The 94481-nt window shown below is 35.1% G+C and carries 94 protein-coding genes and 1 tRNA gene; 46 read left to right on the top strand and 49 right to left on the bottom strand.

Annotated features, from left to right (window positions below; genetic code table 11):
- Nucleotides 1-237: 237 nt before the first annotated feature.
- The 6 genes from OQK60_RS02375 to OQK60_RS02350 all read right to left on the bottom strand — a co-directional run bounded on the left by OQK60_RS02375 (nucleotide 238) and on the right by OQK60_RS02350 (nucleotide 4253).
- The gene (locus OQK60_RS02375) at nucleotides 238-564 is read right to left on the bottom strand and encodes a c-type cytochrome (protein WP_297683694.1); all 327 of its coding nucleotides are present in this window, start codon (nucleotides 562-564) and stop codon (nucleotides 238-240) included.
- 71 nt (nucleotides 565-635) lie between these two features.
- On the bottom strand, nucleotides 636-968 hold the full coding sequence (locus tag OQK60_RS02370) for a hypothetical protein (protein ID WP_297683692.1): 333 nt from the start codon (nucleotides 966-968) through the stop codon (nucleotides 636-638).
- Nucleotides 962-2146, bottom strand: coding sequence for a HAMP domain-containing sensor histidine kinase (locus OQK60_RS02365; RefSeq protein ID WP_297683690.1), 1185 nt, complete (start codon nucleotides 2144-2146; stop codon nucleotides 962-964). The genes OQK60_RS02370 and OQK60_RS02365 overlap by 7 nt, the downstream gene beginning before the upstream one ends.
- The gene (locus OQK60_RS02360; protein ID WP_297683688.1) at nucleotides 2103-2774 is read right to left on the bottom strand and encodes a response regulator transcription factor; all 672 of its coding nucleotides are present in this window, start codon (nucleotides 2772-2774) and stop codon (nucleotides 2103-2105) included. The genes OQK60_RS02365 and OQK60_RS02360 overlap by 44 nt, the downstream gene beginning before the upstream one ends.
- Nucleotides 2771-3004: a DUF1104 domain-containing protein gene (locus OQK60_RS02355; protein ID WP_297683686.1), complete on the bottom strand. Its 234-nt coding sequence runs from the start codon at nucleotides 3002-3004 to the stop codon at nucleotides 2771-2773. Before OQK60_RS02355 ends, OQK60_RS02360 begins: the two co-directional genes overlap by 4 nt.
- Nucleotides 3005-3131: 127 nt before the next feature.
- On the bottom strand, nucleotides 3132-4253 hold the full coding sequence (locus tag OQK60_RS02350; protein ID WP_297683684.1) for a Fic family protein: 1122 nt from the start codon (nucleotides 4251-4253) through the stop codon (nucleotides 3132-3134).
- 168 nt (nucleotides 4254-4421) lie between these two features.
- On the opposite strand from OQK60_RS02350, the gene OQK60_RS02345 reads away from it, so the two are divergent.
- Genes OQK60_RS02345 through OQK60_RS02335 form a run of 3 tightly spaced genes read left to right on the top strand, consistent with a single transcriptional unit; the run spans nucleotide 4422 to nucleotide 9310 of the window.
- Nucleotides 4422-5354, top strand: coding sequence for a DUF234 domain-containing protein (locus OQK60_RS02345; RefSeq protein WP_297683682.1), 933 nt, complete (start codon nucleotides 4422-4424; stop codon nucleotides 5352-5354).
- A complete protein-coding gene (locus tag OQK60_RS02340) occupies nucleotides 5350-7446 on the top strand; it encodes a Tex family protein (protein WP_297683696.1) in 2097 nt (698 codons plus the stop codon). Before OQK60_RS02345 ends, OQK60_RS02340 begins: the two co-directional genes overlap by 5 nt.
- A 28-nt stretch (nucleotides 7447-7474) precedes the next feature.
- Nucleotides 7475-9310, top strand: coding sequence for an ABC-F family ATP-binding cassette domain-containing protein (locus OQK60_RS02335; RefSeq protein WP_297683680.1), 1836 nt, complete (start codon nucleotides 7475-7477; stop codon nucleotides 9308-9310).
- Here OQK60_RS02335 and OQK60_RS02330 read toward each other — a convergent pair.
- The 10 genes from OQK60_RS02330 to OQK60_RS02285 all read right to left on the bottom strand — a co-directional run bounded on the left by OQK60_RS02330 (nucleotide 9307) and on the right by OQK60_RS02285 (nucleotide 20284).
- Nucleotides 9307-10110, bottom strand: coding sequence for a hypothetical protein (locus OQK60_RS02330; RefSeq protein WP_297683678.1), 804 nt, complete (start codon nucleotides 10108-10110; stop codon nucleotides 9307-9309). The two genes, OQK60_RS02335 and OQK60_RS02330, sit on opposite strands and share 4 nt — an antisense overlap.
- A gap of 103 nt (nucleotides 10111-10213) precedes the next feature.
- On the bottom strand, nucleotides 10214-10882 hold the full coding sequence (locus OQK60_RS02325) for an SIMPL domain-containing protein (RefSeq protein WP_297683676.1): 669 nt from the start codon (nucleotides 10880-10882) through the stop codon (nucleotides 10214-10216).
- A gap of 23 nt (nucleotides 10883-10905) precedes the next feature.
- The gene (gene dbpA, locus OQK60_RS02320) at nucleotides 10906-12267 is read right to left on the bottom strand and encodes an ATP-dependent RNA helicase DbpA (protein ID WP_297683674.1); all 1362 of its coding nucleotides are present in this window, start codon (nucleotides 12265-12267) and stop codon (nucleotides 10906-10908) included.
- Nucleotides 12267-12461, bottom strand: coding sequence for a YwbE family protein (locus OQK60_RS02315; protein ID WP_297683672.1), 195 nt, complete (start codon nucleotides 12459-12461; stop codon nucleotides 12267-12269). Before OQK60_RS02315 ends, dbpA begins: the two co-directional genes overlap by 1 nt.
- Nucleotides 12462-13724, bottom strand: coding sequence for an EAL domain-containing protein (locus OQK60_RS02310; protein WP_297683670.1), 1263 nt, complete (start codon nucleotides 13722-13724; stop codon nucleotides 12462-12464).
- A 49-nt stretch (nucleotides 13725-13773) separates the two neighbouring features.
- Nucleotides 13774-14553, bottom strand: a complete 780-nt coding sequence (locus tag OQK60_RS02305; RefSeq protein WP_297683668.1) for an RNA methyltransferase — start codon at nucleotides 14551-14553, stop codon at nucleotides 13774-13776.
- 2 nt (nucleotides 14554-14555) lie between these two features.
- On the bottom strand, nucleotides 14556-17666 hold the full coding sequence (locus OQK60_RS02300) for a CusA/CzcA family heavy metal efflux RND transporter (RefSeq protein WP_297683667.1): 3111 nt from the start codon (nucleotides 17664-17666) through the stop codon (nucleotides 14556-14558).
- 12 nt (nucleotides 17667-17678) lie between these two features.
- Nucleotides 17679-18674 (bottom strand): efflux RND transporter periplasmic adaptor subunit, encoded by a 996-nt coding sequence (locus OQK60_RS02295; protein WP_297683665.1) that lies wholly within the window; start codon nucleotides 18672-18674, stop codon nucleotides 17679-17681.
- Nucleotides 18671-19870, bottom strand: coding sequence for a TolC family protein (locus OQK60_RS02290; RefSeq protein ID WP_297683663.1), 1200 nt, complete (start codon nucleotides 19868-19870; stop codon nucleotides 18671-18673). Before OQK60_RS02290 ends, OQK60_RS02295 begins: the two co-directional genes overlap by 4 nt.
- Before the next feature lie 30 nt (nucleotides 19871-19900).
- Complete coding sequence (locus OQK60_RS02285; protein WP_297683661.1) at nucleotides 19901-20284, bottom strand: FixH family protein; 384 nt, start codon at nucleotides 20282-20284, stop codon at nucleotides 19901-19903.
- 182 nt (nucleotides 20285-20466) lie between these two features.
- Between OQK60_RS02285 and OQK60_RS02280 the strand changes: the two genes are divergently transcribed.
- Nucleotides 20467-20820, top strand: a complete 354-nt coding sequence (locus OQK60_RS02280; protein WP_297683659.1) for a nitrous oxide-stimulated promoter family protein — start codon at nucleotides 20467-20469, stop codon at nucleotides 20818-20820.
- A gap of 31 nt (nucleotides 20821-20851) precedes the next feature.
- On the top strand, nucleotides 20852-22075 hold the full coding sequence (locus OQK60_RS02275) for a DNA recombination protein RmuC (RefSeq protein WP_297683657.1): 1224 nt from the start codon (nucleotides 20852-20854) through the stop codon (nucleotides 22073-22075).
- Here the strand turns inward: OQK60_RS02275 and OQK60_RS02270 are convergent, their stop codons facing one another.
- Genes OQK60_RS02270 through OQK60_RS02260 form a run of 3 tightly spaced genes read right to left on the bottom strand, consistent with a single transcriptional unit; the run spans nucleotide 22076 to nucleotide 24625 of the window.
- Complete coding sequence (locus tag OQK60_RS02270; protein ID WP_297683655.1) at nucleotides 22076-23734, bottom strand: GMC family oxidoreductase; 1659 nt, start codon at nucleotides 23732-23734, stop codon at nucleotides 22076-22078.
- On the bottom strand, nucleotides 23731-24234 hold the full coding sequence (locus OQK60_RS02265; protein ID WP_297683653.1) for a gluconate 2-dehydrogenase subunit 3 family protein: 504 nt from the start codon (nucleotides 24232-24234) through the stop codon (nucleotides 23731-23733). Before OQK60_RS02265 ends, OQK60_RS02270 begins: the two co-directional genes overlap by 4 nt.
- Before the next feature lie 58 nt (nucleotides 24235-24292).
- Nucleotides 24293-24625 (bottom strand): hypothetical protein, encoded by a 333-nt coding sequence (locus OQK60_RS02260; RefSeq protein ID WP_297683651.1) that lies wholly within the window; start codon nucleotides 24623-24625, stop codon nucleotides 24293-24295.
- Between the two features lie 96 nt (nucleotides 24626-24721).
- Here OQK60_RS02260 and OQK60_RS02255 point away from each other — a divergent pair, with 96 nt between their 5' ends.
- From OQK60_RS02255 to OQK60_RS02240, 4 genes are read left to right on the top strand one after another with little or no spacing between them, the layout of a single operon-like run.
- Entirely contained in the window at nucleotides 24722-24922 is a 201-nt protein-coding gene (locus OQK60_RS02255) for a hypothetical protein (protein ID WP_297683649.1), read from the top strand.
- Nucleotides 24923-24924: 2 nt separating this feature from the next.
- Nucleotides 24925-25476, top strand: a complete 552-nt coding sequence (locus tag OQK60_RS02250) for a GNAT family N-acetyltransferase (protein WP_297683647.1) — start codon at nucleotides 24925-24927, stop codon at nucleotides 25474-25476.
- Between the two features lie 2 nt (nucleotides 25477-25478).
- On the top strand, nucleotides 25479-26132 hold the full coding sequence (locus OQK60_RS02245; protein ID WP_297683644.1) for a response regulator transcription factor: 654 nt from the start codon (nucleotides 25479-25481) through the stop codon (nucleotides 26130-26132).
- Nucleotides 26125-27264 carry a HAMP domain-containing sensor histidine kinase gene (locus tag OQK60_RS02240; RefSeq protein WP_297683642.1) on the top strand — a complete coding sequence of 380 codons (1140 nt, stop codon included), beginning with the start codon at nucleotides 26125-26127 and terminating at the stop codon, nucleotides 27262-27264. The genes OQK60_RS02245 and OQK60_RS02240 overlap by 8 nt, the downstream gene beginning before the upstream one ends.
- Before the next feature lie 15 nt (nucleotides 27265-27279).
- Here the strand turns inward: OQK60_RS02240 and OQK60_RS02235 are convergent, their stop codons facing one another.
- The 10 genes from OQK60_RS02235 to OQK60_RS02190 form a co-directional block, all read right to left on the bottom strand.
- On the bottom strand, nucleotides 27280-28038 hold the full coding sequence (locus tag OQK60_RS02235) for a TIGR04219 family outer membrane beta-barrel protein (RefSeq protein ID WP_297683640.1): 759 nt from the start codon (nucleotides 28036-28038) through the stop codon (nucleotides 27280-27282).
- Between the two features lie 334 nt (nucleotides 28039-28372).
- Nucleotides 28373-28876: a thiol peroxidase gene (gene tpx / locus OQK60_RS02230; protein ID WP_297683638.1), complete on the bottom strand. Its 504-nt coding sequence runs from the start codon at nucleotides 28874-28876 to the stop codon at nucleotides 28373-28375.
- Between the two features lie 107 nt (nucleotides 28877-28983).
- Entirely contained in the window at nucleotides 28984-29964 is a 981-nt protein-coding gene (tsaD, locus tag OQK60_RS02225) for a tRNA (adenosine(37)-N6)-threonylcarbamoyltransferase complex transferase subunit TsaD (protein WP_297683636.1), read from the bottom strand.
- Between the two features lie 7 nt (nucleotides 29965-29971).
- Nucleotides 29972-30100: a hypothetical protein gene (locus OQK60_RS02220; protein WP_297683635.1), complete on the bottom strand. Its 129-nt coding sequence runs from the start codon at nucleotides 30098-30100 to the stop codon at nucleotides 29972-29974.
- Entirely contained in the window at nucleotides 30101-31090 is a 990-nt protein-coding gene (locus tag OQK60_RS02215; protein ID WP_297683633.1) for a DNA adenine methylase, read from the bottom strand.
- Nucleotides 31087-32109 (bottom strand): HAMP domain-containing sensor histidine kinase, encoded by a 1023-nt coding sequence (locus OQK60_RS02210; protein WP_297683631.1) that lies wholly within the window; start codon nucleotides 32107-32109, stop codon nucleotides 31087-31089. Before OQK60_RS02210 ends, OQK60_RS02215 begins: the two co-directional genes overlap by 4 nt.
- 1 nt (nucleotide 32110) lies before the next feature.
- Nucleotides 32111-33184: a 1-deoxy-D-xylulose-5-phosphate reductoisomerase gene (dxr, locus tag OQK60_RS02205; protein WP_297683629.1), complete on the bottom strand. Its 1074-nt coding sequence runs from the start codon at nucleotides 33182-33184 to the stop codon at nucleotides 32111-32113.
- Nucleotides 33185-33940, bottom strand: a complete 756-nt coding sequence (locus OQK60_RS02200) for a phosphatidate cytidylyltransferase (RefSeq protein ID WP_297683627.1) — start codon at nucleotides 33938-33940, stop codon at nucleotides 33185-33187.
- Between the two features lie 116 nt (nucleotides 33941-34056).
- Nucleotides 34057-34368, bottom strand: coding sequence for a hypothetical protein (locus OQK60_RS02195; RefSeq protein WP_297683625.1), 312 nt, complete (start codon nucleotides 34366-34368; stop codon nucleotides 34057-34059).
- Between the two features lie 122 nt (nucleotides 34369-34490).
- A complete protein-coding gene (locus OQK60_RS02190) occupies nucleotides 34491-35816 on the bottom strand; it encodes an NFACT family protein (RefSeq protein WP_297683623.1) in 1326 nt (441 codons plus the stop codon).
- Nucleotides 35817-35876: 60 nt separating this feature from the next.
- Between OQK60_RS02190 and OQK60_RS02185 the strand changes: the two genes are divergently transcribed.
- The 19 genes from OQK60_RS02185 (at nucleotide 35877) to OQK60_RS02095 (ending at nucleotide 55661) form a co-directional block, all read left to right on the top strand.
- The gene (locus tag OQK60_RS02185; protein ID WP_297683622.1) at nucleotides 35877-36029 is read left to right on the top strand and encodes a hypothetical protein; all 153 of its coding nucleotides are present in this window, start codon (nucleotides 35877-35879) and stop codon (nucleotides 36027-36029) included.
- A gap of 46 nt (nucleotides 36030-36075) precedes the next feature.
- Nucleotides 36076-37986: a TonB-dependent receptor gene (locus tag OQK60_RS02180; RefSeq protein ID WP_297683620.1), complete on the top strand. Its 1911-nt coding sequence runs from the start codon at nucleotides 36076-36078 to the stop codon at nucleotides 37984-37986.
- 15 nt (nucleotides 37987-38001) lie between these two features.
- Nucleotides 38002-38814, top strand: a complete 813-nt coding sequence (locus tag OQK60_RS02175; RefSeq protein WP_297683618.1) for an ABC transporter substrate-binding protein — start codon at nucleotides 38002-38004, stop codon at nucleotides 38812-38814.
- 55 nt (nucleotides 38815-38869) lie between these two features.
- Nucleotides 38870-40321 (top strand): N-6 DNA methylase, encoded by a 1452-nt coding sequence (locus tag OQK60_RS02170; RefSeq protein WP_297683616.1) that lies wholly within the window; start codon nucleotides 38870-38872, stop codon nucleotides 40319-40321.
- Nucleotides 40318-41316, top strand: coding sequence for a virulence RhuM family protein (locus OQK60_RS02165; RefSeq protein WP_297683614.1), 999 nt, complete (start codon nucleotides 40318-40320; stop codon nucleotides 41314-41316). The genes OQK60_RS02170 and OQK60_RS02165 overlap by 4 nt, the downstream gene beginning before the upstream one ends.
- Entirely contained in the window at nucleotides 41309-42472 is a 1164-nt protein-coding gene (locus OQK60_RS02160) for a restriction endonuclease subunit S (RefSeq protein WP_297683612.1), read from the top strand. Before OQK60_RS02165 ends, OQK60_RS02160 begins: the two co-directional genes overlap by 8 nt.
- The gene (gene hsdR / locus OQK60_RS02155) at nucleotides 42469-44838 is read left to right on the top strand and encodes an EcoAI/FtnUII family type I restriction enzme subunit R (RefSeq protein ID WP_297683610.1); all 2370 of its coding nucleotides are present in this window, start codon (nucleotides 42469-42471) and stop codon (nucleotides 44836-44838) included. Before OQK60_RS02160 ends, hsdR begins: the two co-directional genes overlap by 4 nt.
- A gap of 8 nt (nucleotides 44839-44846) precedes the next feature.
- Complete coding sequence (locus tag OQK60_RS02150) at nucleotides 44847-45572, top strand: ABC transporter ATP-binding protein (protein WP_297683608.1); 726 nt, start codon at nucleotides 44847-44849, stop codon at nucleotides 45570-45572.
- Nucleotides 45565-46530 (top strand): iron ABC transporter permease, encoded by a 966-nt coding sequence (locus OQK60_RS02145; RefSeq protein ID WP_297683606.1) that lies wholly within the window; start codon nucleotides 45565-45567, stop codon nucleotides 46528-46530. Before OQK60_RS02150 ends, OQK60_RS02145 begins: the two co-directional genes overlap by 8 nt.
- Nucleotides 46527-46949 carry a hypothetical protein gene (locus tag OQK60_RS02140; protein ID WP_297683605.1) on the top strand — a complete coding sequence of 141 codons (423 nt, stop codon included), beginning with the start codon at nucleotides 46527-46529 and terminating at the stop codon, nucleotides 46947-46949. Before OQK60_RS02145 ends, OQK60_RS02140 begins: the two co-directional genes overlap by 4 nt.
- A 24-nt stretch (nucleotides 46950-46973) precedes the next feature.
- Nucleotides 46974-47189: a hypothetical protein gene (locus tag OQK60_RS02135; RefSeq protein WP_297683603.1), complete on the top strand. Its 216-nt coding sequence runs from the start codon at nucleotides 46974-46976 to the stop codon at nucleotides 47187-47189.
- 98 nt (nucleotides 47190-47287) lie between these two features.
- The gene (rhuM, locus tag OQK60_RS02130; protein ID WP_297683601.1) at nucleotides 47288-48286 is read left to right on the top strand and encodes a RhuM family protein; all 999 of its coding nucleotides are present in this window, start codon (nucleotides 47288-47290) and stop codon (nucleotides 48284-48286) included.
- Entirely contained in the window at nucleotides 48283-49350 is a 1068-nt protein-coding gene (locus OQK60_RS02125) for a Fic family protein (protein WP_297683599.1), read from the top strand. The genes rhuM and OQK60_RS02125 overlap by 4 nt, the downstream gene beginning before the upstream one ends.
- Before the next feature lie 112 nt (nucleotides 49351-49462).
- Nucleotides 49463-50848: a cobyric acid synthase gene (locus tag OQK60_RS02120; RefSeq protein WP_297683597.1), complete on the top strand. Its 1386-nt coding sequence runs from the start codon at nucleotides 49463-49465 to the stop codon at nucleotides 50846-50848.
- A 62-nt stretch (nucleotides 50849-50910) separates the two neighbouring features.
- Complete coding sequence (locus OQK60_RS02115) at nucleotides 50911-52839, top strand: GGDEF domain-containing protein (protein WP_297683595.1); 1929 nt, start codon at nucleotides 50911-50913, stop codon at nucleotides 52837-52839.
- Between the two features lie 3 nt (nucleotides 52840-52842).
- The gene (locus tag OQK60_RS02110; protein ID WP_297683593.1) at nucleotides 52843-53346 is read left to right on the top strand and encodes a bifunctional adenosylcobinamide kinase/adenosylcobinamide-phosphate guanylyltransferase; all 504 of its coding nucleotides are present in this window, start codon (nucleotides 52843-52845) and stop codon (nucleotides 53344-53346) included.
- Nucleotides 53343-54086 (top strand): adenosylcobinamide-GDP ribazoletransferase, encoded by a 744-nt coding sequence (locus OQK60_RS02105; protein WP_297683591.1) that lies wholly within the window; start codon nucleotides 53343-53345, stop codon nucleotides 54084-54086. Before OQK60_RS02110 ends, OQK60_RS02105 begins: the two co-directional genes overlap by 4 nt.
- Complete coding sequence (gene cobC / locus OQK60_RS02100) at nucleotides 54083-54619, top strand: alpha-ribazole phosphatase family protein (protein ID WP_297683589.1); 537 nt, start codon at nucleotides 54083-54085, stop codon at nucleotides 54617-54619. Before OQK60_RS02105 ends, cobC begins: the two co-directional genes overlap by 4 nt.
- Entirely contained in the window at nucleotides 54606-55661 is a 1056-nt protein-coding gene (locus OQK60_RS02095; RefSeq protein WP_297683587.1) for a nicotinate-nucleotide--dimethylbenzimidazole phosphoribosyltransferase, read from the top strand. Before cobC ends, OQK60_RS02095 begins: the two co-directional genes overlap by 14 nt.
- Nucleotides 55662-55664: 3 nt before the next feature.
- Here OQK60_RS02095 and OQK60_RS02090 read toward each other — a convergent pair whose 3' ends face one another.
- Nucleotides 55665-58502: a helicase-related protein gene (locus OQK60_RS02090; protein ID WP_297683585.1), complete on the bottom strand. Its 2838-nt coding sequence runs from the start codon at nucleotides 58500-58502 to the stop codon at nucleotides 55665-55667.
- 48 nt (nucleotides 58503-58550) lie between these two features.
- On the opposite strand from OQK60_RS02090, the gene OQK60_RS02085 reads away from it, so the two are divergent.
- The 9 genes from OQK60_RS02085 to OQK60_RS02045 all read left to right on the top strand — a co-directional run bounded on the left by OQK60_RS02085 (nucleotide 58551) and on the right by OQK60_RS02045 (nucleotide 65222).
- The gene (locus tag OQK60_RS02085) at nucleotides 58551-58820 is read left to right on the top strand and encodes a hypothetical protein (RefSeq protein WP_297683583.1); all 270 of its coding nucleotides are present in this window, start codon (nucleotides 58551-58553) and stop codon (nucleotides 58818-58820) included.
- Nucleotides 58821-58948: 128 nt separating this feature from the next.
- Nucleotides 58949-60391, top strand: coding sequence for a hypothetical protein (locus OQK60_RS02080; RefSeq protein WP_297683581.1), 1443 nt, complete (start codon nucleotides 58949-58951; stop codon nucleotides 60389-60391).
- A 9-nt stretch (nucleotides 60392-60400) separates the two neighbouring features.
- The gene (locus tag OQK60_RS02075; protein ID WP_297683579.1) at nucleotides 60401-61270 is read left to right on the top strand and encodes a zinc ABC transporter substrate-binding protein; all 870 of its coding nucleotides are present in this window, start codon (nucleotides 60401-60403) and stop codon (nucleotides 61268-61270) included.
- Entirely contained in the window at nucleotides 61267-62007 is a 741-nt protein-coding gene (locus tag OQK60_RS02070; protein ID WP_297683577.1) for a metal ABC transporter permease, read from the top strand. Before OQK60_RS02075 ends, OQK60_RS02070 begins: the two co-directional genes overlap by 4 nt.
- Nucleotides 62008-62042: 35 nt before the next feature.
- Nucleotides 62043-62357, top strand: a complete 315-nt coding sequence (locus tag OQK60_RS02065; RefSeq protein WP_297683575.1) for a hypothetical protein — start codon at nucleotides 62043-62045, stop codon at nucleotides 62355-62357.
- Nucleotides 62347-62691 carry a DUF309 domain-containing protein gene (locus OQK60_RS02060; RefSeq protein ID WP_297683574.1) on the top strand — a complete coding sequence of 115 codons (345 nt, stop codon included), beginning with the start codon at nucleotides 62347-62349 and terminating at the stop codon, nucleotides 62689-62691. Before OQK60_RS02065 ends, OQK60_RS02060 begins: the two co-directional genes overlap by 11 nt.
- A 27-nt stretch (nucleotides 62692-62718) precedes the next feature.
- Nucleotides 62719-63537 carry a mechanosensitive ion channel domain-containing protein gene (locus OQK60_RS02055; protein WP_297683573.1) on the top strand — a complete coding sequence of 273 codons (819 nt, stop codon included), beginning with the start codon at nucleotides 62719-62721 and terminating at the stop codon, nucleotides 63535-63537.
- 9 nt (nucleotides 63538-63546) lie between these two features.
- Nucleotides 63547-64425 (top strand): DUF481 domain-containing protein, encoded by an 879-nt coding sequence (locus OQK60_RS02050; protein WP_297683571.1) that lies wholly within the window; start codon nucleotides 63547-63549, stop codon nucleotides 64423-64425.
- 41 nt (nucleotides 64426-64466) lie between these two features.
- Entirely contained in the window at nucleotides 64467-65222 is a 756-nt protein-coding gene (locus OQK60_RS02045; protein ID WP_297683569.1) for a DUF481 domain-containing protein, read from the top strand.
- Here OQK60_RS02045 and OQK60_RS02040 read toward each other — a convergent pair.
- The gene (locus OQK60_RS02040; protein WP_366854608.1) at nucleotides 65192-66238 is read right to left on the bottom strand and encodes an MFS transporter; all 1047 of its coding nucleotides are present in this window, start codon (nucleotides 66236-66238) and stop codon (nucleotides 65192-65194) included. The genes OQK60_RS02045 and OQK60_RS02040 overlap by 31 nt on opposite strands.
- Before the next feature lie 211 nt (nucleotides 66239-66449).
- Between OQK60_RS02040 and OQK60_RS02035 the strand changes: the two genes are divergently transcribed.
- The 5 genes from OQK60_RS02035 (at nucleotide 66450) to OQK60_RS02015 (ending at nucleotide 72561) form a co-directional block, all read left to right on the top strand.
- Nucleotides 66450-66935, top strand: coding sequence for a PAS domain-containing protein (locus OQK60_RS02035; RefSeq protein WP_297683565.1), 486 nt, complete (start codon nucleotides 66450-66452; stop codon nucleotides 66933-66935).
- Nucleotides 66904-68331 carry a methyl-accepting chemotaxis protein gene (locus OQK60_RS02030; RefSeq protein ID WP_297683563.1) on the top strand — a complete coding sequence of 476 codons (1428 nt, stop codon included), beginning with the start codon at nucleotides 66904-66906 and terminating at the stop codon, nucleotides 68329-68331. The genes OQK60_RS02035 and OQK60_RS02030 overlap by 32 nt, the downstream gene beginning before the upstream one ends.
- Before the next feature lie 155 nt (nucleotides 68332-68486).
- Nucleotides 68487-69989: a radical SAM protein gene (locus tag OQK60_RS02025; protein ID WP_297683561.1), complete on the top strand. Its 1503-nt coding sequence runs from the start codon at nucleotides 68487-68489 to the stop codon at nucleotides 69987-69989.
- 29 nt (nucleotides 69990-70018) lie between these two features.
- Nucleotides 70019-70636, top strand: coding sequence for a transglutaminase-like cysteine peptidase (locus OQK60_RS02020; RefSeq protein ID WP_297683559.1), 618 nt, complete (start codon nucleotides 70019-70021; stop codon nucleotides 70634-70636).
- Nucleotides 70633-72561 (top strand): LapD/MoxY N-terminal periplasmic domain-containing protein, encoded by a 1929-nt coding sequence (locus OQK60_RS02015; RefSeq protein ID WP_297683557.1) that lies wholly within the window; start codon nucleotides 70633-70635, stop codon nucleotides 72559-72561. Before OQK60_RS02020 ends, OQK60_RS02015 begins: the two co-directional genes overlap by 4 nt.
- 9 nt (nucleotides 72562-72570) lie before the next feature.
- Here OQK60_RS02015 and OQK60_RS02010 read toward each other — a convergent pair whose 3' ends face one another.
- The 14 genes from OQK60_RS02010 to OQK60_RS01945 all read right to left on the bottom strand — a co-directional run bounded on the left by OQK60_RS02010 (nucleotide 72571) and on the right by OQK60_RS01945 (nucleotide 86550).
- On the bottom strand, nucleotides 72571-73038 hold the full coding sequence (locus OQK60_RS02010) for a hypothetical protein (RefSeq protein ID WP_297683555.1): 468 nt from the start codon (nucleotides 73036-73038) through the stop codon (nucleotides 72571-72573).
- A 122-nt stretch (nucleotides 73039-73160) separates the two neighbouring features.
- Nucleotides 73161-73248: transfer RNA gene (locus tag OQK60_RS02005), tRNA-Ser, on the bottom strand.
- A gap of 66 nt (nucleotides 73249-73314) precedes the next feature.
- The gene (locus OQK60_RS02000; protein ID WP_297683553.1) at nucleotides 73315-73962 is read right to left on the bottom strand and encodes a DNA-binding protein; all 648 of its coding nucleotides are present in this window, start codon (nucleotides 73960-73962) and stop codon (nucleotides 73315-73317) included.
- Between the two features lie 14 nt (nucleotides 73963-73976).
- Entirely contained in the window at nucleotides 73977-74474 is a 498-nt protein-coding gene (locus tag OQK60_RS01995) for a YajQ family cyclic di-GMP-binding protein (RefSeq protein WP_297683551.1), read from the bottom strand.
- Nucleotides 74475-74534: 60 nt separating this feature from the next.
- Nucleotides 74535-75230 (bottom strand): 2Fe-2S iron-sulfur cluster-binding protein, encoded by a 696-nt coding sequence (locus OQK60_RS01990; protein ID WP_297683549.1) that lies wholly within the window; start codon nucleotides 75228-75230, stop codon nucleotides 74535-74537.
- Nucleotides 75220-76827 carry an FAD-dependent oxidoreductase gene (locus OQK60_RS01985; RefSeq protein WP_297683547.1) on the bottom strand — a complete coding sequence of 536 codons (1608 nt, stop codon included), beginning with the start codon at nucleotides 76825-76827 and terminating at the stop codon, nucleotides 75220-75222. The genes OQK60_RS01990 and OQK60_RS01985 overlap by 11 nt, the downstream gene beginning before the upstream one ends.
- The gene (locus OQK60_RS01980) at nucleotides 76824-77807 is read right to left on the bottom strand and encodes a HAMP domain-containing sensor histidine kinase (RefSeq protein WP_297683545.1); all 984 of its coding nucleotides are present in this window, start codon (nucleotides 77805-77807) and stop codon (nucleotides 76824-76826) included. The genes OQK60_RS01985 and OQK60_RS01980 overlap by 4 nt, the downstream gene beginning before the upstream one ends.
- Before the next feature lie 29 nt (nucleotides 77808-77836).
- Nucleotides 77837-78145 carry a DedA family protein gene (locus tag OQK60_RS01975; RefSeq protein ID WP_297683543.1) on the bottom strand — a complete coding sequence of 103 codons (309 nt, stop codon included), beginning with the start codon at nucleotides 78143-78145 and terminating at the stop codon, nucleotides 77837-77839.
- An 83-nt stretch (nucleotides 78146-78228) separates the two neighbouring features.
- Nucleotides 78229-79152: a D-2-hydroxyacid dehydrogenase gene (locus tag OQK60_RS01970; protein WP_297683541.1), complete on the bottom strand. Its 924-nt coding sequence runs from the start codon at nucleotides 79150-79152 to the stop codon at nucleotides 78229-78231.
- Nucleotide 79153: 1 nt separating this feature from the next.
- Nucleotides 79154-80317: a formate-dependent phosphoribosylglycinamide formyltransferase gene (gene purT, locus OQK60_RS01965; RefSeq protein ID WP_297683539.1), complete on the bottom strand. Its 1164-nt coding sequence runs from the start codon at nucleotides 80315-80317 to the stop codon at nucleotides 79154-79156.
- A gap of 73 nt (nucleotides 80318-80390) precedes the next feature.
- The gene (gene flgE / locus OQK60_RS01960; protein ID WP_297683537.1) at nucleotides 80391-82553 is read right to left on the bottom strand and encodes a flagellar hook protein FlgE; all 2163 of its coding nucleotides are present in this window, start codon (nucleotides 82551-82553) and stop codon (nucleotides 80391-80393) included.
- A gap of 261 nt (nucleotides 82554-82814) precedes the next feature.
- Nucleotides 82815-84182, bottom strand: a complete 1368-nt coding sequence (locus tag OQK60_RS01955) for a flagellar hook protein FlgE (RefSeq protein WP_297683535.1) — start codon at nucleotides 84180-84182, stop codon at nucleotides 82815-82817.
- Between the two features lie 12 nt (nucleotides 84183-84194).
- Complete coding sequence (locus OQK60_RS01950; RefSeq protein WP_297683534.1) at nucleotides 84195-84860, bottom strand: FlgD immunoglobulin-like domain containing protein; 666 nt, start codon at nucleotides 84858-84860, stop codon at nucleotides 84195-84197.
- A 10-nt stretch (nucleotides 84861-84870) separates the two neighbouring features.
- Complete coding sequence (locus OQK60_RS01945; RefSeq protein ID WP_297683533.1) at nucleotides 84871-86550, bottom strand: flagellar hook-length control protein FliK; 1680 nt, start codon at nucleotides 86548-86550, stop codon at nucleotides 84871-84873.
- A gap of 103 nt (nucleotides 86551-86653) precedes the next feature.
- On the opposite strand from OQK60_RS01945, the gene OQK60_RS01940 reads away from it, so the two are divergent.
- Nucleotides 86654-86887 carry a hypothetical protein gene (locus OQK60_RS01940; RefSeq protein WP_297683531.1) on the top strand — a complete coding sequence of 78 codons (234 nt, stop codon included), beginning with the start codon at nucleotides 86654-86656 and terminating at the stop codon, nucleotides 86885-86887.
- 2 nt (nucleotides 86888-86889) lie between these two features.
- Here the strand turns inward: OQK60_RS01940 and OQK60_RS01935 are convergent, their stop codons facing one another.
- Genes OQK60_RS01935 through OQK60_RS01925 form a run of 3 tightly spaced genes read right to left on the bottom strand, consistent with a single transcriptional unit; the run spans nucleotide 86890 to nucleotide 89674 of the window.
- Nucleotides 86890-87309, bottom strand: coding sequence for a hypothetical protein (locus tag OQK60_RS01935; protein WP_297683530.1), 420 nt, complete (start codon nucleotides 87307-87309; stop codon nucleotides 86890-86892).
- Between the two features lie 60 nt (nucleotides 87310-87369).
- Entirely contained in the window at nucleotides 87370-88347 is a 978-nt protein-coding gene (locus OQK60_RS01930; RefSeq protein ID WP_297683529.1) for an argininosuccinate synthase domain-containing protein, read from the bottom strand.
- Between the two features lie 55 nt (nucleotides 88348-88402).
- Nucleotides 88403-89674: a DEAD/DEAH box helicase gene (locus tag OQK60_RS01925; RefSeq protein WP_297683528.1), complete on the bottom strand. Its 1272-nt coding sequence runs from the start codon at nucleotides 89672-89674 to the stop codon at nucleotides 88403-88405.
- A 210-nt stretch (nucleotides 89675-89884) separates the two neighbouring features.
- Here OQK60_RS01925 and OQK60_RS01920 point away from each other — a divergent pair, with 210 nt between their 5' ends.
- Genes OQK60_RS01920 through OQK60_RS01910 form a run of 3 tightly spaced genes read left to right on the top strand, consistent with a single transcriptional unit; the run spans nucleotide 89885 to nucleotide 92660 of the window.
- The gene (locus tag OQK60_RS01920; protein WP_297683527.1) at nucleotides 89885-90670 is read left to right on the top strand and encodes a restriction endonuclease; all 786 of its coding nucleotides are present in this window, start codon (nucleotides 89885-89887) and stop codon (nucleotides 90668-90670) included.
- A gap of 2 nt (nucleotides 90671-90672) precedes the next feature.
- Nucleotides 90673-91893, top strand: coding sequence for a DNA cytosine methyltransferase (locus tag OQK60_RS01915; RefSeq protein ID WP_297683526.1), 1221 nt, complete (start codon nucleotides 90673-90675; stop codon nucleotides 91891-91893).
- Between the two features lie 35 nt (nucleotides 91894-91928).
- Entirely contained in the window at nucleotides 91929-92660 is a 732-nt protein-coding gene (locus OQK60_RS01910; RefSeq protein ID WP_297683525.1) for a hypothetical protein, read from the top strand.
- Between the two features lie 13 nt (nucleotides 92661-92673).
- Here OQK60_RS01910 and dnaG read toward each other — a convergent pair whose 3' ends face one another.
- Nucleotides 92674-94326, bottom strand: coding sequence for a DNA primase (gene dnaG, locus OQK60_RS01905; RefSeq protein ID WP_297683524.1), 1653 nt, complete (start codon nucleotides 94324-94326; stop codon nucleotides 92674-92676).
- Nucleotides 94327-94481: the final 155 nt, after the last annotated feature.

The raw sequence follows: 94481 nt of genomic DNA, 5'->3' as shown, positions 1-94481 counted from the left end.
TAGAGCTTTTATAGCTTCAGCTGAACCTGCAGCTTCCCATGCCTCAGGAGCAGTTGCTCTAAAGTCTGTAGCGCTAACGCTTGACGGTAATACAGTTACCCCAATAGCTACTGCACCTAAACTTAAAAATTTTCTTCTTTGCATTTTATATCCTTCATTAATTAGTCCGAAAAAGAAACAAAGTCCTTTTTCTTTACTTGGACCGTTGTACTCACTAAAAATTCAACTTTCGTTAAACTATTTTTTTAATGAAACTATATGAGCAGATAGTGTTTTGATATCATCTTCTGAAAGATTTGTAACTTGACCTTTCATCAGACCTTTCATAGCTCCACCATAACTACCATCTTTATAACCATTAAGAGAAGCAACTAAATCAGCTTCACTCATATCTGCAATAACTTTTGACTTGCCAAGAGCAACTTTTTCACCTGCACTACCATGACAACCGGCACACTTGTTGTAAAGTGCAGCACCATCAGCAGCTAGTAATGTTGATGAAGAGATAATAGCACCTGCTACAACTATAGATTTTAATGTTTTTGTTATTCTTGTAGTTTTCATTTGAAACTCCTTTTGTTTGATGGAGTAAGTTTAACAATTAATTGTGAGGGAATTGTGTAGTGGAAATTTTACTATTTTAACTTTCCGAAGATTTTATATTTTTCCCAGTAAACATCAACAGCTTCTTTTAACTCTTCTTGGCTGAGTTTGCTTTTTTCTTTTAGACCAAACCTGCTTATAAATGCGTCCGACATAACGCTGGTCTCTTTGGCTGGATAGTTCAGGTAACTTATAATCGCATTTTTCATATCCGTCTCACTGCTATATATAAGCAGATACTTATAAAAGTATTTATCTATACTCACAGGCAACTTTTCATGACACTTGACACAGTTACTCTCATATACATCTGCCTCTGCAAAACAAAACATAAGGCTAAGCGTTAAAACTATTTTTTTTACCATGATATACTCACCTTTGTTCCAACTCTCTCTTGAGAACTTATATCGATATTTAGGTTATACTCTTTAGCAATTGCCGAGACTATGCTCAGTCCTATTCCAAAACCACCGCTGCTTTTATTGAACCTTTTATATCTCTCTTTTATCTTAGAGATATCTTTCTCAGCTATGCCTATGCCGGAGTCTTGTACACTAAAGCTTCTGCCCTCTACAGTGACGATTATTTCTCCGCCGACTTCGTTGTACTTTATGGCATTTGAGAGCAAGTTATCTAAAAGTTTAGAAATTTTAAATCTGTCTGCATACAAGGTCGTTTTTTCTATAATATTTGCGCTGATTTTTATTTTTTTAGCTTTTGCAAGAGAGGTGAAATACTCTACTCTCTCTAAAACCAACAGCTCTATATCTATATCTTCGTTATTGGAAACTATTTCATTACCAAGCGTCAGGTAAGTCAAATCTTGGTAGATATTTGATACTGTTTTTGCGCCTATGTCTATCCTCTGTATCTTTTTTAACAGCCCTTCATCAAGTTGTGATTTGTCTATCATCTCTATATTTGCAACTATAGTACTTACAGGTGTATTTAACTCATGAGTCGTATCTTTTATAAATTCATCAAGCAGAGTGATGGCATCACGCATGGGTTTTAAAAACAATCGAAGCAGGATATAACCTATAACTAGCATAAACAAAAATGTAAAGCCGGCAAAAATCATAATCTCTTTTTTGGTTTGTATTAACCACTTTTTGTCATCTTTTACTTTTACTATTATATATCTCGCACCAAGATAATAAGACTCAGGTATGTTAACCAAGTGAATTACCTCATCTTCAAGATATAAAATCTTATCTAGTCTAAGTTTAGTGTCACTCGTTGCAAAAATCAGCTTTTCTTCGTTATCAAAAATCGCAGAATCAAACTTATCGTTTCTTGGATAGATTTGTGTTTTATCAAAGTTTACATGTAGTTGCTTCAAATCTTCTATAAGCTCTTTGGAGTACTTTTGCAGGGTTGATTTTTTTTGTTGTAACATCAAATCTTTTTGAAGTTCAAAATAGATAAAAGAAAATACAGATATGATAATAACTGTCAGTAAAACATACAGAGCCAAAAATCTAAATAGAGTCTGTTTTTCACTTTGACGAAAATCTGTACCCAAGCTTTTTGATGCTAACAATTTTATCCTTTCCTATGATTTTTCTAAGATCTTTTATGTAAGTTCTAAGAGCATTTTCACTAGGAGTCTCTTCATAACTCCAAAGAGTGTCGTAAATCCTCTCATGTGAGAGCACTTCTTCTTGGTTTTGTAAAAAAAGTTTTAAAAGTTGAGATGTTTTTGTATTTAACTGCACCTGTTTACCATCAACAAACAGTAGATTTGACTCTGTATCATACTCTACATGTTCATCTATTTTAACTCTTGCACTTGTCTCATGAAAAAAGCCTCTTTTTAAAATACTCTCCACTCTAAAGAGAAGCTCTTTTAAAACAAACGGTTTTCTTATGTAGTCATCACAACCGCTTTTATATCCATCTTCAAGAGAGTCTATGGAGTTTAGCGAAGTTATGTAGATAGCAGGGGTTTTAACACCATCATCTCGTTTTTGTTTTAAAAGCTCAAATCCATTAAGACGAGGAACATTTACATCAAGCAAAAACAAATCAAACTGTTGCTCATAAATAAGCTCCGAGGCTTGATCTCCATCATAAGCAGTTACAAGCTCAAAACCGTGTCCTTCTAAAAAATCAACTACAGTTTCACTAAGAGTCAAATCATCTTCAAGTAAAAGTATTTTTGCTTTCATTGAGATGAATTTTCTTTTTGCAAGTTTTTTTCATAAGCTTTTTTCTCTGCCTCGTTCATTTTAGGAACTCTTGCTTCAAGCTCTTTTTTAAATTTTTCAAGATTTTCTTTTTTTACATAACCCATTATAGATATTAGCTCTTGTGTGCTCATTTCACTAAAATTTTCCCCAGCGTACAAGAAAGAGATTAACAATAAAGATGAGAATAATATGGTGATTGTTTTTAGCATTTCATAACTTTTTTATTAATTTTATTAGATGATTATACACTAAATATTTTTAGTGATTACATATGATATGAAAAAAAAGTGTAATGATTGTGTAGCAAGAGCGCCTATTTCACATTACTGTAAAAGTTTAAAAAACTAAAGTATAGTAAACACCTCTACCGCTTCCATGACTCTGCATAACACCTTTTTCTACTAAGTAGGCTAAATCTCTACTAGCTGTAATTCTAGTTATTTTTGTGATTGACATGTATTTACTAGCTTTCATACCACCTTCAAATTCAGATGGTAAATATGAAAGCATTTTCAGGATAATCTTTTTATGTCTATCATTTAGTTTTGTATTTACATGTTTATCCCAAAATTTACTCTTTGTCTGGACCACTTCAACCTTTTTAAGTGTTTGCTCAATTGACTCGATTAATATCTCTACAAACCAATCTACCCATAAAGCAATATCAAGATTCTTTTTTATACATGTCAAATCCAGAGTTTTATAGTACTCTTTTCTCTTTACATGTATAGCAGAAGCTACAGAGTAAAAGTTTGCATTTACTAACTCGGATTTGCTCAAAACATAATCCGTAATAGCTCTTGCAATCCTTCCGTTTCCATCATCAAACGGGTGTATAAGCAAAAACCACAAATGAGCAACCGCAGCTTTGTAAACTATCTCAGATGAATCAACTTCTTCATTTAACCACTCTAAGTATTCGCTCATCATCTTTGGCATCATACTTGATGGTGGTGCGATAAAGTGAATTTTCTCTTTTTCCCATGTACCTGAGACTATTTTCATAGCTTTTTCATCTACTCTAAATTCACCTACTAAAATCTTTTTAAAGCCTGACTGACCTGTAGGAAAAAGTGCTTTATGCCAAGAGAGAAGTCTCTCTTTACTCAGAGGCTCTTTAGAGTTTTGTTTCGCATCTATAATAATCTCTACCAAAGAGTCTGTTTGATTTGTGTAGTTGTAGTCCTCTTGCAATCCAAGCCTAAGAATCTTGTTTATAGATGAGCGCACAGAACTTCTCTGTAAAACTTCACCCTCTATAGCTGATGTTGCAACTGCTTCATTTTCAAGTACATCTAGAAGTAGCTCTTTTGAGTTAGTGTCATTCATAAATTTCTCTACTGTTTGCAGCTGACCAAGTTTATAAAACAACTCTTGAGTATTGGTTTTAGTATAAGTAAAATTAGGAAAGTTTTCACTCTCCCAAATCCACTTTTTATCTGTTTGATACGATTTCATAATCTAATTGTATCATTTTTTGATACAATAACTGGAATTAATTGTATCATTTGTAAGTTTTAGCTGTTTTAACATGTATAAAAATTTGTAGATTCATACAAACCAATCAAACCCTACTTTCATTCTATTACTGTATAATTTCATAAACAAACTCCAAGGCTTATTCACATGTCAAAATACAACAAGTACAAAAAGAACCCAACACTACTAGAGCAGTTTCGTTCTTTTTGCTTTCAAAACAATCCTAAAGACCTTGAACAGGCTATAAAGTACTTTGGAGTATTTGGCGGTATGGGTTGGGATGTTGATATGGATAAGCCCTTGTCAGAGATAATTGAGAGCAAGGTTTTTAACAACTATCGCTACATTCATGCAGACATCACTCAGATTACTGAGAGTGATAAAAACTCTCATGCACTTCTAAGCGGTATTGCCATGGGAGACCGCAGAACTCACTCTGCACTAAAGAGAGCTCGCATCTCAAGAAATGACGGAGAGTATGCGATGGAGACTCTTTTTGAGCGAGGTTTTTTAGAAGCCGAGTACTCGTTAGAGACTCCGCCAAATGAAGAGGAAAGAGTAGATGAAAAGCTGAACTTCACTAAACCTTTTATGCGTTTTTGGTTCTCATTTGTATCTCCGTTTTTCAAAAGCATCAGAGACGGCGACTATAAAGAAGCGCAAGAAAGATTTGCCAATCGTGAACAGGAGTTTTCTGAACTTGTCTTTATGAAACTCGCACGAGATGTTATAAAAAACAGTTTTAAAGATGACCCAATTGTAGAGATAGGAAGCTATTGGGATAGAAATACAGAGATAGACATCTTGGCAAAAACAAAATCCGGTAAAGTCGTTGCAGGAACTACAAAATACTCTAACTCTAAAGCGAAAAAAACTGAACTTACAAAACTAAAAGAGCAGACGGCATTGGCTGAGTTAAAACCCGACATCTTTGTCGTCGTCTCAAAAAGCGGTTTTACAAATGAGCTTAAATCCCTAAAAGGTGCAGAGCTAAAGTTACTTGCTCTTAAAAACTTTAAAAGCCTTGTAGAAGATTTGAGTGAGAGAGACTTTATGGAGTGCGAGGGAAAAAGATATTAATAATCTAGTAAATCTTTTAGCACAAAGAACGAGCCTAAAAAAAGAGTATATAACTAATATTTTAAAGCTCCTTGATGAAGGCTCGACCATCCCATTTATTGCCCGTTACCGCAAAGAGATGACTGGCGGAGCGAGTGATGAAGTCTTGCGTGAGTTTGAAACTATCTATCTTAGTTCTAAAAAACTATTAGAGCGTAAAGAAGAGATATCAAGACTTATAACCCAGAGAGCTACTCTGAGTGATGCAATCAAAAAAAGCATTGAGCAGGCTGAGACTTTGAGAGTTTTAGAAGATATTTACCGCCCTTTTAAAGAGAAGAAAAGTTCTCGTGCGACTACTGCAATGGCAAACGGTCTGACTCCGCTTGCAAACACTCTGCAAAGTGCAAGACTTACTCTGAGTGAATTTAAACAAGAAGCCAAAAAGTTTATCAAAGGCGAAATCACTTCAGTAGATGAAGCGATAAAAGGCGCTCAAGATATTTTAGCTGAGCGTTATGCAGACTTGCCTCGTGAGCGTGAAGCCATCAGAAACTCAATGCTACGCTACGGCTCTTTGGAGACTAAAAAAACAAAAAACTTTGATGAAAATGGCACCTTTAAAAATCTTGAAGGAAAAAGTGAAAAAGTGGCCTACATTCCATCTCACCGCTACCTTGCTATTATGCGCGGGGTTAATGAAAAAGAACTCTCTGTAAAAATCACTACCGATGTGGAGCGAATCCTAGAGAACATCAAACAATATAAAATTCCTCGTCATACTTCGACTTCCAGTGAGCTTCTATTTGATGCCTATAAAGATGGCCTAAAGCGTCTTTTACTTCCATCATTGGAGCGTGAAGTCCAAGCAGAACTAAAAGAAAAAGCTGACATGTCGGCAATAAGTGTTTTTGGTAAAAATCTAAACCAGCTTCTGATGACTCCTCCTGTTACAAAAAGGGTTATTTTAGGAGTTGATCCTGCATTTGTAAGCGGATGTAAACTCGCAGTCATAGATGAAAACGGAAACTATTTAGAGTCGGCTGTAATCTATCCTACCGAGCCAAAAAATGACTATAACAACTCAAAAAACAAAGTGCTAACTTTGGCTAACAAGTATAACATCACCGGAGTTGCCATAGGTAACGGTACGGCTTCAAGGGAGACACAAGAGTTTTTTGCCCGTCTAAACAAAGATGAAAATGCAAACCTAAACTACACTGTTGTCTCAGAAGCAGGCGCTTCAGTTTACTCTGCTTCAAAAACAGCACAAGCAGAATATCCAAACCTTGATGTAACCATAAGAGGCGCTATATCCATCGCGCAAAGACTTCGTGACCCGATGGCTACACTGGTAAAGATAGACCCAAAATCTTTGGGCATAGGGCAGTATCAACACGATGTCGATCAAAAACTCTTAGAGAAAAAACTTGATGATGTGACATGTGATTTGGTAAACCGCGTTGGCGTAGATATAAATTCGGCTTCGGCTTCTTTACTTTCACATGTAGCGGGAATTGGTGCAAAAATAGCGCAAAATATTATAGATTATCGTGATGAAAACGGAAACTTTTCAACTAAGAGCCAACTTTTAAAAGTAAAAGGTCTGGGCAAAAAAGCTTACGAACAAGCCGCTGGTTTTATCCGGATAAAAAATCCTAAAAATATTCTTGACAATACGGGTGTGCATCCTGAGAGTTATGAGGTTGCCAAAAAATTAGAGGGCTTAGACTTAGACAAAATAGATGTAAATTCTAAATCTGAAGAATTACATGTAGGAAAAGAGACTCTAAAAGACATCATCAAAGAACTTAAAAAACCTGGATTTGACCCCAGAGAAGATTTACCCCCGATTCCTTTTAAAGAGGGTGTAACGGACATCAAGATGCTTAAAGAGGGCAGTTTTGTCTCCGGTGTTGTCAGAAACATTGCAGATTTTGGTGCATTTGTGGATATTGGGCTTAAAAATGACGGCATGATTCACATCTCAAAGATGAGCCAAAAGCGAATTTCACACCCTTTGGAAGTTCTATCACTCAACCAATTTCTGCCGCAAATCGAAGTTATTTCTATTGATACACAAAAGGGCAAAGTTTCTCTTAGCTTGGTATAATTAAAATATTAAAAAATAAAAGAGCATTATGATTCAACTAGTAAATATCTGCAAAAATTTTGGCAAGCAAGAACTGTTTGATAATCTAAACTTCAAGTTAAATTCCGGCAATAGAGTCGGTTTAGTCGGCAGAAACGGAAGCGGTAAATCTACACTTTTTAAAATAATCATGGGCGAAGAGACTCCAGACAGCGGTGATATCATCATCCCTAAAAACTACAAAATAGGCACTCTTAAACAGCATCTGGAGTTCAGCGAAAGCACTCTAAGAGAAGAGGCAGCCCTAGCCCTAACCGATGAGATGAAATATGATGTTTATAGAGTCGAGAAGATTCTTTTTGGTTTAGGATTTACTCAAGAGGATTTAGACAAAGACCCACTCTCTTTTTCGGGCGGTTACCAAATCCGTATCAACCTTGCAAAACTGCTTGTTACCGAACCAAATCTGCTGCTTTTAGATGAGCCTACTAACTACCTTGATATTGTCTCACTTAGATGGTTGAAAAACTTTTTAAGAGCCTTTGAGGGTGAAGGGATACTAATTACCCACAATAGAGACTTTATGGATGGGGTTTGTACTCACACTATAGGTATTGTGCGCAAACAGCTAAACATTATTCCTGGTGATACTCATAAATTTTATGAGCGCTTAAGCGCGGATGATGAACTTTATAAAAAACAAAAAATTGCACAAGACAAAAAAGTAAAAGAGCTTGAAGAGTTTATAGCCAAAAACAAGGCTCGTGCCTCTACTGCCGCACTTGCTCAGTCAAAAGTAAAACAGCTTGAGAAGATGGATTTGATGGATGATTTATTTTTTGATTCAACCCTTGAGTTTAACTTTAACTTCAAAGAAACACCGGCAAAGATAATGCTGGATGTGAATAACCTTAGTTTTGGCTACACACCTCAAAATATTCTCTTTAAAGATATATCTTTTAATATAAAAAAAGGAGAGTGTCTGGGGATTATCGGTAAAAACGGTAAGGGTAAATCAACTCTGCTTAATGTTCTTGCAAGAGAACTAAAACCTCTTAACGGTGAAATAAATTCTCATCCATCAGTAGAGTTTGCCCACTTTGGTCAAACAAACATAGCTCGTCTTCATCCAACTGCGACTGTAACAGATGAGATACACTCAGCAAATACAAAACTCTCTACACAAGTCATCAGAAGTATTTGTGGTGCTATGATGTTTAGCGGAGACTCTGCTGATAAGAAAGTTTCTCTTCTCTCAGGTGGAGAAAAAAGCCGTGTGATGCTTGGACAGATTCTAGCAAGAGAAGTAAATCTGCTTTTTCTAGATGAACCTACCAATCACCTTGATATGGACTCTATAGAAGCTTTAACAAAAGCAATACAAAACTTTGACGGTGCAGTTGTCATCGTAACTCACTCAGAAGAACTGCTTCGCCGTGTATGTGACAGACTTATTGTCTTTGCAAAAGATGGCGCTGAGTATTTTGACGGCGGATATGACCTCTTTTTAGAAAAAATCGGCTGGGAAGAACAAGAGGAGCAAGAAGAACAAATAAAATCTGCTCCAAAAACTAACAATAAAGAAAATAAAAAGCTAAAAGCGGGGCTGATTCGTGAAAGAAACAAAGCAATATCACCTCTAAAAAAGAGAGTTGAAAAACTGGAGAGCTGTATTATGGAAACTGAAGAGAGTCTGGAACTGAATCATCGAGAGCTAATAGAAGTTTCAAACAGCGCAGAGAGCACTAGACTGATGGAGTTGTCAAAAATCGTATCAGCGCAAGAGCGTGAAGTCGAAGAAAGTTTTGAGATTCTAGAGTCTGTACAAACTGAGCTTGATGATATCACACAAGAGTATGAAAGAAAGTTAGCAGAACTAGATTAAATATCAACTCTTTTTATCAACTCTTTTATGCTCTCTTTCTCTTTTTGGGTTGTTAATGTGAAAGTATAATTAACCCCGCCGATAGCATCTTTAGATGTAATATCATCCAGTTTTTCTAGCATATGTTTTGAATTATCTACACTGTCAACCAAGTAGACTAATAAAAAAGTATTATCACTCCAACGAATTAACATGTCATCTTGGCGCGTAATCTTTTTAAAGTGGTTTGCAAAATTACTCAAAGCCATATTATCACTACTAAAATTATCGCTATCAACTTTGATTAGTATTGCACCAATAATCTTTTCATTGAAAGTAGCCGCATCTTCATAGCTTTGGGCTATATGAAGAAAATAATTTTTAGAATAAGCGCCGCTGTTTATATCCATATTTGCATGGTTGTCAATCATAATGCGTTTAATCAAAGTTTGTGTGATGTCTGTTAAAGTAACAATTTTATACTCATCGACATCACTGTTTATATCTACGGAAAAAGCATGCGGCTCATAATCCGGAGTAAGTAAACTTACAACACGGTCTATCTCTTGCATCTTCATAACTGCATCAAACCAGCTCTCTCCCGATTTAATTTTTTCAGCATTAAAGTATGATGGATGAGGAACAAAATGATCAAGAAATTTAGGAAAAACTTCTTTATATTCTTTCAATGAAGAGACCGCAACAAATTTTTTAAAAGATTTATTGATTAAAATAACTTCATCATTATGAAAAATAACAATCAAATTTTGTTGAGAATCGACAATGCTTTGCATTAAATCAAAACTGATATTGTCTGGCATTAATCATTCCTATAAACTGTAATGGTTGAAATCTATGGAGTTTCAACTCTTTATATTACCTAAAATATCTACATATGTTAAATAAAGCATCATAAATAATATTTCACTCGCCACACTCAAACTTGTATGAAGCACTGTATTTTATAGTATGCTCACTCTTTATAGGCTGTGTTGTTTGACTTCCTGATTCTCTCATCATACTGCGCAAGGCTATCGGATACTGAGGGCTATTTAAGGGGTTTAATAACACTTCTTTTATTTTACAAGTCACTTCGTACACATCACTTAAAAAACTTTTATAGCTCTTTGCATAATTCAATGCTTCGAGTTCCAACTCTTTATTTACCTGTTTGAGTGCTTGCTTCTCTACTATCCAACTAATAGGATTGATAGTGAGTTTTAACTTGTCTTTTTCAACAGTTGCTCTCTCAAGATTGTCTATAACATTGTCTAGCTTTTTACTATCAGTAAAATCACATGTAAATATGATACTCCCTTGGTAACCAGAGAAAATTCTTTTACTTTTTTTATATTCATACATAGGAGATATTCTATAGCTGCCGTTTGTGCAGATACCTTCGCTAGCTGTATTTTTTATTGCTTTTTTGAAAATCTTTTGTATTTTTAATTTATTCGTATCTTCTACTATCGCTGTTATTGAGGTGCTCATCTTCGTTGGTTCAACTTCTTTTACAAATTCGCTGCTCTTTTGAACTTCAAATGCATTGGACAAAGAGAAAATCATACTTAGTAATAAAATAATTTTTTTCATTTTTTTCCTTTAAAACTCTATATTTACAAAATCCAAACAGAGAATTTTTTACCCTTTATTTTTCCATTTTTTAGTTTTTCATATGCTTCATCTATCCTAGAGTTCTCAATAGCAACATAACTTTGTCTTTCGTAAATATCTATCTTTCCGATGCTGCTTCCTTGTAGTCCTGCGTCCCCTGTCAATGCGCCAAGCAAATCTCCGGCACGGACTTTGTCTTTTTTACCGCCCTCGATTACAAGAGTAACATTGGCAGGTTTCATATCAAAACCGTTTACAACCTTTAGTGAAGTTGCATCTTCAAAAATACGAGTATCATTTTTATACTCATTTACATTTTGTATCTCGCTTGCTTCATAAAGAGTAAAAGCCAGACCCTCCGCTCCTGCTCGTCCTGTTCGTCCGATTCTGTGAGTGTAAGTCTCTTCGCCGTGAGGTATGTCATAGTTTACAACCATTGAAAGCTCTTTTATATCTAAGCCTCTGGCTGCCACATCAGTTGCCACTAACACTGTAGCAGATTTGTTAGCAAACTGTACTAACACATCATTTCTTTCATACTGCTCTAAGTCCCCATGTATAGCAAGAGCGTCAATATTTTTCTTCTGCAGAGTGTTAGCAATTTCATCAGCTTCTATTTTTGTGTTACAAAAGACTATGACATTTTCAGGCTTAAAATTACTAAAAATATTTACAAGTGTATTTAGTTTTTGCCCGTACTCTACTTCATAAAAATACTCAGTGATTTTATTTGTTGTCTCAGTAGAAGTTGTTTTAATATTTACAGCATCTTTTTGAAGAGTTGCGCTTATGTCCAAAATCTCATCAGTATATGTTGCTGAGAAAAGAAGAGTCTGTCTCTCTTTTGGGGCAAATTCCAACACTTCATTTATCTCTTCACTAAAACCCATATCTAGCATTCTGTCAGCTTCATCAAGAACTAATGTATCCATATGTTCAAGTGACAGTGTCTCTTTTTTGAGGTGTTTTAGTACTCGCCCTGGAGTTCCGACTATTATGTGAGCACCATGACGAAGTGAACCTAGCTGTGGACCAAATGCAGTTCCGCCACATAGAGTTAAAATCTTAACATTATGTGTAGCCCGTGCGAGCATTCGAAGCTCTTTTGCTACTTGGTCAGCCAGCTCTCGTGTCGGACAAAGTATGAGTGTTTGAATTCTAAACTTTTTTACTTGTAGTTTACTCAGTATACCTATACCAAATGCGGCTGTTTTACCGCTTCCGGTTTTTGCCTGTGCTATTACATCACGGCCCTCTAAAATATGAGGAAGACTCTGAGCTTGAATAGGTGTCATCTCTTTATAACCTATTTCGTTTAGGTTATGAAGCATCTCTTTTGAAAGAGGAAGATTTGAAAATTTCATCAATAAATTTCCTTGACTCGTCCAACTTCACGACTCATAAGACGGACTTTAATACCATGAGGATGAGTAGCTGATTTTGTCAAAATATCGCGAACTATACCGTCTGTCAAGCGTCCACTCTCTTGGTCCTCTTTTAAGACTATGGCTACACTCATCCCGCTTTTAATATTAGCTCGTTTTGTACCATCCAACATCTAAATAGCCATATTCGGTGAGCAAACAGCATTTTCAAAAGCTGTAACCTCTTGCATACTGCTTAGTGATAACTCATCTATCGCATTCTTGTCTAAGTTATATTTTTTTGCAAATTCAGATATAGCTTGTGTATTGAATTTTTCAATATCTCGTACGAGAGCATAAATCTCGCCCAATACACCCTCATCATCCAGCAGTGCCGACTTTACTGTGTCATCCACATGCATATCATCAAGTATTGTCTCTAAATCTTTACCAAAAACTGTATCTATAAGAGAAAGTACTCCTACAAAATAGGCTTGACCAAGAGTGTTACTTCTAACATCAGGTTGTATTTTTTTAAGTATATTTTCCATCAATTCTGTACGATGTTTTATCATCAACATTAAGGGAGACAAGGTTTTGCTTTTTGATACAGATTTTGAGTATATCATCAGCATCAGCCATTGAGCAAGAGGAGTACGTCCTACAAGCATCAAGATATGATGAATAGAAGAGATTTTATTTCTAAAATGAAAAGCAGCTGAGTTTATATACCGCAATAACTGAACAGTAAGCGCATGATTCTGCTCAAATTCTGCTGTTATTTCATCAATGTTGGTATCTTCCATAAGCAGAGTATATAGTTTAAGAATATTCGCTTGCGAAGCATCATATGTTGGATTTTCAAGAATTTTTGGTTTTGCAAAGAAATAACCCTGAAAAAATTCACATCCTAAATCTTTCGCTAACTGGTATTCATCTACAGTTTCAATTCTTGTAGCTACAACTTTTATATCATTGTTTCTTAGAGCGCTAATTATACTTTTGATAGAAGAGTCTTCTTTAAAACCCTTGTCAAAATTTATCTTCACAAAAGAAAGTGTTTCTAACACATTTGCATACTTCACAAGACTCTCTTCATTAATCACAATATCATTTATAGCTAATTCATACCCTCTTTCCTTTAGTTGTTCAAATCGCTCTATGACTTTTTCATTTATATCAAGGTAGACTATAGAAAATATAAAAAAGCCTTTGGGTATTGTGAAAATAAGATCGCTCATCAAAAATTTCTCATCAATTTTAACAAATGCTTTACGAGAACCAAGCACTTCATGTGTTCCAAATTTATTCAAGACACTGTTAATAACAGCTGCACTTACAAAACGATCAGTTACATTCTCTTTTTGCTGATGCCCCTCTTGGTATAATACTTCATACGAATTTAGATTCCCATTAGTATCAATTATTGGTTGACGGCCTAAATGTACATTTTTCATATTAATTTCACTTTCTCATTAGTAATAATTTATTATATTGCTTTTTAACTTATACTATGTTTTTAAACCTATGCATCATAATTGAAGCAGCAACCCCGACATTTAAACTTCTAACATCATCCATCATCTCTATCTCTACAACCTCATCACACATGTCAATAACTTCTTGTGATAATCCTTTACCTTCATGTCCCATGAGAAGTACCCATTTTTGAGGCACTCCCACGCTCATAAGCGACTTTGAATTTTCTGTGACTTCCGCTGCAAAAATTCTATAACCATTTGCTTTTAAAGCTTCTAGTGTAGAAAAAATATCATCATAGATATGTACATGTAGTTTGACTATGTGCCCCATAGAAACCCTGAGTGCTCTTCGTGCATAAGGATGAGGAGCATAACGAGGCAGGAGATAAGAGTTCACTCCTAAAGCGGCCGCACTTCTGGCGATTGAGCCGACATTTTCAGTCGAGGTAATATCATCAAGCATGATTATATTATCACCAAGATTTTCTAATGGAGTCTCTTGTGGTCGAATACCATGCATCATACAGTTGTGATGAATCTTGTGACCGACTATACTCTCCATCTCTTTTTTATCAATAACAAAAAGTTTTGGAATATCTTTTTTAGATATTAGCTCCGAGAACTCTTCATAGTACTCACTAGTAGCCAAAATACTTTTTACATGTATATCAGTTTGCAGAAGGATATTTACAACTTTTGGAGAGTCTGCTATAAAGCTGTTATCCTCCGTAAAAGCATTCTCTCTTAGCTTATGGTATATCTCTAATTCATGCCTATTTGTTTCATCTATCTTAATTAAATTCATAACTAAGATTTTATCATTTTTCTCTTAATATACATCTCATACAAAACAGGAACAACCAACAAACTCAGCACTGCAGAACTAACAACTCCACCCATCATCGGTGCAGCAATTCGTTGCATAACTTCACTTCCGACACCATCTGAATACATTATCGGTAAAAGTCCGGCTAATATTGCAAACAGTGTCATAAGTTTTGGTCTAACTCTTTGAACTGCTCCCTCGTAAATGGCATCTCTTAAGTGTTTGCTATCAAACCCATCTCCATGCTTTTGTTTTGATTCTTCTACACTATCTTGAAGGTAGATAATCATAATGATTGCTGTTTGTGCCGCAATACCAAGTAGTGCTAAAAAACCCACAACTACGGCAACACTCATACTAAAGTTTAGGTAATTAATATATAACAGACCTCCTAAAAATGCAAAAGGAAGTGTAAAGAAAATCATCAAGGTTGTCACAACATCTTTTAATGCCATATAAATCAATATTAGAATGACAAGAAGTACAACAGGGACTATCCAGACTATCTTATCCATTGCACTATCTAAGTACTCAGACTGACCTGCCCACTCAAAATAACTTCCAGTGGAAAGTGTTAAATCCTCTAAAAGTTTTGAAGCCTCTTCTTTATAGGCACTTGGACTCACTCCATCTTTTGGCGTTATATATACATATGTCACAGGTGAAGCCATCTCACTTTTTATAACTGAACTGCTTTGTCTGTATGATACTTTTGCAAATGTAGAGAGAGGAACAAAGCCTAAAGATGTTTTTATTTGAATATTTTTTATACTCTGGATATCTTGCCGTTCATCATCTTCAAATCTCAAAGTGATAGGATAGCGCTCTATTCCTTTATAGAGTGTAGCTATCTGTATACCGCCGATTGCAACAGATGTGTAGGTCAACAGTTTGTCTTTTGTTATGTTATACCTTGCAAGAGAAGACTCATCTATATCGATATCTAAATAATAACCGGCACTAGCCTGATCTGCAAAAACACTCTGAGTCAGCTCAAGCCCTCTAAGCTTAGTCTCTATCTCTTTTGCATGTTTTTCTAAGCTATGAGCATCTTTTGAGTAGAGTTTTATACCAAGGGGTGTTCGTATTCCGCTTAAAAGCATATCTATTCTTCCCCTAATCGGGTAAGTCCAAGAGTTTACAAGCCCCGGAACTTTTAGTGCATCTTCCATCTCACTCATCAATTTTTTATAAGTCATACCCTTACGCCATTGGCTTTTATCTTTAAAAGTGATGATTGTCTCTATCATGCTCAGAGGTGCAGGATCTGTCGCACTTGTAGCCCGTCCTCCTTTTCCAAAAACAGTTTTCACCTCAGGAAATGAGGCTAAAATCTTGTCTGTTTTTTGAGTTATCTCTTTACTCAAATCTATCCCTATTCCATAAGGAGTTACAGGCATATACATAAAAGTCTGTTCATTTAGCATTGGCATAAATTCCCAGTTGAGACTTTTGTACAGCGGATAAATATATCCCAGAGAAGCAATTGTTAGAGCCAAAATAATGTATCTTAGTTTTAGAGCTATTTTTAAAAATGGGTTATACAGCCAGATGAAAAAACGGTTAATTGGATTTTTAGTCTCTAATGGTATTGTGCCTCTTAGAAAGTATATCATCAAGACAGGCACCATGGTAACTGAAAGTATCGCTCCAACAGCCATAGCAAATGTTTTTGTAAAGGCTAAGGGAGTAAAAAGCATACCCTCCTGCCCTGAAAGTGCAAAGATTGGTAAGAATGAAATTACCACAAGAGTTAGTGCAAAAAATATCGGTCTTCCAACTTTTTGTGAGGAGTTTATGATTACATCAACTCTTTGTTTGTTTGAGATTTTTGCATTTTTTTGTTGCAGTTTATACAACTCTTTGTGAGCATTCTCAATCATAACTATTGAAGCATCAACCATAGCCCCGATTGCAATCGCTATACCGCCTAAACTCATTATGTTTGAGCCGACTCCAAATATTTTCATAAGCAAAAATGTAAAACCGATTGTCAATGGTAAAATAATTAAAATAATAAGCGAAGACCTAAAGTGAAATAAAAAGACAGCTATTACAAAGATAACAATCAGACTCTCTTCAAGGAGTGTGAATTTTAGATTGTCTAACGCTTTTTCGATAAGGCTTGAACGGTCATAAGTAACTGTTACATCAACATTGTCAACTTTTAGCTCACTCATTTTTTGTTTGATTTTGTCTATAGATTTGTACACATCAGAACCATAACGAAGCATAACAATTCCACCAACGACTTCACCCTTACCGTCTAAGTCTGCCATACCCCTTCTCATACTTGTAGTTACTTCAACTCCCGCTATATCGCCGATAGTTACAGGCACACCACCATCTGTTTTTACAACTAAAGCACGAATATCATCCAAATCTTTTACATAACCCTTAGCAGATATCATCCACTCGTAACCATTTTGTAAAACTATTCGTCCACCTGTATCGTTGTTGTTTGACTTTATGACTTTAGCAATATCCGAAATATCGAGACCATACTGAGTCAGAGTATCGTTATTCACAACAACTTGATAATCAGGAACAAATCCACCGACACTTGCCACCTCACTAACACCATCCACACCCAGTAGTGCAAACTTGTAGTAGTAGTCTTGAATGGCCCTGAGCTCAGCCAGATTTTTTGTTTTTGAACTTAGTGCATACTCATAAACCCAAGCAACACCAGAAGCATCAGGACCAAGTGAGACATTCATAGAAGAAGGGAGTTCTGAGGTAATGGTAGAGAGCTGTTCAAGAACTCTGGTCCTTCCCCAGTAAAGGTCAGTGCCTTCTTTAAAGATTATGTATATCAGAGCATTACCGTAAGTTGAAAAACCGCGAACTGTCTCAATATTTGCAATAGACATAAATTTAGACACAAGTGGGTAAGTTCCCTGTTCTTCAACAATCTCTGGACTTTGACCATTCCACTTTATTTGAACAATCACCTGAGGAGGTGAGAGGTCTGGAAGTGCATCAACTGGAGTATTTTTAAGAGCCCATACAGAGGCAAAAATTAAAAACAGTGTAGTCATCAGGACTATAAATCTGTTTCTGATACTTAGTACAATAAGAGTTGATATCATCTCACACCTCCTCTAGTAGAGCCCGTTGATTTGAGCATCAGAGTCCATTAAAAACAGAGCGTTATTTACAACTTCATCGCCCTCACTCAAACCACCTAGCACTATATATGTTTTAGAGTCTAAGAGTTCAACATCAACTTTTTTAGGCTCATATTCTCCTGCATACTCTCCTGTCACAAAAACATAAAAGGAACTGTTTTTACGAATTACAGATGTAACAGGAAGGGTTAAAAGCTCTGTTTTTTCACTGCTTGATTCCACAGTTACATACATTCCCGTTTTCAAAAAGTTTTCTTGGTTGTTGACATGTAGTCTTAGGGTTAATGTACTCTCTTTAGTATCTAGTGCAGGATATAAAATCCCTTTTTTTGCTTCAAAGATATCATCGCTTCCAACAACTCTAAGAGTAAAAAACTTCATTTTTTCAAGACGAGATAGCTCTTTTTGGTGAACTTTTACCTCAACCCAGACACTCTCAAGATTTACTATCTCGAAAAGTTTTTGTTTTGCAGAAAATGCATCAAAGTTAGAGATGTTTTTAACAAACAGGTACCCGCTTACAGGTGATTTGACACTTGTAAAACGAGAAGCTTTTTTATTTGTCTCAATACTCTCTATCTCATTTTTATCTACATGTAGAAGTTCCAGTTTCTCTTTTGCGCTTTTTAAAATATCTCCGTTTGAATGTTTTTTAGAGTATTTTAGATGAGCCAAATACTCCTCTTTTGCACGCAAAACTTCAGGCGAATAAACAGTAGCTAAAACATCACCTTTTTTTACATATTTGTAAATCGTATCCGCATACAACTCTTCTATATATCCGCCAAACCGTGGTGTTACACTGTATCTTTTGGAATCATCAACTTTAATATAACCATAGTTTTTTATAACTTTTGCCGTTTTTACTTTTTTTACATGTGTAGTTTGAACTGAAAAGAGTTGTTCAACTGTGACCGGCTTTGCTTCAAGCGTTAACAGCAAAGATAATAAGATTATTAGATGCTTCATTTTGTTTCTCCAACCAAGGCTTGTATTTGTGCTTCATATCGTTTGTACGAGGCCATAGCCATATATTTTTTCTCTTCTAAAGAAAGCTTATTTTCTTGCATGTTTAAAAAGAGAATAAGATTTTTTCCATTTTTTAACATAGTGCTAGAGAGCTCTAACATATGATCTATTTCAGGGATACTCTGTGTTGCTATTATCTGATAAATCTCATAACTACTTTGCAGGTTTGAATAACTCACAGCCAAGTCAGAACTTAATTTCTCGTACAAATCACTACTTTGAAGTTGTGCTTGCAAGACCTCTTTTCTGGCTTGTTCACTCTCTATAGATTCACTCCCATAAATTGGCAGTGATGCACCGACAGTAATATTGACATAATCAGCAAAAGCTTCTCTATAGAAGTATCCAACACTTACAAACGGATCTATCTTTGAGGCCAGATCTCTAACTTTCACCAGTGAATTTTTTTCTTTTATTTTTACCAGTTCTTTTTTATAGGATTGGTTATTTTGTAACTCTGAAAAATATTCATCAAAAGTTTTTGGCTCTTTTGGATCTACATGTGATTCAACAGATGTTATGTCTTGATTGCTTAAATAAGATAATCTTTTTAAAAGTGAGTCAAAAGTGCTTTTGATTTTACTCTTAGCTATTTTGAACTCTAAAAAGCGTAATTTTGATGTAGTTATATCCATCATCGCACTATCTCCACTACTGCTATAAATCGTATGAAGCTCTATACTTTGTTTTATCAAATCAATTTTTTTATCTACTACTTGCAGCTTCTGCTTTACTTCCCAAATCGTGTAAGCCGTTAGTTTTATCTCTTTTACTAAGGCAACCTTTGCTTCTTCTAAAGAACCATAAACAACATCCTTCTGAGCTTTTGCCAGAGAAGCATTTGCAGCTCTTTTTCCAAAATACGGAATTTTTTGTTGAAAGGTTAAAGATGTGAATTGCATAGGTTCGATAGAGCGGTTTGTTAAATCATCAAGCTGAATATCACCTACACTGAGAGAGAGAGTAGGATTTGTAAAGTGTTGAGTCAATTCTATAGAGTCATCAACAACTTTAAGTCGTTGTTCTATCGCTTTTAAAGAATTGTGAGTAGAGAGCGCATGAGAGATGATCGTCTCTAAGTTTTGTGATTGTGCATAACTCATAAGCGCAAAAAGTATAATAATAATGCGTAACATAACAGACTCCCCTCTTTAAATCAAGCTAGCTCAAATATTTACTGAACTTTTAACACGATACTTCTTGCCAACTTTAGGAGCTACAAAGATATGTATCTGCCAAGTCCCGCCCATTGAGAAGTTTACTTCTACTTCATAATTTCCATTACCCAAATATTTAGCACTGCTTTTACTCTCCATTGCCGGCATTCCAGGCATAGCAGGCATAAAAACTTTTACGCTGACCTTATCAGCATCGCTTAAAACTCCGCTCTTTTTAATGTGTAGAACAAAAGTGTTATTTCCGACGACTAAAGGCTTTTCAGCACTTAGTTTAACAACTGCATCGCGACTTTTAACCTCTTTGTCAAAAGCTGCCCCGTTAAGTGATGTAAAGAGTAGTGTTACACCGATTATTAATGATATAAGTTTCATGAGATACTCCTAGTATATAGTTTAAGTAATTATATTAATATATTGTGCAGAGTGTGTGTAGTAGAAGTTTATGTATTTGATTAGCTAATGTTTAATTATGATAAACACATTTATACATCAAGAAAAAAAATATTTATTTTGGATAAAATTATTCCCGATAATAAAAAAGAAATGATAAAAAAATGACAGAAGAAAAATTTATACACGATAGTCAAACTGTTTTAAAATTCATAAAATGTTACTGCGATAACAAACATGATAAAAATTTACAAAACAAAGAGACTCTAAAGCTATGCTATAACAATAAATACCTAAACAAAGAGATAGATTTTGAACTCTGCTTTGATTGCAGGTGTACGCTTTTTTACTCATACTCCAAATTACAAGACTGTCCTCACACTGACAAACCAAGCTGCAGAACATGTCCGGATCCTTGTTACGGAAAAAATGAATGGAAAAAACTGGCTAAAATCATGAGTTACAGCGGTATGAAACTAGGACTTTCAAAAATCAAAAAATTTTTCAGAATTAAATAATGTATAATAAGGTTTTACTAGAGGATATTTGATGTTTAGTGCGATTTATACAGTTATTGGAATAATTTTCGGAGCATTGGCTGTATGGATTATAAGCGTAAGAACTTTAAAAGATTCTCTAAAAACAGAACTTGAAAAATCAACTGTTTTAGCAAGCCAAAATGCCGTTTTACAAGAGCGCATAAATGGACTCAATGAAAAAAATCAAGAAAAAATAGAACTGCTTCAAAAAAACAAAGAACAGATGACACTAGAGTTTAAAGAACTCGCAAATAAAATACTCGAATCTAATTCAGAGAAATTCTCCACCCAAAACCAAGAAAACCTCTCCAAGATGATAACTCCTATTAAAGAGCAATTTAGCGAATTTAAAAAACAGATAGATGATGTTTACATAAAAGAGGCTAAAGACCGCTCAATGCTTCAAGCTGAAATAAAAAGTATCAAAGAGATAAATCATCAGATGAGCAAAGATGCTAAAAACCTCACAAGTGCGCTAAAAGGCGAAAGTAAAAAGCAGGGCGTTTGGGGAGAGATGGTCTTACAAAGAGTTCTTGAAAACTCCGGTCTTCGCGAAGGCGAGGAATACAAAAGAGAAGTCTCTATGGAGCACGAGAGTGACGGCAGCCGCTACCGCCCTGATGTAGTTGTTCATCTTCCAGATACTAGAGATATTATCATTGATGCCAAAACTTCTCTCACCGCCTATGAGCAGTATACATCGAGTGCAGACGAAGAACAAAAAGAAATTTTTGCCTCTGAGCACTTAGCATCTATGAAAAAACATATAAAAGAACTAAGCCAAAAAGATTACACAAATTTAAAAGGTGTTGAATCTCTGGACTTTATCTTTATGTTTGTTCCTATTGAAAGCGCTCTTCTTATGGCTTTAGAATATGACTCTACACTTTTTGATCATGCTTTTAAAAAAAATGTAATCTTGGTCGGTCCAACTACTCTTATGGTCTCTCTTCGCGCTGTTGAGAATACATGGAAGTATGAGCACCAACAAAGAAATGCCCAAGAGATAGCCCAAAGAGCCGGTCTTTTATATGATAAGTTTATAGGTTTTATAGATAGTGTCGAAAGACTTGGAAAACAGATAGGTACTGTGCAAAAAACCTATGATGAGGCCTTTTCAAAAATGCACTCTGGAGCCGGAAGCATAACAAGCCAGTTTCAAAAACTACAAAAGCTTGGAGCTGCAACAAGCAAGAAACTGCCTGAGCATATAAACAAACAACTAGAAGAGTAACTACGCTTCTAAAGAGTCTATAATTGCATCAGCAACTCTAAACGCGTTTGCATAAATCGTCCAAGTATATGGAACACTTCCACCTGTAGGCATAAAACTGGCATCTGTTACATATAGATTGTTTAACTCATGCGCTTTACAGTTCAAATCAAGTACTGATGTTTTAGGGTTTATACCAAATCTGCATCCACCGGCTACAAGATTTGGGGGCGGCGCGGATGAGATACTTACTGATACTTCCTCAGCTCCCATATCATGTAAAACGCGTTTTGCTTTTTGCGCCAAATGCTGGGCAATTTTGATATCATGTGGATGTGAATATAGATTTATTGCTCCAACACTCACTCCGTACTTGTCTTTAACTTTATCATCTATGGTTACATTACAGTAGTCTGTCGGTAACCAATCGTTAAAGACTTCAAATTTTAAAACTCTTGATGTGGTAAGATTTTTGTGCATCTTTTTTTGAAGCTCCGCACCCCAGATAAGGTTTCCATTGTCATCGCGTAACTCTTTTGTTGCACGACCTATAATATTGGCATGCTCAAATAAAAAGTCTATAGTCCCGCCTTTAAGTTTCTTACCTTTTGATTCATACTCATACCAACCTTGTAAAGAACGATTGAAAAATACTCCCGGCTGCATTAGCTCACGCTGTTGCTCTTTAGTTAACTTTTCAAATCTTATGCGCCCCTGTCCTACGCCGCCAGCTGAGAAGATAAGGTTTTTGCCTACTTGTCCGCTGTTGTTGGCTAGACCATTTTGAAAATGTATGTTTTTAGAGTTTAAAAGAAGTCTTGATGTCTCAATAGCTTGGGCTGCTACAACAAATATTTTGGCTTTAATGCTCTTGCGTTTCATATCTTTATCGTAATAATGCGCTCTTGTAACATTTGCTTCATTACTCTCAAGTTTAAAAACAAAAGCATCAGTGATTATCTCTGCTTTGCACTTTTGAAGCAAGGCGGCTCTAGCGCTTCCTTTTGCCCCCGTAGCACAGCCATAACTTCCACAAAAATTTGAATATGAACAACCCTTTCTACCAAGAGCATTGTGAGGCAATATTGCACGGGGAGTCGGTATGCTTTCATAACCTAAGCCTTTACATGCGCTGTCAAACCATTTTGTAGCGCTATTTACTTCCAATAATGGATATGGGAAATTTTTCGTTGAGCGCGGCTCTGAAAATTTATGTTTAACCGCATCGCCTGACACCCCTATAACCTCTTCAACCTTTGTATAGTAAGGCTCTAAATCATCATAACTTATAGGCCAATCAACAATATTGGCACCTTGAATTTTGCCATACTTACTTTTGAGACGAAAATCATCTGGTTTCATACGATGAAAATAACCGCTCATAAGGTTAGATGAACCGCCAACCATAGAACCGTTCCAAAAACTCCAGTTATACTCATTTCCCTCATACCTTGTTACGACGCCGTCTCTGTCGCGGTCATTTATTACATGTTGTTCATCTTTGAGAAGTGGTGTATACATGCTTCTTCGACTCACCGCTACTTCATCTTTGGTAAAATCTTTCTCAGAATAATTAGGACCTTTTTCTAAAACAACCACCTTGTAGCCGGCATTAGCAAGTTCGTAAGCAACCGGTCCACCGCCTGCACCGCTTCCTATAATACAAATATCGTACTTCATAAAAAAGCCTTCGTCGGTCTTGGTAGTCCAGGTTTATGATTTAGCCATTTCCATCCGCTCATGGCTTTATTGCCTCCATAAAGTGGATCTCCTAGCATAGCTTCAAGAAAATAAGTCAAAATATTTTCCAGCCAACTATCCCCCCAGATTGTATCGGCAATTTCTTGGAGTACTTTTTGTCTCTGCTTATCAGACAACTTTGTATATGTTTTTTTATATTTTGATACAGCTTCTTCATTGAGCCATTTTATGCCGTCTTTTATAAAAGCTTTGTTTTGTGATGTAATCTTTGAATGTTTGAGTATTTTATATAGGTATGAATTTGCATTGATGGACTCTGCAGTCGGTACATCAGCAACCTCGCCAAAGAGGTCTTTATGCACTACTGACATAGTCTCCATAGTAGTAACAGCCCCAAAAAGCTCACCTGAATAGGTAAGCAATACAACTGAGCTAAGAAAACTATTTTTTAAAAAATTTCTGCGTTGTTTAAAAATCATGGGTTATTATACTAGTTTTTATCCTCGAATACCAACCATCTTTGTGTAGATACAGCAGTTAGTTGCTTCCACACTTACCAGCGCCGCATTTCATCACTGTGTTAGGAGGAGTATTGGCAGCACCGCATTTACCTGCACCACATTTCATAACTGCTTTAGCACTTTTTTTCATACCGCATTCACATTTTGTACATGTACAAGAACTCTTGTCTTTAGAGCAATCACACTTTTCACATTTGCAATTACCATCAAAGTTACAAACTTTACCGTCTATATTTAAAGTAAATTTTTCACTTTTAACTGACTCTGTCTCTGCACTAGCCGTTGTAACACCAAAGCCCATCAATAAAGCTGCAACTAAGATAAATGTTGATAATTTAAGAATTCTCATTTTTTTTCCTTTGATATTTATGATTTAAAAATTATATATTAATAGTGTGTAATGTTTGTGTAGTATAATTGTATGAATAAATTAAAGGAAATAACTTTGCAAGAGACAGTAGAAGATTTAGAAGAACAACTGCAAGAAGCACTGGCAAAAATAGAAAATATAGCAGCTCAGGTTGCTGAAAAAGATTTGGATGCTTATGAGGGTTTTATGCAAACAGAAACATATAAAGATAAGATAGTAGAGATAGGACACAAACTCAAAGAGCGTGGTGTAGATATAACCACATTAACCGAGTAAAGATGACGCCTGCACTTTACTTTCTTAGATCATCAGAACAAAAAATTGCCACTGACATAATTCACTTCGCTTATAGACTAGATGAAGTTAGTAAGACTATAGAGGATGTTAAAGAACTTGACATGTACCATAAGTTTTATGGACTAACAGATAAAGACCTTGGCCTTTATGCTTTAGTAAATCATAAGATTGCGGGTGCAATTTGGATGCGATTACTAAAAAAAGAAGATAATTCAAATGCCTTTGTAGATGAAGAGACTCCGGTTTTAACTATTGGTGTCAAACCAGAATTTAGAAACAAGGGTGTAGGTTCAGCTATGCTAAATCAACTCCTTTTAGAAGCTGGCTCACTCTATAAGCAGATAAGCATAAGCTTACTGGATGATGAACGGACAATAAAATATTTTGAAAAATTTGGTTTTACAAAAATAGAAGATTCTGGCGGAAAAAGTCCGGTTGATAACAAAGATGTAATAAGCATGATAAAGAGTATTCAAAAAGAAGCTGTAGTGCGTCCAAGTGATGGTTATGACCCTAAAAAGTGGATGGACTAATCATGAAAATACTTCTGATGGAAGATGATGCTGTTTTATCAGATATTTTACTAGATTATCTACGAGAATCTTGGAGTGTTGATTATGCTTTTAACTCAGAAGAAGTATATAAAAAATTAGAGTCAAACAGATATGATCTTTTTATCTTTGACATTAATGTGGCCGGTAAAAACGGGCTTGAACTCTTAAAAGAACTAAGAAAATTCAACAACACTACACCAACTATTATAATCACTGCTTACACAGATACATCATACCTCAAAAAAGCATTCTCTCTTGGTGCTCACGACTACATCAAAAAACCTTTTGAACTTGAGGAGTTGAATGTTCGCATTCAAAACACTAAAAAACTTTTTAATATCGACAATAAAAACAATATACCGATAACTGATGATATTTTATTTTCTATACAAACAAAAACAATAACAAAAAATTCCAAAGAGTATGCTATAAGCCAAAAAGACAGCGATATACTTGTTTATTTTATCAATAACCAAAAAAGAGTTATAACTAACGAGGAACTAACACAAAATATTTGGGATTTTGACAGTATCCCAAGCGATGCAACTATCCGTTCACATATAAGAACTCTCAGAGAAATTATCGGCAAAGATAAAATACAGACAGTAAGAGGGGTCGGCTACCAATATGAATAATATAACCAAAAAATCATTCTACTCCTTTTTAACGCTCTATCTTCTATCTTCATTTATCTTCTTATTTTTAGCAAGCTACTGGTTTTATTCATCGCAAACTTCAATGGAGATGCAAAATAACTACTACAAAATGAACAATATTGCTGACAGGGTAAGCGCAAAAGTTATAAAAGTGCATATGATGGGCGGAGAATTTACGCTAGCTAAGTTTCCTGATGCTGCCGTAGCGTTATATGACAGTGAACATAAAATAAAATATGGCTCAGAGTTACAAAATGTAGACTTCTCAAAAGACTACTATCTCAATGGCAAAACATTCACCCTAATCTCGCAAACAACAATCGGACACCTTGGAGTAGACCATGTAGTCGTACAAAGTGATAAGTATACAGCCACTGTTTCAAAACTAAAAAATAGAGTCATTGTAACTTCTATTTTTGTCGGTATAGCTATTGTAATTATAGCCGTGATACTCTCATATATATTTTTACGACCGATCAAAGATAAGATGCAGGAGATAGAAAACTTTGTTAAAGATACAACTCATGAACTAAACACACCAATAACTGCACTTATGATGAGCACTTCAAGGGCAAAAAGTAAAAAAGTGTATGATGAGAAAATCATTCAAAACATCTCTATCAGCACCAAGCAGTTATATGATATCTACTCATCTTTAAGCTTTTTGAGCTTTGATGCAAAAGATGAAACTACACAGGAGTTGGATTTTAACGAAATAGTAAAAGAGAGTATTGATTATTTTGATGAACTTTTAGAGAGAAAAAATATCAAGCTAGAGTTTACACAAGCTACATGTATTCTCAATATTGACCCAACAAAAGCAAAAATGCTTATAAATAATCTACTAAGCAATGCGATCAAATACTCTCTTCCAAACACTAAAATAAATATACAAATCACAAGAAACTCTTTTTTTATTAAAGATGAAGGAATAGGGATAGCCAAAGACAAGCTAAGCACTATTTTTCAAAGATTTACGAGAGCAAACTCTTATGCCGGCGGTTTTGGTGTTGGATTAAATATTGTAGATAGTATTGTAAAAGAGTACGGGTTTAAAATTGAAATAAACTCCAAAGAAAAAGAAGGAACTGAAGTTATTATAAGATTTTAATAACTTCACAAAAGTCTAAAAACGAAGCATTAAACCTACATAAGCACCTGAAAATTCCAAGTCAACTGTTGCATCGGCATCACTTTCGTCAATGTCAATTTTCTGCATTCTATAGCCAAGTTCGATTGCAGGTTGAATAACAGGCATAAAATCCAATGTATAGTCTAGCTTTGCCCTAACATCATAAACTGTAGAATCTCCGGCTTTTACATATTTAATATCAGCTTCGAGTCCAATATTCGTAGTTGGAATTTCCGTGCGGGCTCTTACATATAAAAGTGGTATAGCGATTGTCTCGCTGCCGCTTACATCACCTGCAATTGTAGCTGCCCCGATAGGAGTAACATCATAAGAGAGGTCAATCACTTTGATATCAAGACCTAAGTCAAGAGTTACCCAAAAAGTGTTATCTAATATATTGTAGTAGGGGATAATATCATACTGCTTCATGTCATAAGCCATATTAGCACTGCCTGTAACATCAAAATCTTTAAACTCACCGGTTGCGATACCAGAATCTTCTAAGCTAACATACTCCAACCTAAGGTTAGGAACCAGAGGTACAGGATGTTTGACAAGTGCCCAAACATAAGGCTGTGTTTTGTCTTTTTCACTTGAAGTGTAACTACCGTCCGCTCCTGCGTCACTGTAGCTGGCACTGCCTTTTACATCCTGCATCCACGCACCTGCACCCATCTCAACTCTAGTTATATCTGCTATAGCAGCCGTAGCCAATAGACTTGCGCATGTCAGTGTAGTTAAAAAATTTTTCATAAAAAATCCTTTTTTAATTTGCTAAATTATATCAAAGTGATTTGTTAATTATCTTAATTTTAAAAAGTTAGTTTGAAAATATTTAGGGCGTTAACCCTAAAGAAGGAGAAATAAAATAAGATTATCATCTTATTTTACTTAGTTGGCGCCAATGGCGCCAGAAATAAAAGGTTACCTAGGAGGGTAAATAACCTTTTTGAAATTATCTTTTACAGGGTAATATATCTTGTATGTTTTCTTATACGACTCGGCATTTAGTGCCTCACAAGCATTGCGATTTAGTCGCTTATACGACTCGGCATTTAGTGCCTCACATGCATTGCGATTTAGTCGCTTAGCTAACTGCAGCGATAGCAGCGTCGTAGTTAGGCTCTTCAGTGATTTCTGGAACGATTTCTTTATAAGTTACAATACCTTCTTCGTTTACTGCAAAGATTGCTCTACAAGTAACACCAGCAAGAACTGAACCACCAAGTAATACACCATAAGCGTTAGCAAATTCTTTGTTTCTGAAGTCAGAAGTAACAGTTAAGTTAGTAATACCTTCTGTTGAACAAAAACGACCAGCAGCAAATGGTAAATCTAAAGAAACGATAGTCGGTTTAACACCCTCTAAAGAAGAAGCTTTTGCGTTGAAGTTACGAGTTTCAGTTGCACATACACCTGTATCTAAAGAAGGAACAACAATGATAAGTTGTTTATGCCCTTGAGCACCACCAACTACTACATCACCTAAACCGTCTGAGTTTACAACAGTAATTTCCGGTGCTTTATCACCAACATTTACTTCATTTCCTAATAATTCTACATCTGTACCTTTGAATTTTGTAGTTGCCATTTTTGGCTCCTTTTGTTTATTTATTTGTTGAACGAAGTATATGTTAAATCGGATAAGAACACTCTTATTTGAATACAAGGGCACTTTCGTGTAAGTTTAGTTTAAGATTACAATTTGCTCTTTGGAGAGATGTCCAGTTCGTCTAAGGTACTGAACATCTTTTTTTCATACATCTCTACAGCAACTCTTCCAATCATTGCCGCATTGTCTGAACAGTATTTAAGTTCACTAAGCAGAAGTGATGCCCCGTAAGGTTTTAAAAGTTCTTCTATCTGTCCTCTTAAATATAAGTTTGCACTCGCTCCGCCAACTATGGCAAATCTTTTTGGGGGAACATCTTTAAAATACTTTTTTAACTTCTGAATTAAATGAGCTGATGCAATATGCTCAAATGAGGCTGCGATATCTTTATACTCATCTTTACTCTGTGCCTTTTCTATTGCCAGCCTAACTGCATTTTTAAGTCCGGAGTATGAAAAGGCTATAAGTGGCGACTGAGACAGAGGTATAGTAAAGTTATGTTTTTTTCTATCTCCATCTTTTGCCAACTTCTCTATAAGCGGTCCGCCTGGATAACCAAGTCCCATCATCTTAGCGACTTTGTCAAAACTCTCACCGAAACTGTCATCCATACTTTTTGCCACCGTATCTATCTGCTGTAAACTTTTAACTTCCATTACCTGCGTGTGTCCGCCGGAGACCAAAAGAACCGTAAGAGGAAACTCTGCTTCTTTTTCGATAAACAAAGAGTAGATATGCCCTATGAGATGATTTACGCCTATGAGAGGAATGCCTAGTGCCACAGAAATGGCTTTTGCCATGGTAACACCCTCAACCAAAGTTACGGCAAGTCCGGGAGTAGATGTAACCGCTACTGCTTTTAAATCTTTAAAGTATACTTCACACTCTTCAAGTATCTTAGGTAATGCTTCCGCATGAAGTCTTGCAGCAAGTTCGGGAACAACCCCGCCATACACAGAGTGTTCTAACTCCTGAGATATTTTTTTATGAAAAAGAAGTTTTTTTGTAGCAATCTCTGTAATTGATATTGCACTGTCATCGCATGAACTCTCAATACTTAATATCATCTATACTCTATTCCTTCCTGCTCTTTTTATCCCAGATAGCCAAGCCTATCGCTACAACAACAAGCAGACCAAACATAACGCCCCAAGTAAGTAAATCACCTCCGCTTGTAGCTTCTAAAATCTTTTCTTCATTCATTTATACTTTCTCCAAAATATGTAAATATTCAAAAGTTTTGTTTTGTGCATTTAGCTGTACTTTAAATCGTTTATACTCTTTTTTTACCAAGGAGTACTTTCCATATTTTTGCATTATGCTTTTAACATCCTCTTCACTCATCAAACCCTCATTGTTGTAGCTTAGAAAAATATACTTAAACTGAGCATTGGCAATCAACTCTTTAAAACTCTCATGCACTTTTCTTTTTTTGGAGTAGTCTGAACGATTGTACTCTCTGAGTCCTGTTTTGCCTTGCGGAGTAAACTCATCATAAAGGCTTATTGTATTTAAAATATGATACTTGGAGCTATACTGTCTATGGTTATACGGCGGGTCAAGATAGAGTATGTCACCGCTTATTTTTCTAATCAACTCATTGGAATCTTCATTAAAGACTTGATGGGAGTTTTTGTTTAAGATGAAGTTTGCAGGAAGCAGCTCCAACTCTTTTAAAGCAGGTTTTTTTATTGTTTTTAAAAATGCCTCATATACAGAAGCTGTATTTGCGACTTTGTCAGCACTCTCCAAAAGTGAGCTAAGTAAAAAATAGTATAAGTTACTGCTTATCTTTTTAGTCTCACTCCACTCTGCAATTTTTCTTCTGATTGTGTCTATCTTTTTACCATTATAATCACTAAAGTACTGTCTATTGCTTCCGCTGCCTAAACAGTAGTTTTGGTATATAAAGCCATCTTCAACCAAAGGCAGGTTATTTAGCTCATTTATATACTTAACTTTATCTTCTATCTCTTCATGGTTTTGTATGTAATTTTTGTTGAGTACAAAGCTATAGTGTTCCAAGTCATTAGAGATGACTTTTTTTACATCTTTTTTAAATGTTCGCCCTACTATTCCGGTTCCGGCAAACATATCACAAAAGACTTTTTGTGACAAATCTTGACCGACTACTTTTATTACCTCATCTTTTATCCAAGAAGAGAGTCTAAACTTTGAACCTATATAGTTCATTTTTCAGATTCTTTTAAAACACATTGATCAGAAAACGGCAGAGTGATGTAAAAACAAGTCTTATTTTTGCATTCTTTTTTAGTATCAATTTGGGAGTTTACTTCAATAGTCCCGGAAAATAATTTTTGAACTATCTGCTTTGACATGTAGAGTCCTATTCCGGTTCCTTGCGATTTATCTTTAGTAGTAAAGTATGGGTCAAAGATTTTATCTTCTATCTCTGCTTCTATCCCTTTTGCATTGTCTATACATACGATTTCTAGTGCATAATCTTTTACTCTAAATATCAAACTTATTTTTTTATTTTTAATTTCTTCATTAAAAGCATCTATTGAATTATTTAATATGTTTAGTATTACCTGAGATATGGATGATGCTAACTTTACATCTTTTGCACTCTCTTGAATATCTATCTCTAACTCTATATCTTTGTTTGCTATATGTGTATTGATAATACTTTTTATCTCTTTTACAATATTATCAATTTTTCTAATCTCAAGGTTGTTTCTTTTATCAAAAAATGACATAAAATCATTGATTGTTATCGCCAAATGACTTATATTATCCTCTATGATATCAAAGTTCTTTTCCAAGTTTGTTTCATCACATTTTGACATTCTTGCATCTACAGTTGCTAAACCAATAGTATTTAATGGCTGCTTCCACTGATGAGAAATATTTGCCATCATCTCACCCATTAAAGCAAAGCGAGCCTGCTCAAAAAGCATAATATCTTTTTTCTTATTTTTTTCTATCTCATCTTGTAGATATATTTTAATATATTTTAAATGTTTTGTAAGTCTGATTATAACTGCGATAGTTAATGGAGTTAATATAAGCGGTAAAAGTATAGAAATAGAAAATAAAAAGTTTGTGTACTCGACACCAAAAAGTACACTGAACAAGTAAACCAAAGGTATAGATCCAATTAGAGCAAGGATAGTAAAAAAAATAATTATCATTTTTGGCGTACAAATTGAAAGCAGGACAATTATCTTATCTATAATCCAATTAATCATATTATCTTCTGCTCTCTCTTACAAAATTTCTAACTTCTCTGTCAAGCGCAAAAACATCATCAATACTTTTTGGTAACTGGGTAAATCTTTCAAAAGTATCTATGATGATTTTACTGATATCCATAAAACCTATCTTTTTGTTTATAAACTTCTCTATAGCCACTTCATTTGCAGCATTTACAACTGCGCCGCGAGCTGGATTTTTAAGAAGTTCTTCTTTTATTTGCCAAATAGGATATCTGTCTGTAGTTATCTCACGAAATTCAAGTGAACCGACTTTTAATAAATCGACATGTGAGAGTATATTTTCTTGCATCTTGGCATCAAGCGCAAAGGCTATAGGGAGTTGCATACTTACATTTGCAAAGTGTGCGGTAGTCGAGCCGTCTTTGAAATCTATAAGGGCGTGAATAAGCGACTTTGTCTCTATAATCGCATCATATTTGCCCTCCCCAAAAAGCCATCTTGCTTCTAAAAGTTCAAACATCTTGTTGACCATAGTAGCCGAATCTATAGTGATTTTTTGTCCCATAGACCAATTTGGATGTTTTTGGGTATCTGCAAGTGTTGCAGTAGCTAATCTTGAGACTTCCCAATCACGAAATGCTCCACCGCTGGCAGTAATAATCATCTTCTCAACAGGTCTGTCCTGCATAAGGTACCAAAGACCAAAGTGTTCAGAGTCAATTGGTTGGATTTTAGTGATATCCATGAAACTACCACAAGCAACAAGTGATTCTTTATTTGCAAGAGCCACTTTTTTTCCGCAAGCAATGGAAGTGAGCGTAGGACGAAGCCCTAAAAATCCAACAAGAGCATTTACAACTAAGTCGCTTGATGAGTCTTCAATGACTTTTAATATTGACTCTTCACCATGAAAAACATTGTTATGATTAACACGAGAGATATCATCACTCTTGGCTACAACAACAACCTTTGGCTTATGTTCTAAAATCTGTTTGTTCAGGAGTTCAATGTTATTTCCAGCAACTAAAACTTCAATATTAATGTTGAACTTTTTAGCAACTTCGAGTGTATTTACACCTATTGAACCGGTACAGCCTAATATTATCAATTATACTAACCCTCTAAGAAGAACAAGCATTACAATAGCGCCAAAAAGATAGCCGTCAATTCTGTCAAGAACACCGCCGTGCCCCGGAAGCAGATTCCCACTATCTTTTACATCAGCACTTCTTTTTAATGAACTCTCAAACAAATCACCAAATATAGAACTTGCTGCGACCATAAATGATATAACAAGAGCTACACCTAAATCTACTACGCCAAGTCCGACAAACATACCGCCAAGTGTTGCAATAGATATCCCGCCGGCAACACCTTCCATAGTCTTGTTTGGGCTTGTTTCACTAAAAGGTGTTTTACCTATGCTTTTGCCAACTGCGTAAGCCCCGACATCAGTTAGTGCTACAACAACTAAAAGCCATAAAAGACTCATTACGCCATACTCTTGGTACATCGTAAAGATAAAAAGCATACCTGCGGTAGGATAGATAAATGGAAGAAAGTTTTTCCAAGTGATTTCTCTGTTGTATGCAACAGCAGCCCCATAAGCCACACCTGCTAAAACAAACAAGTCATCACCATAAGGATAAAAAGCAGCTAAAAGCCAAACACCGCCTGCAAAAAATACAAGAGTATCATTCTTTATACCAAAAAGCTTTTGTGCTTCAAGAAAGGCTAAAATATATATTAAACCAAGAAACAACCACATAAGAAAAAAGTTGTCTATCAAACCAATAAAAAGCACCGCTGCTACAAGAACCAGCCCTGTTACTATTCTCTCTTTGGAACTTGTGAAAATACTCATATGACAAACCTTACTATTTAATCTCATATACTTTAAACAAGTCCAAAGTATATTCAGTCACTAAAGCTTCGCCATTTGGCGAGAAATTAGCAAAATATTAGGATCATTATAGCCAATCAGACTTTAATATCTAACTTGTGTATAGGAAATTCACTCTCCTCTATTTCGTCTTCGTCTGATTTTTCTCTTTTTTTATTTCTGGCACTCTCTTGATCAGCCCCATTTTTTTCATGCTCTCTATCGGGGTTAATTTCGTGATTTTCTTCTGCGGGACGAACTTCTAAAACTTTTTCATCTTTTTCTTGTGCAGCAGCCTGCGCCACCATATTTTGAAAGTCCACGCGATTATTATGACTGTTGGCAACCGAAGCTACACTAGCAGTTTGTTGATTAACATGGATAACATTTCCAATTGGACCAATAGCCATAACAATCTCCTTAATTTTATTCTAAAATGAAGGAACCACTACTGATAGTCCCATAAAGGAACGAGTCCCTTTATTCCGCTTGGGGCGCTGTGCCCACTGAAGAGGGCATCTTCAATGCAGATTCATCTAGTATCTATTTCTATTGTTTTGTACTTATTATACAATACATTTGCACCATTTTGAATAGTCACTTCTCTCCTAGGAGTATAATCGACCAAATAGCGGTCTTTATTAAACATTGTAAAATCTACACAGAGTCTTGCAGCTCCCTCTATGATGTTCATTGGAAGGTTTTGTTTGTCGGTTGTGATAATCACATGTGCTGATGGTCTATCTTTCATATGTATCCAGATATCTTTCGCTCTTGCCTTTTGAAGCAGTTCAATATTGCCTTTTTCATTTTTACCAAGCTGTACTTTATAACCCTCTATCCAAAAAGTCTCAATAGAATCATTAACTTTTATTTTCTTCGCTTGAATATTTTTAGGAAAAAGAAGCTGGATTTTTGCTATATCTTTTGCCTCTTCAACCGTATGGATAAAAAGTTTCATATGCTCTATTTTTGAAGAGATTGAACTTTTTTCCAGATGCATATGAGAAGCTCTTTGTTTTGCCTTTTTACTTCTGTTAAATAATGAGTTTGCCATATCAGAAACTGAGTCAAACTCCTTGTGAAGCTCTATTTTAACCACTTCTCCATCATAATCATTTACTTCAACTACTTTTTGATATGGCTTAATATTATGTATATTTGCCAGAAGTAGATTTCCTTGATGTTGACATATTTGGGCTTCCTCGGCAAGTTGTTTCTCATCATCAAGCGAAGCGTATAACTTGTGCAGTTTTTTTAGTTTTTTATTTAAAAAAGATATTTTTTGCTTTTTAAGTGAAGAGAGTTTGCTGTCCATCTCTTTAGCATACTCATCATACAAAAACTGCTCGACATCATCGATAGGGTAGTCTTTTGCAACAAAAGGTGCAGGTGGAACATCTAAAAGTTTTTGCCCTACTCTAACCTCACGAAAAGAGGAAAACAAATCTACATGTCGAAGTGCTTCAAGAACGATATTGTCTTCATCCAAGATAATTACATTTGTATATTTTCCCGTAAATTCAAACTGCAAAAAAGTAATCTCTTCCTTATATGCTGAGGCAATTGAAGTTTTGATTCTTATGATCTTATCGCCGTTTAGAAGTTCTACATGTAGAATGTTCGCGCGGTTAAATCTTTTGGCAAGAAGTACATCAAATGGGGCATTATATACTTTAGAACGAGGGTAAGATTCACACTTAAACATCCTTGAATTAGAGCGTTGCATCTCAAAATAAATTTCATCATCTCTGTCAAATGCAATCTTTACTATTGTATCGCTTACTCTGTAAATTGCAGAGATTTTTTGAAAATTTTGTAGGTAAGTAATTATTTGCTTAAGATGTGATAGTTTCATAGGTACTATTTTAGCTGATTTTTTAGTTATAATTGTGAAATTTAAAAAAGGCTTTGATAAATGACTCCTAAAGGGTTTGGTAAAAGATACTTCTCATTAGCAGCAATTCAAGCCTATATTTCACTACAAAAAATCTCTGCCGCGAGTGTATCTGTCTGCACGCTTGACGGCAAACCACTTAAAATAGCAAACAACTCTCCACCATCAGCATAACTATTTCTCTCAAACAACAAAAATATAAATATAACGGAAATAAAATATGTACAAAAAAAAGATACTTTTATCGTTGCTCTTCTCGAGCATTTTAGTTGCTGGGGACATTGAGCTGGAACCCCTGCTTATTACTTCAACGGCAATAAAAACAGACGAGTTGAAGTCAACTGACGCTGTTGAAATTTACACGGCAAAAGATATACAAAATGCTCATGTACAAAATGTTTATGAGTTTTTAAACCAACAGACTTCAGTTATCACAATGCCCTCTTACGGAAATCCATTCTCCCAAAAGCTAGACTTGAGAGGTTACGGTATCGGTGATGGATACCAAAATATAGTTATTACGATAAATGGCAGAAAAATAAACAATATAGATATGGTTGCACCTCTTTTAAGTGCAATTTCTCCCTCTTCAATAGAGCGTTTGGAGATTATAAAATCAAGTGGGATTGTAGTTGGCGGAGATGGAGCAAATGCAGGTGTCATAAATATAACCACCAAACGAAACAGCTCCAAAGAGATAACTCTTTACGGCGGTACAGACGGCATGGTTGATGGCTCTTTTTATCTGGGATACAATGATGACAAACTCTCTATCTCGGCAAGTGCTGAGGCACAAAAGAGTGACGGAACTCGCACTATAAACAGCCAAGGTGACAAAGATGAGAGTTCTCTAAAAACAGGTACACTAAACATAACATATCTTCCCACTTATGCCTTAGAACTAAGAGCAGGCGTTTCCTTTGCAAGAACTGATGTCACTTATGCGAGTTATTTGACACTTGATGAGTATAATGACGACCCCTCGCAAGCCGGAGATACAAACTGGGGTGCGACTGAACAAGAGTTTGATACAGATACCATAAGCGCAGGTTTGAGCTACTATCTGGACAACAAACTCTCTTTAAACATCGACATAAACCGCGAGGATAAAAAATCTAACTATATAACCTACTCATCAATCTCAGACTATGTTTACAACTCTGCAAAAACCACTCTTGAGTATGAGAGTAAAAATATGATGATTATTGCCGGAATTGACACTTTTGATGGTGAGCGAACAACTAACGCAAATGAAGCGGGCAAAGAGAATTTTGCAGGGTTTGTTATGGGTAATTTAGAGCTTGACAAGCACTCCATAAAAGCAGGCTACAGATATGAAAAAGTTTCCTATGATTATAAAGACTCAACAACATTGCTTAAAGATGACTACTCACTTTATGGTCTAGAACTTGGTTATAACTATACTTTTGATAAAGAAAAATCCGTTTTTATAAACTATGCTCATGCATATCAAGCTCCAGATATTGATAGGTTTTTTGATTACGGAGGAACATTTAACGGCTTTATAAGCCCAATGAAAACAGATAGTTTTACGCTTGGGTTTAACTACATCAAACCTAATAACAAATTAAAAATTTCTCTTTTTTATGTTGATTTAGAAGATGAAATCTATTATCATAAAACCGGTCCGTGGAGCGGAGTAAATACAAATATAGACAAATCTCACAAGTATGGTCTAGATATTTATGACAAATGGCTAATAACAAATGAGTTTAATGTAGTGCTGAACTATAACTATGTTCAAGCAAAGATAGATAAAGAGATTGACAATGGCGAAAATTTTTCAGGAAATGATTTACCGGGTGTCTCAGACCATAACATAAAAGCAACACTTAATTATCTTCCAAGCAAAAATATTACTCTCGCAGTTACTCAAGTTTACCGCTCAGAGGCGTATGCGGCGAGTGATTTCAACAATAACTTTGCTCAAAAACAAGATGCCTATAAGAGTACGGATATCTCAATAAGCTACACAAAAGATAATTTAAAACTTTTCGCTAAAATAAACAATATCTTTAGCCAGAAAAATGCTTTGTGGATAGAAGATGATGCTATATATCCTGTAAATTTTACAACCACTGCAATCGCAGGGCTAACACTGAAATTTTAAGGAGATAAGGTGAGTATGAAAACTATTTTTATTGCGCTGCTTTTTGTACTTACTCTTAGTGCTAACGAGAGAATCATCTCTCTTAGCCCATCCATCACAGAGATAATTTATGCTCTTGAAAAAGGAGATAGCCTTGTTGCTACAAGCGCTTACTCTCTCTATCCAAAAGAGGCTCAAAAACTCCCTGTTGTTGGCGGTTATGAAAGCCCTAATATTGAAAAAATAATAGCACTTTCACCGACGCTAGTTGTCGCACAGTCTTATAATCAAACTATTTTAGACAAACTCGAACATTTCAATATAAAAACACTAAAACTAAATCTAAAGACTATAGATGAGATAAAAAAATCTATAAACATACTCGCTAAAGAGATAGGCTCTACCAGTATTGCTAACAAACTAACAACTAACATAGATAATGCACTTCTGCAAGCACCAAAAAATAAAAATCCTCACAGCGTGATGATAGTCTACGGACTTCATGAAGATTTACGAAACGGCATCTACATAGCAGGTCATAATATATTTTTCGAAGATATAATCAAAGAGTGTGGAAATACAAATGCCTACACAAGTGATATGGCTTCCCAACCGGTTTTAAACTATGAAAATGTTATAGCTCTAAATCCTCAGCAGATAATCATCCTGCACTCACATGCAACAGAGAAACATGTAGATGTAGACAAAGCACTAAAAGCGTGGTATCAACTGCCTACAAATGCTTCAAAAAACAAGCAAATATCTATAGTCGATGAGGATTATCTGCACATTCCATCTCATAGAGTGGCACAAACTATCTCAAGACTTTGCAGGGAAATGAATGACTAAGACAAACTATAATGTGCTAAAATACAATATAAAATTAATATAAAGATAAATAATAATGTTTGAACAAACTTTTAAAAATATAGACGACCTACTCCACAAAGATGCAGGATGCGGAAGTGAGCTTGACTATGTTGAGCAAACTTCTTGGGTTTTGTTTTTAAAATACCTTGACGACTTGGAAAAAGACAAAGAAACATCAGCTCAACTAAGCGGCAATACTTACCAAACTATCATCGCACCAGAGTTTCAGTGGAGTGTTTGGGCAACTCCAAAGCTACCAAACGGCAAAATCGACCATGATGCTCTCAGCGGTGATGACCTCAGTGATTTTGTAAACAACAAACTTTTTCCTTACTTTAAAAAGTTTAAAGCAAATGCTGTGAATGCAGACACCATCGAGTATAAAATCGGTGAAATTTTCAGCGAACTCAAAAACAGAATTCAAAGCGGTTACAACCTCAGAGAAGTAATAAACTATGTTGACGAGCTTCGCTTTAGAACACATGTAGAAAAACATGAAATGAGCCACTTGTACGAGAGCAAAATCAAAAACATGGGAAATGCAGGGCGTAACGGCGGAGAATACTACACACCAAGAGCTCTTATAAAAACCATCGTAAAAGTAGTCAATCCTAAAATCGGCGAAACCATTTATGACGGTGCGGTAGGTTCAGCTGGATTTTTAGTAGAAGCATTTGAGTATCTCAAAAAAAGTAAAAAGCTAACAACCAACGACATAATAACTCTGCAAAAAAACACCTTTTACGGCAAAGAGAAAAAGTCTTTAGCTTACATCATCGGCATCATGAACATGATACTCCACGGTATCGAAGCGCCAAATATCATACATACAAATACGCTTGCTGAAAATATTGCAGATATTCAGGAAAAAGACCGCTATGATGTAGTTTTGGCAAATCCCCCTTTTGGCGGAAAAGAAAGAGCAGAAGTTCAACAAAACTTCCCCATAAAAACAGGTGAAACTGCCTCTTTATTTTTGCAACATTTCATAAAGATACTAAAAGCAGACGGAAAAGCGGGAATTGTCATAAAAAACACTTTTTTAAGCAATACAGATAATGCTTCGATAGCTTTACGAAAAGAGTTACTCACTTCATGCAACTTACATACAGTTTTAGACCTGCCTGCTGGAACTTTTACCGGAGCTGGGGTAAAAACAGTTGTGCTATTTTTTGACAAAGGAGAAAGTACCAAAAAAGTGTGGTTTTACTCTTTGAACTTAGAGAGAAATCTAGGAAAAACAAATCCGTTAAACCAAAAAGATTTAAATGAGTTTGTAGAGTTTCAAAAAACACAAAAACAAAGTGAAAATTCTTGGACGCTTGACATGAAAGAGATTGACAAAACAACTTATGATTTGAGTGCCAAAAATCCAAATACTCCCGAAGTTGCTCCACTGAGAGAACCTAATGAAATTTTAAAAGCTATGGCGAAACTCGATAAAGAGAGTGAAGAGATTTTGAAAACTATAAGAGGTTTGTTATGAATCAAGAGCAAAACATCATCATCTACAACACAGTAGACGGTAAAGCTTCTGTAGCACTTTATGCAAAAGACGGCATGGTTTGGATGAACCAAAATCAGATTGCTCAACTTTTTGACACCTCGGTTCCAAATATAAGTATGCACATCTCAAAAGTCCTAAAAGATGGAGAATTAGAGGCCAATTCAGTTGTTAAGGATTACTTAACAACTGCCTCTGATGGCAAAAATTACAAGGTAACTCATTACTCTTTAGAGATGATTTTAGCCATTGGTTTTAAAGTACAAAGTAAACGAGGAATACAGTTTAGAATCTGGGCTAACAAAAACTTGAGCGAGTACATGGTTAAAGGTTTTGTGATGGATGATGAAAGACTCAAAAATCCTAACGGAAGAGCTGACTATTTCGATGAACTTTTAGAACGCATCCGTGATATTCGTGCATCTGAAAAACGCTTTTACCAAAAAGTGAGAGATCTGCTTTCTCTTAGTAGTGACTATGACAAAACAGACAAAGCAACTCATATGTTTTTTGCCGAGACTCAAAACAAACTTATCTACGCAGTGACCGACAAAACTGCCGCAGAGCTGATACTATCACGAGCTTCAAAAGATGAACCAAACATGGCTCTTACCTCTTGGCAGGGTTCTGTTGTAAGAAAACAAGATATTTTCATAGCGAAAAACTATCTCACCGCTGATGAGATAGACACACTTAACCGTTTAGTCGTTATCTTTTTAGAAACGGCAGAACTGAGAGTAAAAAACAGACAAGACATTACCATGGATTTTTGGAGAGAAAATGTAGACAAGATGTTAGATTTTAACGACAAAAAAATCCTAAAAGGTTATGGTTCTATCACTAGCGAAATAATGAGAGAAAAAGTAAGAGAAATTTACGCAGAGTTTGATAAAAAAAGAAAAATAGAAGAAGCAAAAGAGACCGACCTTAAAGAGCTTGAAGAGTTGAAACAACTTTTAGGTGAATCTCGTGGATAGAGTTTTGAGAGAGGGGTGGAAAGTTAGGAAATTATCTGAAATAGGAAAGATATTTAACGGTAACAGCATTAATGCAAAAGTAAAAAAAGAAAAATATACAAATATTGAAAATGGATACTATTACATAGCAACTAAAGATATTAGTTACACTAATAAAATTGATTATGACAATGGTATTAAAATTCCATTTGAGGATAAATCAACTTTCAAAATTGCTCCTAAAAATACAATTTTAATATGTGCAGAGGGAGGAAGTGCTGGAAAAAAAATAGGATTTACAAATCAAGATGTATGTTTTGGAAATAAATTATTTGCTCTTATAACAAACAAAGATATTGATAGTAAATTTGCTTATTATTTTTATTTTAGTGAAACATTTAAAGAACAATTTTTCTCTGAGTTAGTTGGTATTATTGGAGGTGTTTCAATGAATAAGTTTAAAAACTTTGAAATTCCACTTCCACCACTCCAAGAACAAAAAAAAATAGTAGCCATTTTAGATGAGGCTTTTTTTGCCATTGACAAGGCAAAAGCAAATGCCGAGCTGAACCTAAAAAATGCAAAAGAACTTTTTGAGAGCTATTTGCAAAGCGTGTTTGAGAATAAAGGTGAGGGTTGGGAAGAAAAAACATTGAATGAAATTTCCGAAAATCTAGATAATAAAAGAATTCCAATAACAAAGAATATTAGATCCGAAGGCAAAATACCTTATTATGGAGCATCTGGAATTGTTGACTATGTTGCTGATTATTTATTTGATGAAGACTTACTTTGCATCTCTGAAGATGGTGCAAATCTTGTAGTAAGAAAATATCCAATAGCATTTTCTATTTCTGGAAAAACTTGGGTAAATAATCATGCTCATGTTTTAAGATTTGACAATATTATTAGTCAAAAATTTGTTGAGTTATACCTTAATTCAATAAGTTTAGATGATTTTATAAGTGGGATGGCTCAACCTAAGCTAAATCAAACTAAATTAAATAAAATACCTATTCCATATCCACCTTTAAAAACCCAACAAACAATAGTAAAAAAACTAGACACCCTTTCAGAACAAACAAAAAAACTAGAATCCATCTACGAACAAAAACTCCAAGACTTAAACGAACTAAAAAAATCTATCTTACAAAAAGCATTTAACGGAGAGTTATGATGAATGAAGCAGAGACAAGAGCCGAACTTATAGACCCAAAACTTCTTGCATGTGGCTGGGGAGAAATTGAAGATTCTAAAGTACTTCGTGAGAGAGATGTTTGTCGCATAACTGACGGTCGCATTCAGGTTGGCGGAGGTCGTGCTAAACCGCTTATAGCTGACTATATTTTGGTTTATAAAGGGATTAAACTCGCTGTTGTTGAGGCTAAAAGTAGCTTGCTTGATGTGGGCGAAGGAGTTGCACAAGCAAAACTTTATGCACAAAAACTTCAACTTGAGACCACCTACTCCACAAACGGAAAAGAGATTTATAGCATCTGCCTTAAAACCGGAAGAGAAGAGTTGGTAGAGAACTTTTTAACACCTGATGAGCTTTGGGAAAAAACCTACTCCGATCAAAACGAATGGCGAGATAAATTTAGCTCTGTGCCCTTTGAGAGCAAAAGTGGAAGTTGGCAACCTCGCTACTACCAAGAGTTAGCGGTAAAAAACACACTCGAAGCCGTAGCAAAAAACAAAAATCGCATACTTCTTACCCTTGCAACAGGAACAGGAAAAACAGCCATCGCTTTTCAAATAGCATGGAAACTTTTTCACACAAGATGGAACTTAAAACGAGACGGGCAGAGACGACCACGCATCTTGTTTTTGGCAGATAGAAATATACTAGCAGACCAAGCTTTTTCCTCTTTTATGGCATTTCCAGAAGATGCACTGGTTCGCATAAAACCCAAAGAGATAAAAAAGAGTAAAAAAGTTCCTACAAATGGAAGTATATTTTTTACCATCTTTCAGTCGTTTATGAGCGGAACTGACGAAGAGGGAGAGAGTGAACCATACTTTGGAGAGTACCCAAAAGACTACTTTGATTTTATCATTATAGATGAGTGTCATCGAGGCGGAGCAAATGATGAGGGGAACTGGAGAGCGATTTTAGAGTATTTCTCCCCTGCCGTTCAACTCGGGCTTACAGCTACACCAAAACGCAAAGACAATGTGGACACTTACGCATATTTTGGAGAGCCTGTTTTTATCTACTCGCTCAAAGAAGGAATCAACGACGGATTTTTAACACCTTTTAAAGTCAAGCGTATCAAAACAACACTTGATGATTACATTTTTACCAGCGATGACAACATCATAGAGGGTGAGATTGAAGAGGGAAAACTCTACAAAGAGGAAGATTTCAACAAGAGCATTGAGATAATCGCAAGAGAAAACGAGAGAGTAAAAATTTTTATGAATGAGGCAAATGAAAATGAAAAAACCATCATTTTCTGTGCCACACAAGAACATGCTGCTTTGGTTCGTGACCTTGTAAACCAAAATAAAAAGAGTAGCAGAGACACCAACTACTGTGTAAGAGTGACAGCCAACGACGGTGAAATAGGAGAACAGTTTTTAAGAGAGTTTCAAGACAATGAAAAACTTATACCGACTGTTTTAACAACTTCACAAAAACTCTCAACCGGAGTAGATGCGAGAAATATACGAAATATCGTGCTTATGCGCCCAGTAAATCAGATAATAGAGTTTAAACAGATAGTAGGTCGTGGAACAAGGCTATATGATGGCAAAGAGTTTTTTACGATTTATGATTTTGTAGATGCTTACCAGAGATTTTCAGACCCTGAGTGGGATGGGGAACCTGTTGAAGAAGAAGCGTGTAGTAAATGCAATGAGAAACCTTGTATTTGTGAAAAAGTTCCACCAACTCCACCAAAACCGCCTCAGCTTTGTCAAAAATGTGGACAAAAACCATGTGTCTGTAAAAAGAAAGTGAAAGTAAAGCTTAAAAACGGCAAAGAGCTTGAAATACAACACATGATGGCTACTTCTTTTTGGAGTGCCGATGGTAAACCGATTTCTGCCGAAGAGTTCTTGCAAAACCTTTTTGGAGAACTACCTAACTTTTTTGCCAACGAAGAGGAGTTACGAGAGCTTTGGAGTCATCCGCTCACTAGAAAAACTTTACTCCAAAAACTCGATGAAGCAGGATTTGGCAAAGAGGAGCTTAATACTCTGAAAAAACTTGTAAATGCAGAGCAAAGTGACTTGTTTGATGTTTTGGAATATGTTTTTAACAGCGATGTAAAACCGATAAGCAGACAAGCAAGAGTAAATGACGCGAAACAAACAATTTTGGCACTCCTTAACGACAAGCAAAAAGAGTTTATTGAGTTTGTACTGACTCAGTACATTGAAACAGGAGTAGAAGAACTGGCACAAGAAAAACTCCCGATTTTACTTACGAACAAATACCAGTCTTTAGAAGATGCAAAAGAGATCTTAGGAGATGTTGCAGGCATTAGTTCGCTGTTTATTGAGTTTCAAAAATATCTGTACATGCAAAAAGTGGCGTAAAAACAGAGATGATTGAGTTAAAAAATCTTACATGCAGATATGATGACAAACTCATTTTACAAGATGTAAACATAAAAATCACAAATCATTTAAGTATTCTCGGAGCAAACGGTTCTGGCAAAAGTACACTTGCAAAAGCTATCTGCAATCTCATAGAGTTTGAGGGAGAGATAAGCATAAACTCCAAAAACATCAAAGAGCTTTCACTTTTAAACAAGGCAAAAAGCATCTCGTATATCCCTGCAAAACTTGAACTCTACGATATCTACATAACTGTAGAAGAGTTTGTTCTTCTTGGCAGATTTCCTTACAAAAAAAGCTTTTTTGAGTACTCAAACAGAGATAAAAAAATTGTACAAAATACTTTAGAGTTTTTAAAAATACAACACCTGAAAAAACATACACTAAGCTCTCTTAGCTCGGGAGAACAACAGTTAACACTCATCGCTCAAGCACTTGCCCAGCAGAGTAAAATAATCATCTTTGATGAGCCAACCGCAAACCTCGACCCGCACAACTCTAAAATAATTGCACAGCACATCAAGGGTCTCAAAGATTACCACCAAGTCATACTGATTACTCATGATTTAAACCTTGCTTCTTATGTCCAAAATCATGTTCTTTTTATAAAAGAAGCAAAAGCAAAACTCTACGGGGATGACTTTTTTAACAACAGCACTTTAGAAGAACTCTACGGAGTTAAATTTGAATCATTGGCAGTTAAATATGAGTAAGCTTATCATTTGGTCACTACTTTTTAGCGTCTTGATTATTTCGCCATTTATCGGCGCTGTTTCTCTACATGTAGAAGATATATTTAATGCCAGTCATCTAAGCTCGACTATCTTTTTTGACTTGCGGGTTCCACGAGTTTTATTTGCATTTTTTGCAGGAGTTATCCTCTCTATAAGCGGTCTTTTGTTTCAAACTCTTTTTAGAAATGCTCTCATGACTCCCTACACTTTGGGAATATCAAGCGGTGCAGTTTTGGGTGCAGGAATCGCCATAAAACTAGGACTTGGAAGTCTGCTCTTTGGTATAGCGGCCATAAGTGTTTTTGGCTTTTTGGGAGCAATATTTACAGTTTTTTTGCTTATATATCTATCGCAGTTTTTAAAAAGTTCTCAACAAGAATCTCTCCTGCTTTTAGGAATCGCACTTTCACTTTTTTACACTTCTGCGTTGATGATTATCTTTTATCTTGGTGACACTATGCAAAACGATATGCTTATCCGTTTTACCATGGGCTCGCTATCTGTTATTGGCTGGCAGAATCCTATTGCCCTTGGAATTATCGCTTTTTTTATTCTTTTGACTGTTTACATGTACAGGTTTGAACTTCAACTTTTAAGCATTTCTGATGAGAGTGCAAAACTTAAAGGAGTTGATACAAAAAAGATTACACTTCTGCTTTTGATAGTCTCCTCTTTTGGAATTGGAACACTTGTCAGCATAAGCGGTCCTATCGGTTTCATAGGGCTTATAGTGCCTCATATAGTTTCAAAAATCTACCCAAGCACACTAAGCAAACGCATTATAAAAACAGCTCTGTTTGGTGGACTGTTTTTAGTGCTTTGCGATACTATAACAAGAGGATTACAGACTCAAAGTGAACTTCCTATAGGCATTGTAACAGCCCTTATTGGTGGTCCATTTTTTATATATTTAATCATAAGCAGGAGCAAACGATGAGTTACATAGAATGGTTTAATGAACATGCGAACAAACATAAAAAAATTGTAGATAAGCTGTTGGCACGCGGTTTGAGTGAAGATGAAATAATAGAGTATTTTGACTTTGACAACATGGTAAAAGAAGAAAATGATTTTTGTCCTCTGTATAAAGAGCCTGTAAAGTGTCATGACATGGAAAAACTAAACTGCTATCTTTGTGCATGTCCGCATTTTAGATTTAACGATGAAGGCGTCGGAAAATATAACGAATATACTATACTCAGTAAATGCGATATAAATAACGGAAGCAAATTTGCAAACAATGGTGTGATTCATCAAGACTGCTCAAAATGCACCGTTCCCCATCACAAAGCATATGTAAAAAAAACCTTCGACCTTGATTGGAAAAAAATCATGAAAAACTGCCATTTAAAATAGATACATTTAGGTACAATATTAACTATGCAAAAACGAAACTTTACACTTAGCAGTGACAACCTTGAGAACCTAGAGAACTTTAGCGAGATACTCAAAAAAGATTTTAGCACTATAATGAACGAAGCCCTTGAAGAATACTTTGAAAAAGAGCAAAAAAAACTACTAGAGAAAAACTTAGAAAATGAAAATGCGATGACAAATCTGACATATGAAGACTTTTGGGACGGTATAGATCTTTGATGAAGCGCAGTGCAAATGAGATCATAGATTTTTCAGCAAAATATACAACTTCTTTTTGCTAAAATCGGAAAAATAAAAGAATAATTAGGAAAATCAACATGATAAAGAGAAATAAAATAATCTTTTATAAAACACCTCTAACAAATATAAATGTTGACATAATTTATAAAGATGAAACATTCTGGTTATCACAAAAGCAATTAGCTACCCTTTTTGGTGTTGACAGAACGGTTGTTACAAAACATATTAAAAATATTCTATCTGATGAGGAGCTTGATAATTCAACATGTGCAAATATTGCACATGTTCAAAAGGAAGGTAATAGAGAAGTACAAAGAGAGATAATATATTATAATCTTGACATGATTATAGCCGTAGGCTACAGAATCAACTCTAAAGAAGCCACACAGTTTCGTATCTGGGCAACAAACACCTTAAAAGAGTTTATCATTAAAGGTTTTGCCATGGATGATGATAGACTTAAAAATGGTCAATACTTTGGTAAAGACTACTTCAAAGAGCTACTTGAGCGTGTTCGTTCTATTCGTACAAGCGAGAGAAGAATTTACCAAAGTATTGACCATTTTTTTGACAAAAAAGATTATCCATATCTTGCAGTTAGCTTATATAACTTAGTTCCTAGTTGCTCTACATGTAACCAGAGAAAATCATCAAAAAAAGAAAATATCTTTTACCCATACACTGAAAGTTTTAATGATAGTGCAAAGTTTAAATATAAGGGTATAAAATCAATAACAAAAAATGAAAAAATAGATTTTTTAGATTCTAAAAGGGTAATATTTGATATTGAAGCTATAAATAATAAAGAAAAAGTAGAAAAACATATAGAAGTATTTAACTTAAAAAATCTATATGATGAGCATAAAGATATAATCGCTGAATTACTTCAAAAAAGAGAAATCTACAACGATAGTTACCTCGATGAGCTGATGCAAAAATACGAAGGAACACTTTTTAAAAATCGTGAAGACTTACTTAGACTCGTAACATGTGGTTATGTTAACGATAATGACATAAACAAGCGACCACTTAGTAAATTAATAAAAGATATCTCAGAGGAGCTAAAACTATTATGACAGAGTTTATCCCAAAAAACTTACCCATACCGCAAACCATAGAAACAATAAAAGTCTTAAAAAAAACCATCTCTGCAAATAGGGCTTTGGCGAAGCTAAACGGTGTTGCCAAAATTATTCCTAACCAAGCTATTTTGATAAACTCTTTGGTTTTGCAAGAGGCTAAAGACAGTAGTGAGATTGAAAATATTATCACTACTCATGATGAGCTTTACCGTGCAAGTATTGACATTTCGAATATAACTAATGAAGCTAAAGAGGTGCAAAATTACTCTTTTGCTCTTTTAAAGGGGTTTGACTTAGTTAAAGAGAATCACCTCCTTCTAAAAAAATACATAGTAAAAATTCAGGAAGAACTAGAGCAAAATGGTGCTGGTGTTAGATGTCAAAGTGGTACAAATCTTAAAAATGCACAGACCGGAGAAGTAGTCTTTACTCCACCGCAAAATTATGAAACTATTCAAAATCTTTTAGACAATCTTGAAAAGTTTATTAACGAGCCAAATGACAATGACCCGCTTGTGAATATGGCGATTATTCACTATCAGTTTGAAAGTATCCACCCTTTTTATGATGGAAATGGGAGAACTGGCAGGATTATAAATATCTTGTATCTCATCTTAAAAGGTTTATTAGATATTCCCATCTTGTACTTAAGTCGTTACATTATTAAAAACAAAAATGATTATTACAGACTGCTTCAAGAAGTTAGAACTAAAGATGCTTTAGAAGAATGGATTTTATATATGCTTGATGGAGTTGAGCAGACTTCAATTGAGACTATAAACTTGGTGGAAGGTATAAACAACCTTATGGAAAAAACAACAGATGAGGTAAAAGAGAAACTACCTAAAATTTATAGTAAAGATTTGATAGAAATCTTATTTATGCATCCCTACACAAAAATTGATTTTTTGGTTGATAAATTGGGTATTACTAGGCAAACAGCATCAAAATATTTAAAAGAATTAGAGCATCTTGAAATAATGAAAAGCATTCAAATAAAAAATAGTAAATATTTTATTAACTCTCAACTATTTGCTATGTTACAAAAAGGCATATAGTTTAACATAGAAAAAAGCTATGTTAAAAAAATTATAAAATCTTAACATAGCTTTAGTGATATGTTAAAAAAACTAAAAAAATTTAACATAGCTAAAAAGGCAACAAAAACAAATGAACTCACTTAGCATTTTCGGAACAAGCTCTGACGCTGGAAAATCAACACTTTCTTTTGCAATAACTTATCTTTTGCATCAGCGTGGCATAAAAGTGGCGCCATTTAAAGCTCAAAATGTATCTAACAATTCTCAAGTAGCTGACAGTGGCGGGGAGATAGCTATACCTCAACACTTTGCCGCAGAAGCAATTGGTCTAAAGACAACTACAGATATGAACCCTATTCTTTTAAAGTCAGGCGGAAATTCACAAGCGCATATGATTCTCAACGGCAAAAGCGTAGGCAACAAAGATGTGCTTGAATATTATCGTGATATTGACACTTTAAAACCACATGTTAAAAAAGCCTTTAAAAAACTTCGCAATGAATATGAATGTGTGGTTGCAGAGGGAGCCGGAAGTCCTGTTGAACTTAACTTGATGCACAAAGACCTCTCAAACATTTACATTGCAGATGAGTTTAACACAAAAATCATCTTAGTTGCAGATATACAAAGAGGCGGTGTTTTTGCTTCCATTTACGGTGTTTACAGACTACTTCCGCCCAAGTTAAGAGAAAATGTCATAGGTGTCATTGTCAACAAGTTTCAAGGTGACATGTCACTTTTTGATGAAGGCGTGCAGATCATAGAAGAGAGATTTGGCATAAATGTTTTAGGCGTTGTGCCATTTAAGCCTTTTAACCTTGGTTTTGAAGATAGTGCTTCTATGATGAACTATATCCAAAACACAACAAATGCTCTAATAAAAGTTGGAGTTATTAAACTTCCACACATCAGTAACTTTACAGATTTTGAGCCTCTTGTTGTAGACGAAGAAGTTGAGCTGTCTTTCATCTCAAACGCAAGTGACATGTCAACATGTGATTTGGTGGTTTTACCCGGAAGCAAAAGGGTCGTAGATGATTTGGCATGGTTAAGAGAGAGAGGTTTTGAAGAAAAACTTAGTTCAAAAGAGCAAAAAATAGTAGCAATTTGTGGCGGTTATGAGATGATGTTTGAGATGATTCTTGACCCTTTGGAAATTGAGTCTGAACAAAAAGAAATAGCAGGTTTTGGACGCATAAAAGGTGAAGTAATCTTTGCTAAAGAGAAAATAGTTCAAAAAGGTACTTACAATCTTTTTGGTCATATGGTCGATGGCTACGAAATACACAACGAATTTGCTGAAAAAAGGTCTAAAAAAAGAAAAAATTTCTACGGGACATTTGTTCACGGGCTTTTTGATTCAGACGAGATTCGTCATCATCTTTTCTCAAAAATTAACCCAAAATACAAGGGTTACAACTTCAAAAAGTACAAAGCAAAAGCCATCAAAAACTTCGCCAAGCATGTGAGCAAACATATAGATATGGATTTTATAGAAAAAAAGTTGCATGAGTAATATTTTAGAATTAAACTTATTTATATATAATATAAATATTTTTTAATATTCAAGGGGCAGATTTGCTAAATAAACTGATTTTCAAAGACAGTAAGTATCACTACCGTCTTGTTCTTGTAATATTATTTATTTCTATTGGTTTAATTATTTCTATTATCTCAGGGTTTGTAGGCGTCAATTACCAACTAAATGCAATACATAAAGAGTTTGACACCTCAGCAAAAAATATTCTTGCCTACAAACAAAACTATATATATACACAAACTAGTAATTTTGAAAATTATATTACGGCTGTCTCTAGAATTTCAGAATTTGAGACTTTTTTACAAAACGATACAAAAGAAAATAAGCATGAAAAAAGTCACATCGCAGAAATAATGATGACTATAGCTTATGCAGATCCTAATATTATGCAATTTAGATTTATTGATAAGCATGGGCATGAGGCTGTCAGAGTTGAGAGAGAAGCTATTGGTTATTCACCATACTCAGTAGGTAAAAAATCTCTGCAAAACAAGTCAGACAGGTACTATTTTGAAGAGATCAAAAAAATTGGCAAAAATGAAATTTGGTTTTCAAAGATAGATTTAAATGAGGAATATGGAAAGATAGTAAAGCCAATCATCCCAACTATGCGCGTTGCTAAGCCATTTTATGTTAACAATGAATTTAAAGGTATTTTGATAATAAATATTTTTATGGAAGATATTTTAAATGAAATTATAGAGTCAGAACTTTTCAATGTAGCCATCATAGACAAAGACTCTCATATTCTTACCAGCAATTTTAAAAACCACGAAAAATATGAGTGGACGCGATATCTTGAAAATACGAAAAATATCAGATATACAACAAAGACTCATAATGATAATTTTATTTTAAATCTGTTGTACAAAAAAGAACACTTCACTTTTGATATATCTAGCATTATTAAAAATGGGGAAGGTTTAAAGATTGTCCTTGAAGAAAAAACAGAAAAGATTTTGGAATATACTAAAAATATAATAGATTATCTTATAGTTATGGGTGTAATAATATTAATCATATCTTTACCTATTTCAATGGCTCTTTCGCGCTATCCGATAAGATTGCATGAAGAGTTGAATGTATTCAAAGATGACTTAGAGACGCAGCTAGATATTATTGACAAATATGTTTATATGTCAAGTACTGATTTGGATGGAAATATTACTGATGTCAGTAGTGCATTTAGTAAACTAACAGGCTACTCTAAAGATGAGCTCATAGGAGTAAATCACCGTATTTTAAAAAGCCCTGATACCCCGGTAACCCTCTATAAAGAGATGTGGGATAGTATTTTAAAAGGCGAAAGCTGGACAGGCGAAATGAAAAATATTGGCAAAAACGGGGATGTATATTGGGTCAAAAATCATGTAGCGCCAATAATAAAAAACGATGAGATTGCAGGTTTTACGGCGATTAGAGAAAATATAACCGATCAAAAACGAATCGAAGAGATATCTATAAAAGATGAATTGACCGGTGCTTACAACCGCCGTTTTTTCAACCAAATATTTACCAAAGAAATCAAGCGTGCAAAACGACAAGAGAGTATGCTATGTATCGCTATGATTGATATAGACTACTTTAAAAAATATAATGACACATATGGACATATAAAAGGTGATGAAGTCTTACAAAAAGTTGTTTCACAAATCTCTGAGAAGCTTCAGCGCCCTAGTGACTACCTCTTTAGAGTTGGGGGAGAAGAGTTTATGGTTATTTACTCGGATATGAAAAACAATGAAGAAGCGATTGCTTTTTCTTCGATACTAATCAAAGCAGTAGAGGATCTTCAAATAGAACATAAAGACAGTGAGTGTTCAGATGTAGTAACGATTTCATTGGGACTTTTAAATATGACTGCTCCATGCATTATGGATGAAGACGCAATACTTCAGCGTGTTGATGAACTGCTTTATCGTGCTAAAGATGCCGGACGAAATCAGCTCGTATCTCAAGAGTGTTAGAGCATGAAAAGAAAAAAAACTCTTTTTATCGGCGGTATCAAAAGCGGGAAGTCTTTTAATGCCCAAAATTATGCACTCAATAACTCTACAACAAAGCCTATCTACTTAGCAACTACGGAGTTTATCGATGAGGGTATGCAAATAAGAATTGATGAGCATAAAAAATCTAGACAAGACAGGTTTATAACCCTTGAAGAGCCTTTAAAACTTTATGAAAGCATTTCTACATGTCAAAGCACAGTTTTAGTAGAGTGTGTAAGCATGTGGATAAACAATATGCTTTATCACGGCTTTTGTTTTGATGATATGGCAAATGAACTAGAGGCTGTTTTAGAACTTGATAAAAGTGTGGTTTTTGTTTTAAATGATGTCGGAACGGGAATAATTCCAGATAATAAACTCTCCCGTGAGTTTGTAGATATCAGCGGAAAACTCTCTCAACTTATAGCAAGCAGATGTGAAGAAGTCTATCATACTATTGCAGGTATATCAACGAGAATAAAATGAAAGATATATTTAAAGGTTTTGCGCTTGCAGTATCAATGCTGACAACTGTTCCCTTTTTTAAAGTACATGATTTCTATAAAGGCATCAACGGTTATGCCGTTATGTTTTACCCTCTTGTAGGCTTTATCCTCGGCGGTATTTTATGGGCTGTTTATACATTTTTAAGCCCGCAGATTTCATCAGCTCACTTGTGCATCATTATTTTTACTCTTTGGGTATTGCTAACGGGTGCGCTTCATCTTGATGGATTTAGTGACACGATAGATGGGCTTTATGTCCATAAAGATAGAGCCTTAGAGGTTATGAAAGACTCACATGTCGGCGGAATGGGTATGATAATAAGTGTGGTTTTTTTAATTTTCAAAGCCTCATCTGTATCTCTATTTCTTACAGATTATGAAGAGTTGCTCTATTTACTTCCGACCATCTTGATGCTCTCAAGACTAAACGCAGTTTTAGCAATATATCTTTACCCTTATATCAATCCAAACGGTATGGCGACTTTAGCAAAGCAGGAGTTTACAAAATCACAACTCACATGGGCGATAATCTACTCCGCTATCATAGCTTTTATATTTAACGCTTTTTTGCTGCTTGTTAGTTCTTTGTTAGTCTTGTTTGTTATAAAACACTTTTTTATAAAGAGATATGGCGGATTTACAGGAGATATCTACGGTTTTACAATTGAGGTAACAGAATTGCTGTTGCTAAATGTTGTTCTCTTTGGTCTGCTTGCATGAGAGTAACACTTGTTCGACACAGCGAAGTTGAAAAAGAGTTCATAGGCTGTTATAACGGGCACAATAATATAGGTCTATCTGAAAATGGAAAGAATCAAGCGAAAGAGTTAGCAAAAAAACTAGATTCTCAAGAGTTTGATGCTGTTTTTTGCTCGGATTTGCCTCGCGCAAAAGAGACTCTAAAACACTCCTTACATGTCAATGATGCAATCTACACAGACAAACTCAGAGAGAAGTCGTGGGGAAGGCATGAAGGGCTAAGTTTTGATGAAATAATTGCCAAGGGCGAGATAGAGTATATAGACTTTTTGCAATGGATACAAGCGCTTGACGGCGAACCTTATGAAGAGTATAAACAAAGAGTAAAAAAGTTTTTCACAGCTTATTTGCCATCGCTAAAAAAAGAGCATATTCTTGTTGTTACTCACGCTGGAGTAATACGAACTCTTCTTACTCTTAAAAAAAATATTTCGCTTGAAGAAGCTTTTAAAATTAAAATAGATTATGGAGATTTTATAATTGAAAACATATAACATATTTACAAACGAACCAGACACCATCCCAACAGGAAAAGCGGACTTTTTACTTGCAGCTTCTGTTACAAAAACTTGTGAGATTAAGGGTATAACTCAAGCTGGAATACCTGGCAAAATCTACCTCACTCCAACACTTGACGCAGAGTTTATAACAAATCAAAAAGTCTTCTCTTTAAGCGAACTTGCAGAGACTCCAACCGGTGTTCCTTCGCCGGCTATCATAACAAGAGCAGTACATAACTTAACTCCTTTTAGCTCCATAGAAATCTTAGACTTAGGACTTAGTAAATCTCCTCAAAACTCTACATGTCAAAGTTTTGGAATTTTACCATCTGACTCTATTGCAACAGGGGCGAATATAGACGCAAAAAGTCTCTTTGAAAAGGGAATGAAGGCAGGAAAAAGCTATGAGTTAAAGGGAAATTACCTTATACTAGCAGAGTGTGTTCCTAGTGGGACAACTACGGCAGCAGCTACCGCTTTGGCACTTGGCTATGAGTGTAAAAATGACTTCTCATCCAGTTTTTTAAACTCTCCTGATGACATAAAAAGCAAAACAGTTGAAAAAGCACTTTCACTAATAAGCAGCGAGATGAGCAGGTTTGAAAAACTATCAATTGTGAGCGATAATATGCTTATATTTTGTGCAGGTTTTTTGCTTGAGGCTTCACGAAGATTTCATATAGTTTTAGCTGGCGGAACACAGATGGCTGCATGTCTGCTAGTAGCAGATGCCCTGAGAGAAGATGTGCTTATGAGAGTTAAAAGTGACAATATTACACTTGCTACTACATCTTGGGTTGCAAACGATGAAAATTCAGATATAAAACATCTGTTATCACTTCTTAGCTACACTCCACATGCTTTGCACACAAGTTTTTCATTTGCAAATGCAGAAATTCCTATACTAAAAAAGTATGATGAGGGAGAAGCTAAAGAGGGTGTTGGAGCCGGCGCGGCACTGGCTTATGCCTACACAAACAAAAACACCAATAAAGAGCTTTTAGAAGCGATAGAACTAATCATGTATACCATGTAAGAGCTAGGATTTTCTTCTGTCTTTTTTATTTTTATCCCCTCTGCCTCTATCCTCTCTTCGTCTTTCTCTTAAACCCCTAGTCGTATAATGCTTTTTAAAGCATGATTGACAGATACTATATTGTGTGTTTATAGGCAGAGGCGCGTGACATAATCTGCACACGGAAGCGAGTTGACCTTGATGTAGAGACTCCTCTATATATTTGTTTAAAACTCCCCTTGCTACACGGGCTTTATGTGCATCTGGAAAATACTCTTTAAACCTGTAGCCAAGCCAAAGATAGAGTGAAATCTCCTTTACCATATCTTCAGCACGCAAAAGCTCAACCGATGTCTGCGCATAAACTCCATTGAGAGTCGGTGTAACATATGGGATGGGCATCTTCTTTTCTAGTGCAATCAAATAACTCTCAAATGCTCCTATAATATATGGTGATTTCAGAGTCAATGGAGCACATGCTAAATGATACTTTGTAGCTATATCCAAATCGTACATGTCAACTATCAAAGCAGCTTCTAACATGTCATCAAGATTTGATGCAATAAATGGACCGTTAAACTCCATATTTTTCCCAAAAAACTTTAAAATCTCACTCAAAGAGCTCTCTTCTAAAATATTTCCAACAAGTTTTATATGTTCAAGATTTGCCATAACTTTAAAAGGAATATTTATAGTGTGTGCCTCTTTGCGAAAATTCTTTTTCACAATATTTAAAACATCAGAACTTAAAGCTCCTACGAAGCCCTCTTCATGAAGACCATATCGTCCTGCGCGTCCTGAGATTTGATGAATTTCACTCGAGAGCAGACTTCTTTGGGTTACACCGTCAAATTTTTCAGCAGCTGAGAAGAGTATAGTTTTTATTGGCAGATTCATTCCCATCGCGATGGCATCAGTTGCAACAAGTATCTGTGTTTCGCCTGAGCGAAATTTTTTAGCTTCTTCGCGTCTGACTTCGGGAGAAAGGTTTCCGTAAACAACACTTACGCTGAAATCTCGTGAGAATTTTTGCTTTAGTTTTAGTACATCTTTTCTGCTAAAGGCGATTATTGCCGTTCCCTCTTGGACATTTTTTATATCTGTAGAAGACTCTAGGAGGGTCAAGGGATTTTTTCTCTCAAACTCTACGATTTCAAGCTCTTCACCAAGGTACTCGGCTAAGGCTATGATAGCCTCTTTTGAGTTTGACGAGCCAGTCATTATGACTTCACTCGCAGGTGCTCCGATGATGGCATTTGCCCATGCCCAGCCACGATCACGGTCATCTATCATCTGTACTTCATCGATTACACATACATCGACATCAACTTCAAAATTAATCATCTCAATCGTAGAGCTTATATGAGTCGCATTTTCATCCAGAATCTGCTCTTCACCTGTTATAAGAGAAGCCTCAATGTTATTTTCTTTTAACTCTTCGTAACCCTCAAGTGCTAAAAGTCTTAGTGGAGCTAAATAGTAACCGGTATCTGCATTTCTAAGTTTTTGCATTGCCTGATATGTTTTACCGCTGTTTGTAGGACCTATATGAAGGATGAGTTTTCTTCTCATACTTCTAGCTTGAGGAAACAGATTTTTAAAGTCTCGTATCGTTCTTGCTAGAAGCGCCTGTCTTTGCATCTTGATTATCTCATCGCGAGTTTCATCTATAAATCTTTTTACGGTTTTTCTAAGTATTTTTGGTGTAATTGCTAAAGAAAAAGGAAGCAAATCAAGTAAGACATTGTAAACTTTTAGATGTAGCTCCTCATCACTTAAATGAAGTAGGGCTGCATATTTTCCACACTCTTCAACCACATCATTTAAATCACGGTAAAACTGCTCTTCATGCTCTTTTTTTGATTCATCTATAACTTCACAAAAATCAAGCTCTTTTGACTTCCAAATATCCTCTAGCAGAGAATTCAGCTCTACATGTAACTCTAAAATATAATCTTGCGTTTTATCTACATGTGGAAGTTTACACTTTTGCTCCAATCGAATCAAAAGTTCCTCGTCATGAAGCTCTAACTCAACAGACCCAAGCTCTCCCTCTATAATACTGCTTAAAATACTCTCTTTAATAAGAGGATAAGAGACCTTTGTTTTTGGAGGTGAAGCACGCAGTGAAGCAACTATCTCTTTTTGAGTCAGGTATTTATGTTTTTTTGGCAAATTTTTTATAAAATTGTTTATCTCAGCCTGTTTTGCCTTTACAACTTTATCTTTTTCTTCTGATATCTCGGCTATGAGTATATCTTCATCTGTATCTTGAAGGTATTCATAGTTATATACTTTAGTGTTTAATGTCAGTATCTTGTGAAAGCTTTGAGCATAAAGTACATAGTGAACAGAAGCGTTAAACTCTAAAGAATCATCTATATCAAAAACACCCTCAAGTGCCTTTTGAAGTCTCTCTTTTTTCAGCTCAAAGCGAATATGGCGAAGTTTAGACTCCATCTTCTCAATGGTTATCTTTTTGCTTCTTATGTCATGGAAGGCTTCATGCAGTAAGACAGCTTCATCGTGAGTTACCTTTAACTCTTGAAGCAGCATATCTATCTTGTCTTCTCTATCTAAATTTGGCTGTTTTGGAGTATTTGATCTGTAAATCTCACCATTTGAAGCAAAAAAGTTTAAAATATCTTGACGAAAGTCGCTATCCGCTTCACTCCACAACATTCTAACTGTTTTTACGAGCACATCTTTTTTGTGTTCAACATCATATATTCCAAGAGTTGCGAAGAGTTCACTTAGTGTATCAGAGCTTACTCTTTCTATGCCGACATCGAAAGGATCGTCATCAAAATATTTTCTTATTTTTTGGTTTATTTTAGTATTTTTTTTATTTTTCTTTGACATATGCTATTGTAGCCTAAAACAAAAACAAAATATGCTAAAATTGCACTTATGAAACTAAGAATACTCTTATCAATATTTTTTGTTATTGCTACAAGCCTCTCAGCAATCCATGAGCTGGAGCATATTACACATGATGATGACTCATCGGCATGTCTGGTTTATCATGTTAATGACAAACTAACTTCTGTTGATATCATTGATAACTCTAAAAATGTTGAAGTTTTTCACTTTGAAGATATTTTACAAAATTCTCAAATCTCAAATCTACATGTCAAAAACAAATCCAACCAGAACCGCGCACCTCCTTTAGTTTCCTAACTACCCAATAAAAACACTCATACAAATAACTTCTGACGCAACAGCGTCAAGCTTTAGTGCCATAGCGGCAAGCGTAGCTTGATGGGCTCTTGCTCATTAAGCGTTATAAATATATATAGGATAAAACTATGAAAAAGCTAATATGCTTATCATTAGTTGCGTCTTCATTTCTTTTAGCTGACACAGATTTAGAGCAGTTAAAAGCACAGATGGACAAACAGCAGCTGATGATAGAAAAACTACTAAAAAAAATACAAAAGCTTGAGCAGGCTGATGCTTCAAATGAACAAAATTATATACAAAAACTTGATATTAAAACAGCGCATAATCATCAAGAGAATGCTGTGCAAAAAAAGCAAGCAAGTGAGACTAAAAATGCAACATTTATGCAGTCTCAATATATGCCAGATATTTCACTTATAATGGATACTTCTTATGTAAGCAGAAGTAAAAAAGATGACGAAGCTGCTCATCTGGAAGTTCCGGGTGTAGCTCACGGACTGCTTGGTTCTCACTCACATGATGGAGATTCGCATTCGACTTATAATGCAAGTAACGGATTTAATCTTAACTATGCTGAATTAGTGTTATCAAGTGCAGTTGACCCATTTTTTACTATGGATGGTATATTTCACTTCTCAGAACATGGTGTTGAGATAGAGGAGTTATTTTTTACATCAACGGCTCTTGGATATGGAACAAGGGTAAAGGGCGGAAAATTTAACTCAAATTTTGGATATTTAAATGAACAGCATCACCATGCTTGGGATTTTGCTGATATGCCTTTAGTTTATGAGAGCTTTTTAGGAATGCATGGCTTAAACGAAAAAGGACTTCAACTTCAGTGGACAGCTCCTACAAAAAATTACTTAATGCTTGGTGCAGAAGTCTTACAAGGGGAAAATGAGCAGATGTTTGGTAACGCTACTATAGGTGACGCCCAAGATCCTATTGCAAAAGGTTCTCGCGCTCCATCACTATTTGTGGCTTATGCAAAAACATCTTTTGATATTGAAGATACAACTGTTTTAGGTGGTCTCTCTTATGCAAATGGAACCTCAAGAATTGACCATAGCGATGATGAAGATGGGCCTCATGTATTTAGTGCTGACTCTGTACTATATGGAGCTGATTTAACTATAAAACACTACTTCGATTCATACAGTTTTTTGACTTGGCAAAGTGAATGGTTGATGAGAGATATGGATGGCGTACAGTACAATCTTGATGGCACAGGAGCTGTTGTAAGCAGCCCAAATTTAACAAAAGAACAAGCCGGACTCTACACTCAGTTGATTTACGCAATAGACAAAAATTGGAAAATAGGTGCCAGATATGACACAATCTACAAAAATGATGTAGCTGCAAATGGCATAGACCTAAATAAACCAACCGACTTAAATAAATACTCTACAATGATAGAGTACAGAACAAGTGAATTTGCAAAATTCAGACTTCAATACAACCGTAATGAAGCACTCTATAATGAAGATGGCATGAGAGAAAAAATAGATACTATTATACTTCAGGCAAACTTTTCTATTGGTGCTCACGGCGCTCATTCGTTTTAGGAGAATGGCATGAGATTTTTACTACTCCTTTTACCGCTTACACTTTTTGCAAACCTAAATATAGCAGTAAGTTACCCATATATCGGTGCTCTTACAAAAAGTATCGGTGCTGATAAGGTAGAGACTGTTGTACTTGCAAAAGGAAATTGGGACCCACACTTTGTGGTTCCGCGTCCATCTCTTATATCAAAAGTCAGAAATGCCGACGGTTTGATAATGAATGGAGGACAGCTAGAGATTGGTTGGTTGCCTCCGCTTATAAAAAGAGCAGCTAACCCAAAAACAAACATAAATGCCGCAACATTTTTAAATCTCTCAAACCATGTGACCATGATAGATAAGCCTCAAAGTGTTGACCGCTCTGGAGGGGACCTGCATCCTGATGGAAATCCACACTTTCATCTTGATCCAAAAAATATTCTGATTTTGGCTAATGTTATCAAAGAGTATTTAATATCTATGGATGCAAAAAACCAAGACTTTTATGAAAAAAACTATATAGATTTTTTTGACATGTGGAATAAAAAGATTGACATGTGGAATGAAAAAATGCTTAGTAAAAAAGGTTTGAAAGTTATTCAGTTTCATAATAATCTAGCCTATTTTAACAAATCTTACGGATTAGAAAGTATAGCTACAATAGAACCATTACCTGGGATTCCACCATCGTCAAAACACACTATAAGTCTTATAAAACTTATAAAAGAGCAGAAGCCTTGCTGTATCTTGCATGATGTTTATCACTCAACAAAAACGGCTGAATATATTTCGTCAAAAACAGATATTCCTGTTATATTAATGCCTCATGATATTGGGTCACTGGATAATACAGAAGACTTGATATCTCTTTTTGAGTATCTAACAGGAGCTATTAAATGATAGATATTCTGCTAACTCCTATAGCGTTAGTTGTTATCTTGGTTATGATGCACTCTTGGTTTGGAATGGGTATCTTAAAAAGAGGAATCATCTTTACAGACTTAGCCATTGCGCAATTTGCTGCGCTTGGCTCTGCGGTTAGTTTAGGTTATTTTCATGAAGAGTATTTTTATCTATTAACGCTTGCCTTTGCTCTTTTGAGTGCTCTGCTTATAGCTGTTGCTTCACAAAGAAACATCAAACTTGAAGCATTTATAGGTCTTTTATATGTACTAGGTGCAAGTGGAATAATGATGGTTCTTTCACATTCTGCAGAGGGAATGGAACATTTCAAGTCTCTGTTAGCAAGCGACATACTCTTTACGCCGCCTTGGGATGTTGCAAAAAGTGCTATCATCTATGCCTTTATAGCTTTAGCGCTTTACAAGATTTATCCAAAACTAACAGGTTTTATAAAAGAGTTAGTGTTTTTCTCTTTGTTAGCTCTAACTGTGACATCATCTGTTCAGCTTGCCGGAGTATTAGTTGTTTTTGTACTACTTATAGCACCCGCTTTTATTGCTTTATCACTTGAGTTAAAGAGACCTCTTTTATCTAGTTTTTATTTTGGGTGGTTTTTTAGCATTGTTGCTATAGTTGTTTCGTACTATTTTGACTTGCCTACGGGTTACACCATAGTCTTTTTTGGTGCTCTTCTTAGTTCAAGTATAGTTTTGCTTAAGTCTAAAAAAGTTTAAAGCAAAGCTAATTAATTTCTTATATAATTATTGTTATGAAGTACCCAAAAGAATGGACTCAAAAAGAGTTTTTACAAAACAAAAAAAAGCTTGAAGAAGATGGAATAAAGGTCATACTTGTTGACACGATTTTATCTCCTATAGAAAAAGCTGACACTGTAGTCTACAACCCTTACGAGCTAAAAAACGAGCCAGAGGGTAGTGTCTTTGTTTTTTACTGCGATAGCGGAAAAGCAACACTAAACAGACTTGATGAATATAGAGAAAAATTTCCAAACCATGTCTGCATCTCTTTAAAAGGCGGCAGAGGTTATTGGAGAAAAAATATGATGGTAACCGATGAGCTCTAGCCAACACAAGCAGCATCTAAAAGATTTTATACAAGAGCTAGATGAAGATAGATTTTACGATGCACATGAGAGCTTGGAAGCTATCTGGTTTCCTAGAAGATTTGAAGAGTCCGATGAGATTAAACTTTTAAAAGGCTTTATCAATGCTGCTGTCTGCTTTGAACTTATAAAAAAAGGTCGGGCAGAGAGTGCTAAAAAAGTTTGGAATACTTACCTAAAATACAAACCTCTTGTTCACAAAATAAACTCAGAACACTTATCGGAGTATCATTTTCTTATTTTACATGTAGAAAAGATTAAAGACAAGTTAGATATAAATCAGCTTGGTGTATAATTTTAAAAATTTTCTAAAAGGTTAAAAATGGACTTTTCGAAATATACAGACATGGCTATAACATATACAAGCGAGTATGGTTTAAAGATTATAGCCGCTTTGATTATCTTCTTTATTGGAAAGTTGTTCGTTAAAAAGATTACAAAATTTTCAAAAAAAGTTATGCACAAAGCGAAAGTTGATGAGACTTTAGCAGAGTTTTTAGAAAGTATTATCTACTTTTTACTATTGATTATGGTTATTTTGGCCTCATTAAATACTTTGGGCATAAATACAACATCTTTTCTAGCTGTTTTTGGTGCTGCTTCACTTGCCATTGGTTTAGCACTAAAAGATTCTCTCTCAAACATAGGAGCAGCAGTTTTAATAATCATTTTTCGCCCATTTAAAGTTGGAGATGTTATAGAAGCTGCGGGAACTACCGGAACAGTAAAAGATGTAAACCTTTTCTCCACTATCATAGAACCCGTTGACAAACGGATAATCATTGTTCCAAACTCATCTATCATCGGTGGAAATATAACAAATTTTTCGCAAAGGACAATGCGTCGTGTTGAGCATGTTTTTGGCATAGGCTATGATGATGACCTTAAACTTGCAAAAGAGACTCTGATGCAAATCATAAAAGATGATGAGAGAATACTAGAGGAACCGGCTCCACTTGTTGCCGTTGGTGAACTTGGCGATAGCAGTGTTAACTTTACATTTCGTGCATGGGTAAAAGCTGATGATTACTGGGATGTACATTTTGACATGTTAGAAAAAGTAAAACTTACATTTGATGAAAAAGGTATCTCAATCCCTTACCCTCAGATGGATATTCACACAGATAAAACGGAATCTTAAAGGAAAAAAATGAAGAAAATCATACTTGGTGCTTTACTTGTAAGCTCCCTTGTTGTGGCGGCGGATGAAGAGCAAATCAGACAAGAAATGGATGATGTAAAAGCACAAATAAAAGCACTAAACGAGAGTCTAAAAAAACTGCATGCTCAGCTGCCAAAAGATGCAGACGAAAAAGGATTTGTGACACATACTGAGCTTGGATATATCACTACTTCAGGTAATACAAACACTGAGACACTAAATCTGGATGCAAGCATAAAAAAGAATTGGAGAAAACATTCTCTTGAACTATCTTTACTTATGCAGTATGGTACAGAAGATGATTTAGAAAATAAAAATAAATTGCTAAGTGAGCTTAGTTATAACTACAAGTTTACAAAAAGATTGGCTTTTGTATATTTAGTCGGATACAAAGAAGATAAATTCTCCGGTTACGAATACCAGCTTTATACCGGTCCAGGTGCCAAATATAAGGCTATACAAGAAAAAAATCACAAACTTTCTCTTGAAGGAAATGTTCTTTACTCCGTGGATGCTATTGAAGACACATATCATGATGGACTAGGCAATGCTGTTACATATCCATACCCTGCCGGAAGCATAAGCAATAATGACGGAGATACTAAAAGCTACGCATCATATAGAGCTAAAGTTGTATATGATTGGCAAATTTTTGATAATTTAAAGTTCAATGAAACACTTAGTTACAGAGCAGAATTTTCAGATATGGATAATTATTTTGCTTACTCAAAGACCACACTTTCAAGCAAACTATCAGATATATTCTCTGCAGGTGTCGGTTATCAGGTAGATTACATAAATAAGCCGGCAGACGGCAAAACCTCCACTGACAAAACTTTTACTTTTAATCTAATCATAGACTACTAATGAGCTTGTTTTTTGTGTGATATATTGGTAAGATTTCAACCATGAAATTACTAATACTAATCACACTAATAACAACACAGTATCTTTTTGCTCTAGTATCTATCGCTCCGGTAGAGATAGGCGCAAAACCCGGACTATCTGCGGAAGTCGAAGCAGGTCTTGAAACTAAAAGAGGCAATACAGACAAAGACAACTATAAAGCATCCATAAGAGCAACTTACGATGAAAACTCAAGTTATGTAATGTGGGGAGAGTTATCCGGCGAGTATGGCAAATCCAATGGAGTAGAAGACACCAACAAAGCTTTTTCACATGTCAGATATATACATGCACTAACAGATAATGAAAACCTAAGATATGAGCTGTTTGGACAACTTGAGAATGATGATTTTAGAAATATCAAAAGCAGAGTTTTAGGTGGAGCAGGTTTAAGATACAAAATATTTAACAGCCAAGAAAAAGGCAAAGGTTATGCAGGCTTTGGCGGTTTTTATGAAGGCATAAGATATACAAATCCACTGATAGACCCGGCAGAAGATAATACAAGGTTGAATTCATACCTTGCTTACAGCATCGGCTTTAACAATAAAGCATCATTTTCATGTACACTGTATTATCAACCCAAAACAAATGATTTTAGCGATTATGTTCAATCTAGTGAGCTTGAGCTAAAACTCAACATCTTTGAAGAGTTGTACTTAAAATTTAATGCCTCATGGAATGTAGATTCCAAACCGCCTGTAGGCGTTGAAAAATCAGACTTTGTTCAAACAACATCTTTTGTTTTTAACTTTTGACCCCATAAGTACAGAGAGTAAAATGACATTAGTGCGATAAATGTCGCACTTAAAAATAGGTACTTTGGATACAACTCATACACATATCCTGCAATCAATGCTCCCATAAATGCCCCAAGTCCGTAAGTTATACCTGAGAAAAACTGCTGTGCCAAAGATTTATGTTTATAAAGATGGTACAGATAACTAATAGCAGCAGAGTGAAAAAGTGCAAAACTAAACGCATGAATAGTTTGGGTAAAAAACAGCACTCCTAGATTCTCTGGAAACAAAAAAAGCAAATACCATCTAATAGCAGTAACAAAAGTAGTAAACTGAAGTATTAGGAGTAAATTTCTACGAAGAAGTGCTCCTTGAAAAAAGAGCATAAATATCTCGACAACAACACCAAAAGTCCAAAGATATATTGTCATATCCAAGCTGATACCATGGTCTGTCTCATAGATGGTAAAAAAGTTGTAAAAAGAACCAAAACTAACCTGCATAAGAGTTAGTCCAGCCCATAGTTTCCAATCAGCCAATATATTTATATCATTTTGGGCGTCTTCACTTCTATCTAAAATTGCATCTGCTTTTCTGGCTATAACAAAAGCTGTTATAGAGGTTGTAAAAGTTAAGACTAAAAGATAATTAAGTGCGATCTCCGGTGAGCTCAAAAATTTCACCAACACAAGTGCCACCAAGATAAAACCAACCGAACCAAAGAGTCTAATCTTTCCGTATCTCTCTTGACCTAGGTACTTCAAAGAGATTAGTTCAACATAAGGCAAGACCAAACTAAGCCCTATTCCAAGTCCTATATTTGAAAAAAGCAACTTGTAAAAATTGTCTAAAGAGAAATAAAAAGCTATAGCGCTGATACACATTATGAGTAGTGACATGTTAAATGTATGTATATTTATTTTTAACCCCTTTATAAAAGCAAAAGGAACTAAAAAACGCACCAGCGGAGCAGCGGCAAAGATGATACCTATCTCACTCGCAGAATACCCGACCATTGCCAAAACTTTTGGCATGAAGATGATGTATACACCGATGATTGAAAAGTAAAAAAAATAAAAAATTGATAATAGTATTGACATGCGCCATTATAGCGAATTTAGTTACAAGAAGCGTACTCACTTTTTTTTTAAAAAGTTTTAAATTTTCAAAAAATATGACAATATTTTGACAATATTTAGGTACAATTCAAGGACATGTAAAATATTATAGAGAAAGGTATTTTTGATGCTAAAAAACATGGCTGAGAATGATTTCATCGTATCTAAAACAGATACAAAAGGTAAAATTACTTACTGCAACAAAATATTTATGGATATGGCAGAATATACTGAGGAGGAGCTCCTTGGTAAGCCTCACAGCATTGTACGACATCCTGATATGCCAAAAGCTGTTTTTAGATATTTATGGGACATGATTGCTAAAAAAGAAGAGGTTTTTGCATATGTTGTTAACAAAACTAAAAATAACAATCACTACTGGGTCTTTACAAATGTAACTCCTTCTTTTGACAACAACGGCAAAATAATCGGTTACTACTCAGTTAGAAGAAAGCCTAACCCAAAAGCACTTGAAGCTATCATACCTCTGTACAAAAAGATGGTAGAAATTGAAAATAACGAGGGAGTTGACGCCTCATTTAAAATTTTAACAGACATACTAGAAGATAAAGGAGTAAGCTATGATGAATTTATCATCTCTCTTCAAAAATAGACAAAGCAGTATGCTTTTTATCACAGTTTTACTTGTAGCTATCTACGGGCTAATTACTTCAAACTATGCTCTTAGTGGTTTACTATTTTTAGTTTTATTTGCTTCAATATTTATCCAAACGGATAATGAAAATGAAATAAAATCTCCTACATACAAGTCAATGATTAATGTTTTAAAAGATGTGGCGCAAGGAAAACTAGAAGGTCGTGTAACATATATACCAGATAACAACTCCATAGAATCATCTTTTGCCTGGAGCTTAAACGACGCACTAGATCAGCTCGAAGCATTTATGAGAGATGTGCAAACATCCATAAAATCTGCTTCTGTGGGCAAAAGCTACAGACTTACATACCCATCAGGATTACACGGCAGCTTCCATAGCACTTCAAAAGAGTTAAATGAAATTATGGGCTATATAGCTGAGGGCTACTCCTCAAAAGTTAAAGGCGAATTATCACAAAAGCTCAACAATCTTAGTGATGGAGCCAGTAGCGGTTTTGAAACTATTCACAATGACATCATACTTGCTCAAAATGATTCAAATACCATTGCTGATGTATCAAAAATAACAGCTGCTCAATCAGCTAAAAGTTTAGAAGAAGTAAGAGATATAAGTGAAAAATTCGACACTCTTGTTGAGCTTATCTCATCTTCTCATGAGGCTATAGTAAGTCTAGAACATCGTTCAAGTGAAATTTCTGTAATCGTTGGGCTTATTAAAGATATTGCAGATCAGACAAACCTACTTGCGCTAAATGCTGCTATTGAGGCAGCAAGAGCCGGTGAACACGGTAGGGGCTTTGCTGTTGTTGCTGATGAAGTTAGAAAACTAGCTGAGAGAACTGCAAAAGCTACAAATGAGATAGAGATTACAATATCAACACTTCAACAAGAGTCAAATGAAATTCGTACTAATTCTGACAATATTTCTGAAATAGCACAAACTTCAAATGAAATTATTAATGAATTTAAAAATACATTTACCCAATTAAACTCATCAGCCGAACACTCAGCCGATATATCGCAAAAAATACAAAATAGACTTATGGTAACATCAATAAAAGTAGAGCTTGTACTCTATAAAATCGAAGCATACTCATCTATAATTGACTCTAAAGAGTCATATGTATATAACGATCATACACACTGTAAGACTGGAAAATGGTATATCACTGATGGGAAAAAATATTTTGGGCATACAGAAGCATATAAAGCTATTGATATTCCTCATCAAAAAGTCCACAGCTCTGTATTTAATAACTTGCAATTTATAGAAAACAACTCTACTTTTAAAAGTGAAAATGTAGAAGTAATTGTAAATAACTTTAAAAATATGGAAGATGCATCAAGCGAATTATTTAAACAACTTGATAACATGATAGCAGAAGCTTAGCTATTTACTTATTATTAGCTTATATTTAATATAATTTTAAATCTCGATTATGTTTAACCCCCTTTCATAAGTAGAGATTTATACTTCCTATAAATTATTTAATTATCCGGTCTTTCCCCTTTTTTTGGCCTGGATAATTATGCTAAACTTCCACCATGCAAAAAATCATCTTAACCACACTTAATTCAAGATTTACACACACTTCAATAGCACTTAGGTATTTATATGCGAACTTAAAAGAGCTACAAGATGATGCAGAGATTATAGAGTTTAGTATAAACGATGCCTTGCAGTCTGTAGCAGAAAAACTACTAAAGAATTCCCCAAATATTATAGGTATAGGCGTATATATATGGAATGTGACAGAGGTAAGTGAACTTATTCACATTATAAAAAAAGTCTCTCCAGAGACAACAATTGTCTTAGGCGGTCCTGAGGTCTCACATGAACCTTTTCGTGTAAATCTAAAGAGTGCTGATTATATAATTCAGGGTGAAGGAGATTTGGCTTTTTATAACTTATGCAAAAATATTTTAAACAATAACAAGCCTCAAGATAAAATAATTAAAATGAGTATGCCCTCATTGAAAAATGTAAAACTTCCCTACAAATACTATACGGATGATGATATAAAAAACCGCTATCTCTATGTAGAAGCTTCCAGAGGCTGCCCTTTTGAGTGTGAATTTTGTCTATCTTCAATGGATGAAAAAGTTAGAGCCTTTAATCTTGATGAGCTTTTAAAAGAGTTTGAGGTACTTTGGATGAGAGGTGCTAGAAACTTCAAGTTTATAGACAGGACTTTCAATCTAAATATGAAAACTGCAAATAAACTTTTGGACTTCTTTTTGGCAAAAAAACCTCCTTATTTTGCACATTTTGAAGTTATACCCGACCATTTTCCCGACTCCATAAAAGAAAAAATCGCACAATTTCCTCATGGCGCACTTCAACTCGAAATTGGGATACAGACACTTAACCTTGAAATAGCAAACAACATATCAAGGCAACTAAAACTTGATAAAATTAAAGAAAATATAAGGTTTTTAGAACAAGAAACCGAAGCTCATATACATCTTGATTTGATTGTCGGTCTTCCTGGGGAATCTCTGCAGAGTTTTGGAGCAAATCTTGATGAACTGGTCTCTTTGAGCAGTTGTGAGATACAAATAGGCATACTGAAAAAACTCTCAGGAACCTATATAAACAGGCACGATATAGAATTTGGCATGGTTTACAGCGACATCCCGCCTTATGATATTTTAAAAAATTCTCAGCTTAGTTTTAATGATATTCAAATAATGAAAAGGTTCTCAAGGTTTTGGGATTTAACTTACAATAGCGGTAATTTCAAGCAAAGTGTAAAGCTAATCTGGCAACAGCAAAGTGTGTTTGAAAATTTTTATGCCTTTAGCATATGGACCTACACTCAAACTGATTCAACATACAAAATCTCGCTTATGAGACTTGGAGAACTACTTTTCACATATCTTTGTGAAATCAAAGATTTGTCTGCCCAAATGGTAGCAAAAGAGATGCTTGAGGATATGATGAAGTTAAAAGGACGGGCGGTTCCAAGTTACTTAAAACCATATGCCAAAGACTTACATGTAGATAATAAACATGGAACATCTGGATTTAACAAAAGACAGCAATAATATCAGAAATTTTTAGATATAATCACTCTATGTTTAAATCAGTTGTGCCTATATTACTATCACTGTTTTTAATAAATACTGCTTGGGCAAATGAACCGTATGTAGATGAAAAACTACTGGATCGAATTGACAAAAAATATAAAATATTTGCAAAAAAAAGATTTTTGTTTCTTCAGCAAATGCTAGATGAAGTGAGAGATAAAGATGATTTGGCAAAACTTGAAGCAGTTAATAGATTTTTTAATGAAGTCAAGTACTCTTCGGACTTAAAAGTCTACAACAAAAGCGACTACTGGGCAACGCCTTGGGAGTTCTTGGGAAAAGACAAAGGCGATTGCGAAGATTATGTTATCAGTAAATATTTTGCTCTTAAATATCTCGGTATTGCACCTGAAAAACTATTTTTTACATATGTACGCTCTACAAAATTCAAAGCACCTCACATGGTTTTAACCTACTTTAAAACACCCAAAAGTGAGCCACTTATTTTAGATAACAACAATCGTAAGATTTTTCCGGCATCAAAAAGAAAAGATCTTATTCCGATCTATCATTTTAATGGCGAAGTACTTAAAACTGGTGAAAAACAAAAAACCCATAAAAAATGGGATGAACTACAACTCAACATGCAAAGGAAAAAAATATGACTCTCTTTAAACAAATAGCCATTATGCTATCAATCTTTTTACTTATTATACTGGCAACTGTTTTAACCCTAAACTTTCAAAGTGCAAACAAGTCTGTTCAAGACAGACTCTATGAAGATGCCAAAAATTCAGCAACTTCACTTAGCCTTTCACTTGGAAATGCAAACGGTGACATATCAATGATGTCAACCATGATTAATGCAAACTTTGACAGTGGATACTACCGAGAAATCACTCTTGTTGATGTTGAGAACATCACTCTTTATGAGAGAAAGACTGAAAGCGAAATCATTGATATTCCATCATGGTTTTTAAATATGATTGAAATTGAAGCACCAATTGCACGAGCAAATGTATCAGCCGGCTGGAGTCAAGTTGGAATACTTAGTGTTCAAAGTGACACAACTTATGCATATAAACAGCTATACTCAATTTTAAAGAGCCTTCTAATATCTTTTGCCCTCATTTCTGTTATAGGTCTTATTATTCTTAACTTGCTTTTACATGCTGTTTTAAAACCACTAAAAGAAGTACAAAAACAAGCAGCTGCCGTAATAAGAAACGAGTTTATAATTCAAGACAACATCCCTTATACAACAGAGTTTAGAGATGTCGTTTTGGGAATGAACAACATGGTCTCAAAAGTCAAAGCTATGTTTGATAAAGGCAATAAAGAGCTAAAAGCACATAAAGAGTTAGAGTACATAGACAAAAATACAGGACTTAGAAATCGTAAATACCTTATAGACAGGCTTCCTGAGTATTTAAAAGTAGATGCACCTTCAAAAGGCGGAATAAATATACTTATTGCTATCAGCGGGATGATGCAGGCTAACGAAAAACTTGGTCATCAAAATGCGGACAAACTTCTTCTAGACATTGCGGATATATTTAGAGATAACTCCAAAGTATTTACTAACTGTATAGTTGCTAGAATGAATGGAACAGAATTCTCGATGCTTCTGCCTGATTGTTCAAAAGAAAATGCGTTAGAGTTGGCAAAAAAGATTTACGACTCTGTTGAACAAAAAATCATTCAAAATGAGTTAAACACTAACGAAATCTTTATATCTCTTGGTCTTTATGAGTATAGCCATAGAGATACCATCTCACAACTATTTTCTCGTTCAGACAACTCTCTTGCTCAAGCAAAATTCCATCCATCAAACATACATCTTGAAAAAGCTGAAGACAGTGTTGAAGTTATGGGTAAAGAAGCATGGAAACTTATAATAAATAATGCAATTGAAAAAAATAGGTTTAGCTTTGTATCTTGGCCTGTTGTAGATACCAAATCTAAAAAACTAGCTAATCATGTACTAAGCATAAATCTAACTCTTGACAAAAACACATCATATAGTTATGCCCAGTTTATGGCACCGGCAATTCAATCAGGACTAAGCAATGACATATACAAAAATGTTGTAAATATGTTATTTAAAATTCCTGACATGCTTTTGAGTGCTTCAACCTACTCTCTAAGACTACCTTATGAGTATCTAGAGCATGAAGGCACCTTTGAGGACATCAGTGAACTTCTTCGCGCCAATGCTGCTACTCTTCCATTTAAATTAATCATAGAGATGCCAGATAGACTTGTCCGTCAAGACTCTAAACATATTATGGAATATAAAGAGCTATTTAAAATGTACAATATTGATGTTGGTGTATTTGAGTTTATTGGTGAGAGTGAAGATTATCAATATTTACAAGACTTAAGACCTGTTTATATCAAAGGTGAAAGTAGCTACTTTTTGACTCAAACAGACCAATCACTTTCAGCTCTTAGATTGATAACAGATACAGTAGGAATTTCACTTATATCTGTCGGTGTTATGGATATGCAAACTCTACAAAAGTTAGAAGAAAGAGGTATTCATATAGTTCAAGGGCTAGTGACTGAGATGATAGAGATACAAAGCTAGCTTACTAGTTTATACTCTTCTGGATGTCAACCCTTTTGTAAGAGCTTCGTTGATATCCTGTTTATACTCCGGATTTAATCTTGTAAGTTCTTTATCAAACTTGATAATTAAATCTTTGGTTATATTTGGATGTCTACATGCTGTAAAAATAATACCCATATAAATATCAAAATCAGGATGAGACCTAAGACCGAGTTTCGTGTGAACTCTTCCATGATATTTTATAACCATATCAAGAGCTTCGCCTAAAAGTTCTGTTGATGATTTTTTGTTTTTAATAATGCTTAGCAGATGGTTCAAATCAGTATTTGTAATTGTACTTTTGACTTCTGTTTTTACTTTATTTTCATCTGCTGTTTTTTGTTTGTTAGATTTCTTTTGAGACTTTTTATTTGGTTCTAAAAATAGGAAAAACACTAGAATTGCTAAAACTGCAATTAACCCCATAATAGATTTAATAATTAATTCTGTTTCCATCTATTTGTTACAACTTTTTCAGATATTATAGCTTAGTATTCATAAAATTTATTAAAACTTCTAAGAATCCTGAAGGGACTAAAAAAAATTCTAAATATTGAAATAAAGGTTAAAGTAAGAAATGGTGGTCTCGGAGAGATTCGAACTCTCGGTAGAGTTATCTACACATCCTTTCCAAGGATGCACCATCGGCCACTCGGACACGAGACCATTTAGAAGATGCGATTCTACCTTATTTTTAATCAATTAATGATAAAATCTATTTTATATGCGGATTTACAGCGATAAATCACTATAGTCGTACTTTTCTAAATCTATATAATACTTTTTTCCAATCGTAATAATCCTAGCGTCAGTGTCTGCTCTCTTTTTAAACTTTTCTTTTATCTTAGAAGATTTTTTCTTTGAAAACTCTCTGGTTTTTATATACTTATTTAAAGAGATCAATCCACTGTCTTGATATTGCTGTGGTTCTTCTATTTCTGCTTCAACTAACTCTTCTTTAATATCTAAAGCATCATCTGGAGCATTTAGCATAAACTTTGAAGATATTGCGTTTAGTATATTTTTTAACTGCTCATCTTTGTCTTTATAGATCTGTTCTATCTTTTTTCTCTCATCAATTAACATCTGCTCTTTTTGGTCTCTAAGTGTTCTTGTCTCACTTTCAAGAGTTTCTATTTTTTGCTGAAGTTTGGCATTTTGCTCTTCTAAAAGTTTATAGTATCTGTCATCAACCGGTGAAATAGCTTTTTTAGTTACTCTTTTAGATGATGCTTTAGAACTATCTTTGCCATCAAGTATAACCATCTTGACGCCATTTTCAACCACACTCTTTAAAGAACCTCGTCGTACACGATTGTGTATAGCTTCTTTTGACACACCAAGCATTTGAGCAGCGTCTGTGACTGTTAATTTTGACATGTGACTATTCCCCCCTATCTCATATTTTCAAAAACAAGTGGAGCATCCCACTCTGCTTCTCTTACCATTTTCATTACTTTTTGTAAATCATCAAGCTTTGCACCTTTTACTCTTATGGCATCTCCCTCAATTTGGGCATTTACTTTTAACTTCATCTTTTTTATTTCAGCAGTTATTTTTTTAGCTTCTTTAGACTCTATATAATCAACGACTTTAAAAGTCACTTTTCTATTATTCCCGCTAGAGTCTTCTACTTTTAGTTCTTCTAAAACTTTAGAGCTTAGTCCTTGTTTTAAAAACTTTGCCACTACAATATCTTTTAATGCGTCAAGCTTGTTATCGCTGGATGCTATCAAAACTAAAGTTTTAGCTTTTTCATTGTAGTTTACTTCATAAGCAGTTCCCTTGAAGTCGTAACGATTAGCAACCTCTTTATCTACCATATTTATAGCATTTTTGAAGTTTTGCATATCTATTTTTGCACTAATATCAAATGAATGTTCTTTTGCCATCTGTCAACCCTTTATAACAATTATTGCAGATTATAACATATTTGAAATGTGTTAGTTGTTTTAAAAAGTTGGACTTCCATCAAAACCAGCACCAAAATTAGCAAAATTTGGGTCCATATATCCAGCCATAGAACTTCGTCCGCGAAGCTTTTCTATATCTGCCTTACTTGAAATATCCTGCGGACACACAAGCGTACATTCATTACAAAGAGTACAGTCCCATACACCGTTTGTTTGTATGGTGTCAATTTTATCTTTAGGGTTTTCTTCTCTTTTGTCACTAACATATCTCCAAACTCTTGTTAGTGAAAACGGTCCAAGAAATTCCTCGTTTACAGCATAAACAGGGCAGGCACTATAACATGAACCACACAATATGCAGTCACTCTGAACTTCATTGATTTTCTCATCCTCGGGAGTTAGTAAAACATCTTGAGACAATGAACTCTGCCAAGCTTTAGCCTTTGCATTAAACCCATAAGCCCTGTCCATATTTACAACCAAATCGCGTATCACTTCGCTGTTTCTCATAGGTTCTATTAAATCGCTGTCCTTTGCATGATAAGCACATGCCAAAACTTCTTTGCTGTTAACTCTCACAGAGCAACTTCCGCAAACACTGCTTCTACAGCCACTTGAATATGTGAGTGACGGGTCTTGTGTCGTTTTTATCTCATTTAAAACTTCTAGTAAAGTTCTATCTTTTGACTCAACTTCATACTCAACAAGAGTTTCTCTTTGAATTTTAATCTTCATAGCTTACATTCCCATTTTTATCAATTACACTATGTGCTTTAAAAAGTTCATCATTTTCGTTTGGCTTATCAACTCGAAAATGTGCTCCTCGGCTCTCTTGTCTTGCAATTGCACCGATTACAACCAGCTGGCTTAGCTCTAACATATTTTTAAACTCCAAAAACTCTATCAGATTGGAATTATAAATTTTTGATTTGTCACTAACACCCATCATCGGTAGGTTTTCTAGCAGTTTTGTCACATCTTTTAGTAAAGACTCAAGATTTTCTTTTTCTCTTTTTATTCCTACATGTAGATAAAACATATCACCTAAAAATTCTCGTTTTTGATAAAAATCTACTTCGTTTATATAGTTTTTTACATCAATAATAAAATTATTGATATCTTTTACATGTATATCTTTATTTAAATTTATTTCACTTTTTTTTGCATGTTTTGCGGCAGCCTCTCCGGCTTGTTTCCCAAATACTATCAACTCCAAAAGTGAGTTTCCACCAAGACGATTTGCTCCATGAACCTTATGGTTTGCACATTCACCAGCAGCATACAGACCCTCTATACTTGTTTTGGAGTTCTCATCTACCTCTATTCCGCCCATCGTATAGTGAGCAACCGGTTTTATAGGGATTAAGTCATGCACAGGATCAACACTTTCATAAAGTTTGGCTAACTTTCTCTCTTGTGGCAGCTCTTCATTTATAAACTCCTCTCCAAGATGACGAATATCTAAAAAAATATCTTCACCCTTTAGCATCTCATCGTCTATTGCCCGAGCTACCTCATCACGAGGAGCTAACTCATTTGTAAAACGCTCACCTTTTGAATTTAGCAGATATCCTCCAGCACCTCTGGCACTCTCTGAGATTAAAATTGCAGAGTTTTTCATAGCAGTCGGATGAAACTGCACAAACTCCATATCGCTGACTCTTGCCCCCGCTCTTAGTGCTGCAGCAATACCATCACCGCTGCTTCCAACTGCATTTGTTGAGTGAGTATGATAAATCCTGCTATATCCGCCGGTTGCCATTATGACACTTCTTGCTTCATAAACTTCCACTTCTCCGCTTCTTTTATCTAAAACACTAACACCGCAAACATAAGTTTTGCCATTACTGTCCTTATCTGTTATGCACTCTAAAAGATATTTTTCATTTAAAATCTCAATGCCAAGAGAAAGACATCTGTCATAAAGCGTATGAAGAATTTTTAAACCTGTATAGTCTTGTGCATAGCAGGCGCGGGGAGCAGAAGCACCACCAAGTGTTCTTTGAGCGATTTTAGATTCTGTGGTTCTGCTAAATGGCACACCTATGCTATCAAGCCATCTGACTGCATCAGGAGCACTCTCGCACATAAACCTAACTGCATCCTCATCCGCAATTGAATGAGCAGATTTTAGGGTATTTTGAATGTGTGCTTCAACGCTATCTTCTCCAGCGTTTGAGAGCGCCGCATTTATACCGCCTTGTGCCATACATGTTTGACTTCTTGTTGGATAATCCTTTGTAAGTATCGTGACCTTTGCGCCATTTTCATGAGCATTGATTGCGGCTACTAAACCTGCCCCACCTGCTCCTACAATAATTACTCTGCTCATATTGCCTCGCATTTTATAATAAATTTAACACCATCATCTGTATTGACAACTTTGATGCTGCCCCTATGATGCTCTTCTATAATATTTTTTGCCATGTGTAGTCCCAATCCTGTTCCGTTTTCTTTTAGTTTTGTAGAAAAATATGGTTCAAATATATGGTCTATTATATCATCATCAATTTGCCCTGCATTATTACTTATCTCTAAAACAGCCATATCGTCTTTATCATAACTGCTTATCAGTATTTCTGCATTTTCTACATCACATTTAGCAAATTGCTCTTTAGCATTATTTAAAATATTTAAAATTACCTGCATAAACTCATTTTCATGCAAATTCAACTCTTTGCTAGAACCTAAACTTAAGACTACATGTATATCACTTGAATTTAAACTATCCTCTATGATACCGTATGCTTTTGCAATAACCTTGTTTATGGGTAAAATTGCTGCATCTTTATTTGGTTTATAGTAGTCGCTAAAGTCAGATATTATTTGACTTAAGTTTTGAGTGTACAGTCCAATTTTATCAAGCTTACTCTTTAAAAACCTTAAAAAATTATCTCTTTGTGTTTTGTCGTCAAAATCATAACTTTCTAGTTCTAATGCTAACAATATAGATATTTGTGTTGCTGAAATTGAGCTAAGGGGTTGCTTCCATTGATGTGCAACCATGCTCATAACTTCGCCCATCTGGAGCAAACGGGATTTATGAACAAGGTAAGCATCTTTTTTATGTGCCTCTTGCACTGCATCTGAGATTTTAGACTCTAAGGTTTGATTTAAACTCATCAATTCATTTTTTAAGACTTCCAATTCTCTATTTTTATTTTTTAAAATTTGTTGCCTGTAAAATAGTGCTACTAGCACAAAGATTAATAAAAATATACCCTCGTAAATATATTTAAAGTTTTTTTCTAAAGGCTCTTGTGTCGCATAAAGAGGTAGAAAAGTTAATAAAACAAGAAATACATATTTCATAAGACAACCATTGATATATTAGTGATGGATTATAACATAAGAGTTAAAAAGTAATACCTTATTATTCTCAAAGAACCCGCGATTAAAACAAACCAAAGAAAGTTAAGCCTAACAAGACCTGCTACAAGTGTTAGTGGATCACCGATGACTGGAAGCCATGAGAGTAACAGTGCATAATATCCATAGTTGTGTCCATAACCATATGCTTTTGTGCCTATCTTGGATTTAAAAAGTTTTGTTTTTGTTTTTTCATAAAGCCAGTAACCGAGCCAATAGTTGAGAATAATCGCTAAAATATTTCCGCTTGAAGCAAAAATCAGAGCCGTGTATTTTGGCATATCATTAGCTAAAGCTGCTACAAATGCAACTTCAGAACTAAATGGAAGAATAGTCGCAGCTAAAAATGCCGTGAAAAAAAGTGCTATTTCAGCGATGTTATATTCTCTATTACAGAAGTAATGAGCTTATCTCTTGCTTCAACAGATGTCCAAGCAATATGGGGTGTAATATATAAATTATCTCTGTTTTTTACACTTAGAAGTGGATGATTTTCTCTCATAGGCTCACATGTTAAAACATCTAAACCAAAGTAAATATTTTTCTCATCAACTATCTTGGCAACAGCCTCTTCATTGATGATACCGCCGCGTCCAAGGTTTAAAACAATACTTGCATCTTTACAAGTTAACAGTTGTTCATAATCTAAAAGATTATTTGTTTTGTCATTTAGAGGTGCATGAATTGTAATAATATCGCAACTCTTCAGTAATTCATCTATAGTCACTCTCTGATAATCATCAGTTCTATTTATTCCGCTTGTAGAGTAGTAACAGACTTCTGCACCAAATGCTTTGGCTATATTTGCAACTCCACGACCAATAGCACCAAGACCTATAATTCCCCATTTTTTACCTTTTATTTCAAAAAATGGTTTTGACACATCTGTGAAAATAGGACTTCTGGAATATGAGCCGTCTTTTACATACTCATCATAATATCTTGAGTGCCCCATCAAATAAAACAGCATTGAGAATGTGTGCTGAATAACCGAATCGGTTGAATAACCAGCTACATTTTTCACTTGGATTCCACGAGATTTTGCAGCTTCTAAATCAACATTGTTCATCCCCGTAGCAGCAACACAGATAAGTTTTAGAGTCGGTGTGTTTGACATGTGCACATCGGTTATAACAACTTTGTTAGTAACAACTACATCTGCGTTAGCAATTCTATCTTGCGTTTGCTCTGGAGATGTTGTCTCAAAGATCTCAACATTACCTAAAGAATCAAAGCCACTTAGGTCGGTCTCGCCAAAAGTTAAGGCATCAAGCAGAACTATTTTCATTTTAACAATCTTTTATTTTAGTAATCAATTCTCTTGATTGCTCTAATGCTTTTTCAACTTCATCAAACACAAGAGCAACAGCAAGTCGTCTGCCTTTATGTGCTTCTGGTTTAGAAAAAACTCTTACAAAACTGTTATCAGTAAATAGAGAATCATCTACGGCAACAACAGGCGCATAGTTGTGAACTTCGGACTTAAATGCTGCAGAAGCACCATCTCCATAAAATGTAAATCCCAATGGAAGACCAAGAACTGCACGCAAGTGAAGCGCAAACTCACTCTGGCTCTGAGTGATAAGCGTTACCATTCCCGTATCGTGCGGACGAGGTGAAACTTCAGAGAAATAAACCTCATCGCCTTTTATGAAAAGCTCAACACCAAAAAGACCGCGACCGCCAAGACCATCAGTGATAGCTTTAGCCATCTCTTGTGATTTTTGTTTTGCAACATCACTCATCTGCATTGGCTGCCATGAGAAAACATAATCACCATCTCTTTGCTCATGACCTATAGGCTCACAAAAAACCGTCTCTTTGCCGTTTCTGGCTGTCAACATTGTTATCTCATAGTCAAAGTCCACAAAGGCTTCAACGATTAACTCACTAGCATCACCGCGAGCTTCTTTAGCTATTTCCCAAGACGCAGCAATGTCATCAGCACTTTTTGCAACACTCTGTCCATGACCGGAAGAACTCATAACAGGCTTGATAACACAAGGAAAACCCATACGCTCAGCTGCACTTTTTAATCCATCTTCAGTTGTAACAAACTCATATGGTCCGGTTTTGAGCCCAAGCACTTCCGCTGCAAAAGTACGAATGTTTTTTCTATTCATAGTCTTACTAACGGCGCTGGCATTTGGTATAACATTATAACCCTTATCTTCTGCCGCAAAAAGAGCATCGATACTTATAGCTTCTATTTCAGGCAGAATATAGTCAGGCTTTTCACGATAAATAATCTCTAAAAGAGCGTTTTTATCCTGCATGTCTACGACATATGAACGGTGAGCAACATGGTGAGCAGGTGCATTTTGATACCTGTCAACTGCTATGACTTCAAGACCTAATCTCTGAGCTTCTATAGCCACTTCTTTACCTAGTTCGCCTGAACCTAGTAACATTATTTTTTTTGAGTTTGATTTAAGGGGAGCGGAGAATTGCATTTTTATTCCTACTAAAATTATTAGAGGAATTATATCAAAATTGTTTGTTACCACGCTAAAGCGTGGTAATCATCTATCTTTTAAGACCGATTAATGTCTCAAGAAGTGTATCAGAAGTAGTAATTGTTTTACCATTTGCCTGATAGCCTCTTTGAATAATAATAAGCTGAGTCAGTGAACGAGACAAGTCAACATTTGAAGCTTCAAGTGCTGAACTTTGGATAAATCCACGCCCGGATGTCGCCGCCGAACCAATGATTGGATCACCTGAATTGGCAGTTTGAACATACACACTACCACCTTCAGTTGTAAGACCTTCATTATTGGTAAACTTAGCCATACCAACTTGAGCTAGTCCAAAAGAACGACCATTACTAAATGAACCAACTACAGTACCACTCTGATCGATTCTAATACCAACTAAATCACCACCGGTAAAACCATCTTGAGAGATTCCAGAAGTAGAACTTCTAGAGTCAAAACTTGTCATACCGTCAAAAAGACCTCCAGTACCAAAATTAAGGCTTACTTGTTGTTCTGCAGCAGAACCATTGTTACCGGTAAATGATATGTTTGGAGGATTAAAACCAGACAATGAACCATCACTATTAAAAGTAATTTGTCCTGTCTGCTCACTAGCTACCGGAGTACCACCGATTGTAGCTGGAGGCGGCACACTGATTTTCATATCCCAAGTAGTACCGGTTGCTATATCAACATCTGTCTTTCTAAACTCCATTCTAAGAGTATGCTTTGAACCAAGTGAATCAAAAATATCTATAGAGCTTGAGTGCGTTGCTGCATTAAAAGATTGAGAAAATGCTTTAGCTGTACTACCTGCTGTGAGCACAGAGTTTAATGCTTCCATATTTCTTGTAAAACGCTGATTTTCAGCTGGAGCTCCCGGTGTATTTGAACTTGTTATTCCGGTTATTGCAAGATTTATATCATAATCATCAGCAGGAAGACCGGCAGCTGCTTCATTGGATATCTCTAGTTTACCCTGTTCATTTACCGATATCTCTATATTACTTGTAGCACCACCATCAGCTCTTGCTTGAATCTCCAATTGATTTCTAAGCCCATTGATTGTTCTGAATGTTTTTGGGGCATCAGCACCGCCAGAACCATCATCTGCTCCTACCGGGTCATACTGATATCTATAAGCAGTAATATCAGTAACTGTTGCTGCAGGTGCTCCAAAAGCACCTGAAGTATCAGTAGCACCAACTGTAAGGTTAATATTATGAGATGCAAAAGAGCTAGTATTATTATTTTCTAAAGAGATATATGGAAGTCCACCACCATCTAGTAAAACTTCTGCTCTTACACCTGTTACTCCTGTCTGAGCATTGATAGCTGACACCATTCCATTGGCATTTTGTATATCCGTAGCACCGGCTAAACCAGTATAAGTTACGGCTTGAGTGCTACCATCATCTAATGTAAAACTGATATCTAAAGTTGTGGCACCGGCTGGTATTGTATCAAGAATATTACTATAAGTAGCATTTGTAAATGAAGCCCATATACCTTGATCATCTTGAAGAGAAAAACCTTCACCTACATCATTAAACATCACACCCAAATCTCCAGATGCAATAGGGTTTCCATTTTCATCTATAGCCGGTGTAGCTCCGGTAGATCCACTAGAAACTTCATAAGCTGGAGAAAAACTCTCAATTATTGTTCCGGCATTAAGGTTTGCTTTTAGAGCAACTTCAGTAGTAGGACTTGCTGGAGTTGTTAGTCCCGGTGGTATGTTAATGTTTTCAATCGGTGCAGTTGCATCAACTTTTCCAGTTTCATTATCTCTAACCCAACCTTGAACAATAAAACCATTATTGTCAACAAAATTTCCAGATGCATCAAACTTAAAGTCTCCGGCACGAGTGTACTTGTAACTATTACCGCCATCAGGAGAGACTATAAAAAATCCGTCTCCTTGAATCGCAACATCTGTATTTTTATCAGAATTTTGGATTGAACCCTGAGAATGAATTGTTGTCATTGAACTAACAGTTGAACCAAGTCCGACTTGAACAGCATTTTTACCACCAAGTTCACCTTGAGGAGCTGTTGCAATTGACCTTGTTTGAGCTAAAAGATCTGAGAAGTTAGCACGAGAATACTTAAAACCTACCGTGTTAACATTTGCTATATTATTTGACTCTACATCCATTGCTATTTGATGTGACTGAAGTCCGGATACCCCGGCATATAGTGATTTTAACATCTTATATCCTTTATTTTATTTCATAAACTCTGATAGAAATCATTTTCAATATTTATGACGACTAAGAAACAAGTCCTTTTGTCTACACTAATTCTCAGTCTCTCTCCCCAAAAAGGGATTAATACAAAGGGACTTACACAATAGTATTTTTACTTAGTATATTATACGAAGCATATTTTGTTCCAACTTTTATAGTGTTTTATAGTATGAGTGTTTTGTTGATTTTTAATTATTGATAAAATATAGACAGATGCTTAAGGGTTAAGCATCCATATCCAATGCTTTTTTCAGCATTTCGTCAGCAGTAGTGATAGATTTTGAATTTGCATCATATGATCTTTGCATAATAATAAGATCGGTTAATCCAACAGTCATATCTACATTCGAACTTTCAAGTTTAAAGTTGATTAAATCTGTACCAAGAATATTGTTTCCGTTTTCATCTTGGAAAAACATAGCCTCTCCACTATTTGGAGTCTCAACAAATCTTGCTCCACTTATTCTCTCTAATCCTCTGTCATTAGGAAAATGATATACCGCTATAGTACCAACATTACTTTGCATACCATTTGAAAAAGTAGCAACTACTTCTCCGTTTTTATTTATATCATATCCAAATAAGTCACCGGATTCTAGCCCATTTGCTGAACTTGATGAAGAAAATTGTGAGCCAGAAGAAGCAATAATACCACTAAACTCTGTACCTAAATCTATCTCAACCGATGTGCCTTGGTTGTCTATTGATGTAAGAGTATTTGAAATCTGTGCACCAATCTCATCAAAGCTAACAACACCTGTCTGAGTCGAATAAATATTTTCACCATCTATACTCTCTACCGTAGCGATAACATTCCATTGAGAACCAGGTGCAACTTGAGGTTCTACCTTTGTAAAGCCTAATCTTAGTTTATTTTTTGTACCATCTTGAGCAATAACAAGAGAACTCATGCTGAGAGAGGCTCTATCTAAAGCAATCTCATCATTTGGGTCAATTATATTAGCAGCAATTTCAGCTAAAGCAGCTTCATCGTGAGCAATTTCATCTTCTGTGAAACTTAGATTTCCACCAAATGTTGCTTTAGTTGTTGGTAATGCTGGATAAGTCAATTCACTTGGGAAGCGAAGTTTTTCTTGAGAATCTATATTCCCTAACTGTACTGAAGGATTTGCTAAATTACCATCAGCATCATACTCAGGTATTATTTCTCCGTTATTCATGTTTGTTCCCATAGTTCCGAGCACATAATAACCATCTTGAGTAACTAAATCTCTATTTACATCAAAATTAAAACTTCCATCACGAGTATATACTGGATCACTTCCGGCTTGCACACCAAACCATCCATCTCCTAAAATAGCTATATCTGTACTTCTATCACTAATCTGTAATATGCCCTGTGATTCATTCATAGCAATGCTATTAACTTTCGTACCAACACCTATACTACTATTGTCAGTTGATAATTTTGTGTTGGTATTTATAGCTTCTTCAAACATATTTGAAAATTCTGCTGAATACCCACGGTATCCTATAGTAGCGGTGTTAGCTAAATTATCAGAGATAACATCAATAGCTTGAGAACTGGATTTTAAACCACTAAGTCCCGTATAAAAAGCTTGAGTCATCATAATATGGCCTTTTTAATATACTTCTACAATATTCTCTAAAGGTATATAACTTGAACCAACTTTTACAAGTGTTTCACCGTTTTCAAATCTTACAGATTCTATTGGATAAGCACCCATTCTTGTAGTTAGATTATTGCCTTCAGGATCTCTATAACTTGAAGTAATATAGTATACACCACTATCTGCCATTGTTCCAGAAGCATCAAGTCCGTCCCATTCAAATTGATACACACCGGATGGATTTGTACCAACATCCATAGTTTGAATAATAGCTCCGTTACTATCCAATATCTCTAAGGTACCTGATTCGATATCAGATGGGAAGTAAACTTCAAATGTGCTTGTGGCACCTTCGTCTAACATAATAGCATTACTGCCTAAATCAGCCGTCTTACCAATAGCCGAAATTGTAGAAAAGTCATTTGATGCCGCTAGTGAAGCTGCTAACTCTTCTAGTGCTATATTTGTTTTATCAGTAGCTTCTAATGATGCAAGCTGTGAAGTTTGAGTCAATATCTGCTCTGTATCTGTCGGTTCTGTAGGATCTTGGTGTTGCAACTGCGCTAATAGCAAAGTCATAAAATCATCTGAACTTAACGAAGTTTTATCTTTTACTGATGTGTCTACTACCGGTTCTGCATATAAGGCTGCATTCTCACCTATTGATGTAATTGCCATTGGAAATCCTTTATCCGTATTGAGGGACTACGATTTCAAGTGAACTTAACACTTCTTCGTTTGTCTCTTCTTTATCAAAATAGCTATACTCTTCGTTAGCTTGTCTCTCATTTTGTCGACTTTGCTGTTGTTGTTGTTGAGTATTTTGGTTATTTTGAGCATTGTCGCTAAAGTTTAATGTAGCATTATTTATTCCACTATTGTTTAACTGTACTCTCAATTCATTAGCATTCATCGCCAAAGTATTTACAGCTGTGTTGTTAGAGCTAATATTCACATGTAGATTTTTACCTCTTTGAACTATAGTCAGATCAACTTCTCCAAGTTTTTGTGGATTTAACTGAACTTTTATTCTAGTGAATGGAGATTTATAATCCTCAATAGCAGTTTTTACATCATTAGAGAGATACTTAATCATCTGTTTTGCTTCATTTAGTTTAACTTCAAAACTATCAGCTTTGTGGGTTGTCAATGCTTCTGCTTTTGTTGATGATACACCACTTTCAGACGAAGAATCACCATGCAGCAATGTCTCTAGTGATTTTGCAGCATCAGAAGCTGCAGTTGTAGCAATAACTTTAGCAGTTGCAACCGAAAAATCTGCTGTTAATGAAGGATTGCTCATTGACGGTTTTTCACCGCGAAGAAGAAGCTTGAGCGTCTCGTCAGCCTTGTCTTTTGGTGTTTTTTGCTCTACTTTTAATGTATTGCTGGCCTTAACTTGAACTATCTGCTCTGTAGTGGTGTGCTCTACTGCCGTGTGAGCCTTAAAAAGTGGTGTTGCTTTTACCTCTTTTTGAACTTGAATAAACTTCTCATCATTTTTTATCTCTTTTAACTGTTCTGGCTGAAAGGCTGGAGCAGTTTTTATTTTATCTGCTACCTGTTGGGTTTGTGCTTTTATTTCTTTTGGCTCAGAAACTGCCACTTTTTTATCTTGAGCAACTTCTTTTATCTCTGGAGCTGCAAATTTTTTATCTTGAGCAGCTTCTTTCATTTCAGGAGCTGTCACTTTTTTATCTTGAGCAGCTTCTTTCACCTCAGGAGCCACAACTTTTTTATCTAGAGCAGCTTCTTTCACTTCAGAAGCTGGTACTTTTTTATCTTGAGCAACTTCTCTTAGCTCTGATGTAGAATTTGTCTTAACTTCTGCATTTTTTACTATATCTGCTTGAGGTTTAACTTGCGCATGAGCCTTCACTTCTTCTAAGCTTATTTTACTGATATCTATACCAAATGTTTTAGCAACCTCTACTAAACCTTTAAGAGTTTTTGGAAGCTCTTTTATTTGTGATTTTTTGAAATCATCACTATTTTCTATTTTACCTTTGAGATAATCTTTTGCTTCAGAAATTAATACTTTCATCTCTTTGGTAGTCAATGTGGAAGTTATTTTTGGATTCAATTCTAATGGTTCTTCTAAACTTTTTGGAACTAACCTCTCTTCGTTTTTTAACAAAGAGAGAAGTGAATCACTCTTGGAAATAGAGTTTGAATCTTTAACAACCCTCTCTTTAGTGTCCAAAGATAAAATTAATGAACCGTTTTGAATAACTTTATCATTTTTCTTATCGCTCACACCTTTTAAAAGTTCTGAGAATGAGAGTGTTGGCTTATCACTTGGAGTTGACAAACTTAGAGGTGAAGAAGAACTAGTTTTAGTTTCACTTTTCATATCTAATGAAATCACTGTTTACTCCTTTTTGCCTTTTTTATAAAGGGATTTTAACAATAAAAGCATATTTCGTACCATAGATTAAATATATTTAATAATTACCGATATACTGACAATGATGAAAGCATTTATTTTATTACTGCCGGCACTAGCACTAGCTCTCAGTCCTTTTGAGTCAAAAAAACCAAACTATTTTGATACATCGGCATATGATACAAAAGTTGGTAAAGAAAATGTACAAGCTGCTAAAAATGTGAAAATAAAATGCAGACAGGTATGTGATAAAAAAGTTTATAAGGAGCAGAAGATATCAGAAGCTGTCGAGTTCTATAAAAGAACTCGAAATTATTAAGCTTATTTATACTGAACAATATTATTTAAGCAAGTTAAATCATTTTTATATGTTGCACTAACAATATCTGCCAACTCTTCAACTAAGTCTTCTGTTGTCTCGCCGTCTCTTGGGTAGCTTACCATATAAGAGTCTAACTCTTTGGCAAAAAACTCTACAAACATGTTTTTTACAATTGCTGCACCATACTTATCAGTGTAAGGAAGTACAAAAAAATAATCCGAGCCACTGTTAACAATAGAATCAGAAGTTCTAAGGACTTGCTCAAGAGAACTTTTTATAATTTCTTCTTTAACAACAGAGAAATCACAATACAATAGAGTAAAACTCTCCGCACGATTTTCATCAAGTCTCTGTGTAATACCAATATTTAAATCAAGAAGTTGTTTGAAATTATCAAACCCAAAATGTACACCAGCCATATGTCACCTCATGTTTTTAAGTTACACAAAGTATATCTAAAAAATATAAAATCATAAATTTTACATTATTGTATATGGCTGTATATCTTCTCTTGAAGCAAATGGCGAGCCCTGAACCTCATCTCCGTCAAATGATATTGTGTAGGTTTTGTCATCTTTTGCTTTACAATATGTAAGGACTATTTTCGCTGCCAACTCTTTATCTGCTTGGCTTGCATTTTTACTAAGCATGGCATGCGGACCTGGAAGACCTATGGTTTTAAGATGATAATATTTGTCATTATTTATATTTTGCAAGTAACCATTTTCTTCTTGATTTCTGCCTACAACTAGCTTAGCTCCATCACTCAAACGCAAATGACGACCAAATTTCATAAGTGGTATATCTTTTACTTCAAACTTATCATGTTTAATAAAATCATTCATCTTTTTAGCAAAGTTTTCATCAGTCAAAAGACATCCTCCACCAGGACTTTCAAAATCTTCAAGCCCTATTTCTTTTGCTAACTCCAACTGTCTGTCACGACTTCTACCGGAAATACCTTCTAGTTTTTCTCTATCTACCCAGCCATTTTGCTCAGCAATAGTCGGTGCTAATAATTTTGCAGACATTGGGCGAAGAAGAAGTCCATCACAATTGCTCTCGTTTAGTACAGTTTGCAATGCATCTTTGTTTTGGCTCATTGGGCGCTGTCCAAGCACTTCACCACTCACCAAAAATGAAGCCCCTTCGGCTTGCATAATTCTTTTTGCAACTGCAAACATTTTCGCATGACAATCTATACATGGATTGAAGTTTTTACCATAGCCATGTTTTGGGTCAAACAAGACTTCTTGTAAGAATTCACTCTGAATATCTATAATTCTCAACTCTGCGCCAACTTGATCACACATATTTTGCATATGGTCTAGTCTATCTTTTGTACTACCAAAGCCTGTATTGATATTTACCGCCAAAACATCTATGCCTTGGTCTATTATAAGCTTCATCGCTAAAGTTGAGTCTAATCCACCACTAAATAGTGCAACTGCTTTCATCTTCGTTCCTTACCAATATTAATAATTTCAATTATAGAATTATACACTACTTATTTCATCTTCTGCCAAAAGAGTTTTTTCCCGAGCCGCCAGATGAGTTCCCGACTGGCTTATTTCTTGGTCTATTTCTAGAATTTGAGCCTTTAGCACCTCTACCGCCGCCTTGATTTATAGCTTCTGCTTTTATGGAAGGATCAGGCTTAAAACCTTTTAACCAGACTTTGGGAATATCTTTTTTGATTAGCTTCTCTATATTGACCAGATATTCATGTTCATCTACACAAACCAGCGATATTGCTTCACCTTCGTTACCTGCACGACCTGTTCTACCGATACGGTGTACATAATCTTCACTAACATTTGGAAGCTCATAATTTATGACATGTGGAAGCTGGTCTATATCTATACCTCTTGCTGCAATATCTGTAGCAACAAGTACGCGCACTTCGCCTTTTTTAAAATCAGCTAATGCCTTTGTTCTAGCATTTTGACTTTTGTTACCATGTATCGCAACCGCAGCGATTCCATTTGATTCGAGTTGACCCGATAAACGGTTCGCCATATGCTTTGTTCTTGTAAAAACAAGTACCTGCTTCCATTTACCCTCATTTATTAGATGTGCAAGTAACTCCCGTTTTCGAGTTTTATCAACATGATAAACTGCCTGTTTTACTATCTCGCTTGAAGTGTTACGACGAGCAACTTCTATTAGAGCCGGAGAGTTTAGCAAACGGTCTGATAATTTTTTAATCTCATCTGAGTATGTTGCAGAAAAAAGCAGTGTCTGTTTTTGTTTTGGCAGAACTTCAAGTATTTTTCTAATATCGTTAATAAAGCCCATATCTAACATTCTGTCTGCTTCATCAAGAATAAGAAAATCAACATGTTTTAAGTCGACCGTTTTTTGTGACATGTGGTCTAGCAATCGTCCAGGTGTTGCGACAATAATATCTACTCCTTTTCGAAGCTGTGTAATCTGAGGATTGATTTTTACCCCTCCAAATATTACAGTTGATTTAAACGGCATATGTTTTCCGTAAAGTGCAACACTTTCACCGACTTGAGCAGCCAACTCTCTTGTTGGAGTAAGTATAAGTGCTTTTACTTGATGTTTGCCTTTTGTAGGTTTTGCTCGAGAAAGTAGTTCTAAAAGCGGCAGAGTAAAACCTGCTGTCTTACCTGTACCTGTTTGGGCACCGGCTAATAAATCTCTTCTTTGTAATATTGCCGGTATTGCTTGAGCTTGAATGGGTGTTGGCGTATCATAACCTTGTTCTCTGATAGCTTTTAATAGTGGATCTGACAATCCTAATGCTTTAAATGACATATAGTTCCTAGTTTTAATATTGTTTCATAATAGCACAATTTAAGTAACACTCTGTCATTAAATGCTGTATTTAATAATTAATGCATAAAGTGACCATTGAATAAAGAGTTATCTGATAACGAAATGTCAAGCTTTATATATTCTTAGAATTTATAAAACCAATAGCAAATTTTAGATAAAATCGTAAATATTAAAAGGATTAGTAATAAAATGCGCACCTTAATAACAACACAATATTTCAAAGAATATAGAAAAGAATTAGGTTTTACAAACCAAGGTGATGTAAAAAGTTTTTTTGCCGGAAAAGACATAATACCAACTGTCAATTATGATTATATAAACTTATTAAATACTAGGCTAGTTGAAATAATTAGGAAAATAAATTCTTTAGTTTCAAAAAATATTAACATACTAGAAATAGATGAGTTTTGTACTGATAATGTAGAATTTGTTTTTAACAAACTAAAAAATAATAACATTATACAAAGATTAAATAATCAAGGAAGAAGACCAGAACAAGTATATTTTTCATGGATGAGGGGATATATTATTTCAAATTATTTTCTTAAAGCGCTGAGTGAAATATTTAAAGTTAATCTTGAAGATATCTCTTTGATTGGTGATGATGATTTGGTAAATATTGAATCATTTAAAAGAACGCCCACAGCAGATTTAGAAATAGCACTAGCAGATGGGAATAAACTAAGAATTGAAGTACAGTCTGGATTTGTTGGTGTAAATGATATTAAACAACATAAAGTTTTAGAAGCAAAAAGAATTTTTGAAACTAATGGAGTATCCTCATTAGCAATTCATTTTGATTTATTTAATGGGCAAGTAGCATTTATTAAACTAGATGAAATAGAAGATGATAATATAAATTGGATTACTAGACAACAAATGGAAGGTCAAACAGTTTTTAATATAGACCAAAATTATTTTACTTGGAAACTAACTGAAAATCCACCTTCATTAGATGACATATTTGTAGATTAACAATGATGAACAAAAAATTTAAAGTTTTAGATTTATTTGCTGGAGTTGGTGGGCTTAGCTACGGTTTTGCTCACGATGATAACTTTGAAATAGTAGCAGGAAATGAACTTTTACCTGATATGGCTAAAGCATATTCATTAAATCATCCACATATAAAAATGTATAATTGCGATATAAAAGATTTTGGGCTTAAAAATCTTACAGAAGATTTACAAATTAAAAAAGGTGATATTGATTTAATAGTTGGTGGACCACCTTGTCAAGCATTTTCAACTGTTGGAAAAAGATTGATTGACGACCCAAGAGGTCAACTATTCCAAGAATATTATAGAGTTTTAAAAGAGTTAAATCCTAAAGTATTTTTATTTGAAAATGTTAAAGGACTTTTATCAATGCAAAAAGGTGAGTTGTTAAAAACAATTCTATCTCTTTTTGAGTCATTAGGATACAAAGTTAAATATGAGGTTTTAAACTCAGCAGATTATGGTGTACCGCAAATTAGAGAAAGAGTAATAATAATCGGTACAAAATTAAATAAAGATTTTGAATATCCAAATAAAACTCATTGCGACTTAGATGATAATAATATTTTAAACCAAAATTTAAAACCATATTTATCGTTATCAGAAGCAATAAGTGATTTACCATTTATCAAAAGCAATGAAGAGAGTGTTGAATATAGCAGTAAACCCAATAATGAATTTCAAAAGCTAATGAGAGATAATGCTCCCGAAAAACTAATGGATCATAATGCACCAAAAAATAATGATAAATTAGTAAAACTTATGGAGTGTTTACCTGATGGTGGAACACCACAAGATGCACCAGAAGAATTACGACCAACAAGTGGATTTAAAAATACATATTGTAGATTATGGTGGGAAAGACCAGCACCAACAATTACAAGAAATTTAAGTACTCCATCCTCATCAAGATGTATTCATCCAAAAGCACCAAGACCTTTAACAACAAGAGAAGGGGCGAGAATACAATGTTTTCCAGATAATTATATTTTTTATGGTTCAAGAAGTTCAAAAAATTTACAGATAGGAAATGCCGTACCTACATTTTTATCAATAGCCTTAAAAAATTCTATTAAACAGCATTTACAAACAGATAAAAAATTGTTGAAAAAGGACAAGAGCATAAAGCAAAAACTTGAAACTTTAGCTTCGCCATTGACAAACAAGTTCGATAACAAAGCAAGATATATGGCAACATAGAGTATACTTTCAAAAATAAATCATCAGGCTTCTTCATGTCAGCAAAACAAATTACTATAAAACACAACAAACACCTCGTACATCCATGTCCTATCGATAAAAAACTCTCCTTATTAAACCTGCTTATCACTAAATATAGCGATAAACAAATACTTGTTGTCAGAGCAAACTCTCTTGATGTTATAAAAGAAGCTGTTTCAGAAGAGAATGTAACTATTTTAAGTGATGGTGAACTAAAAGATTTAACAAAAAGTTTTGAGATACTAATCAGTTATGATTTACCGGCAACTCCGGCTTTATATATAAACAGACTCTTTTGTGCAACAGAGATGGCACTTATTTTACTTGATGCTAAAGAACAAAAAAAGCTATATCCTATTGAAACTGTTTTAAAAAGAGTAATTAAACAAGAAATTATTGAAGGTTTTGAGTATGAAGAGGACCAAAAATTAAAAATAGCTCAAAAGCCTATAGAAAAACCAAAAGAGTATGAGTTTAAAAAAATATATGAAGAAAAACCTAAGTTTGATAAACCAAAAAGAGAGAAAGCCTCAGGTGACAAAGCTAAGCAGTGGGAGAAAAAAGACAAAGGTCAAAACAAATTTCTAGGAAAAGATGAAAATGGAAAAGCATTGTTTTCAGGAAAAAGTGGAGAGAGAAACCATCGTTACGACGGAACTCCAAAAGAAAAATATGGTGCTCCAAAAAAAGTTGGAAGAAAAATAAACATCAAAGCTCTTAAGCCAAAAGAAGCTCCTGAATCATAACATGTAAAAAAGCTTAGCCTTTAAAAGCTACAAGCTCCCCTCGTTTTAAAGTGGCAATTTTACCACGAAACTTACGAATATAAAATGCTTTTTCTTCAAAAGAGATATCATTTTGCATATTTACTTTCTTTAATTCTCTCTCATAATGTTTTGTTAAAAAAGTTATGAGTTCATTTTTTAGTGCTTGTTCATCTTTTAAGGGCTTTATCTGCTCATCAACTGATATTGCCATTAGTTGAGGCTCATCAAACTTTCCTTGAAGTGCCAAGTTGAATTCATATGAGTGAAATTGTAAAAGTGACGGATCTAACACATCGAGCATCTGATCTATAAGGTGGGGCTTTTCCAACACCGTCTTGATGAGACTAAGTTCCCACATGTCTCTATGGCGACTAAGGTCATTTACAGGACTGTTTTGGTTAGTGTTAGTTTGGTTTGTTAGTCTTACAAACGAAGGACTAATTCCAAGCCGTGAAGCAAGATATGACTTATACTTCTCTTGAAGTATAGGCGATAGAGTTTTGAGATAGCCAATGGCATCTTGCATACATGCCTCTTTAGCTTTTGGATCAGAGAGATTGTAAAGCGATATAATTTCATCAAGAACAAACTCTATAAATGGCTGTGCTGTCCTGAACATTGCAGCCAACTCTTCAACAGCACCTTTATTTACCATATCTGCAGGGTCTAAACCATCTCCAAATATAACAACACCGCCATCAAAGCCACCCGCACTTAGCAGTCTTGATGCCTTAAGTGCTGCTGCTCGCCCGGCTTTATCCCCATCATAAGCCATTATAACTTTTGGCTCACCTTTTCTAAGCAGAGGCAGGTGTTCTGGTGTTAGTGCTGTACCAAGAGTTGCGACTGCATTTGTAAAACCGGCTTGATGAAGCATGATAACATCAAGGTAGCCTTCTGTTATGATTATCTCTTTTGTTTTATGAACTGCCTGTTTTGCATGATGGTAAGCATATAGCAGACGAGATTTATTGAAAAACGGAGTCTCTGGAGAGTTTACATACTTTGCCTGATGCCCGGTAATTGTCCTACCGCCAAAACCTACAACAGTTCCATTAGCAGAGTGAATCGGAAATGTAATACGCTCAATAAATCTGGCAAAATTTCTTCCACCGTCATATCCAACAATCCCTGTTTCTAGCGCTTCACTCATATTAAAAAGCTGAGCTTTTATATAATTTATAGTTGCATTCGAATCAGGTGCGTAGCCAATGCCAAATTTTTCAACTGAACTCTCATAGATACCGCGCTCTTTTATATATGCTAAAGCTGTAGGTTGTGAGGTAAGCAGGTTTTGATACCACTCATTTACTTTATCCATAAGTTGTGAACGAGGTTTGTTATGTTTGTTATCTGTATAAGAGAGTGAAAAGTTATAGTTTGCAGCTAGTTTTTCCAATGCTTCTGGATAGTTTAATTTTTCATATTCCATAATAAACTTAATGCTGTCACCGCCAACACCGCAACCAAAACAGTGATATATCTGCTTTGAAGGACTCACTACAAAAGAAGCAGATTTTTCATCATGAAAAGGACATGGCGCTTTATAATTTGCACCGGATTTCTTCAACTCCAAATAAGAGCCTATAACATCAACAACATCAAGACGCGCCTTTAAGGCTTCTATGGAATCTGGGGTAATCATAAAATTATTATACAAAAAAGTTAGTTAAAGAGAGTTTGGATTTGAAGATGAATATTACTAAAACAGATCAACGGTAAAGATCTGTTTTAGAAGGAGAAATAAAATACTTTAGATATTAGTGAATATCAGTATTTGGGTGATTAGGCTTGCTAATT

Source organism: Sulfurimonas sp. (genome assembly GCF_026196735.1).
Classification (GTDB): Bacteria; Campylobacterota; Campylobacteria; order Campylobacterales; family Sulfurimonadaceae; genus Sulfurimonas.
Note: the sequence above shows the minus strand (reverse complement) of the source record. Positions and strands in the feature narration are given on the sequence as shown.

Bases quoted from the DNA above. Each gene is read 5' to 3' on its own strand.
- OQK60_RS01980 (WP_297683545.1), bottom strand. From the start codon at position 77,807: ATGAAATATGTATTTCTTGTTTTATTAACTTTTCTACCTCTTTATGCG.
- OQK60_RS02290 (WP_297683663.1), bottom strand. From the start codon at position 19,870: ATGTTACGCATTATTATTATACTTTTTGCGCTTATGAGTTATGCACAA.
- OQK60_RS02170 (WP_297683616.1), top strand. From the start codon at position 38,870: ATGTTTGAACAAACTTTTAAAAATATAGACGACCTACTCCACAAAGAT.
- OQK60_RS02000 (WP_297683553.1), bottom strand. From the start codon at position 73,962: ATGTCAAAATTAACAGTCACAGACGCTGCTCAAATGCTTGGTGTGTCA.
- OQK60_RS01995 (WP_297683551.1), bottom strand. From the start codon at position 74,474: ATGGCAAAAGAACATTCATTTGATATTAGTGCAAAAATAGATATGCAA.
- OQK60_RS01985 (WP_297683547.1), bottom strand. From the start codon at position 76,827: ATGAGCAGAGTAATTATTGTAGGAGCAGGTGGGGCAGGTTTAGTAGCC.
- OQK60_RS02185 (WP_297683622.1), top strand. From the start codon at position 35,877: ATGACTCCTAAAGGGTTTGGTAAAAGATACTTCTCATTAGCAGCAATT.
- OQK60_RS02010 (WP_297683555.1), bottom strand. From the start codon at position 73,038: ATGGAAACAGAATTAATTATTAAATCTATTATGGGGTTAATTGCAGTT.
- OQK60_RS02035 (WP_297683565.1), top strand. From the start codon at position 66,450: ATGCTAAAAAACATGGCTGAGAATGATTTCATCGTATCTAAAACAGAT.
- OQK60_RS02210 (WP_297683631.1), bottom strand. From the start codon at position 32,109: ATGATTAATTGGATTATAGATAAGATAATTGTCCTGCTTTCAATTTGT.
- OQK60_RS02305 (WP_297683668.1), bottom strand. From the start codon at position 14,553: ATGAATTTAATTAAGATAGATGAAACAAATAGGCATGAATTAGAGATA.
- cobC (WP_297683589.1), top strand. From the start codon at position 54,083: ATGAGAGTAACACTTGTTCGACACAGCGAAGTTGAAAAAGAGTTCATA.
- OQK60_RS02110 (WP_297683593.1), top strand. From the start codon at position 52,843: ATGAAAAGAAAAAAAACTCTTTTTATCGGCGGTATCAAAAGCGGGAAG.
- OQK60_RS02270 (WP_297683655.1), bottom strand. From the start codon at position 23,734: ATGAAGTACGATATTTGTATTATAGGAAGCGGTGCAGGCGGTGGACCG.
- OQK60_RS02300 (WP_297683667.1), bottom strand. From the start codon at position 17,666: ATGATATCAACTCTTATTGTACTAAGTATCAGAAACAGATTTATAGTC.
- OQK60_RS01910 (WP_297683525.1), top strand. From the start codon at position 91,929: ATGTCAGCAAAACAAATTACTATAAAACACAACAAACACCTCGTACAT.
- OQK60_RS02360 (WP_297683688.1), bottom strand. From the start codon at position 2,774: ATGAAAGCAAAAATACTTTTACTTGAAGATGATTTGACTCTTAGTGAA.
- dbpA (WP_297683674.1), bottom strand. From the start codon at position 12,267: ATGAAATTTTCAAATCTTCCTCTTTCAAAAGAGATGCTTCATAACCTA.
- OQK60_RS01950 (WP_297683534.1), bottom strand. From the start codon at position 84,860: ATGGCAATTACATCAATAGGTGAGAATGCAGCCTTATATGCAGAACCG.
- OQK60_RS02330 (WP_297683678.1), bottom strand. From the start codon at position 10,110: ATGCCAGACAATATCAGTTTTGATTTAATGCAAAGCATTGTCGATTCT.
- OQK60_RS02090 (WP_297683585.1), bottom strand. From the start codon at position 58,502: ATGTCAAAGAAAAATAAAAAAAATACTAAAATAAACCAAAAAATAAGA.
- OQK60_RS02335 (WP_297683680.1), top strand. From the start codon at position 7,475: ATGATTCAACTAGTAAATATCTGCAAAAATTTTGGCAAGCAAGAACTG.
- OQK60_RS02345 (WP_297683682.1), top strand. From the start codon at position 4,422: ATGTCAAAATACAACAAGTACAAAAAGAACCCAACACTACTAGAGCAG.
- OQK60_RS01990 (WP_297683549.1), bottom strand. From the start codon at position 75,230: ATGAAGATTAAAATTCAAAGAGAAACTCTTGTTGAGTATGAAGTTGAG.
- OQK60_RS02150 (WP_297683608.1), top strand. From the start codon at position 44,847: ATGATTGAGTTAAAAAATCTTACATGCAGATATGATGACAAACTCATT.
- OQK60_RS02265 (WP_297683653.1), bottom strand. From the start codon at position 24,234: ATGATTTTTAAACAACGCAGAAATTTTTTAAAAAATAGTTTTCTTAGC.
- OQK60_RS02020 (WP_297683559.1), top strand. From the start codon at position 70,019: ATGTTTAAATCAGTTGTGCCTATATTACTATCACTGTTTTTAATAAAT.
- OQK60_RS01925 (WP_297683528.1), bottom strand. From the start codon at position 89,674: ATGTCATTTAAAGCATTAGGATTGTCAGATCCACTATTAAAAGCTATC.
- OQK60_RS02310 (WP_297683670.1), bottom strand. From the start codon at position 13,724: ATGAAAAATGTACATTTAGGCCGTCAACCAATAATTGATACTAATGGG.
- OQK60_RS01930 (WP_297683529.1), bottom strand. From the start codon at position 88,347: ATGAAAGCAGTTGCACTATTTAGTGGTGGATTAGACTCAACTTTAGCG.
- OQK60_RS02285 (WP_297683661.1), bottom strand. From the start codon at position 20,284: ATGAAACTTATATCATTAATAATCGGTGTAACACTACTCTTTACATCA.
- rhuM (WP_297683601.1), top strand. From the start codon at position 47,288: ATGATAAAGAGAAATAAAATAATCTTTTATAAAACACCTCTAACAAAT.
- OQK60_RS02275 (WP_297683657.1), top strand. From the start codon at position 20,852: ATGTTTAGTGCGATTTATACAGTTATTGGAATAATTTTCGGAGCATTG.
- OQK60_RS02055 (WP_297683573.1), top strand. From the start codon at position 62,719: ATGGACTTTTCGAAATATACAGACATGGCTATAACATATACAAGCGAG.
- OQK60_RS02250 (WP_297683647.1), top strand. From the start codon at position 24,925: ATGACGCCTGCACTTTACTTTCTTAGATCATCAGAACAAAAAATTGCC.
- OQK60_RS02200 (WP_297683627.1), bottom strand. From the start codon at position 33,940: ATGAGTATTTTCACAAGTTCCAAAGAGAGAATAGTAACAGGGCTGGTT.
- dnaG (WP_297683524.1), bottom strand. From the start codon at position 94,326: ATGATTACCCCAGATTCCATAGAAGCCTTAAAGGCGCGTCTTGATGTT.
- OQK60_RS02080 (WP_297683581.1), top strand. From the start codon at position 58,949: ATGAAAAAGCTAATATGCTTATCATTAGTTGCGTCTTCATTTCTTTTA.
- OQK60_RS01970 (WP_297683541.1), bottom strand. From the start codon at position 79,152: ATGAAAATAGTTCTGCTTGATGCCTTAACTTTTGGCGAGACCGACCTA.
- OQK60_RS02260 (WP_297683651.1), bottom strand. From the start codon at position 24,625: ATGAGAATTCTTAAATTATCAACATTTATCTTAGTTGCAGCTTTATTG.
- OQK60_RS02040 (WP_366854608.1), bottom strand. From the start codon at position 66,238: ATGCCAAAAGTTTTGGCAATGGTCGGGTATTCTGCGAGTGAGATAGGT.
- OQK60_RS01940 (WP_297683531.1), top strand. From the start codon at position 86,654: ATGAAAGCATTTATTTTATTACTGCCGGCACTAGCACTAGCTCTCAGT.
- OQK60_RS02050 (WP_297683571.1), top strand. From the start codon at position 63,547: ATGAAGAAAATCATACTTGGTGCTTTACTTGTAAGCTCCCTTGTTGTG.
- OQK60_RS02370 (WP_297683692.1), bottom strand. From the start codon at position 968: ATGGTAAAAAAAATAGTTTTAACGCTTAGCCTTATGTTTTGTTTTGCA.
- tsaD (WP_297683636.1), bottom strand. From the start codon at position 29,964: ATGATATTAAGTATTGAGAGTTCATGCGATGACAGTGCAATATCAATT.
- OQK60_RS02350 (WP_297683684.1), bottom strand. From the start codon at position 4,253: ATGAAATCGTATCAAACAGATAAAAAGTGGATTTGGGAGAGTGAAAAC.
- OQK60_RS02025 (WP_297683561.1), top strand. From the start codon at position 68,487: ATGCAAAAAATCATCTTAACCACACTTAATTCAAGATTTACACACACT.
- OQK60_RS02220 (WP_297683635.1), bottom strand. From the start codon at position 30,100: ATGAATGAAGAAAAGATTTTAGAAGCTACAAGCGGAGGTGATTTACTT.
- OQK60_RS02145 (WP_297683606.1), top strand. From the start codon at position 45,565: ATGAGTAAGCTTATCATTTGGTCACTACTTTTTAGCGTCTTGATTATT.
- OQK60_RS02215 (WP_297683633.1), bottom strand. From the start codon at position 31,090: ATGAACTATATAGGTTCAAAGTTTAGACTCTCTTCTTGGATAAAAGAT.
- OQK60_RS02165 (WP_297683614.1), top strand. From the start codon at position 40,318: ATGAATCAAGAGCAAAACATCATCATCTACAACACAGTAGACGGTAAA.
- flgE (WP_297683537.1), bottom strand. From the start codon at position 82,553: ATGTTAAAATCACTATATGCCGGGGTATCCGGACTTCAGTCACATCAA.
- OQK60_RS01955 (WP_297683535.1), bottom strand. From the start codon at position 84,182: ATGATGACTCAAGCTTTTTATACGGGACTTAGTGGTTTAAAATCCAGT.
- OQK60_RS02085 (WP_297683583.1), top strand. From the start codon at position 58,551: ATGAAACTAAGAATACTCTTATCAATATTTTTTGTTATTGCTACAAGC.
- OQK60_RS02190 (WP_297683623.1), bottom strand. From the start codon at position 35,816: ATGAAACTATCACATCTTAAGCAAATAATTACTTACCTACAAAATTTT.
- OQK60_RS02140 (WP_297683605.1), top strand. From the start codon at position 46,527: ATGAGTTACATAGAATGGTTTAATGAACATGCGAACAAACATAAAAAA.
- OQK60_RS02075 (WP_297683579.1), top strand. From the start codon at position 60,401: ATGAGATTTTTACTACTCCTTTTACCGCTTACACTTTTTGCAAACCTA.
- OQK60_RS01935 (WP_297683530.1), bottom strand. From the start codon at position 87,309: ATGGCTGGTGTACATTTTGGGTTTGATAATTTCAAACAACTTCTTGAT.
- OQK60_RS02065 (WP_297683575.1), top strand. From the start codon at position 62,043: ATGAAGTACCCAAAAGAATGGACTCAAAAAGAGTTTTTACAAAACAAA.
- OQK60_RS02325 (WP_297683676.1), bottom strand. From the start codon at position 10,882: ATGAAAAAAATTATTTTATTACTAAGTATGATTTTCTCTTTGTCCAAT.
- OQK60_RS02235 (WP_297683640.1), bottom strand. From the start codon at position 28,038: ATGAAAAATTTTTTAACTACACTGACATGCGCAAGTCTATTGGCTACG.
- OQK60_RS02120 (WP_297683597.1), top strand. From the start codon at position 49,463: ATGAACTCACTTAGCATTTTCGGAACAAGCTCTGACGCTGGAAAATCA.
- OQK60_RS02060 (WP_297683574.1), top strand. From the start codon at position 62,347: ATGAGCTCTAGCCAACACAAGCAGCATCTAAAAGATTTTATACAAGAG.
- OQK60_RS01920 (WP_297683527.1), top strand. From the start codon at position 89,885: ATGCGCACCTTAATAACAACACAATATTTCAAAGAATATAGAAAAGAA.
- OQK60_RS01975 (WP_297683543.1), bottom strand. From the start codon at position 78,145: ATGCCAAAATACACGGCTCTGATTTTTGCTTCAAGCGGAAATATTTTA.
- OQK60_RS02240 (WP_297683642.1), top strand. From the start codon at position 26,125: ATGAATAATATAACCAAAAAATCATTCTACTCCTTTTTAACGCTCTAT.
- tpx (WP_297683638.1), bottom strand. From the start codon at position 28,876: ATGGCAACTACAAAATTCAAAGGTACAGATGTAGAATTATTAGGAAAT.
- OQK60_RS01915 (WP_297683526.1), top strand. From the start codon at position 90,673: ATGATGAACAAAAAATTTAAAGTTTTAGATTTATTTGCTGGAGTTGGT.
- OQK60_RS02135 (WP_297683603.1), top strand. From the start codon at position 46,974: ATGCAAAAACGAAACTTTACACTTAGCAGTGACAACCTTGAGAACCTA.
- OQK60_RS02045 (WP_297683569.1), top strand. From the start codon at position 64,467: ATGAAATTACTAATACTAATCACACTAATAACAACACAGTATCTTTTT.
- OQK60_RS02195 (WP_297683625.1), bottom strand. From the start codon at position 34,368: ATGGCTATTGGTCCAATTGGAAATGTTATCCATGTTAATCAACAAACT.
- OQK60_RS02180 (WP_297683620.1), top strand. From the start codon at position 36,076: ATGTACAAAAAAAAGATACTTTTATCGTTGCTCTTCTCGAGCATTTTA.
- OQK60_RS02030 (WP_297683563.1), top strand. From the start codon at position 66,904: ATGATGAATTTATCATCTCTCTTCAAAAATAGACAAAGCAGTATGCTT.
- OQK60_RS02295 (WP_297683665.1), bottom strand. From the start codon at position 18,674: ATGAAGCATCTAATAATCTTATTATCTTTGCTGTTAACGCTTGAAGCA.
- OQK60_RS02375 (WP_297683694.1), bottom strand. From the start codon at position 564: ATGAAAACTACAAGAATAACAAAAACATTAAAATCTATAGTTGTAGCA.
- OQK60_RS02015 (WP_297683557.1), top strand. From the start codon at position 70,633: ATGACTCTCTTTAAACAAATAGCCATTATGCTATCAATCTTTTTACTT.
- OQK60_RS02355 (WP_297683686.1), bottom strand. From the start codon at position 3,004: ATGCTAAAAACAATCACCATATTATTCTCATCTTTATTGTTAATCTCT.
- OQK60_RS02105 (WP_297683591.1), top strand. From the start codon at position 53,343: ATGAAAGATATATTTAAAGGTTTTGCGCTTGCAGTATCAATGCTGACA.
- OQK60_RS02175 (WP_297683618.1), top strand. From the start codon at position 38,002: ATGAAAACTATTTTTATTGCGCTGCTTTTTGTACTTACTCTTAGTGCT.
- OQK60_RS02315 (WP_297683672.1), bottom strand. From the start codon at position 12,461: ATGTTGGATGGTACAAAACGAGCTAATATTAAAAGCGGGATGAGTGTA.
- purT (WP_297683539.1), bottom strand. From the start codon at position 80,317: ATGCAATTCTCCGCTCCCCTTAAATCAAACTCAAAAAAAATAATGTTA.
- OQK60_RS02125 (WP_297683599.1), top strand. From the start codon at position 48,283: ATGACAGAGTTTATCCCAAAAAACTTACCCATACCGCAAACCATAGAA.
- OQK60_RS02280 (WP_297683659.1), top strand. From the start codon at position 20,467: ATGACAGAAGAAAAATTTATACACGATAGTCAAACTGTTTTAAAATTC.
- OQK60_RS02245 (WP_297683644.1), top strand. From the start codon at position 25,479: ATGAAAATACTTCTGATGGAAGATGATGCTGTTTTATCAGATATTTTA.
- hsdR (WP_297683610.1), top strand. From the start codon at position 42,469: ATGATGAATGAAGCAGAGACAAGAGCCGAACTTATAGACCCAAAACTT.
- OQK60_RS02070 (WP_297683577.1), top strand. From the start codon at position 61,267: ATGATAGATATTCTGCTAACTCCTATAGCGTTAGTTGTTATCTTGGTT.